The 110,274-nt window shown below is 64.4% G+C and carries 107 protein-coding genes, 1 tRNA gene and 2 riboswitches (1 of these 110 cut by a window edge); of the genes, 44 read left to right on the plus strand and 64 right to left on the minus strand.

Annotated features, from left to right (window positions below; translation table 11 throughout):
- Window positions 1-74 precede the first annotated feature (74 nt).
- The 5 genes from JCM7686_RS16955 to JCM7686_RS16975 all read left to right on the plus strand — a co-directional run bounded on the left by JCM7686_RS16955 (window position 75) and on the right by JCM7686_RS16975 (window position 6,291).
- On the plus strand, window positions 75-938 hold the full coding sequence (locus JCM7686_RS16955; protein WP_020952024.1) for a siderophore-interacting protein: 864 nt from the start codon (window positions 75-77) through the stop codon (window positions 936-938).
- Window position 939: 1 nt separating this feature from the next.
- Complete coding sequence (gene fepB, locus JCM7686_RS16960; protein WP_020952025.1) at window positions 940-1,893, plus strand: Fe2+-enterobactin ABC transporter substrate-binding protein; 954 nt, start codon at window positions 940-942, stop codon at window positions 1,891-1,893.
- 83 nt (window positions 1,894-1,976) lie between these two features.
- Window positions 1,977-2,948, plus strand: coding sequence for a FecCD family ABC transporter permease (locus tag JCM7686_RS16965; protein ID WP_041527433.1), 972 nt, complete (start codon window positions 1,977-1,979; stop codon window positions 2,946-2,948).
- Entirely contained in the window at window positions 2,945-4,012 is a 1,068-nt protein-coding gene (locus JCM7686_RS16970) for a FecCD family ABC transporter permease (RefSeq protein WP_020952027.1), read from the plus strand. Before JCM7686_RS16965 ends, JCM7686_RS16970 begins: the two co-directional genes overlap by 4 nt.
- A 578-nt stretch (window positions 4,013-4,590) precedes the next feature.
- Complete coding sequence (locus tag JCM7686_RS16975; protein WP_020952028.1) at window positions 4,591-6,291, plus strand: ABC transporter ATP-binding protein; 1,701 nt, start codon at window positions 4,591-4,593, stop codon at window positions 6,289-6,291.
- Between the two features lie 57 nt (window positions 6,292-6,348).
- Here JCM7686_RS16975 and JCM7686_RS16980 read toward each other — a convergent pair whose 3' ends face one another.
- The 13 genes from JCM7686_RS16980 to JCM7686_RS17040 all read right to left on the minus strand — a co-directional run bounded on the left by JCM7686_RS16980 (window position 6,349) and on the right by JCM7686_RS17040 (window position 18,888).
- On the minus strand, window positions 6,349-7,611 hold the full coding sequence (locus tag JCM7686_RS16980; RefSeq protein ID WP_020952029.1) for an ABC transporter permease: 1,263 nt from the start codon (window positions 7,609-7,611) through the stop codon (window positions 6,349-6,351).
- The gene (locus tag JCM7686_RS16985) at window positions 7,611-8,294 is read right to left on the minus strand and encodes an ABC transporter ATP-binding protein (RefSeq protein WP_020952030.1); all 684 of its coding nucleotides are present in this window, start codon (window positions 8,292-8,294) and stop codon (window positions 7,611-7,613) included. The genes JCM7686_RS16980 and JCM7686_RS16985 overlap by 1 nt, the downstream gene beginning before the upstream one ends.
- A 6-nt stretch (window positions 8,295-8,300) precedes the next feature.
- A complete protein-coding gene (locus tag JCM7686_RS16990; RefSeq protein WP_020952031.1) occupies window positions 8,301-8,765 on the minus strand; it encodes a hypothetical protein in 465 nt (154 codons plus the stop codon).
- A gap of 60 nt (window positions 8,766-8,825) precedes the next feature.
- Window positions 8,826-10,580 (minus strand): alkaline phosphatase, encoded by a 1,755-nt coding sequence (locus tag JCM7686_RS16995; RefSeq protein WP_020952032.1) that lies wholly within the window; start codon window positions 10,578-10,580, stop codon window positions 8,826-8,828.
- Between the two features lie 168 nt (window positions 10,581-10,748).
- Window positions 10,749-11,144 carry a DMT family transporter gene (locus JCM7686_RS17000; protein ID WP_020952033.1) on the minus strand — a complete coding sequence of 132 codons (396 nt, stop codon included), beginning with the start codon at window positions 11,142-11,144 and terminating at the stop codon, window positions 10,749-10,751.
- Complete coding sequence (locus JCM7686_RS17005) at window positions 11,141-12,304, minus strand: peptidogalycan biosysnthesis protein (RefSeq protein WP_201769411.1); 1,164 nt, start codon at window positions 12,302-12,304, stop codon at window positions 11,141-11,143. The genes JCM7686_RS17000 and JCM7686_RS17005 overlap by 4 nt, the downstream gene beginning before the upstream one ends.
- Entirely contained in the window at window positions 12,297-13,169 is an 873-nt protein-coding gene (locus JCM7686_RS17010; protein WP_020952035.1) for an alpha/beta hydrolase, read from the minus strand. The genes JCM7686_RS17005 and JCM7686_RS17010 overlap by 8 nt, the downstream gene beginning before the upstream one ends.
- A 12-nt stretch (window positions 13,170-13,181) precedes the next feature.
- Entirely contained in the window at window positions 13,182-13,538 is a 357-nt protein-coding gene (locus JCM7686_RS17015; protein WP_020952036.1) for a DMT family transporter, read from the minus strand.
- Window positions 13,535-14,488, minus strand: coding sequence for an arginase family protein (locus JCM7686_RS17020; protein ID WP_020952037.1), 954 nt, complete (start codon window positions 14,486-14,488; stop codon window positions 13,535-13,537). The genes JCM7686_RS17015 and JCM7686_RS17020 overlap by 4 nt, the downstream gene beginning before the upstream one ends.
- Window positions 14,489-14,492: 4 nt before the next feature.
- Window positions 14,493-15,926: an aspartate aminotransferase family protein gene (locus JCM7686_RS17025; protein ID WP_020952038.1), complete on the minus strand. Its 1,434-nt coding sequence runs from the start codon at window positions 15,924-15,926 to the stop codon at window positions 14,493-14,495.
- Between the two features lie 94 nt (window positions 15,927-16,020).
- The gene (locus JCM7686_RS17030; protein WP_020952039.1) at window positions 16,021-16,698 is read right to left on the minus strand and encodes an MtnX-like HAD-IB family phosphatase; all 678 of its coding nucleotides are present in this window, start codon (window positions 16,696-16,698) and stop codon (window positions 16,021-16,023) included.
- Window positions 16,699-16,791: 93 nt separating this feature from the next.
- Window positions 16,792-18,186 carry a sensor histidine kinase gene (locus tag JCM7686_RS17035; RefSeq protein WP_020952040.1) on the minus strand — a complete coding sequence of 465 codons (1,395 nt, stop codon included), beginning with the start codon at window positions 18,184-18,186 and terminating at the stop codon, window positions 16,792-16,794.
- A gap of 45 nt (window positions 18,187-18,231) precedes the next feature.
- Window positions 18,232-18,888: a response regulator gene (locus tag JCM7686_RS17040; protein WP_020952041.1), complete on the minus strand. Its 657-nt coding sequence runs from the start codon at window positions 18,886-18,888 to the stop codon at window positions 18,232-18,234.
- A gap of 266 nt (window positions 18,889-19,154) precedes the next feature.
- Between JCM7686_RS17040 and JCM7686_RS17045 the strand changes: the two genes are divergently transcribed.
- Both JCM7686_RS17045 and JCM7686_RS17050 read left to right on the plus strand, forming a co-directional pair.
- Window positions 19,155-21,218: a cyclic nucleotide-binding domain-containing protein gene (locus tag JCM7686_RS17045; RefSeq protein ID WP_158442375.1), complete on the plus strand. Its 2,064-nt coding sequence runs from the start codon at window positions 19,155-19,157 to the stop codon at window positions 21,216-21,218.
- A gap of 359 nt (window positions 21,219-21,577) precedes the next feature.
- Complete coding sequence (locus JCM7686_RS17050; protein ID WP_020952043.1) at window positions 21,578-21,937, plus strand: hypothetical protein; 360 nt, start codon at window positions 21,578-21,580, stop codon at window positions 21,935-21,937.
- Window positions 21,938-22,048: 111 nt separating this feature from the next.
- Here JCM7686_RS17050 and JCM7686_RS17055 read toward each other — a convergent pair.
- From JCM7686_RS17055 to gcvT, 6 genes are all read right to left on the minus strand, one after another.
- Window positions 22,049-22,124, minus strand: a tRNA-Ala gene (locus tag JCM7686_RS17055).
- 51 nt (window positions 22,125-22,175) lie between these two features.
- The gene (gene trxC, locus JCM7686_RS17060; RefSeq protein ID WP_020952044.1) at window positions 22,176-22,610 is read right to left on the minus strand and encodes a thioredoxin TrxC; all 435 of its coding nucleotides are present in this window, start codon (window positions 22,608-22,610) and stop codon (window positions 22,176-22,178) included.
- Between the two features lie 42 nt (window positions 22,611-22,652).
- The gene (locus JCM7686_RS17065; protein ID WP_020952045.1) at window positions 22,653-23,012 is read right to left on the minus strand and encodes a hypothetical protein; all 360 of its coding nucleotides are present in this window, start codon (window positions 23,010-23,012) and stop codon (window positions 22,653-22,655) included.
- 112 nt (window positions 23,013-23,124) lie between these two features.
- On the minus strand, window positions 23,125-25,959 hold the full coding sequence (gene gcvP, locus JCM7686_RS17070; protein WP_020952046.1) for an aminomethyl-transferring glycine dehydrogenase: 2,835 nt from the start codon (window positions 25,957-25,959) through the stop codon (window positions 23,125-23,127).
- Between the two features lie 127 nt (window positions 25,960-26,086).
- Window positions 26,087-26,446, minus strand: coding sequence for a glycine cleavage system protein GcvH (gene gcvH, locus JCM7686_RS17075; RefSeq protein ID WP_020952047.1), 360 nt, complete (start codon window positions 26,444-26,446; stop codon window positions 26,087-26,089).
- Window positions 26,447-26,456: 10 nt separating this feature from the next.
- Window positions 26,457-27,566: a glycine cleavage system aminomethyltransferase GcvT gene (gene gcvT, locus JCM7686_RS17080; RefSeq protein WP_020952048.1), complete on the minus strand. Its 1,110-nt coding sequence runs from the start codon at window positions 27,564-27,566 to the stop codon at window positions 26,457-26,459.
- 66 nt (window positions 27,567-27,632) lie between these two features.
- Window positions 27,633-27,695: riboswitch (glycine riboswitch) on the minus strand.
- 3 nt (window positions 27,696-27,698) lie between these two features.
- Window positions 27,699-27,787: riboswitch (glycine riboswitch) on the minus strand.
- A 135-nt stretch (window positions 27,788-27,922) separates the two neighbouring features.
- Between gcvT and JCM7686_RS17085 the strand changes: the two genes are divergently transcribed.
- On the plus strand, window positions 27,923-28,390 hold the full coding sequence (locus tag JCM7686_RS17085; RefSeq protein ID WP_148292639.1) for a hypothetical protein: 468 nt from the start codon (window positions 27,923-27,925) through the stop codon (window positions 28,388-28,390).
- An 18-nt stretch (window positions 28,391-28,408) separates the two neighbouring features.
- Window positions 28,409-29,116 (plus strand): hypothetical protein, encoded by a 708-nt coding sequence (locus JCM7686_RS17090; protein WP_020952050.1) that lies wholly within the window; start codon window positions 28,409-28,411, stop codon window positions 29,114-29,116.
- A gap of 103 nt (window positions 29,117-29,219) precedes the next feature.
- Here JCM7686_RS17090 and JCM7686_RS17095 read toward each other — a convergent pair whose 3' ends face one another.
- The 6 genes from JCM7686_RS17095 to JCM7686_RS17120 form a co-directional block, all read right to left on the minus strand.
- Window positions 29,220-29,999 carry an SDR family oxidoreductase gene (locus JCM7686_RS17095; RefSeq protein ID WP_020952051.1) on the minus strand — a complete coding sequence of 260 codons (780 nt, stop codon included), beginning with the start codon at window positions 29,997-29,999 and terminating at the stop codon, window positions 29,220-29,222.
- Between the two features lie 96 nt (window positions 30,000-30,095).
- Window positions 30,096-30,398: a hypothetical protein gene (locus JCM7686_RS17100; RefSeq protein WP_201769444.1), complete on the minus strand. Its 303-nt coding sequence runs from the start codon at window positions 30,396-30,398 to the stop codon at window positions 30,096-30,098.
- A 50-nt stretch (window positions 30,399-30,448) separates the two neighbouring features.
- A complete protein-coding gene (locus JCM7686_RS17105) occupies window positions 30,449-31,072 on the minus strand; it encodes a hypothetical protein (protein ID WP_020952053.1) in 624 nt (207 codons plus the stop codon).
- 104 nt (window positions 31,073-31,176) lie between these two features.
- On the minus strand, window positions 31,177-32,505 hold the full coding sequence (locus JCM7686_RS17110) for an ATP-binding response regulator (protein WP_020952054.1): 1,329 nt from the start codon (window positions 32,503-32,505) through the stop codon (window positions 31,177-31,179).
- Between the two features lie 9 nt (window positions 32,506-32,514).
- Window positions 32,515-33,684: an FIST N-terminal domain-containing protein gene (locus tag JCM7686_RS17115; protein ID WP_020952055.1), complete on the minus strand. Its 1,170-nt coding sequence runs from the start codon at window positions 33,682-33,684 to the stop codon at window positions 32,515-32,517.
- Window positions 33,681-34,355, minus strand: a complete 675-nt coding sequence (locus JCM7686_RS17120) for a response regulator (protein ID WP_407946429.1) — start codon at window positions 34,353-34,355, stop codon at window positions 33,681-33,683. The genes JCM7686_RS17115 and JCM7686_RS17120 overlap by 4 nt, the downstream gene beginning before the upstream one ends.
- Window positions 34,356-34,561: 206 nt before the next feature.
- Between JCM7686_RS17120 and JCM7686_RS17125 the strand changes: the two genes are divergently transcribed.
- A complete protein-coding gene (locus JCM7686_RS17125) occupies window positions 34,562-35,530 on the plus strand; it encodes an ABC transporter substrate-binding protein (RefSeq protein WP_020952057.1) in 969 nt (322 codons plus the stop codon).
- A 66-nt stretch (window positions 35,531-35,596) separates the two neighbouring features.
- Here JCM7686_RS17125 and JCM7686_RS17130 read toward each other — a convergent pair whose 3' ends face one another.
- The 6 genes from JCM7686_RS17130 to pqqA all read right to left on the minus strand — a co-directional run bounded on the left by JCM7686_RS17130 (window position 35,597) and on the right by pqqA (window position 39,710).
- Window positions 35,597-36,436, minus strand: coding sequence for a quinoprotein dehydrogenase-associated SoxYZ-like carrier (locus tag JCM7686_RS17130; protein WP_020952058.1), 840 nt, complete (start codon window positions 36,434-36,436; stop codon window positions 35,597-35,599).
- On the minus strand, window positions 36,433-37,569 hold the full coding sequence (gene pqqE / locus JCM7686_RS17135; protein WP_020952059.1) for a pyrroloquinoline quinone biosynthesis protein PqqE: 1,137 nt from the start codon (window positions 37,567-37,569) through the stop codon (window positions 36,433-36,435). The genes JCM7686_RS17130 and pqqE overlap by 4 nt, the downstream gene beginning before the upstream one ends.
- The gene (pqqD, locus tag JCM7686_RS17140; protein WP_020952060.1) at window positions 37,566-37,856 is read right to left on the minus strand and encodes a pyrroloquinoline quinone biosynthesis peptide chaperone PqqD; all 291 of its coding nucleotides are present in this window, start codon (window positions 37,854-37,856) and stop codon (window positions 37,566-37,568) included. Before pqqD ends, pqqE begins: the two co-directional genes overlap by 4 nt.
- Complete coding sequence (gene pqqC / locus JCM7686_RS17145; RefSeq protein ID WP_020952061.1) at window positions 37,856-38,656, minus strand: pyrroloquinoline-quinone synthase PqqC; 801 nt, start codon at window positions 38,654-38,656, stop codon at window positions 37,856-37,858. Before pqqC ends, pqqD begins: the two co-directional genes overlap by 1 nt.
- Entirely contained in the window at window positions 38,653-39,543 is an 891-nt protein-coding gene (gene pqqB / locus JCM7686_RS17150; protein ID WP_020952062.1) for a pyrroloquinoline quinone biosynthesis protein PqqB, read from the minus strand. The genes pqqC and pqqB overlap by 4 nt, the downstream gene beginning before the upstream one ends.
- 74 nt (window positions 39,544-39,617) lie before the next feature.
- Window positions 39,618-39,710 (minus strand): pyrroloquinoline quinone precursor peptide PqqA, encoded by a 93-nt coding sequence (gene pqqA, locus JCM7686_RS17155; protein ID WP_020952063.1) that lies wholly within the window; start codon window positions 39,708-39,710, stop codon window positions 39,618-39,620.
- 259 nt (window positions 39,711-39,969) lie between these two features.
- Between pqqA and JCM7686_RS17160 the strand changes: the two genes are divergently transcribed.
- From JCM7686_RS17160 to argC, 6 genes are all read left to right on the plus strand, one after another.
- Window positions 39,970-40,932, plus strand: coding sequence for a quinoprotein relay system zinc metallohydrolase 2 (locus tag JCM7686_RS17160; protein WP_236635851.1), 963 nt, complete (start codon window positions 39,970-39,972; stop codon window positions 40,930-40,932).
- A gap of 73 nt (window positions 40,933-41,005) precedes the next feature.
- The gene (locus JCM7686_RS17165; protein ID WP_041527435.1) at window positions 41,006-46,543 is read left to right on the plus strand and encodes an alpha-2-macroglobulin family protein; all 5,538 of its coding nucleotides are present in this window, start codon (window positions 41,006-41,008) and stop codon (window positions 46,541-46,543) included.
- Window positions 46,544-46,839: 296 nt separating this feature from the next.
- Window positions 46,840-47,721: a GAF domain-containing protein gene (locus tag JCM7686_RS17170; protein WP_041528067.1), complete on the plus strand. Its 882-nt coding sequence runs from the start codon at window positions 46,840-46,842 to the stop codon at window positions 47,719-47,721.
- A 105-nt stretch (window positions 47,722-47,826) separates the two neighbouring features.
- Complete coding sequence (gene adh, locus JCM7686_RS17175; RefSeq protein ID WP_020952067.1) at window positions 47,827-49,353, plus strand: aldehyde dehydrogenase; 1,527 nt, start codon at window positions 47,827-47,829, stop codon at window positions 49,351-49,353.
- Between the two features lie 71 nt (window positions 49,354-49,424).
- On the plus strand, window positions 49,425-49,754 hold the full coding sequence (locus tag JCM7686_RS17180) for a DUF779 domain-containing protein (RefSeq protein WP_020952068.1): 330 nt from the start codon (window positions 49,425-49,427) through the stop codon (window positions 49,752-49,754).
- A gap of 49 nt (window positions 49,755-49,803) precedes the next feature.
- The gene (gene argC, locus JCM7686_RS17185) at window positions 49,804-50,712 is read left to right on the plus strand and encodes an N-acetyl-gamma-glutamyl-phosphate reductase (protein ID WP_020952069.1); all 909 of its coding nucleotides are present in this window, start codon (window positions 49,804-49,806) and stop codon (window positions 50,710-50,712) included.
- Window positions 50,713-50,783: 71 nt separating this feature from the next.
- Here argC and JCM7686_RS17190 read toward each other — a convergent pair whose 3' ends face one another.
- The 5 genes from JCM7686_RS17190 to JCM7686_RS17210 form a co-directional block, all read right to left on the minus strand.
- Window positions 50,784-50,993 carry a Trm112 family protein gene (locus JCM7686_RS17190; protein ID WP_020952070.1) on the minus strand — a complete coding sequence of 70 codons (210 nt, stop codon included), beginning with the start codon at window positions 50,991-50,993 and terminating at the stop codon, window positions 50,784-50,786.
- Window positions 50,990-51,628 carry an LON peptidase substrate-binding domain-containing protein gene (locus JCM7686_RS17195; RefSeq protein WP_020952071.1) on the minus strand — a complete coding sequence of 213 codons (639 nt, stop codon included), beginning with the start codon at window positions 51,626-51,628 and terminating at the stop codon, window positions 50,990-50,992. Before JCM7686_RS17195 ends, JCM7686_RS17190 begins: the two co-directional genes overlap by 4 nt.
- Window positions 51,628-52,539: a thioredoxin family protein gene (locus tag JCM7686_RS17200; protein WP_020952072.1), complete on the minus strand. Its 912-nt coding sequence runs from the start codon at window positions 52,537-52,539 to the stop codon at window positions 51,628-51,630. Before JCM7686_RS17200 ends, JCM7686_RS17195 begins: the two co-directional genes overlap by 1 nt.
- Window positions 52,540-52,643: 104 nt before the next feature.
- Window positions 52,644-53,429 carry an exodeoxyribonuclease III gene (locus tag JCM7686_RS17205; protein WP_020952073.1) on the minus strand — a complete coding sequence of 262 codons (786 nt, stop codon included), beginning with the start codon at window positions 53,427-53,429 and terminating at the stop codon, window positions 52,644-52,646.
- Window positions 53,430-53,695: 266 nt separating this feature from the next.
- Window positions 53,696-54,382, minus strand: coding sequence for a response regulator transcription factor (locus JCM7686_RS17210; protein WP_020952074.1), 687 nt, complete (start codon window positions 54,380-54,382; stop codon window positions 53,696-53,698).
- Between the two features lie 133 nt (window positions 54,383-54,515).
- On the opposite strand from JCM7686_RS17210, the gene ribA reads away from it, so the two are divergent.
- Both ribA and JCM7686_RS17220 read left to right on the plus strand, forming a co-directional pair.
- Window positions 54,516-55,577 (plus strand): GTP cyclohydrolase II, encoded by a 1,062-nt coding sequence (ribA, locus tag JCM7686_RS17215; protein WP_020952075.1) that lies wholly within the window; start codon window positions 54,516-54,518, stop codon window positions 55,575-55,577.
- Window positions 55,574-56,119 (plus strand): L,D-transpeptidase family protein, encoded by a 546-nt coding sequence (locus JCM7686_RS17220; protein ID WP_020952076.1) that lies wholly within the window; start codon window positions 55,574-55,576, stop codon window positions 56,117-56,119. Before ribA ends, JCM7686_RS17220 begins: the two co-directional genes overlap by 4 nt.
- Here the strand turns inward: JCM7686_RS17220 and JCM7686_RS17225 are convergent.
- Both JCM7686_RS17225 and JCM7686_RS17230 read right to left on the minus strand, forming a co-directional pair.
- Entirely contained in the window at window positions 56,110-56,763 is a 654-nt protein-coding gene (locus tag JCM7686_RS17225) for a YggS family pyridoxal phosphate-dependent enzyme (protein ID WP_020952077.1), read from the minus strand. The two genes, JCM7686_RS17220 and JCM7686_RS17225, sit on opposite strands and share 10 nt — an antisense overlap.
- A gap of 102 nt (window positions 56,764-56,865) precedes the next feature.
- Window positions 56,866-57,906 carry a porin gene (locus JCM7686_RS17230; protein WP_041527436.1) on the minus strand — a complete coding sequence of 347 codons (1,041 nt, stop codon included), beginning with the start codon at window positions 57,904-57,906 and terminating at the stop codon, window positions 56,866-56,868.
- A gap of 315 nt (window positions 57,907-58,221) precedes the next feature.
- On the opposite strand from JCM7686_RS17230, the gene JCM7686_RS17235 reads away from it, so the two are divergent.
- From JCM7686_RS17235 to JCM7686_RS17255, 5 genes are all read left to right on the plus strand, one after another.
- Window positions 58,222-58,722: a DUF3576 domain-containing protein gene (locus tag JCM7686_RS17235; protein ID WP_041527437.1), complete on the plus strand. Its 501-nt coding sequence runs from the start codon at window positions 58,222-58,224 to the stop codon at window positions 58,720-58,722.
- A 104-nt stretch (window positions 58,723-58,826) separates the two neighbouring features.
- The gene (leuS, locus tag JCM7686_RS17240; protein WP_020952080.1) at window positions 58,827-61,364 is read left to right on the plus strand and encodes a leucine--tRNA ligase; all 2,538 of its coding nucleotides are present in this window, start codon (window positions 58,827-58,829) and stop codon (window positions 61,362-61,364) included.
- A gap of 97 nt (window positions 61,365-61,461) precedes the next feature.
- Window positions 61,462-61,842 carry an LPS assembly lipoprotein LptE gene (lptE, locus tag JCM7686_RS17245; protein WP_236635853.1) on the plus strand — a complete coding sequence of 127 codons (381 nt, stop codon included), beginning with the start codon at window positions 61,462-61,464 and terminating at the stop codon, window positions 61,840-61,842.
- A gap of 10 nt (window positions 61,843-61,852) precedes the next feature.
- Window positions 61,853-62,881, plus strand: a complete 1,029-nt coding sequence (gene holA, locus JCM7686_RS17250; RefSeq protein WP_020952082.1) for a DNA polymerase III subunit delta — start codon at window positions 61,853-61,855, stop codon at window positions 62,879-62,881.
- 41 nt (window positions 62,882-62,922) lie between these two features.
- Window positions 62,923-64,095, plus strand: coding sequence for a TIGR03862 family flavoprotein (locus JCM7686_RS17255; RefSeq protein WP_084621194.1), 1,173 nt, complete (start codon window positions 62,923-62,925; stop codon window positions 64,093-64,095).
- Here the strand turns inward: JCM7686_RS17255 and JCM7686_RS17260 are convergent.
- Complete coding sequence (locus JCM7686_RS17260) at window positions 64,071-64,658, minus strand: glutathione S-transferase family protein (RefSeq protein WP_041527438.1); 588 nt, start codon at window positions 64,656-64,658, stop codon at window positions 64,071-64,073. The two genes, JCM7686_RS17255 and JCM7686_RS17260, sit on opposite strands and share 25 nt — an antisense overlap.
- Window positions 64,659-64,836: 178 nt before the next feature.
- Between JCM7686_RS17260 and JCM7686_RS17265 the strand changes: the two genes are divergently transcribed.
- The 8 genes from JCM7686_RS17265 to JCM7686_RS23600 all read left to right on the plus strand — a co-directional run bounded on the left by JCM7686_RS17265 (window position 64,837) and on the right by JCM7686_RS23600 (window position 74,048).
- The gene (locus JCM7686_RS17265; RefSeq protein WP_020952085.1) at window positions 64,837-66,111 is read left to right on the plus strand and encodes an MFS transporter; all 1,275 of its coding nucleotides are present in this window, start codon (window positions 64,837-64,839) and stop codon (window positions 66,109-66,111) included.
- Between the two features lie 83 nt (window positions 66,112-66,194).
- On the plus strand, window positions 66,195-67,175 hold the full coding sequence (locus JCM7686_RS17270; RefSeq protein WP_020952086.1) for a glycosyltransferase: 981 nt from the start codon (window positions 66,195-66,197) through the stop codon (window positions 67,173-67,175).
- A 90-nt stretch (window positions 67,176-67,265) separates the two neighbouring features.
- The gene (locus JCM7686_RS17275) at window positions 67,266-68,459 is read left to right on the plus strand and encodes an MFS transporter (protein ID WP_020952087.1); all 1,194 of its coding nucleotides are present in this window, start codon (window positions 67,266-67,268) and stop codon (window positions 68,457-68,459) included.
- A complete protein-coding gene (locus JCM7686_RS17280) occupies window positions 68,452-69,492 on the plus strand; it encodes a glycosyltransferase family 4 protein (RefSeq protein ID WP_020952088.1) in 1,041 nt (346 codons plus the stop codon). Before JCM7686_RS17275 ends, JCM7686_RS17280 begins: the two co-directional genes overlap by 8 nt.
- On the plus strand, window positions 69,489-70,103 hold the full coding sequence (locus JCM7686_RS17285; protein WP_020952089.1) for a glycosyltransferase family 29 protein: 615 nt from the start codon (window positions 69,489-69,491) through the stop codon (window positions 70,101-70,103). The genes JCM7686_RS17280 and JCM7686_RS17285 overlap by 4 nt, the downstream gene beginning before the upstream one ends.
- Before the next feature lie 102 nt (window positions 70,104-70,205).
- Window positions 70,206-71,228, plus strand: coding sequence for an aspartate-semialdehyde dehydrogenase (locus tag JCM7686_RS17290; RefSeq protein WP_020952090.1), 1,023 nt, complete (start codon window positions 70,206-70,208; stop codon window positions 71,226-71,228).
- Window positions 71,229-71,330: 102 nt separating this feature from the next.
- Window positions 71,331-72,977, plus strand: a complete 1,647-nt coding sequence (locus tag JCM7686_RS17295; protein ID WP_020952091.1) for a DUF4139 domain-containing protein — start codon at window positions 71,331-71,333, stop codon at window positions 72,975-72,977.
- A gap of 111 nt (window positions 72,978-73,088) precedes the next feature.
- The gene (locus tag JCM7686_RS23600; protein WP_020952092.1) at window positions 73,089-74,048 is read left to right on the plus strand and encodes a calcium-binding protein; all 960 of its coding nucleotides are present in this window, start codon (window positions 73,089-73,091) and stop codon (window positions 74,046-74,048) included.
- Window positions 74,049-74,087: 39 nt separating this feature from the next.
- Here the strand turns inward: JCM7686_RS23600 and JCM7686_RS17305 are convergent, their stop codons facing one another.
- The gene (locus JCM7686_RS17305) at window positions 74,088-75,710 is read right to left on the minus strand and encodes a PAS-domain containing protein (RefSeq protein WP_020952093.1); all 1,623 of its coding nucleotides are present in this window, start codon (window positions 75,708-75,710) and stop codon (window positions 74,088-74,090) included.
- Between the two features lie 67 nt (window positions 75,711-75,777).
- Window positions 75,778-77,118 carry an ActS/PrrB/RegB family redox-sensitive histidine kinase gene (locus JCM7686_RS17310; protein WP_051201590.1) on the minus strand — a complete coding sequence of 447 codons (1,341 nt, stop codon included), beginning with the start codon at window positions 77,116-77,118 and terminating at the stop codon, window positions 75,778-75,780.
- A gap of 90 nt (window positions 77,119-77,208) precedes the next feature.
- Here JCM7686_RS17310 and JCM7686_RS17315 point away from each other — a divergent pair, with 90 nt between their 5' ends.
- The 3 genes from JCM7686_RS17315 (at window position 77,209) to JCM7686_RS17325 (ending at window position 78,855) form a co-directional block, all read left to right on the plus strand.
- Window positions 77,209-77,841 carry an SCO family protein gene (locus tag JCM7686_RS17315; RefSeq protein WP_020952095.1) on the plus strand — a complete coding sequence of 211 codons (633 nt, stop codon included), beginning with the start codon at window positions 77,209-77,211 and terminating at the stop codon, window positions 77,839-77,841.
- A gap of 79 nt (window positions 77,842-77,920) precedes the next feature.
- On the plus strand, window positions 77,921-78,466 hold the full coding sequence (locus tag JCM7686_RS17320; RefSeq protein ID WP_020952096.1) for an ActR/PrrA/RegA family redox response regulator transcription factor: 546 nt from the start codon (window positions 77,921-77,923) through the stop codon (window positions 78,464-78,466).
- An 80-nt stretch (window positions 78,467-78,546) separates the two neighbouring features.
- On the plus strand, window positions 78,547-78,855 hold the full coding sequence (locus tag JCM7686_RS17325) for an H-NS histone family protein (protein ID WP_020952097.1): 309 nt from the start codon (window positions 78,547-78,549) through the stop codon (window positions 78,853-78,855).
- 40 nt (window positions 78,856-78,895) lie between these two features.
- Here the strand turns inward: JCM7686_RS17325 and JCM7686_RS17330 are convergent, their stop codons facing one another.
- From JCM7686_RS17330 to JCM7686_RS17340, 3 genes are all read right to left on the minus strand, one after another.
- Window positions 78,896-79,513 carry an HD domain-containing protein gene (locus JCM7686_RS17330; protein WP_020952098.1) on the minus strand — a complete coding sequence of 206 codons (618 nt, stop codon included), beginning with the start codon at window positions 79,511-79,513 and terminating at the stop codon, window positions 78,896-78,898.
- A gap of 95 nt (window positions 79,514-79,608) precedes the next feature.
- Window positions 79,609-80,112 (minus strand): protein-export chaperone SecB, encoded by a 504-nt coding sequence (secB, locus tag JCM7686_RS17335; RefSeq protein ID WP_020952099.1) that lies wholly within the window; start codon window positions 80,110-80,112, stop codon window positions 79,609-79,611.
- 52 nt (window positions 80,113-80,164) lie between these two features.
- Window positions 80,165-80,695, minus strand: coding sequence for an FxsA family protein (locus tag JCM7686_RS17340; protein WP_020952100.1), 531 nt, complete (start codon window positions 80,693-80,695; stop codon window positions 80,165-80,167).
- 121 nt (window positions 80,696-80,816) lie between these two features.
- On the opposite strand from JCM7686_RS17340, the gene JCM7686_RS17345 reads away from it, so the two are divergent.
- Both JCM7686_RS17345 and JCM7686_RS17350 read left to right on the plus strand, forming a co-directional pair.
- On the plus strand, window positions 80,817-81,473 hold the full coding sequence (locus JCM7686_RS17345) for a Tim44/TimA family putative adaptor protein (protein ID WP_020952101.1): 657 nt from the start codon (window positions 80,817-80,819) through the stop codon (window positions 81,471-81,473).
- A gap of 3 nt (window positions 81,474-81,476) precedes the next feature.
- A complete protein-coding gene (locus tag JCM7686_RS17350) occupies window positions 81,477-82,121 on the plus strand; it encodes a Smr/MutS family protein (protein WP_020952102.1) in 645 nt (214 codons plus the stop codon).
- On the opposite strand, the gene JCM7686_RS17355 is transcribed toward JCM7686_RS17350, so the two are convergent.
- From JCM7686_RS17355 to hslV, 5 genes are all read right to left on the minus strand, one after another.
- Entirely contained in the window at window positions 82,091-83,185 is a 1,095-nt protein-coding gene (locus JCM7686_RS17355; RefSeq protein ID WP_020952103.1) for an alpha/beta hydrolase, read from the minus strand. The two genes, JCM7686_RS17350 and JCM7686_RS17355, sit on opposite strands and share 31 nt — an antisense overlap.
- 95 nt (window positions 83,186-83,280) lie before the next feature.
- The gene (locus JCM7686_RS17360; protein ID WP_020952104.1) at window positions 83,281-83,466 is read right to left on the minus strand and encodes a PLD nuclease N-terminal domain-containing protein; all 186 of its coding nucleotides are present in this window, start codon (window positions 83,464-83,466) and stop codon (window positions 83,281-83,283) included.
- A 63-nt stretch (window positions 83,467-83,529) separates the two neighbouring features.
- The gene (hslU, locus tag JCM7686_RS17365; RefSeq protein ID WP_020952105.1) at window positions 83,530-84,837 is read right to left on the minus strand and encodes an ATP-dependent protease ATPase subunit HslU; all 1,308 of its coding nucleotides are present in this window, start codon (window positions 84,835-84,837) and stop codon (window positions 83,530-83,532) included.
- Complete coding sequence (locus tag JCM7686_RS17370; RefSeq protein ID WP_051201591.1) at window positions 84,834-85,907, minus strand: hypothetical protein; 1,074 nt, start codon at window positions 85,905-85,907, stop codon at window positions 84,834-84,836. Before JCM7686_RS17370 ends, hslU begins: the two co-directional genes overlap by 4 nt.
- Window positions 85,908-85,985: 78 nt before the next feature.
- The gene (gene hslV, locus JCM7686_RS17375) at window positions 85,986-86,543 is read right to left on the minus strand and encodes an ATP-dependent protease subunit HslV (RefSeq protein WP_020952107.1); all 558 of its coding nucleotides are present in this window, start codon (window positions 86,541-86,543) and stop codon (window positions 85,986-85,988) included.
- A gap of 80 nt (window positions 86,544-86,623) precedes the next feature.
- On the opposite strand from hslV, the gene JCM7686_RS17380 reads away from it, so the two are divergent.
- Window positions 86,624-87,526 (plus strand): hypothetical protein, encoded by a 903-nt coding sequence (locus JCM7686_RS17380; RefSeq protein ID WP_020952108.1) that lies wholly within the window; start codon window positions 86,624-86,626, stop codon window positions 87,524-87,526.
- A 66-nt stretch (window positions 87,527-87,592) separates the two neighbouring features.
- On the opposite strand, the gene trxA is transcribed toward JCM7686_RS17380, so the two are convergent.
- From trxA to tsaE, 5 genes are read right to left on the minus strand one after another with little or no spacing between them, the layout of a single operon-like run.
- Window positions 87,593-87,913: a thioredoxin gene (trxA, locus tag JCM7686_RS17385; RefSeq protein WP_020952109.1), complete on the minus strand. Its 321-nt coding sequence runs from the start codon at window positions 87,911-87,913 to the stop codon at window positions 87,593-87,595.
- Window positions 87,914-87,966: 53 nt separating this feature from the next.
- Window positions 87,967-91,362, minus strand: coding sequence for a double-strand break repair helicase AddA (addA, locus tag JCM7686_RS17390; protein ID WP_020952110.1), 3,396 nt, complete (start codon window positions 91,360-91,362; stop codon window positions 87,967-87,969).
- Window positions 91,352-94,291, minus strand: a complete 2,940-nt coding sequence (gene addB / locus JCM7686_RS17395) for a double-strand break repair protein AddB (protein ID WP_020952111.1) — start codon at window positions 94,289-94,291, stop codon at window positions 91,352-91,354. The genes addA and addB overlap by 11 nt, the downstream gene beginning before the upstream one ends.
- Entirely contained in the window at window positions 94,284-94,979 is a 696-nt protein-coding gene (locus JCM7686_RS17400) for a nucleotidyltransferase family protein (protein ID WP_020952112.1), read from the minus strand. The genes addB and JCM7686_RS17400 overlap by 8 nt, the downstream gene beginning before the upstream one ends.
- Complete coding sequence (gene tsaE / locus JCM7686_RS17405; protein ID WP_236635855.1) at window positions 94,943-96,355, minus strand: tRNA (adenosine(37)-N6)-threonylcarbamoyltransferase complex ATPase subunit type 1 TsaE; 1,413 nt, start codon at window positions 96,353-96,355, stop codon at window positions 94,943-94,945. The genes JCM7686_RS17400 and tsaE overlap by 37 nt, the downstream gene beginning before the upstream one ends.
- A gap of 159 nt (window positions 96,356-96,514) precedes the next feature.
- On the opposite strand from tsaE, the gene JCM7686_RS17410 reads away from it, so the two are divergent.
- Window positions 96,515-97,852 carry an NCS2 family permease gene (locus tag JCM7686_RS17410; RefSeq protein WP_020952114.1) on the plus strand — a complete coding sequence of 446 codons (1,338 nt, stop codon included), beginning with the start codon at window positions 96,515-96,517 and terminating at the stop codon, window positions 97,850-97,852.
- Between the two features lie 174 nt (window positions 97,853-98,026).
- A complete protein-coding gene (locus JCM7686_RS17415) occupies window positions 98,027-99,274 on the plus strand; it encodes a urate hydroxylase PuuD (protein ID WP_020952115.1) in 1,248 nt (415 codons plus the stop codon).
- 90 nt (window positions 99,275-99,364) lie between these two features.
- On the opposite strand, the gene JCM7686_RS17420 is transcribed toward JCM7686_RS17415, so the two are convergent.
- Both JCM7686_RS17420 and dapB read right to left on the minus strand, forming a co-directional pair.
- Entirely contained in the window at window positions 99,365-100,138 is a 774-nt protein-coding gene (locus tag JCM7686_RS17420; RefSeq protein ID WP_020952116.1) for a class I SAM-dependent methyltransferase, read from the minus strand.
- 35 nt (window positions 100,139-100,173) lie between these two features.
- Window positions 100,174-100,980 (minus strand): 4-hydroxy-tetrahydrodipicolinate reductase, encoded by an 807-nt coding sequence (gene dapB, locus JCM7686_RS17425; protein ID WP_041527441.1) that lies wholly within the window; start codon window positions 100,978-100,980, stop codon window positions 100,174-100,176.
- A gap of 73 nt (window positions 100,981-101,053) precedes the next feature.
- Between dapB and rbfA the strand changes: the two genes are divergently transcribed.
- Genes rbfA through truB form a run of 3 tightly spaced genes read left to right on the plus strand, consistent with a single transcriptional unit; the run spans window position 101,054 to window position 103,175 of the window.
- Entirely contained in the window at window positions 101,054-101,533 is a 480-nt protein-coding gene (gene rbfA, locus JCM7686_RS17430) for a 30S ribosome-binding factor RbfA (protein ID WP_020952117.1), read from the plus strand.
- Window positions 101,523-102,281, plus strand: a complete 759-nt coding sequence (locus tag JCM7686_RS17435; protein ID WP_020952119.1) for a phosphodiester glycosidase family protein — start codon at window positions 101,523-101,525, stop codon at window positions 102,279-102,281. The genes rbfA and JCM7686_RS17435 overlap by 11 nt, the downstream gene beginning before the upstream one ends.
- Complete coding sequence (truB, locus tag JCM7686_RS17440) at window positions 102,282-103,175, plus strand: tRNA pseudouridine(55) synthase TruB (protein ID WP_020952120.1); 894 nt, start codon at window positions 102,282-102,284, stop codon at window positions 103,173-103,175.
- 3 nt (window positions 103,176-103,178) lie between these two features.
- Here the strand turns inward: truB and JCM7686_RS17445 are convergent, their stop codons facing one another.
- The 8 genes from JCM7686_RS17445 to JCM7686_RS17480 form a co-directional block, all read right to left on the minus strand.
- A complete protein-coding gene (locus JCM7686_RS17445) occupies window positions 103,179-103,862 on the minus strand; it encodes a pseudouridine synthase (RefSeq protein WP_020952121.1) in 684 nt (227 codons plus the stop codon).
- Window positions 103,859-104,485, minus strand: a complete 627-nt coding sequence (locus JCM7686_RS17450) for a LysE family translocator (RefSeq protein WP_020952122.1) — start codon at window positions 104,483-104,485, stop codon at window positions 103,859-103,861. The genes JCM7686_RS17445 and JCM7686_RS17450 overlap by 4 nt, the downstream gene beginning before the upstream one ends.
- A 63-nt stretch (window positions 104,486-104,548) precedes the next feature.
- Window positions 104,549-104,989: a GFA family protein gene (locus JCM7686_RS17455; protein WP_020952123.1), complete on the minus strand. Its 441-nt coding sequence runs from the start codon at window positions 104,987-104,989 to the stop codon at window positions 104,549-104,551.
- Window positions 104,967-105,422: a GAF domain-containing protein gene (locus JCM7686_RS17460; protein ID WP_020952124.1), complete on the minus strand. Its 456-nt coding sequence runs from the start codon at window positions 105,420-105,422 to the stop codon at window positions 104,967-104,969. Before JCM7686_RS17460 ends, JCM7686_RS17455 begins: the two co-directional genes overlap by 23 nt.
- 33 nt (window positions 105,423-105,455) lie before the next feature.
- On the minus strand, window positions 105,456-105,941 hold the full coding sequence (locus JCM7686_RS17465) for an anthrone oxygenase family protein (protein ID WP_020952125.1): 486 nt from the start codon (window positions 105,939-105,941) through the stop codon (window positions 105,456-105,458).
- A 96-nt stretch (window positions 105,942-106,037) separates the two neighbouring features.
- Complete coding sequence (locus tag JCM7686_RS17470; RefSeq protein WP_020952126.1) at window positions 106,038-106,868, minus strand: NAD-dependent epimerase/dehydratase family protein; 831 nt, start codon at window positions 106,866-106,868, stop codon at window positions 106,038-106,040.
- Between the two features lie 9 nt (window positions 106,869-106,877).
- A complete protein-coding gene (locus JCM7686_RS17475) occupies window positions 106,878-107,714 on the minus strand; it encodes a glycosyltransferase (protein ID WP_020952127.1) in 837 nt (278 codons plus the stop codon).
- A complete protein-coding gene (locus JCM7686_RS17480; RefSeq protein WP_020952128.1) occupies window positions 107,711-108,928 on the minus strand; it encodes an NAD-dependent epimerase/dehydratase family protein in 1,218 nt (405 codons plus the stop codon). The genes JCM7686_RS17475 and JCM7686_RS17480 overlap by 4 nt, the downstream gene beginning before the upstream one ends.
- A 202-nt stretch (window positions 108,929-109,130) precedes the next feature.
- Here JCM7686_RS17480 and JCM7686_RS17485 point away from each other — a divergent pair, with 202 nt between their 5' ends.
- Entirely contained in the window at window positions 109,131-109,577 is a 447-nt protein-coding gene (locus JCM7686_RS17485; RefSeq protein ID WP_020952129.1) for an RrF2 family transcriptional regulator, read from the plus strand.
- Window positions 109,578-109,640: 63 nt separating this feature from the next.
- Window positions 109,641-110,274: the 5' portion of a shikimate dehydrogenase gene (locus JCM7686_RS17490; protein WP_020952130.1), read on the plus strand. Its footprint extends 218 nt past the window's final position; only the first 634 of its 852 coding nucleotides appear in the window; it begins with the start codon at window positions 109,641-109,643; its stop codon lies off the right edge, out of view.

A 110,274-nucleotide genomic window follows, 5' to 3' on the forward strand; every position in this document is an offset into this window, starting at 1 on the left:
CGTCAGCCACGCACTATCCGTGCCAGCCGATCTCATCTCTCGCCCACAGGGCGACGCAAGACAGGAGCGGTGACATGGCGCAATCCGACACGGAAACCGGCACGACCGGCGGCAAAGTTCTGAGCGAGAGGGACCATATGGGCGGGCTCGAAAGCGTCACGCTGCGGGTCGAGCGCATCGCGCGCCCCGTGCCCTCGGTCGCCCGCGTCATCGGCATTATCGAGACCCAGACCCCCGCGATCTGGGCCGCCGTCAATGTCGCGATCCGCATCGAGCTGGAGCCCGGCTCCGGACCGCGCCCGGTCTCGCGCGTTTATACCCTGCGCAGCTTCGACCCCGAAACCCGGCGCACCGAGATCGACTTCGTGCTGCATGACGACGACACGCCCGCGATGCGCTGGCTGAACGCGGCCGGGCCGGGAACCGAGGTGATGATCACCGGCCCGCGCCCCCATGCGGGCACGTTCCAGCGCCCCGGCCATCCCTCGGCGGTCTTCGCCGATGAAACCGCCGTTCCGGCTTTGGTCACCATCCTTGCGGCCTGGCCCAAGGACGCGCCGGGGCTGGTCGTGGTCGAGAGCGCCGACCGCGCCGCTTTCGACGAGCTGGTGATCCCGGCAGGAGTCGAGGCCCGGCTGATCCTGCGCGCCCCGGACGAGCCCGCAGGCGCAAGCGGCCATCTGATCCGCGCGGCAAAAGCGCTCGATCCGGCGCAAGACTGGACGATCTGGGCAGCGGGCGAGCGCGTCGAAATGCGCGAGATCCGCAGCCATTTCCTCGCCGCCGGGATCGCGCGCGGCCATCTCTTTGTCGAGGGCTATTGGAAACGCGGCACCAGCAGCACCGACATCGACCGCGCGCGTCTGGCCCATTACGAGGCTCTGGTCGCGGCGGGCAAGGGGCTCGCCGAATTCGAGGATTCGGAGCTCGCGCTCTGACATGGCCCGCGCGTTTTCCCTGACCGGCCTTGCGCTTTTTGCCGCGCTTTGTCTTGGCCTGCCCGCGCAGGCCGAGGAGGGCTGGCCGCGCAGCCTCCCCGATGAGCTCGGCACGGTTGAGCTGGCCGCGCCCCCTCAGCGTATCGTCTCGACCGCGCCCAGCCTGACCGGCATCCTGCTCGCGATGGAGGTGCCGCTGACCGCCTCGACCGCGACCACGCGCAGCTATCTGACGGATGACAAAGGATTTTTCACGCAATGGGCCGAGGTCGCCGATGCGCGCGGCGTCACGGTGCTCTACCCCAATCTGCAATTCGACCTCGAGGCGCTCATTCTGGCCGAGCCGGATCTGGTCGTGGCCTCGACCACCGGCGCGGACAGCATCACCGCCTATCTGCCCGCCCTGCGCGAGCAGGATCTGACGGTGATCTCGCTCAATTATGCCAAGCACAGCTGGCAGGATCTGGCGCGCCTTCTGGGCCGCGCCACCGGCCATGAGGCCGGGGCCGAGGCGGCGATCCGGCGCTTTGGCGATCAGATCTCCGAACTGGCGGCGGGCATGGCCGTGCCGCCGGGCAAGGTCACCATTGTCGGCTATAATCTCGGCGGCAGCTATTCGATTGGGCGACCGGAAAGCCCCCATGCCCATGTGTTGGAAGGTCTGGGCTTTCGCGTCGTGGGCCTGCCCGCCGATCGCCGGGCCGAGGTCTCGCGCTCGACCGATTTCGATTTCGTCTCGCATGAGAACCTGCCCGGCGCGATCACCGGCGAGACGGTTTTCCTGATGAGCGCCGATGACAACGCCGTCACGGCCTTTCTCGCCGATCCGGTTTTGGCCAACCTGCCCGCAGTGCGCGCGGGCCGGGTCTATGCGCTGGGGCCGTCGTCCTTTCGCATCGATTATTATTCCGGGCTCGAACTCGCCCACCGGGTCGCGCCGCATTTCGCGAAATGACCTCATCCGCCGCCGCCCCCTCCCCCGGTTCCCGCTCAAGGTCCGGCGCAAATCTCGCGCGGCGGCGGCGGCGCGGCGTCGCCTTGGGGCTTTTCGCGCTGCTGGTGCTGGGCTTTCTCGGCCTTGCCACCGGCTCGCGTCCGATCCCGCCCGGAACGGCGCTCGCCGCGCTCTTTCACCACGACCCGAGCAATGACCTGCATCTGATCGTCTCGGTTCTGCGCATCCCGCGCACGCTTCTGGCGATGCTTGTCGGCGCCGCGCTTGGCCTTGCCGGAGCCCTCATGCAGGCCGCGACCCGCAATCCTTTGGCCGAGCCCGGCCTTCTGGGGATCAGCGCGGGTGCCTCGGTCGCGGTCATTCTGGCCATCGCCGCCTTTCAGCTACATAACATGGCCGGCTACGTCTGGTTCGGGATGCTGGGCGCGGGGCTGGCCGGAGCGGCGGTCTTTCTGCTCGGGCGCGCGCATCTCTCGGGCACCGATCCGGTGCGGCTGGTGCTGGCGGGGGCCGGGATCTCGGTGGTTCTGGGCGCGGTGACCGGGCTTGTCATTATGAACGCGCCGCTCTCGGTGCTCGACAATTTCCGCAACTGGGCCGCCGGATCGGTCGAGGGCCGCGACATGGGCGCGGTCGCGGTCATGGCCGTGGCGCTTGCCTGCGGCGGCGGGCTCGCGCTCGCGTTGGCGGGGCCGCTCAATGCTTTGGCCTTGGGCCAAGAGCTTGGCCAGACGCTGGGAGTGCGGCCCGCGCGGATCTGGGCGCTGACCTGTTTGGCGGTGATGGTGCTGGCCGGTCCGGCCACAGCGGCGGCGGGTCCGATCGGCTTTATCGGTCTGGTCGCACCCCATCTTGCCCGCATGGCCGGAGGCCCGGATTATCGCTGGATCCTGCCGCTATCCGCGCTGTTTGCCGCGAGCCTGCTTCTGGGCGCGGATGTGATCGGGCGCGTGCTCGCGCCGCCCTCGGAAATCGCCGCCGGGATCATCGCCACGCTGATCGGCGGGCCGTTCTTTGTCTGGACGGTGCGCAAATTCCGGCTGGCGCGGCTATGAGCGCCGCGCCCCTGCGCGTGCTGCGCCTTGGCCCGCTCTCGCTCTTGTGGCGACCGCGCGCGGTGTTGGTTGGGCTCGCGCTCTGCGGCGCGGTGCTGGTCCTTGCGCTGCTGCTTCTGGGGACCGGCACGCTGAAGCTCTCGCCGCCCGAGGTCATCGCGGCGCTGACCGGCCACTCCGAGGACGCGACCGCGCGGCGCATGGTCCAGCGCATCCGCCTGCCCCGATTGCTGACCGGCGCGCTGGTCGGCATGGCGCTTGGCATGGCGGGGGCGGTCTTTCAGTCGATCTCGCGCAATCCGCTTGGCTCGCCCGATCTGATCGGCTTCACGACCGGGGCCGCGACCGGCGCCATCGTCCAGATCATCCTGTTCAACGCGGGCCCGTTCGAGACCGCCTTGGCCGCCGCCTTGTCCGGGATCGTGGTGGCGGCGCTGGTGCTTGCGCTGTCGCGCCGGGGGCGGGGCCGGGGCCGGGGTGGCGGGCGCGGAGACAGCGGCGGCAGCTATCTGCTGGTCCTCGTCGGCATCGGCATCGGCGCGATCCTGTCGGGGGTGAACTCGGTTCTGCTGGTCATGGGCGACCTCGATCAGGCCGCCGTGGCGCAGCAATGGCTCTCTGGCTCGCTCAACACCCGCAGCTGGGCCCATGTCTGGCCGCTGGCGCTGGGATTGGGGCTGATCGCGCCGGTGGTGATCTGGCACGCGCGGCGGCTGTCGGCGCTGGAAATGGGCGATGACATGGCGCGTCAGCTGGGCATCCCGGCCGAGCGGCTGCGCATGACCATGGTGCTGGCCGCTGTCGGGCTGACCTCGCTGGCGACCGCCGCCGCCGGACCGATCGCCTTCATCGCGCTGGCCGCGCCGCAACTGGCCCGCCGCCTGACCCGCGCGCCCGAGGTGCCGGTGATCCTCGCCGCGCTGATGGGAGCCGCGCTCTTGATGGCGGCCGATCTTCTGAGCCAGCGCCTGCCGCTGCGGCTGAACCTGCCGATTGGGTTGATGACCGGCTTTCTCGGCGGGCTTTACCTGATCTTTACCCTGATGCGCGGCAGATCGCGCTAGATCCCACACCTGCGCCCAACGGGGCGACCCTCGCAAACCGAAATCGGCGCCAAACATTTGAAATCACGAGTTGGGGGGAGGGCTTCTTGCAAAAACATAGTTTTTCGATCAACAATCCTGCGAACCGGACGAAGCCCAACCCCGCCCCACGCCAGCACCGAGATCGCGTTGCAACATATATCGCCCAACAGTGAGGTCCGACCCCTGAGAGCGCCACGGGTTCGGGGCATCTGCCGACCTCTGGACGGCGCGTCGTGAGCTCTCCCGATGACTTGCCGCTTGAGGTATCCGCCGCGCCAATCAGATCACTTTGGCCCGTCGCCCCCTTGATGAAAAGGACCGCCGCATGACGCTCTTTCCCCGCGCGGGCTTCTGCTTCGATGTGTCGCGATGACGGGCGCGCCGCTGTCGTCGTTCTGCATGATTTCAGCATGGCGGCGCGCTCTTGCGACCGTGTCGTCGCGCTGATGACTTTCAAGCCGCCGTTGCGTATCCACGACTTGCCCCTGCATGTCGCTGCGCATGACGGCCCTATATTCGCGCTTCCGCGCTAAGACCCCAAGAAGGACCCTCCCCGCATGTTGCGCAAGTTCATGGCCTATTACAAACCGCACCGACGGCTCTTCTGGCTCGATTTCGGTTCGGCGGTGCTTTCGGGGCTTCTGGAGCTGTCCTTCCCGCTGGCGATCACGCTCTTCATCGACCATCTGCTGCCCTTGGGCGATTGGTCGCTGACCATTGCCGCCGCCATCGGCCTTTTGCTGATCTATGCCTTCAACACCATCCTGATGGGGATCGTGATCTATTGGGGCCATATGCTTGGCATCGAAATCGAGACCGAGATGCGCGCCCGCGCCTTCTCGCATCTGACGCGGCTGTCCTGGCGCTGGTATGACCGGGCGCGCACCGGCAAGCTGGTGGCGCGCGTGACCCGCGACCTTGAAGAGATCGGCGAGGTCGCCCACCACGGGCCAGAGGATCTCTTCATCGCGATCATGACCTTCGTGGGCGCGCTGGTCCTGATGATCATGCTGCACCCGACGCTGGCGCTGGTCACGGCGGCCATCGTGCCGCTGACGATCTGGCTGGTGGTGATTTACGGCGCGCGCATGACCAACACCTGGCGCCAGATCTATTCTCGGGTCGGCAATTTCAACGTCCGTCTGGAAGAGGCGATTGGCGGCATCCGCGTGGTGCAGGCCTTCGCCAATGAAAAGCACGAGGAAAAGCTGTTCGAGCGCGACAACCGCGCCTATCGCGCGACCAAGCTCGACGCCTATCGGATCATGGCCGTGTCCAGCGCGATCCATTACATGGGGCTGCGCTTCGTTCAGGTCGTGGTCATGGTGGTCGGTGCGGGCTTTGTCTTGCAAGGCACGCTGACCACCGGCGCTTTCGTGGGCTTCCTGCTGCTGGTCGGGGTCTTCTTCCGCCCGCTCGAAAAGATCGCGGCGGTGCTGGAAACCTATCCGCGCGGCATCGCGGGCTTCCGGCGCTATCTTGAGCTGCTGGAAACCGAGCCCGAGATTGCCGACAGCGCCGACGCCCGCCCCGCTCCGGCGCTGCGCGGACAGATCGCGTTCGAGCAGGTCTCCTTCGGCTATGACCTCGAGCGCCCGGTGCTGCGCGATATCTCGCTGGAGGTGCAGGCCGGGGAAACCGTGGCCTTCGTCGGCCCCTCGGGCGCGGGCAAGACCACGCTTCTGGCGCTGGTGCCGCGCTTTTACGAACCCGATGGCGGGCGCATCACCATCGACGGGCTGCCTCTGGACAAGATGACGCTCGATTCCCTGCGCAGCCAGATCGGCATTGTCAGTCAGGATGTCTTCCTCTTCGGCTCGACCCTGCGCGACAACATCGCCTATGGCCGCCTCGGCGCGAGCGATGACGAGATCCTCGCCGCCGCCGCCAAGGCTCAGTTGGCGACGCTGATCGAGACCCTGCCGGAAGGGCTCGACACTTTGGTCGGCGAGCGTGGCGTGATGCTCTCGGGCGGGCAGAAGCAGCGCGTGGCGATTGCCCGCGCCTTCCTTAAAAACCCGCCGATCCTGATTTTGGACGAGGCGACCTCGGCGCTCGACCGCGAAACCGAGCGCGAGATTCAGGCCGCGCTCGAGGCTTTGGCGGTCGGACGCACGACGCTGGTCATCGCGCACCGCCTGACCACGATCCGCAACGCCGACCGCATCGTCGTGATGGAGAATGGCCAGATGCGCGAAGCGGGCGCCCATCACGAACTGATCTCGCAAGGTGGCCTTTACGCAAGGCTTGCAAGCTGATGCAAAAGGCCGGGCGGGGGGTTGTGCCCCTGCCCGGCTTGCGAAAGAGGCCCGATCTTAGCCGCGCAGGCTGGCGACCGGGGATTGCCGATAGGCGATGAAGGCGGGCAGCGCGGCAAGAACCGCCGCGACCCCCAGCAGCACCCCAAGCCCCGCGAAATCCGAGCTCGCAAGCTCGACCGGTAGCGTGAAGCCTTGCTCGGCCGAGATCGCCGCTGACAAGAGCCGCGCCGCAAGATAGCCGCCCGCCAGTCCCAGAAGCGTGCCGCAGGCGATCAGCGCGAAGAGCTCGGTCCAGACCAGAAGAAAGATCGCGCCGCGCGGCGCACCAAGCGCACGCAGCGCGCCGATCTGGCGGCGGCGCTGGCTGATATGGGTCAGCGTGACCAGCAAAAGCGCCGCGCCGACCAGCGCCTGCGCGCCCGCCGCGACCGCCACCAGCACCTGACGCGCATCGCCCAAGGTTCCGTAAAGGCTGGTCAGCACCTCGGCGGGAAAGACCGCCATGCTGCGCGGATCGGCGCGATAGTCCTGCCGCAGCCGATAGGCATCGGCGATGCTCGCGGGCTTGACCAGAATGGCGGGCACGCCGGGCATCTCAGCGCCTTGCAGGTTTTCCTCGAGCGGCGCGTCCGGGTCGAACCCCGCGGCCTCATGCTCGTGGTCGTGGTCGGGTGCCGCCGCATCGGCGTGGTCATGGTCGTGGTCATGCCCAGCCTCAAGGCCATGGACATGCCAGACCGCTTGGATCGGCACCAGAATGGCGCGGTCCCATGCGGTTCCGGTCGGCTTGAGCTTGCCGGTAACGCGATAGGCGACGCCGTCATGGCCGTGACCGCCCTGACGCAATTCGCCATGGGTGGGCGTGATCGTGTCCCCCACCGCCAGCGCGACCATGGCGCCGACCACGGCCTCGCCCTCGGCGGCAAAGGTGCGGCCCTCGGCAAAGCCCGGCGCGGTCTCCGTAATCAGCCGCGTCGTCGTGCCGATCACCGGCGCGCCGTCATGGAAATCGCCAAAGCCCACCGGCGCAGCCCAAGCCACGCGCGGATCGCCTTGCAGCTCGGCCAGAATCGCGCCCGAGACCAAAGGCAGCGCCGCCGGTTGCAGAAAGACCGTCGAGAGCACGAGCTGCGTCTCGCTCGCGGGCGCGCCGATCACCAGATCGAACTTATCCGCCGCCCGCGCCGAGCCCAGCCGCAGCGCGCGCTCTTGCAGGGTCACGCCGACGCCCAAGGCCACCGCGAGTGCGATCAACAACACCACGACCGCCGAACCGGCCTTGAGCCGCCCGAGATCGGCAAGGATGAAACGCAGCATCAGGCGGGCTCCGCGATCTGGTCTTGGCTGAGTTGGCCGCCCGCGAGGAACAAGCGGCGCGGCAGGCGCGCGATCAGCCCGGGGTCATGGGAGACGACGATCAGCGTCGCGCCGGTGTCTTCGGCCAGCCCGATCAGCAGCGCGCCGATCGCCGCGCCATTGACCGGATCGAGGCTCGCGGTCGGCTCGTCGGCAACGATCACGCCGGGCTGGCGCAGCAGGGCGCGGGCCACCGCCACGCGCTGCATCTCGCCGCGCGACATGGTTTCAACCTTCTGCTGCGGACGCTTGAGCCCGGTCGCGGCCAGCAAATCGCCCGCGCGCGCCACGGCGGCACGGTCCGCGACGCGGGCAAGGCGGGCGGGCAAGAGCACGTTTTCGAGCGCGGAAAGCCCGGGAAAGAGGTGGAAATCCTGCATGATCAGCCCGACATTCGCGCCGCGCCAGCGGTCACGCGCAGCCTCGGGCAAGGCGGCGAGATCGGTGCCGTTCCACAGAACCTGCCCCGCCGTCGGCCGCTCAAGCCCGGTCAGCACATTGACCAGCGTCGATTTGCCCGAGCCCGAAGGCCCGGCAATCGCGACACGTTCACCTGCGGCAATCGCAAGGTCCGGAAGCGACAAAGCGGGCGTGTCGAGACCGGGGAAGCGGACCTCGATCCCCGCCAGACGAAGCGACAGCATCCGGGCTCAGACCTTGGCGAACCGCGCCTCGCGCAGGCGCAGCTGGCTGACAAAGCCGGTGTCCGGATCGGTCCAGGAACCGCGCTCCAGCAGGCCGCGCGCCTCGATGCGCTGGTTCGGATCGGTGAAAGTCTGTTTGCGGTCGAGATAGACGACCAGAATATTGTCGGGCCAATCGGCATCGGTCGAGCAGAACGGGCAAAGCGCCATCGGGATCTCGGTCAGCACGAAGAATGTGGCCTCGGCCTTCAGCGGCGGCGCCATGAAGCCCTCGATGCCGACGCGCTGGCCGGTGAGCGTCTTGACCTTGTCCGAGAACTCGAGCCCGAGCGCGCTGAACGAGCCGTAAAGCTCGTTGAAGGACAGCTCTGGCGTGGCGGCATGGGCCGGAGACATCGGCGCAAGGGCGGAACCCGCAAAGCCGGCGCTCAGGCCAGCCAGACAAGAGCGGCGCGTGATGAGGCGGGACATGGCGATCCTCCTGAGACGACGGACCTGCCCGGAAGAGGCCGGGCAGATCCGAGTGTTGGGTTACTTCTGCACTTTGCCCAGAGCAAAGGCATCGGCCAGCACGCGGTAGACGTCCGACTGCTCCATATAGCCCTTGAAGGCTTCGGCGCCGGGGCCGGTCGCTTGCAGCACGATATCATCGACGGCATGAACGGCGGTGTCGTTTTCGCGCGGCAGGTTGCCGGTGCGCAGAACCGCGCCGGGAACATCCTTGTAAGCCTCGTTGGCGACGTAATTGCCATTCGCGTCCTGGATCGCCGGAACGAAGGGACCGTCAAGCTTCGGACCCCAGGTTTCATAGTAATCCGGGAAGTTCGACGAGAAGATCGCCAGCGGGCGCTTCACATCGACGCTGTCGGGATAGCCGTCGCCATTCGTGTCGGCGTAATCGGGGAAGCCCGCATCGTCATAGACGCCGACCTTCTCGCGCATGTCGGTGCCCGGCTTTTCGGTGTCGATCGTACCGATCAGCGACACGCCATGGGTGTGATCGCCCGTCACCACGACCAGCGTGTCGGGATGTTTCGCGGCGAAGTCGCGGGCAACGGCCACGGCGTGATCGAGCTCGATCGTCTCGACCACGGCGCGGTCCCAGTCCATCGGATGCGACATCTTGTCGATCGAGGCGCCTTCGACCATCAGGAAGAAGCCATCGGGGTTCTTCGAAAGCTGCGTCAGCGCGGCATTGGTCATGTCGACGAGACCGGGCTGATCGGGGAATTTCTCGACCGTGCCCTTTTTCAGCTGGTTGCGGTCGAGCCAGGTGTCCATGTTGCCGGTGTGGAACAGGCCCAGCATCTTGCCGGTGTTGGTGCCAGCCGCCGCGTCAAGCTCGGTCTTGGTCGTCGCCAGCGTATAGCCCGCATCCTTGAAGAGCTGGATGTAATCCTTGTCATCCTTACGCTTCGAGCCGGGCACGTCCGATTTCAGGAAATAGGCCGAGCCGCCGCCCAGAAGGACCTCGGGCTGGACATCGTAGAACATGCCGACGATCTCGGCCTTGTCGCCGCGCTTGCGGGTGTGCGAGACGACCGCCGCCGGGGTAGCATCCTCGACCTCGGCGGTCGAGACGACGCCGATGGATTTCTTGGTGGTGCGGCGCAGAGCCTCGCCGATGGTCTCGACGCGCGGATCGTCAAGGCTTGCGGGCGTGCGGTCGGCATAGACGCCAAGCGCGTTCACGCGGCTTTTGTGGCCGGTCATATAGGCCGACATCGTATTGGCCGAATCGGTGGCGATCGAATGGGTCGAGGAGGTGCCGATGAAGGCCATATGGTCGAGATCGTCCATCGCCAGACGACCGTTCGCCTTGCCCTCGGTCATGCCCTTGGACATGATCCGCGCCGCGGTGCGATGCGCGACCGACATGCCGTCGCCCAGAATGAAGATCACATTCTTGGCCTTGGCGATCTCGGCAGTGCCATAGACCTCCCAGGTCACGGATTTGGTCTCGTCCCCGGCTTTGACATCGACCTTATAGCTGCCCGGTGCAGCCAGAGCGAGGTCGCGCAGGATCAGGGCCGAGCCCAGAACCTTGTCATCCTTGCCTTTTTCCTCGGCGATATAATCGGCGGGCTTGCCGAAAACCTCGGCATAGGGCTTGCCGTTCACCAGAACCGAAATATCGCCCTCGCCGTGAACCGCATCCAGTTCGACCTTGAAGTCGAAGGGCGAGCTGGCAAGGATGGTCGCCCGGTCGAGCGGATAGATCTCGGCGGCGCCGGCGGTGCCGACAAGCATGGTGCTGGCCGCAAGAGCGGCGAAAATGGTGCGCATGGATGCCTCATTGGATGTCGAGCAGAGCACAGAGCCCTCTGCCGCCGCTTTATCCCGCCAAGATGACAGTTCGGCGCAATCCATGTGACAGTGAGGTGAAACGCCCCATTCCTTTGGGCAGGTCACTGGCGCGGGCAAAGACCCGCTGAGGGATCAGCGCGGCAGGGCTTAGCTTTGACGCTCGGGCTCGGGCGCTTCGTCCTCGCTGGCGGTGCCGATCAGATAGACCCCGCCCAAAATCAGCGCGCTGCCGATGATCTGCAACGCGCTCGCCGGTTCGAGAAACCAGAACCAGCTGCTCAGGACGATCAGCACATAGCTGACCGCGGTCAGCGGAAAGGCGCGGCCAAGATCGACCTCGGCCAAAACATGCATCCAGAGAAAGAAGCACGCAATCTCGACCACCGCGGCGGCCAGCATCCAAGGCTGCGCGGCGGCCTGCGCGACCCAAGCCCAGCCGGTGGCCTCGATCTGGACGGAATGCTCGGCGGCAAGCTTGACGAAGACCTGCGCCAGCGTGTTGAAGACCGGAATGCCGACCCAAAGCGAGAGCGTGGTTTTCATTCGCTTTTCTCCGCCGATTCCTCGATCGCGAACAGCGGCGAGACCCAGCGCAGCACCCGCTGGAGGATCGGATTGCGGTGGCGGAAGAACATGAAATTCGCGGTCAGCTGGCTGCCCAGCCGCAGCTTGTTGTCGTAATAGGCCTGCCCGCTTTGATAGCGCGCAATGCCATGCTCGAGACAATAGGCGATATTGTTGAACCAGCTGAGGTAGTAAAGATTGTAGGCGCGCCCCTCTTCGGCATCCATGCAGAAGAATTTGTCGATCAGCACATCCTCATTCGCGACAAAGAAATTCGCGGCCAAGAGGCGCCCCTCGACGCGGTAAAGCGTGCAGAAGCTGCGCCCCGGCATATCGCGGAGAATGGCGGTGAAATAATCCGCCGTCAGCGCCTCGAACTGCCAATCGCTGCGGTCGCGCGTGGCATTGTAGAGCGCCATGTAGCGGTCCAGAACCGGGGCGAGATCGGTGACATGCTCCACTGAAACCTGCGCGCGCGATTTCAGCTTGCGCCGCATATCCTTGCGGGTGCGCGCGGAGAGCTGGGCGAGATAATCGTCCTCGCTGTCGAAATCGATGTCGAGCCAGGCCGTCGCCAGACCGGGCAACGCGGCATAGCCCGCCGCGTCGATCACCGGGCGTAGGGCGGGCAGCTCGGTTTCGGGCATGTCCTTGAGCCCGCGCAGCGCGCAGCCCTCGGCCTTGGCCATCGCCTCGAACGCCGCGATCAGTTGGGCCATCAGCGTGGGGCGGCGGGCCTCATCCAGCAGCGGGTGAAAGCCCGGCCGCCCGGTCTCGGTGCAGGGCGAGCCGAGGCAGGCGAGCTTGAGGACCAGAAACCGCCGCCAGCTTTTGCGAATACGGGCGACGATGCCGCGCAGGCGCGGATTGTCCACCGTGGTTTCCAGCGCATAATCGGTCAGGAAAGCGGGCATGGCGGCAATGATCCGCCCGCCCTCCTGCGCGGTCAGATAGCGCCAGCCAAAGCCCTCGATCCCGGCGCGCTCGGTCGCCAGAAGATAGGCATGGCCTTCGGGATTGCCGGGAAAACAGGCGTCCCAATCGGGCGCGGCGATCTCGGCAATCGAGCGGTGGATGCGGATCTCGACCGCCCGCGTCTGGGGCATGTGGCTGGAGCGGGCGGCGGTTGCGTCAAACATCATGGGTCTCGAATGCCGGGGTGGCGGCCACGCCCGAGCGGGAATGGGCCTCGATAAAGCGGGCGGTCAGATCGGCGACATGGCGGTGTTGGCGATCGACATGGATCATGTGATAGCTGTCCTCGATCCAATGCAGCGCGTGCGGGCCGCCGATGTGGCGGTCGATATATTCGGCCTGCCGCGGGTTGCTCAGATCGTCTTCGCGAGCGTGCAGGATCAGCGTCGGCGTGGTGATCTGCGGCAGCTCGCGCCGGACGAGCTTGCCCAGCCGATACATCTCGACCACGCCCGAGCCGGGGAAATCATCGAGCACGCCATCCGCCGACATGCCCGCCATCAAACGGCGCAGCCTTTCGTCCTTGATCCCCATCGCCGGGGTTTCGGAAAAGCTCAGACGCTGGAGAAACGGCACATGCGCGAGCCAACCGATATGGCGCGAGAGCAGCGGATAATAGAAAGGCACCGCCCAGCCGTCATAGCTGAAACAGGGCGAATAAAGCGCGACTGAGCGCAGCGTGCCGGGATTGCGATGCGCCGCCAGAAGCGCCAGCTTGCCGCCAACACAGATCCCGGCGGCATGGGTCTCATCAACCTCGGCGCGCAGCTTTTCAGCTGCGGCTTCGACGCTGTCCTGCCAATCCTGCCAGCGATATTTGCGAAACTCGGCCTCATCCGCGCCATGCCCGGCCAGCAAAGGCGCAAGCACGCTATAGCCGCGCTTGTTCAACAGCCGCGCGACCAGACGCATCTCGGCCGGGGCGCCGGTCATGCCATGAACCAGCAGTACCCCCCGGCCATTGGTGCCGGGCATGAAGAAGGAATGAGGATCGTCAAGCGTCACGCGCGGGTCACCTGTCTTGGCCATGTAAAAGCCCCCCTAAAGCCCGGTCAGGCCGACGCAGATCACGCCCGCCGTAATCAAAGCGACGCCCGCCGCATGGCGCGGGGTGACGCGCTCGGCAAAGAACCAAGCACCGGCAAAGACCATCGCGACATAGCTCAAAGCCATCAGCGGGAAGGCGATCGAGAGAGGCACGCGCTCGAGAACCAGCATCCAGCCGAAGAGCTCGACCGCCCAGAAAACGATGCCAAGCCAGGTCATCGGCATCAGGATCGCGCGCAACATATCGGGCGCGCGCGAGGCGGAATATTTGAAACAGACCTCGCGCCCGACTTCGGTCAGGATGCAGAAGGCGATCAGCGCCAGCATCGGCAAGGTCAGATCGCCGCTCATGCCATGATCTCCGAGAAAAGGGTCAGCAGCGTGAGATTCACGCTTTCGTTCAAGGCGCGCGCGGCTTCCGGGGCCTCGCGTCTGCGGGGCTGGTCAATCAGGATCTCGGCCCGCTTGGAGAGACGGCGAAACAGCCCGCCCGCATAATCGGGCCGCGCATAATCGCCGGTCACATCCGCGCCGATGATGCGATGGCGCGCGCCAAGCGCCCGCAAAAAGCCCGTCAGCTCGTCAAGGCTCATCTGGCCCTGATCCCAATTCGTCACGGCGTCCGCCGGGCGCAGGACATCCTTGTCGAGCGTGATGTAAATCGCCTCGGTCTCGATCCTGTCGAGCAGGCGGGGCAGAAACGCCTCTGCCCCCTCATCCGCGATATTGCGCCAATAGAGATGCTTGCCCTGCTGCTCATAGCCCGCGCCCGCGCCGTAGCTTTTGCGCACCCGGCTGGGGGCATGGGCATAGGGGAAAAGTTCGAGCCGGCCCTCGCGCAGCGGCGCAAGGTTCGCGCCCTTCCATTCGGGCCGGGTGAGATCGTCGCTGCACACACCAAGCGTCACGACCTTCGCCAGCTTCGGATGCGTAAGCGCGCGGTTCACCCACGACCCGCAATGCATCCCATTGGTGAAATGCACCCAATCGGGGTGGTTGTCGAAATGCAAAAGCGTGACCGGGCCGGGCTCGTGATCGAGCGCGAGCTCCAGCAAAAGCGCCGCGACATGGTGGAAGTCACCCGAGCCATAAAAGGTCAGCGGTGGGCGCTCGCCTTCCCAGCGAAAGCCCGCCGCGAGCCGCGCCTTCAGCGCCTGCAGCTCGCCCGGGCGGCCCCAAAGGCGCAAGAGCCTGCCCAGCTCTTGCGCCTCGACGGTCTCGGCGCCCGCAGCTTGCGCGCGGGCGAGAAAGTGCGGCTGCCCTGTCAGAGCGTCGTCAAGGTGAAGCAGTTGCAGCCGCATGGTGTCATCGTTTCGCCGCGCGGGTGAACAGCTGATCCAGCAGGTTCAGCGCGAGGTCGATTTCTGCGTGCGAAATCAGCAGGTTCGGCGCCAGCGTAATGACGTTCTTGTGGTAGCCGCCGACATCGAGAACAAGGCCGTATTTCTTGCCGTTGACGACCAGATCGCCCTTCATGCCCTCGTCGCACATCCAGTCGAGCGTCGCTTTGTCGGGCGTGTAGCTGTCCTCCTTGCAGACCTCGGCCCGCAGCGCGAGACCAAGCCCATCGACCTCGCCGATGATTTTGTGGCGCTTTTGCAGCTCGCGCAGGCCGTCGAGGAAATAGGCGCCCTTTTCCATGATCGCCGCGCCGAAATCTTCCTCTTCCAGCATTTTGACGGCTTCGAGCGCGACCGCCGTGCCCATCGGGTTGCTGGCGAAGGTCGAATGGGTCGAGCCCGGCGGGAAGATCTCGGGGTTGATCATGTCTTCGCGCGCCCAGATCCCCGACAGCGGGTTGAGCCCGTTGGTGATCGCCTTGCCGAAGACCAGCACGTCCGGGTTGACGCCGAAATGCTCGATCGACCACATCTTGCCGGTGCGGTAGACGCCCATCTGGATCTCGTCGACGACCAGCAGGATGCCGTGTTGGTCGAGCACTTTCTTCAGCTCGGTGAAGAAGTTCATCGGCGGGATGACATAGCCGCCGGTGCCTTGGATCGGCTCGACATAGAAAGCCGCATATTCGGATTTTCCGGCTTTCGGATCCCAGACGCCGTTATATTCGCTTTCGAACAGGCGGGCGAATTTCTGGACGCAGTAATGGCCGTATTCTTCCTTGTCCATGCCTTTGGGGCCACGGAAATGATACGGGAATTCAATGAATTGCGCGCGATCCGAGAAATGGCCGAAGCGGCGGCGGTAGCGATAGGACGAGGTGATCGCCGAGGCGCCAAGCGTGCGGCCGTGATAGCCGCCCTCGAAGGCGAACATCAGGCTTTTGCCGCCGGTGAAGTTGCGCACGAGCTTGAGCGAATCCTCGACCGCCTGCGCGCCGCCGACGTTGAAATGGACGCGGCCCTTGGTGCCGAATTTGCGCTCGGCATCTTGCGCCAGACGGGTCGCCAGCTCGACCTTCTCGCGGTGGAGATATTGCGAGGCGACTTGCGGCAGCGTGTCGAGCTGACGGTGTGCGGCAGCGTTCAGGCGGGGGTTGCGATAGCCGAAATTGACCGCCGAATACCACATCTGCAGATCGAGGAACGGCGTTTCAGCCGCGTCGAACATGAACGAGCCCTCACAGCCCGCGAAGAAGGGCGGGATCGTCGCGTAATGGACGGTATCGCCATAGGAGCAATAAAGCGCCTCCAACCGGCGCAGATCGTCCTCGGTCGCGGTCTCGAAGTTGATCGGGGCCGGTGACGAATCCAGTGTTGGAGCCTTGGTCATCTCGTTCATCTGATGTCTTTCGTGTTCGGGGTCCGCACAGCGCGGAGCAATCCCCAGAGTTCAGCCGCACGGACGGGCGCGGCAGGAGAGGTGGCGCCGCCGGTCAGGCGGCTTCGGTGTCGGGTTGAAGCGGCTGCGCCAGTCCGGGCAAAGCGGTGCGCAAATGGGCCGTGATTTCGGCAAAGCGGTCATAGCGGATGAAGGCCGTGCCAGCGTCTGCGCAGAAATCGGCAAGCTTTCCCTTGGCATAGACCAATTCCGGCTTGTCCGAGACGCAGAAATCCGACCGCCCGTCGCCCACGAAAATGCGCAGACCGCGCGGCGCGATGACCGCGCATTTGCAGACGCCAGAGGCCGCCGTGCAATCCTTGCGCGCATGGGGCGAGACCAGCTCGAACCGGGTGGTCCCGCCCTGCTCGTGGATGCTCAGGCGGTTGGCGATGACCGGGAATTTGTCGAGCCCATGCCGCGCGAGGATGCGGCGGATGAAGTAATCGACCCCATCGCTGACGATGGTCAGCGGCAGACCCTTGGCGTGACAGAAAGCCGCGAAATCGGCAAAGCCCGGATCAATCGCGATCCCGTCAAGCACCGCGTCAAGTTCCGCCCGCGAGGCCCGGATCAGCGCGACCTGGCGGCGCATACATTCGCCGGAATCGATCGCGCCCTCTAGCCACAGCGTCTCGACCTCTTCCCAAGCCGGATCGGCAAGGCGGCTCAGGACGTGGTCGGTCCCGTCCACGACGGAAATCGTCCCGTCGAAATCGCAATATACCTGCATTGACCTGCCTTTTATCTCGTTGCCCGCTCTCTATCGGGTCAGGCTGAGATGAAGGTGAGGCGGAACTGAGGCGAAACTGAATTGACGGGGATGTTACCGGATGTGCGCGCGCGGCAGCAGCACATCGGCCCGCAACCCCTGCCCCGAGGTCGGCGTATGCAGCGAAATCCGCGCGGAAATCCGCAAGGCGATATCGGCGACGATCGAAAGCCCCAGCCCCGCGCCCTCTTGCTTGGGCGCCCCGACGCGGTGGAAGCGCTGAAAGACGACATGGCGATCCTTGGGCGCGATACCGGGGCCGGAATCGGTGATCGCGAGGCACCAACGGCTTTCGCCCGCCTCGGTGATCTCGACCGCGATCCGGCCGTCGTCCGGGGTATATTTCACCGCATTCTCGACCAGATTTTCGATCAGCAGCCGCAGCAGCGGCTCGTCGGCGCGCACCATGGCGGTGTCGGGACCGTCCAGCGTCACCTCTTGGCGCTTCTGGCTGATGCGCGGCCCCAGATCGGCCAGCACCGAAGCGGTCAGATCATGGAGCGCGACCTCGCGCATTTCGACCGGCTGGTGGAGAATGCGACCGGCGCGCAACAGCTGCTCGATCAGGCGCAGCGCCTTGTCATTGCTGCGCACCAGATTGGCGATGATCTCGTCGCGCTCTTCCTCGGTTTCGGCCTGTTGCAGCATCTGAAGCAGCAGCTTCAGCCCGGCATGGGGCGTGCGCAACTGATGCGCGGCATTGTCGGCAAAGCGACGTTCCGCCGTCAGCGAGCGCGCCAGCTTGCCCAGAAGCTGGTTCACCGAGCGGCCAAGCGGCACCAGATCGCGCGGCAGAGCATCGGTGCGCACCAGCGACAGATCATCGGGCGAGCGGCTGCGGATCTGCTCGACCAGCCCGCGGATCGGCTTGAGCCCGCCATGCAGCCCCAGCCAGATCGAGGCCCCGATCAGCGGCACCAGCACCCCAAGCGGCAGCACCAGATTGAGCAGGATATTCGCGACCAGAGTTTCGCGCAAAGCGACCTTTTCGCCGACCTCGACCGTGATGCCACGCGGCGGCACCGGCAATGTATAGACCCGCCAGAGCTCGCCATCGTATAGCACATCGCTCAAGCCCGGGGCCGAGATCGGCTGATCGGTCTCGAAAGCCGTGCTGGAATAAATCGCCAGCCGCTCGCCCTTCCAGATGCGGAACATATGGGCATCGGCGTAATCATCGACGTCGTCATTCAGCGCAAGCTGGTTGCTCATGGCGAAATCGAGATCGCGGAAGGCGACCGGCCGGTTGAACTCGGGATGATCCAGACGCTTCTGCAACAGGTTCCACAGCACATTGGCGTCGTTGATCAGCTGCGCGTCATAGACGTGGTCGATCTCGCGCTTGGCGCTGGAAAAGGCAAAGCCCGCGATCACGACAAGCGTCAGCAGGATGGTCGGAACCACCCGCGCCGAGAGCTGCGTGGTCAATCGGCGGCGGCTCAGGGCCAAGAGGGCACCTCGGCGCGGCGCGCGCGGGTCATGGCGCGACCCTCCTCATTGCGCGATCATATAGCCGACGCCGCGCATCGAGGTGATGAACTCGGCCCCGAGCTTCTTGCGCAGGTTATAGACAATGACCTCGGTCGTGTTGCTTTCCGCCCCGCCTTCGGCGCTGTAGAGCGCATATTCGATATCGCGCTTGGTGACATATTTGCCCTCGCGTTCGGCCAGAAGCTTCAGCACCTGAAACTCCTTGGCGGTCATCGGGATCTGCCCCGAGGGGCCGCGCACCACCATCGCCGCCGGGTCGATCTCGATGCCACGGCATTTGATGACGCTATCGACCCGGCCATTGCGACGCCGCGACAAGGCGCGCAGTCGCGCCAGCAGCTCGTCAAGATCGAAGGGCTTCACGAGGTAATCATCCGCCCCGAGATCGAGCCCCTCGACCCGTTGCTGGGGCGCGTCGCGCGCGGTCAGGATCAGGATCGGCACGGCATTGCCGCGCGCACGCTGCGCCCGCAGGATCTCGAGCCCGCTGACGCCGGGCAGGTTTACGTCAAGCACGACGATGTCATAGGTCAGCGTCGCCAGCGCAGCGAGCGCGGCCTCGCCGTCCTGCATCCAGTCGACGCCGTAAGCGTGTTTCTCAAGGGCTCTGGCCAGCGAAAGACCGAGAATATGGTCATCTTCGACCAAGAGCAGGCGCATCTTCCAACCTCTGACATTCCAGCGGACTTTGCCGGGTCTGCCCCGGTTTTTCAACCTCTGCCCGGCGGGGGCCGGATCACGGCTTGTTGTCGCGCGCCTGCCGCCGTCACGGGCAAACCGCTGACTTGATTTCCACACGCAGAGCGGGAAACATGGCGCATTATCCTTTTTGCGGTATCCCTTTGTCCAAAGCCGATTTCCTGACATCGGAGCCTGCTGCGGCGGGCACGGCTCGGAAGACGCCGCAGCGGTCGCAAGCGGCCTTGATGGGCTTTCTTCTCGGCATTGATACGCTTGGCGAGGCCGTCGCGCTGGCCTCGCTGTGCTTTGCCGGTGCGCTGATCGGCGGGCTGACGCTTGGTGCGACGCTGATCCTGCTGTCATGCAGCCTCGCCGCGCTAATCGCGGCACGTTACAGCGGCTTTCCCAATGCGATCTCGACCGCGCAGGATGCCGGGATCGCGCCCTTGGCCTTGGCAATGGCCGCAGCCGCCGCTGCGACGACGGGCGAGACCGCGGCCCAGATCGCCGCCGCGCTGGCGGTGCTTGGGCTCTCGACGCTTGGCACCGGCGCGGCACTTTGGGCGCTCGGCCGCTTCCGGCTCGGGCGCTTCGCCCGGATGCTGCCCTATCCGGTGGCGAGCGGCTTTCTCGCGGCCTGTGGCTTTTTGCTGGTCACCTCGGCTTTCGAGATGGTCTGGGACGGTCGCCTCGATCTGCCCCTGCTCGCCGTGCTTCTTCCGGCGCTGATACTGGCCCTCGTGCTGCTGGTCGTGGTCGAGCGTCTCGCCAACGCTTTCGCCTTCATCCTGACGCTCATGGTCGCGATTGCCGCCTATTGGACCCTGCATCGCGCGCTGGGGCTTGACCTTGATCGCGCGGGCGAGCTGGGCCTGATCCCGCATCTTTCCGCGTCGTCAGAGACCGACCCTCCCGGTCTGGCCGATTTTCTGGCGCTCGATCCCGGGGTCCTGTGGGTCGCGCTGCCGGGCGTGATCACCGTTGTGCTGATCAATGTGATTTCGGCCATCCTGAATGTCGCCGGGGTCGAGCTCGACACCCAGCGCGACACCGATCTCGACCGCGAGCTGCGCATGAACGGGCTCACCAATCTCGCGGTCGGAAGCTTCGGCGGCATGGTCAGCTATGTCGACAGCGCCACCACCGCCATGGTCGAGAAAATGGGCCTGCACAGCCGGTTCGTCGGTCTTGGCTATGCGGTGGCGACACTGCTGGGCAGCCTCTTCGTGGCGCAGCTCGTGCCGCTGATCCCGAGCTTCGTCAGCCTCGGGATGCTCTTCTTCATCGGCCTTGGGCTGATGCGGGATTGGGTCTGGGCGCTGCGCCGCCAGATCGCCTTTCGCGAATGGCTGGTCATTCTGGGCATCGTCATCATGGCGGCGCTCTTTGGTCTGCTGACCGCCATCGTCGTCGGGCTTGGCCTGTCGCTGGCGGGCTTTGCGCTGGAATATGCGCGCAGCCCGGTCATTCGCGCGCGGTGGAGCGCGCGGACGCGGCGCTCCTCCTATGACCGCGCGCCGGCGCTCGACGCGCTTTTGGCCCAATCGGGCGATGCGGTGCAGGGGCTCAGCCTTCAGGGCTATCTCTTCTTCGGCTCGATCGACGCGCTCAGCCTTGAGGCGCGCAATCTCGACTGGCCCGAGGGCATGCCGCGCCAGCTGATCCTCGATTTCACCAGCGTGACCGGGATCGACGGCGCCGCCTGCGCCGCGCTCGACAAGCTCTTCCGCGAGCTGAGCGCGGCGGGCACGCAATGCACGGTCACCGCGCTTCACCCCGAGGTCCGGCATCGGCTGCTCGTCTGGAATCCGGATTTCGCCTGCGCCGCGCAATTGCAGCTCGCGACCTCGGTCGATGCCGCACTCGAAGCGGCCGAGACGCGGCTCCTACAGGCGCGCGCGGCGCAGGCGTCCGATGAGACCCTGCCGCTCGCTGAGATGACCCAGCATTTCGCGCCGCGCGCACTGGCCAAGGGCGAGGTGCTGATCCAGCCGGGCAGCGCGGGCAGCGATATCTATCTGCTGAAGGACGGGCGTCTCGGTGTCTATCTTGAAACCCAGCAGGGCCTGTCGCGGATGCGCAGTCTCGGCCCCGGCGCGCTGGTCGGAGAGCTGGCCGTTTATACCGGCGCACCACGTTCGGCCTTGGTCCGCGCCGATGAGGACAGCACCGTGCTGGTCCTGACCGCCGCGCGCATTGCCGAGTTGGAAACCGAGGCCCCGGCCACCGCGATCCTCTTGCACCGCGGTCTTGCCAAGGCGATCGCCGACAAGCTCTTGCGCAGCAATGCCCTGATCCGCAGCCTTTGACCCGCGCGAACGGTCTTCCTCTGGCCGCAGATCGGTCGTCCGGTCCAGTTTGGGTGGGGGAGTAAACGAAGGATGGATAAAAGCTCTTAGACCAGAATTCGGGGTATGAGGATGCGCAGGCGCAATCCGAACGCGATGGCTGATCAAGCTTTATGCGCCCGAAAACGAAGTCCGCATTCTAGTGGCTCGCGCCCTGTCCGAAGAGGGATTTTGGCGGCGGGTTTGGCGTCAGCGAATATAGGGAGACGAGCAAACCATATAGATCTGCGACGGAGCCCGGCATTGAAGTAATTGTCGCTGTCGCCGATTTGCAATCAAGCAGAGCCTCGCTCGCCTCCTGATCGCCTCGCTCTTTCGCGATGCGATCGGAAACCATCCCATCCGGTGAGCTTGCTTCCAGCTATGCGATAAAGGTTGGGATCAAGACCAGGCAATGGTTCCTGAGGCTTTTCGAGGCGGGGCATGTCTCGGCCCGCTGGGTTCCGCATCCGATCACCGGTGCAGACATTCTTTATCTCACCGATGAGGACATTGCGGCCTTCCATCGCCGCTTCATGACGCCGGTGACGATGCAGGCCGAGATCGGGGTGAGTTGGCGAGCCTGCGTGGCCAGGTTGAACGCTGCGAAGATCTCGCCGTTCTCGCCTGACGTGCAGGACTTCAGTGCGCTCTATGAACGCCAGCAGGTTGAAGCGGTCTTGCGCTCGGATCATCCGTGACGAATCGAAGCCAATTCTGCCTCGCAGAGAGCCCGCGCGCATCTCAAATCAGAAAACCAACTTTTGTCGAAAGTCGGTGTTTCGATGTCGGACGACACAAATCTGAAGATCTGGTGGAGCCGAGGGGAATCGAACCCCTGGCCTCATCATTGCGAACGATGCGCTCTACCAACTGAGCTACGGCCCCACTGCTGGGTTGTGTCGCGCAATGGTTTTGAGATGTCAAGGGGCGGTAAAACTAGCTCGATGCTTTTCGCGCAAGCTCGACCAAAGCGGCGGCCGGACGGGCACCGGCCTCTCGGACGCGCTCTCGGCCATTTTGAAAGACCGCGAGCGTCGGGATGCTGCGGATGCCCCATTTCGCACCCGCTGCCGGGTTGGCCTCGGTGTCGAGCTTGACCAGACGCGCCGCCGTGCCAAGCGTGCGCGCGGCTTTCTCGAACTCAGGGGCCATCTGACGGCAGGGACCGCACCACGGCGCCCAGAAGTCGACGACCAGAGGCACCTCGTCGGTTTTCGCCGCTTTGGCAAGGATCTGGCCGTCAATCGCACGCGGCTTGGCCGAAAAGAGCGCCGCCCCGCAGGTGCCGCATTTCGGATTTTCACCGAAACGTTCGGACGGGACGCGGTTCACCTGCCCACAATCGAGACAGGTGATTTTCTTACCGGACATGCGCGCTCTCCTTGCAGAAGGCGATGCTCGCCTCTGCCTCTTCTAACTTGCAACGCGCCGACATTGGAAGCTGTCGCCGGACTGGTTCGAGGTCCATGTCATCTGGCCCGGTGCCGTGACCTGCACCGCAATCCGGTCCCCGCCTTCAAGCGCGATATCCGTGGTCGTGCCCTTGACGGTATAGGAATGGACCCGCAGCGCCTTGGCGCCCTTCGACGGAGTGTATTTGTCGGGCGCGAAATGCATCACCGTCACGCCACAATCCCAGCTCCCCAAGAACGGCATATTCTCGGGCGGCGGGGCGACGGCGGTCTGCGGCACCACAACGGGGATGGCCTCAGAGCTACAAGCCGCGAGTGCGGCCAGAGCCATCATCGGAAGAAATCGACGTCCAGCACTCATGATAGACCTCATCAGTTTCTCTGCGACCAACCGCCAAGACGCGTGCAAAGTTCCCCAGAGGCCCGGGTTCGACAGGCCGCGCCGCCCGCAAAAGAGACGGCGCGGCCCCTGTTTACTCGGCCGCTTCGGCGTAGCTCTCCAGCGGCGGACAGGTGCAGATCAGGTTGCGATCGCCATAGGCATTGTCGACGCGCCCGACCGGAGGCCAGTATTTGTCGACCCGGAACGCGCCCGGCGGGAAGCAGCCCTGTTCGCGCGAATAGGCCCGGTCCCAATCGGCGACCAGATCCTCGACCGTATGGGGCGCATGGCGCAGAGGGCTGTCCTCGGCGCTGATGCGACCCTCGGCGACATCGGTGATCTCGGCGCGGATCGCCAGCAGCGCGGTGATGAAGCGGTCGATCTCGGCCTTGGTTTCCGACTCGGTCGGCTCGACCATCAGCGTGCCCGCAACCGGCCAGCTCATCGTCGGCGCGTGGAAGCCGTTGTCGACAAGGCGCTTGGCGATATCGTCCACGGTCACGCCATGCTCAGCGAAGGGCCGGGTATCGAGAATGCATTCATGCGCCACCCGCCCGCGATTGCCCATGAAGAGGATCGGGTAAGCGGCCTGCAACCGGCTTGCGATATAGTTCGCATTGAGGATCGCGACCCGCGTCGCCTGCGTCAGCCCGGCCCCGCCCATCATCTGGATATAGGCCCAAGAGATCAGCAGGATCGAGGCCGAGCCCCAATTGGCCGCGCTCACCGCACCCTCGTCGCCTGTCTGCGGATCCGAGGGCAGATGCGGCGCCAGATGCGCCTTGACCCCGATCGGCCCCATGCCCGGACCGCCGCCGCCATGGGGAATGGCGAAGGTCTTGTGCATGTTGAGATGGCTCACATCGCCCCCGACATCGCCCGGCCGCACCAGACCGACCAGAGCGTTCATATTGGCGCCGTCGATATAGACCTGCCCGCCGTGGCGATGGGTGATCTCGCAGACCTCGCGCACGGTGTCCTCAAAGACGCCATGGGTCGAGGGATAGGTGATCATCACCGCCGCGAGCTTGTCGCCCGCTTTCGCGGCCTTCTCGGCGAAATCCTCAAGGTCGATATCGCCGTTCGGCGCTGATTTGACGACGACGACCTTCATCCCCGCCATCTGCGCCGAGGCCGGGTTGGTGCCATGCGCCGAGACCGGGATCAGGCAGATGTCGCGCGCTTCGCCATTGGCCTTGTGATAGGCGGCAATCGTCAAAAGCCCGGCATATTCCCCCTGCGCGCCCGAGTTCGGTTGCAGCGAGAACGCATCATATCCGGTGATCTGGCACAGCTTCTCCGACAGATCGGCAAAGACCTCGTGATAGCCCGCCGCCTGATCTTCGGGGGCGAACGGATGCAACCCGCCGAACTCGGGCCAGGTGATCGGCATCATCTCGGCCGCCGCATTCAGCTTCATCGTGCAGGACCCCAGCGGGATCATCGCACGGTCAAGCGCCAGATCGCGGTCCGAGAGGCGGCGCATGTAGCGCATCATCTCGGATTCGGCACGGTTCATGTGGAAGATCGGATGCGTCAGATAGGCGCTCTCGCGCAAAAGCGCCTCGGGGATCGCCGGAGCCTCTGCCTGCGCGGCTGGCGCGGAAATCCCGAACGCATCCAGAACCCGCGCGATCACGCCGGCATCGGTGGTCTCATCGACCGAAATGCCGACCCGGTCACGCCCGACCCGACGCAGGTTGATGCCGCGATGACGCGCGGCGGCCATGATGCCCTGCTGGCCGACACCGACGCGCACGGTGATCGTGTCGAAAAACGCCTCGGGCGCAACCTCGGCCCCGGCCGCGCGCAAAGCATTGGCCAAGGTCACCGCATTCAGATGCACGCGCTGCGCAATCGCGCGCAGCCCCTCGGGCCCATGGAAGACCGCATAAAACGACGCCATCACCGCCAAAAGCGCCTGCGCCGTGCAGACATTCGAGGTCGCTTTCTCGCGGCGGATATGCTGCTCGCGGGTTTGCAGCGACAGGCGGTAAGCCTTGTTGCCCTTGGCATCGATCGAAACGCCGACGATCCGCCCCGGCATCGCCCGCTTCAGATCATCGCGGCACGCCATGAAGGCGGCATGCGGCCCGCCATAGCCCATCGGCACGCCAAAGCGCTGCGACGAGCCGACCGCAATATCGGCCCCCATCGCGGCGGGCTCCTTGATCAGGCAAAGCGCCAGCAGATCGGTCGCAACAATGGCCACGGCTCCTGCAGCATGCAGCGCGGCAATCTCGGCGGTGAAATCGCGCAGATGGCCATGGGTGCCGGGATATTGGAAGATCGCGCCAAACACCCGCGCCGGATCAAGCTCTTCGACCGCACCGACCACAACCTCGATGCCCAAAGGCGCCGCGCGGGTCTCGATCACCGAGATCGTCTGGGGATGGAGCCCGCGATCCACGAAAAACGCCTTGGCCTTCGACTTGGCGCTGCGCTCGGCCATGGTCATCGCCTCCGCCGCCGCGGTCGCCTCATCGAGCAAGGAGGCATTCGCGACAGGCAGGCCGGTCAGATCCGACACCATGGTCTGATAATTCAGCAAAGCCTCCAGTCGACCCTGCGCGATCTCGGGCTGATAGGGCGTATAGGCCGTATACCAGGCCGGGTTTTCCAGAATATTGCGCTGGATCGCGGGCGGCGTCACCGTGCCGAAATAGCCCTGCCCGATCAGGCTGGTCATCACGCGGTTGCGCCCGGCAATTGCGCGCATCCGCGCCAAAAGCGCAGATTCCGACAGCGCCGGCCAATCCAGCGCCTCCTGGCGGATCGAGGCCGGAACCGTCTGGCTGATCAGCGCCTCAAGATCGGTCGCGCCGACCGCCGTCAGCATCTCGGCCATTTCAGCCGGAGAAGGTCCGATATGACGCCGATTGGCGAAATCATCGGGGTTATATGTGCTCGGCGTCCATTTTGTCATGGTCAGGCCCTGAATCCTCGGTGCATCAGATAGGTCGGAAGCGAAGGCGCAGCACCGCGCCTTCGCCGCTGTCACAGAGATGATAAAGCCTGCGCTTTCTTCATCACCCAAATACCCAAATCCGGCCTCAGCCGATCAACGCGGAGTAAGCCGCTTCATCCATGAAGCCTTCAACCGCAGCGGCATCGCTCGGCTTGATCTTGAAGAACCAGGCGGCCAGAGCATCGGCATTCACATCGCCCGGCGCATCGGCCAGAGCCGTGTTCACCGCCGTGATCACACCCGCCACCGGCGCGGTGATATCCGAGGCTGCCTTGACCGATTCGATCACGACGATCTCTTCGCCCGCCTCGACCTCGCGCCCGACCTCGGGCAGCTCGATGAAGACGACATCGCCCAATTGCTCGCTGGCATGGGCGGTAATGCCGACGACAAGCTCATCGCCATCCGCGCGCAGCCATTCGTGGTCTTCGGTATATTTCAGCATGGGTCGCTCCTCAGCGCTTATATGCAGGGGTATGGAAAGGAAGGGGCGTGATCGCGACGGGCAGACGCCGCCCGCGCAGCTCGGCCCAAAGCGGGGTGTCGGGGCTCAGCCCTGCTGGCAGATCGGCCATGGCGATCGGCGCACCGACCGAGGGTCCGAACCCACCCGAGCGCACACGGCCAATCGCCGTGCCGCCGGTTTCTTCGGCAAAGATCTCGACGCCCTCGCGGATCGGCGCGCGGCCCTCGGGGCGCAGACCGTAGCGGGCGCGGGTCGCGCCTGCCGCAAGCTCGGCCAGCACCCGCTCGGCACCGGGAAAGCCGCCCGCGCGCGCACCGCCCAAGCGGCGGATCTTCGGGATCGACCAGCCCAGCGAGGCCTGCGCGGGCGAGGTCATCTCGTCCATCTCATGGCCATAAAGCGGCATCCCCGCCTCCAGCCGCAGGCTGTCGCGCGCGCCAAGCCCGATCGGGGCCACGGCTTCATTAGCCAGAAGCGCCTCGGCCAGAGCAACCGCCCGCGCCTGCGGGACCGAGATCTCGAACCCGTCCTCGCCGGTATAGCCCGAGCGCGAGATCCACAGATCGACGCCCTGCCAGTCGAAATCGCGCGAATCCATGAAGGTCATCTCGGCCACGCCCGGGATCAGCCGGGCCAGCACCGCCGCAGCCTCGGGGCCCTGCAGGGCCAGCAAGGCGCGGTCCTGCGGCTCGACGGAAATGCCCTTGCCCTCAAGCTGGCGCAGATGGGCCAGATCGGCCTCGGCATTGGCGGCATTGACCACGAGATAAAGATGATCGCCCTTATTCGCGATCATCAGATCATCCAGCACGCCGCCATTTTCAGCGGTGAAAAGCCCATAGCGCTGGCGGCCCGGCTTCAGCCCGGCCAGATCGGCGGGGATCAGGCTTTCCAGCGCCACAGCGACCTCGGGGCCGCGCAGGATCACCTGGCCCATATGGCTGACATCGAACAGCCCAGCCTTGGCGCGGGTGTGCAGATGCTCGTTCAGCACGCCCATCGGATATTGGACCGGCATGTCCCATCCCGCGAAGGGAACCATCTTCGCCCCTCGGGCGAGATGCAAATCATAAAGTGTCGTGCGCCGGTTCTCGGCCATGGCATCCCCCTTGTGCATGGACGTGAGTGTCCGATGCGTGCAGCTTGTCGCTGCGGTTGATGCCCCCTCTGTCCTTTGCGCCTGAGATCGTTATCCCTTCGGCGGACGCTTGCGCGCCTCTCTCCAGAGTCTTTATGGAAGGCGGTCTTTTTGCCTGAGAGTTTACCGGGGCGGTTGCTCCTTCGGCCCTGACTTGCGCCAGCGTCTCCCGTCTTCCACCAAAAGTCGTAGCCGCGCGCCATCAAACTGGCAAGAGGGATTCGCGCCGCCTCATCGACACGGCGATCGCCCTTGCGTTCGACCCTCGCCCACGCGCCAGCAACGGGGCTTGCGCGGCCCGGCAGCAAAGAGGATAAATGTCTGATAGATCAGCGGAGATCACCAGAATGCGGTATCAGTTCGCCCCCTTCCTCCTGACCTTCGGACTGGCCTGTTGTGCTGCGGCAGAAGAGGCTCCGGTCACGGGCGGCGGCAGCGGCGCTTCAAGCGGTGAGGTCATCCGGATTTTTCAGGGCGGCGGCTTCAGCGGCTCGACAGAAAAGCGGCTTACGCCCGATGATCGGCTTGTGATCACAAAGATCCGCCCGCATAAATCCCAAAGCGTCGCCACGCTGCATCTGCGCCCGGGTGCCTATGATGCCGCGCTGCGCTATCTGCGAGCGCATCCGATTGCCAAGGAAAAGCTGGCCTCGACCTCGATCTGTCTGGATTACGGCTCGGACGAGATCAGCGGCGGCGGGATGTTTTACAAAGCGGTCTGCCCCAAGGATGAGATGACCGCGCTCAGCGATGCGCTGGAGCAGATCATCTCGGATCACCAATAGCCCGGAACGGGGAGCAGGATGCGCGGTTTCGACTTCAGCTCATGGCAAAGCATCCTTTCCACCGTGATCGGGTTGGCGCTGTTCACGCTGATCGGCATCGGCATCCGGCTGTTGATGATGGTCGTGATCCAGCAGCGGCGCGAGCGGCTCAATCGCCAGATTAACGAAAGGCTCAAGACGCTGATCGCCGCCTACAAGACGCTTGGCGGGTCCTTTACCGGCAGTCTCGAGGTCGATCCGACCCATTTGCGCGATCTGCGACAGCGCGCGCTCGAGGTTGAGGCTGAACACGACGAGACCGAAAGCGAAGGGGCCGGAACTGGCTCTGATCGGGCCAGACGTATCCGCGATGCGGTCGAGGCGGCTTTGTCTGATATCATCCTGCTCGGCACCGAAGAGCAGGTCCGTCTGGCCGAGCGCGCCGCCCGCGAGCTTGTCGCCGGTCGCCCGGTCCAGACCCATGAGCTGGTGGTGTCCTTGCGCAACTTCATTCGCGCCGCGCTGGATCTAGAGCCGGTGCCAGCCGATCTCGACATCCCGCGTCAGGGCCCGACCCGACCCGGCTCTGGCGCTTCGGGCAAGGGAAAAGGCGAGGGCGACAAAGGCGGTCGGGGTGGCGCGGGAGGTGGCGGCGCCGGTGGTATGGGCGGCGGCATGGGTGGCGGAGGAATGGGGATGGGGCTTGGCCTTGGGTCAGGCCGCCATCCCGATGATGCCACGGGCTAAAACCCGCGAACTGAGGCCAGCGAACTGTGGCCAGCACGCGGACCTCAACACGCGGACCCCAGCAGATGGGCCTCAGCGAACGGGCGTCAACACGCCCGCCTCCTCAGATCGAGATATTCGACGACCCGCCGTCGAGCAGGATGTTCTGGCCAACCATGAATTTCGCATATTGGCTGCACATGAAAGCGCAGGTCGCACCGAAATCTTCGGCCGTGCCATAGCTGCGGGTTGGGATCGTCAGCTCGCGGCGCTTGCGGATCTCGTCCACCGAAATCCCCTCGGCTTTCGAGGCGCCGCCATCAAGGTTGGTCGCGCGATCCGTGGCATGGATGCCGGGCAGCAGGTTGTTCACGATGACGCCGTCCTTGGCGACCGCGCGCGACATGCCGGCGACAAAGCCGGTCAGGCCCAGACGCGCGGTGTTCGACAGGCCCAGAACGTCGATGGGCGAGCGCACCGATTGCGAGGTGATGTTCACGACCCGACCCCAACCGCGCTCCATCATGCCCGGCACCAAAGCCTGCATCAGCGCGATTGCCGAGAGCATATTGCCATCCAGCGCGCGGATGAAGTCGTCACGGCTCCAGTCCTGCCAATTGCCGGGGGGCGGGCCGCCCGCATTGGTGACCAGAATATCGGCCTGACCCAAAGCGGCCAGCACGCGGGCGCGCCCCTCTTCGGTGGTGATATCGGCCGCGACCGGCGTGCATTCGACACCGTATTTCGCCGCGATCTCAGAGGCGGTGTGCACCAAAGCCTCTTCGCCACGGGCGTTGATCACCAGATCGACCCCTGCCGCCGCCAAAGCCTCGGCACAACCGCGCCCGAGCCCTTTCGACGCCGCACAGACCAAACCGCGCTTGCTCTTGATGCCCAGATCCATCTTCATTTCTCCTCATGCTGCGCGGCGATAGCAACCCAAGCCCGGCGGAATTGTCCAGCCCCGCCCAAGCACAAGCGCGTCAGAACCGCGCCGCACTCAGAAGCACATGACCTCCGCCTCGGCCTGCGCGCGGCGGAACTCGGCGACGATATCGGTCATCATCCCGCCCTGTTTGAACATGCCCGAGCGCTCGCCGGTGGTCTGGCGCATCCGCATCACGGTCTCTGCCGAGACATATTTGTCATAGGGCAGGGTCTCGGCAATCTGGTCGATGACGCAAGAGCAGCGGTCGAGCATCTCGCGGGTCTGGCCATTGGTCGCCATGCAGACGAAGACGAAATCGGCGCGCGCATTCGTCGGATAGTCATTGACCGCCTGCGCGGCCCCGACCTGCGGCATCAGCCCCAGAACCAGCGCGAACGCCGGTCCGGCGACAAGACTGCGCGCGCTCATGGCTGCACCATGGCAATGCGGAAGGTCGGCTTGTCGCCGCCGGTCGAGGCGACCATGCTTTTGATCGGCGCTTTCGGATCGGCCAGCGTGAAGACCAGTTCGAGCTGCGCGAATTCGCCCATCCGATCCTTGTTCTTGTCCTCGCGGAAGGGCTGGAACACCGCGAGCGTCTGCCCGCCCTCCTTGCGCAACTCGCCGCCCCGGAACAGGGCATCCTTCATCCGGTTGCGGATATAATAGGGGCTGCCTCCGGTGATCGCGGCCATATCGCGCGCGACGTTCTCAAGGAAAAACACCACCGTCGGATCGCCGCCATCGACCGGGAACGGCCCGAGCTTGCGGTCGATCGGCCCACCCTTTTCCAGAATTTGCAGCATCGGCTTTCCGTCGGCGGGATCAACGGCGCGCACAAGCTCGATCGTGCCGTTCTCGATCGGGCGGAAGCTTTCAGAGGCGGGGCCTTCGACGGTCAGCCGCCAGACCAGCGGACCCTGATCAAGCGTCCAAGGCGCGCGATCGGCAAAGACCTGATCGCCCGCCTCATTGGCGCTTGCGGCGAAAGCCAGCCCCTGCCCAAGCATCAGCGCCACAACAACGGTCGCGGGACGTAACAGATTCATCTTATTTCCTCCCCCATGCCCATCAGCCTGCAGCCCGGGCGGTCCTGACAAAAGCGCGCAGGGCGCGCCTTCATGCTTTTGTCTTAGGCCGCCGCGCCCGGGTGTCAGGACAGGATGCGCTGAAACAGCATCTGCATCTCTTCGCGACGGATCGGCTTTTCCACCAGAGGCACCGCGATCTCAGCGCAGGCGCGCGCGATTTCAGGAGCGCGCTGCGCGGTGATCATCACCGCAGGCACCGACACGCCCACCGCCGCGCGCAAGGCGCGGATCGCGGCCAGCCCGTTGTCGTCATTGTCGAGATTGTAATCGGCGAGAATCAGATCCGGGGGCTCTTCCCCCATCGTCGCCAGGGCCTCGGCAGTGCCGCCTGCGATCCGGGGCACCATGCCCAGCTGATCGCGCAGAACCAGCTCATAGGCGCGGCGCATGTTCGGATCGTTTTCGACCACAAGCACCACCCGCCCGCGCAGCGCGACCGGGGTCTTGTTCACCACCTCGACATGACCGTCCTCGTCGGGCTCGACCAGAGGCAGGCTGACGCGGAAGACCGTGCCGTGACCCGGCTCGCTTTCGACCGCGATCGGATGGCCCAGCTTGGCACAGGCGCGGCGCACGATCGAGAGGCCAAGCCCCATGCCAGGCGCGACGCCCTCGCGCCCAACCCGCTGGAACTCATCGAAAATCCGGTTGCGATCCCCGACGGGAATGCCGATGCCGGTGTCATGCACCTCCAGCCAGACCCGGTCGCCGCGTCGGCGTGCGCCGACCAGAACCTTGCCGGTTTCGGTGTATTTGATCGCATTCGACACGAGATTCTGGGCAATCCGGCGCAAAAAGATCGGATCGCTGTCCACCACGGCCGAGGTCGGCACGAAGCCAAGCGCCAGCTCCTTGGCCTCGGCGACCGGCGCATATTCAATCGCCAGCCTGCGGAACAACTCGCCCAGATTGACCGGCTTGCGGTGGAACTCGATCCTCTGGCTGTCGAGCCGCGAGATATCGAGCACGGCATGCATCAGCTCTTCGACCGATTCAAAGGCCCCGGCGAGCCTTTCCGTGATTTCTTGCTGGAACGGGTCGAGCGAGGTGTCGCGCAGCGCGGTCAGAAACAGCCGCGCCGCCGACAAAGGCTGAAGAAGATCATGGCTCGCCGCGCGCAAAAAGCGGGTCTTCGAGCGATTCGCCTCTTCGGCGGCAGCGCGGGCAATTGCCAGCTCTCGGTTGCGCTCGGACAGATCGGCCATGGCGCGTTCAAGATCGCGGGTGCGGGCGTCGATCTCTTGCTCCAGAGCGACGGCCGCCTGAAACATCGACCACGCCGAGCCGCGCATCTCTTCCATCCGGTCGATGCGCTCGATCAGCACATCCGAGATGCGCGCGAGCTTTTCGACCTGACGGTCGGGGCTGTCACTGTCGCGAACAAAACTCATAGTTCCGACTCATGCCTCATGGCGCGGCAAGAATGCCATGCCGACAAAGGTCTGGTTCACATGCATACCATTGTGCTGCTCGCCGTAAGTGTTGAACCCCGCGACGTGGAATCGCGCGAAGATTTCTGACATTTCGTCCTTCATCCCGGCACGTTCAAGGGCAAGGCGACGCAGGATGCAATCAAATCCCAACACCATCAGCGGCGGTCGCGCCAAGGCCCCCATCGCATCGGCAAAGCCCTGCGTCATATCCTCGACCCGGCCCAGCCGCAGGATCGTGCCAACCTCGATCGAGGACATCAGCTCAAGCCCGCCCTCGGCAGTAACGCCGCGAATCGCCCGGATATGGTTGCGCCGTCCGGTGCGCAGGATCAGCGGATGCCGCGCGAATTCGGGCGGCGTCAGCGATTGCAGGGAAATCCCGCTGAGACGCGCATATTCCTCGGCAGCGGGTTCGGCATTGAGTTCAAGAATCGTGCGGTTCTGGGGATCGGCCGCCGTCACCACCGCCCGTTTCGCGGTTGCGCTGAAATGGGCGAAACTGACCTCGGCCGCTTCGAAATCGGTCTCGATCAGCAGAAAGAGCGCCGAGCCCGGATGTTCGATCCCGTTTACCACCTGAATCGTCCGGCCAAAGCGCAGCCCATCGGCGGCAGAGCCTCCGATGACCGGCAGCCCCGGCATCGTCGCCTCAAGCGTGGCGACCAGCACATCCTCGTGACGCGCCATGCCATCGGCCAGAAGCAGGCCGAAGACAGAGCGGGTTTCATCCGCGTTGAACTTGGACCGGAAATCCCGCAGCTGATGCATCCATTCCGAAACCGGGATATGTTCCTGATTTCGCAGCACAGTCACGCCCACGCGAAAGCTTCCGCGCGGAAAGCCAAGCGCGGTGACCGTGCCCGAGGAATAGCCCATCGGCCCGATCTCGCCGGCTGACGAGCAACCGACGATCTGGCAACCTTCGGGCAGTTTCGCGGCCAGCTTCACCGAGAGGGCCGCGAGTTTTTCGGCATGGGACGCGAACAGAAGCACCAGACCGGGATCGGCCAGCGTCAGCTCGCGCAACAGGCTGCCTACAACATCCGGGTCGCGCAATTCGACCGAGACGGCAACCGGGGCGGGCATCACCTGCGACTGCGCATAGGCAGACGCAGGCGCTATGGCAGTCCGCTTCATGCCGGTTCGAAGAGCCGCACCGTATTGGCCAGCAGCACCGCCTGAGTGCGGCGTCTTGCGTTGATCTTGGACATGATGGCGGTGATATGGGTCTTCACCGTCGCCTCGGCGATCGAGAGCTCATAGCTGATCTCTTTGTTCGCCTTGCCCTGACAGATCAGGCGCAGGATCTTCATCTGCTGCGGTGTGAGGCTGGCAAAACGGCGTGCGAGCTCGACCCGGGCTTCGTCCTCCACGTTCCCGGCTTCTGGCTCATAGCCCTCGGGCGTGACGCGCTCGCCCTCCCACATGCGACGCAGGCTGTCGACCAGCGCCTCACGACCAAGTGATTTCGAAATATAGCCCTGCGCGCCCGCCGCCATCGCGGCGCCGATCATGGCATTTTCAAGATCGGCCGAGATCATGGTGATCGGCACATCCGGGATCTGACGACGCAAAGTCACCAGCCCTTCCGAGCCACGTGCGTCGGGCAGGTTGAGGTCAAGAATGACCGCATCAGGCGCTCCCATCGTCCTGATCTGCTCGACTGCAGCCGCCAAAGATCTGGCGGAACGCACGTTTTTCAGCCCGAAGCTGATCTTGAGGGTCAAAGCCAGCGCGTCACACATCAACGGATGATCGTCCACGATCAGAATTTCGCGAACACGATCAGCCGAGGGGCGTTGGCTCAAGGATTTCTCCTGTTGTTGGGGTATCGACATCGTTTTTCCTCCCAAAAACGATTGCGAACTGGAAAGCTCCGCGTTCGCTTCGGTAATAATCTTACGGGACATCCCCCATCGCGCAAGGGGTCATGTCTGGAAAATGCTGTTCGGCGTGATATGGGCGGGTTTCGTCCGGCGCCTGCCGAAGCCGCCGCCGAAGCGAGGAGACATTGATGAAGCTAACCCGCAGAACCCTGTTCGCCGCCGCAGCCGCGCTGGCTCTGACCCTGCCCGCCGCAGCCGAACCCCTGCCCAATATCCGAATCGGTACGATCGAGAACGGCCCGCTCAGCTGGGAAGTCGAGACCATCCGCACCCTCGGGCTGGACAAGAAACATGGTTTCGCCATGACCCCGATCGTCATGGCCGCCCCCGCCGCCGCCCAATCGGCGCTGAAAGCGGGCAAGGTCAATCTGATCTTCACCGACTGGCTTTGGGTCGCAGGCGAGCGGGGCCGGGGCACCGATCTCGTGGTGGCGCCGAATGCGCGGCTGCCGTCGAGCCTGATCGTCAAGGCCGACAGCGCCGATCAAAGCCCGACCGAATTCAAGGGCCGCAAGATCGGGATCAATGGCAGCCCGGAAGATGGCGGCTGGCTTTTGCTGCGCGCCTCGGGGCTGGGTGCGGGGATTGATCTGGCAATCGAGGCGAAGGAAACCCATGCCTCGCCCGAGGTGCTGCGTCAGGAACTCGACCGCGGCGAGCTGGCCGCTCTGGTCGAGCCTTGGCCCGCAGCGGCGGTGACCAGCGCCACCGGCCTGCGCGAAATGGACACGGCCGGGGCCGCCGCCACTGCGCTTGGCGCGCCAGAGGGCTTTGCCCTGCAAGGCTATGCGCTTCAGAAGTCATGGCTTGACCACCATTCCAAACTCGCCTCGGATTTCTTCGCCGCCGCCGCCGAGGCCCGCCAGATCCTCAGCACGGATGATGCGGAATGGGACAAGCTGCGCAACCGCATGGGCGCGCCGGATGACGCCCGCTTTGCCCAGATCAAAGGCGAATACCGCGCGGGCATTGTCGCCGAATTCGATCCCGCCAAGGCCGAGGCGCTTTATGGCGCGCTGACCGGGCTCGAGGGCGGCAAGCTCTTTGGCGGCAGCGCGGCGCCGTCCTTGCCAGAGGGCCTGTTCCACAAACCCTGAAATCCCGGCACGGGGGCGCAAAGCCCCCGATCCGCCCCGAAAACCGCCGCCTTCGCGATTTCCGTCCTAAAGATTATTGTCCCAGACGCGGTTGTCCGTATCCTGCGCATGGACCGAGATCTGGCCCTTGCCCGGCTCATAGGCGAAACGGAACACCGGATCTTCCGAGATCGAGATCCCCGCATCCATCGAGAACAGCTCCTTGCCGTCCTGCTTGACCTCAAGCGTCTGGATGAATTCGGCCGGGATCGTCAGCAGCGTGACCTGATCGCGTTGCAGCCCCGAGAAATTCGGATGCCGGATCATCAGCGTGCCGATCTGGCGACCTGCCTCGTCGCCCTCGCCCGGGCTGGTGCGGAACTTCATCTGACCCATGGTGGCGCGGACATCGGCCATGCTTTTGCCCGCAGGCGCTGCGCAGCCGCCCGAGGCTTTGACATAGCGCCCCGCCATGACTTTGCGGCCATCGGCCAAAGTCGCAATCGCGCGGATATCCGAGTAATTATCGACCCGGACGCGGACCTCGAAATCCAGCGGCATCAGGGCGTCGCCGAAGGTAAAGCTCGCAGCGACCGGGGCCGGGTTGTGATCGACGACCAGCGACAGCGCAGTGATCGCGGGCGCGCCTTTGGGTTGGGTGATACGGATCGGCACCAAGGCCGGGTTGTCGGCGCGCTTGGGCGCATCGAGATCGAAGACCGAGGGATCGACCGGCGGCTCGGTGTCGGTTCCGATCACCGCGAGCCGCATATCGTCCCAATCGGGCGAGGGCTGCATCGGGTTCTCAATCGCAGCCGCCGATCCCGCCGCATCAGCCGCCACCGCATTTTGCGCCAAAACCGCGACCGGCGCCCCGGCGGCGAGAAGGGCCAGCAGGCCCGCATTCAGAGCCTGCCGCATCTTCATCCCCGCGCCTCCCGTGGCATTTTGCGATAAACGAGCGCCGTGTCCTCACTGCGCGAATCCGCCTCGGCCATCGCGTGAAGCTGGGCCTGCAGCGGCGAATAGGAGCAAACCGGATCGGTCGCGGTCGGATCTTTGGCCACAGCCATCGCCTGACAGCGGCAACCGCCGAAATCGACCTCGCGCCGGTCGCAGCTCTGGCAGGGCTCGGGCATCCAGGCCGTGCCCCGGAACGCATTGAAAGCGCTGCCTTTGTGCCAGATATCCGCCAAGGGCAGATCGCGCACATTGTCGAAATGAAGCCCCGGAATCGTCTGCGCCGCATGGCAGGGCAAAACCGCGCCATCGGGCGCAATGTTCAGCCCGGTCGAGCCCCAGCCGCCCATGCAGCTCTTGGGGAATTTCGCGTGATGATCCGGCGGCACATAATCGATGACCATGCGCCCGCGCAGCCGCTCGCGCGCGGCATTGACGATGCGGCGCGCCTGCACCGATTGCTCATAGGTCGGCATCAATGTCCGGCGGTTTAGATCGGCCCAGCCGTGGAATTGCACGGTCGCGACCTCGATCCGGCGCGCGCCCAATTGCTCGGCCATGGCGATCATTTCGGGCAGGCGGTCGAGGTTCTGGCGATGAACCACCGCATTCACGGTCAGCGGAAAGCCGATCTCGGCGATCCATTGCGCGACCTGCATCTTGCGATCAAACCCGCCCTTATAGCCGCCGATCCAATCGGCCATTTCCGCGTTGACGCCTTGCAGCGACAGCTGGACGTGATCGACGCCCGCGGCGTCCAATTCACGCAGCCGCGCCTCGGTCAGGCCGATCCCCGAGGTGATCAGGTTAACGTAAAGCCCCGCCGCCCGCGCCGCCGCGACCAGTTCCACCAGATCCCGGCGCGAGGCGGGCTCGCCCCCCGAGAGATGGACCTGCAACACGCCCAAGGCCGCCGCTTGCCGGAAGACATCGGCCCATTCCTCGGTCGAAAGCTCTGAAGCGGTGCGCGCCAGCTCGATCGGATTCGAGCAATAGGGACAGGACAGCGGACAGCGATGGGTCAGCTCGGCCAGCATCGCCATCGGCAGGCCCGAGGTCACGGGATTGCCCTTGATGTCGCGCGCGATCTCCTGATTCATGCGGCCCCCTCCACAAAGACCATGCGACGCTCGACCAGCCCGCGCAGGAACTCACGCACATCGGTCGCGATCTGGTCGCGGGGGGCGGCGTAGGTTGTCGCAAGATGGTCGATAATCTCACCCAGTCTGCGCTTGCCGTCGAGTTCAGACAAGATGGCATCGCCGATGGCATCCAATTGGATGGCTCGTTCGGGGGCGAGAAGCACGCGGATGCCGCGCAGCTTGTCGTCATGCAGCCGGACGCCGCGCGGCAGATAGGGCAGGCAATCGTCGCCAAGCGCCTCCATCACGCGACGGCCCCCGCCGCGAGCATCCCCTCGCCGGGACGCCATGCGCCGGGCGACAGATGGCCCTCGACATAGCCGTGCCAGAGCGCGTCGAGCTGCGCCCAAAGCACATCGGTCTTGAAGGTCAAAGCCGCCGCCGCCGCATCCTGCTTTTCCAGCGTATCGGCATGGTCGAGCACATAATTCAGCCCGAATTCCACATCCTTCGGCGCTTCCTTCAGCCGCGTCTGGAAATAGGAGAGGCTGGTCTCATTGGCGAAATCGTAATGTTTCAGCAGCCCCTCGATGCGCTGTTCGTGAATTTTCGGGGCAAACATCTCGGTCAGGCTCGAGGCGATCGCATCCAGAAGCGGCATGTCGCGCACGAAACGGACATAGGCATCGACGGCGAAACGGGTGGCGGGCATGACGCCCACACCGCTTGCGACGTAATCGGGCGCAAGGCCCACGGCCTCGGCCAGTTTCAGCCAGCGCCGGATGCCGCCGCCCTCGTCGACGCCGCCGTCGTGATCCTCGATCCGCGAGCGCCACGCCCGACGCAGATCGGGATCGACGACGCGCGACATGAAGGCCGCATCCTTCATCGGGATGCGCGACTGATATTGCCAGCGGTTGACGACCCAGGCGCGAACCTCGTCCGGGGTGCACTCGCCGCCATGCAGCCGCGCGTGGAAGGGGTGCTTGTCGTGATAGCGATCCGCGCCGATCTGGCGCAGGCGGTCGTGGAAGTCCGCACGCGATTGCGCCTGACGCGGCTTTTCTGCCTGACCCAAGCGAGAGGCCGGGGTGTGGGTGGTCATAGCTGGATCTCCATCCCGTCGCGGCCAATCTGCCAGCCAGCAGCTTCGGCGCGATGGGTCTCAGAGCTGGCCGGATCGGTCAGCGGGTTGGAATTGTTCAGATGCACGTAAAGGCGGCGGCCAATCGCGGCCTGCGCGAAAGCGGTCAGACTGCCGCCCTCACCCGAAACCGGGACATGGCCCATGCGGCGGCCGGTCTTTTTGCCCAGACCTTCGCGGATCATCTCGTCATCGGCCCAAAGCGTGCCGTCGAACATCAAAAGATCCGCGCCGGCCAACCGATCCAGCAGCCAATCGGGCACGGTCGCGCAGCCGGGGATGTAAGCGGCGCGCTTGCCTGCGGCGGTCAGCTCGACCCCCACGGTATTCTCGCCCAGCAAATCGGTCTGGACGGTCTCGCCCTCCAGATAAAGCGGGACCTTGCCGGGCACGGCGAAGAGCCGCGCCTCAAGCCCCGGCAGCAGCGGGAAGCTTTCATCCAGCGCAATCGGCTTGCGGGTGACGAAATCGGGGTTCAGCGCAGTGAAGACCGGATTGCCCGCGAGCACATCGTGAATGGCCGGGGTCGCGAAAAGATCGAAGCTCTGGCTTTCACGCAGGGTCAACAGCCCCGCGACATGGTCGATATCGCCATTCGTGACCAGAACCGAGCGGATCGGAGAGCCGCGCAACCCACGCGGATAAAGCGCGGGCGTCGCCTGCAACTGGCCGCGCAAATCAGGAGAAGCATTGATCAAGGCCCAAGCCTCGCCGTCCAGACTGACGGCAATGCTGCTTTGGGTCATCGAGGGGATCGCGCCGGATCGGGCGGCATTGCAATTGCCGCAGCCGCAATTCCACTGTGGAAGACCGCCACCGGCCCCCGCTCCGAGAATGACTATGCGCATGTCAGCGTCACCGTAAAAAAATCCCTGCCCGCGCTGCTTCGGGCAGGGACGTTTTGATTGTCAGTCTGAGAGCCTCAGAACAGAACGGGCTCGTCATCAGCCGGGGCGTACATGTTGATTTCCATGCCGCAGGCGACTTCTTTAAGGATCGGTTTCGACCAGGCCATAATGTTCCCTCCAGGGTTGTTCCGCAGAATGCGGGTCTGTGAATTGCAGATTACAACGCAGCTTCTGTCAAGCAGACATATCGACAGTTGACAGATTCTCTGCGCGGGCCTGTTCCCGAGTTTGCCAATCCGCCGGGAACGGGGTAACCATTTCCTTATGTATCACCTGATTGTCGTTGCCTGTCTAGCCTCGTCGCCGGACATCTGTGAGCCGCGCCTGCTTCCCGCTGCTGTGAGCGATACAGAGCAAAATTGCCTGATGCGCGGGCCTGATATTGCGAATGATTGGTTCGCGCGCCATGTCGAGGTGGCGCCGCAGGGAAAGCTCAACTGCGTCGCGACCAAAGAGCTGCCGATGCTCGAGGTGAAAGAAATCGCCTCGGACAGCTTCGTGCATCTTGGCCTTGCTGAACAGCTCTCGCTTCAAAATCAGGGCCGCATCGCGAATCTGTCCTTCGTCATCGGCGAGAAATCCGTTGCGGTAATCGATGCGGGCGGCACTCGCGCCGAAGGAGAGGCGCTTCTTGCCACGATCCGGCAAAAGACCGCGCTGCCGATCAGCCATGTCATTCTGACCCATATGCATCCCGATCACATTTTCGGCACAGAGGTCTTTATAGAGGCAGGCGCGACCGTGGTTGCCAATGCCCGCCTACCCGATGCGCTGGCCCTGCGCGCCGCGAGCTGGAAAGAGTCGATCCCCGCCCAGATCGGCGCGCGCGCCATGCTGGGCACCCATCTGCCGACAATCGACCAGAAGATCTCGGCCCCGACGGTCATCGACCTTGGCGACCGCCGGCTGACCCTGACCCCGATAGCCACCGCCCATACCGACAACGACCTAACCGTCTTTGACGAAAACGAGCACATTCTGTTCAGCGGAGACCTGATTTTTCAGGGCCTGACCCCGACAATCGACGGCTCGCTGACCGGCTGGCTCGACTGGCTGAAACAGGGCGCGCCCCAGCCCGAGATCGCGCTGATCGTGCCCGGTCACGGCCCGGTGCAGGACAGCTGGACCGCGGCGATTGCTCCGGAAGAGCATTACTTCACGGCTTTGCGCGACACGGTGAGCGCGCTGGTCGGCAAGGGGATCGCCTTGTCGCGCGCAGTGCCGCAGACGGTCAGCACCTTGCAACCACAAGCCGGGGCTTGGGTCGATTTCGATGCAACCACCGCGCGCAATGCCGCCGCTGCCTATTCCGAGCTTGAGTGGCAGTGAGTCGATTGCAGAAATCTCGCCAAACTGGCAAGAATTCAGACAAGTTAGAACAAACCGCAAAATGAGGGGCAAGATGGCACGGACTGGCAGATGGCTGGCCGGGATAGCGCTGGCAGGGCTCACAGGGCTTTTGCCCCTGTCCGGGCTCGCACAAGAAACGGACGGGGCGAAGCAGCTGCCCCTGATCCCCGAGCGTCGGATCGAGCTTCTGGCCGATCAGGACATGCCGGGTGGCGATATCGGACCGATTTTCGACACATCGCTCTCGGCCTGCATTCAGGCTTGTATGAACAACAGCCGATGCGAGGCCCTGACCTATAACGCGAAAGCCCGGGCTTGCTTCCCCAAAGATAGCAGCTCGACCGGTCCTTCGCCCTTCGCCAATGCGCTCTCGGGTCGGGTGCAAAACCGCAGCTCGCAGATCGCGCTTCTTGCCGAGAACCGCGCTGGGGTCGCCAAGGACTTTCTGGGCAAAAACGACAAGAGCGACGCCTATGCGACCGCTCAGGCCATCAGCTCGACCTATCCGCCCTCGGCGGAAAGCGATCCGGCGACGGCCGCCGCCCGCGCCGAAGCGGCTGGCGATATTCCGACCGCGATCCGCATGACCGGCGCCATGGTCGCGGCGCTCGATCGTGGCGAGGATTGGACCAATCTCGCCCGGCTGATGCTTTACGCCAACGACAACAATATCGAATCGGTCGATGCCTATACGATCGCGCGCGTCGCGACGAACGGCTATCTGCGCGCCGGAAATGACCAGACCGCCGCTCAGGCTCTGGGCTGGCTGGCCAATTCCTACGACCGGATCGGTCGGGGTCAGGATGGGCTGCGCGCGCTGCGTCTGGCCGCGAGCCTTGACGCCAACAATGCGACAATCGCTACGGCTCTCGAGAAATCCGAAGACCGCAACGGGATGCGCGTGACCGACAACCGCACCGATGCGAATGGCTCGACGCCGAAATTCTGCGCCGTCCTGTCCCATCCGCTCGATCCGGCGATCAACTATGCCGACTATCTGCGCCTGCCGGTCAAGGATATGGCGGTCACGGCCAGCGGCACCGATCTGTGCATCACCGGGCTGACCTATGGTCAGGATCTTCAGATCACGCTGCGCGCCGGCCTGCCCGCCCGCGATGGCGAGAAGCTGGCCAAAGACGTCACGCTCACGACCTATATCCGTGACCGCGACCCCTCGGTGCGTTTCGGCGGCCGGTCCTATGTCCTGCCCGCCGGTGGCGATCAGGGCCTGAGCGTGACCACGGTCAATGCCGACAAGCTCGACCTGACCTTGCTGCGCATCTCCGACCGCAACCTGCTGCGCACCATGGCGGATGGCATGTTCGCCAAGCCCCTCGACAGCTGGCAGAGCGAATATTTCTCGGGCGATATCGCGACCCAAGTCTGGACCGGCACGGCGGAAACCGCCAAGCCCTCGGGTCAGGACACGCTGAACCGCGAAGTCACCACCCGCCTTGGCATTGCCAAGGAGGTCGGCAATCTTGAGCCGGGGATCTATATCCTCGAAGCCTCGCTCAGCGGCAAAAGCGCCGATGACACCGGGATTGCAACGCAGTGGTTCGTGATCTCGGATTCCGGGATTTCCACCTATTCCGGCGCGGACGGGCTGACCGTCGCGGTCCGCAGCCTTGCCGATACCTCGGCCAAGGCCGGGATCGAGGTTGCGCTGGTGTCGCGCGCGAACGAAGTGCTGGCCCGGACGCAGACCAATGACGAAGGCATCGCCCATTTCGCGCCGGGCCTCTCGCTTGGCACTGGCGCCGCCGCGCCTGCGCTGATCACCGTGACGGAATGGAAGGGCGACGGCGCAGATCGCGCGCCGACCGACATGTCCTTCCTGTCGCTCACCGATCCCGAGTTCGACCTCTCGGATCGCGGCGTCGAGGGCCAGATGCCCGCCCCGCCGATCGACGTGTTCATCACCACCGACCGCGGTGCCTATCGCGCCGGAGATACGGTGAATGCCACGCTGATGGCCCGCGACATCGAGACCCGTGCGCTCGACAAGCTGCCCCTGACCGCGGTCTTCTCGCGTCCTGACGGCGTCGAGCAGATCCGGATGCCCGCAACCGCCGCTGGCGCTGGTGGTTTCACGGTCTCGTGGAACATCCCCGGCAATGCGCCGCGCGGCACCTGGCGGCTGGATATCCGCGCCGAGGCCAATGGCCCGTCGCTCGCCACCGCCCGTCTGCTGGTCGAAGACTTCCGCCCCGAGCGGATCGACTTCACCCCGAAACTGCCCGAAGGCCCGGCCAAGGCAGGCGCAAACCTTGAGGTTTCGCTGAACGCGCGCTGGCTCTTTGGTGCGCCCGCTGCCGGTCTGCCGGTCGATGGCACGCTCTGGATGTCGCCGCGCAGCTCGCTTGAGGGCTTCGACGGCTACAGCTTTGGCCGCTATGACGACCAGACCCAGGCCAATGCCGAAAGCATCGCCTCGGGCGAGACCGATGACGAGGGCAATTTCTCGACCGAAGTGACCCTGCCCAGTGCCGAAAGCCTTGGCCAGCGTCCGGTCGATGCCAGCATCGTTCTGGATGTCCGCGAAGGCGCGGGCCGTCCGGTCGAGCGCAAAGTCTCGAAACTGGTGATGCCCGATCAGCCGATCATCGGCATCCGCCAGATGTTCGAAGACGGCACCGTGTCTGAAAACGCGGAAGCGCGCTTCTCGCTGGTCGCGGTCGGCCCGGATCTGAAACCGGCTTCGGCCAAGGTCCATTGGGTGCTGAACCGCGTCGATACCAATTACGAATGGTATTCGATGGCAGGCGAATGGCGTTGGGAAACCACGACCACGCGTCAGATGATCACCTCGGGCACCTCCGATCTGGGCGAAACCCCGGTCGAAGTCTCGGGCCAGATCGGCTGGGGCGAATACGAGCTTGTCGCCGAAACCGAAACCGGCGCCGCCTCGTCGAGCCGCTTCTATGCGGGCTGGGGCTATGACGCCTCGGCAGGCAGCGAAACGCCCGACCGCCTGAAGGTCGCGCTGGACAAACCGGCCTATCGCAGCGGCGACACGGCGACCGTCTCGGTCAATGCCATCGCCGATGGCACCGGCATCGTCTCGGTTCTGTCGAGCCGGGTCGTGAGCCAGCAGATCGTCAAGCTCAAGGCTGGCGACAACAGCATCAGCCTGCCCGTCACCGACGACTGGGGCGCGGGCGTCTATGTCACGGTCTCGGCGATCCGTCCGATCGACCAGATCCAACCCGGCGACCGGATGCCGGTGCGCTCGCTTGGCCTTGTTCATGCCGCCGTCGATCCGGGCGCGCGCAAGCTCGCCGCCACCCTGACCGTGCCCGAAGAGATCCGGCCGCGTCAGGAAGTGCCGGTCAAGCTGACCGTCACCGGCGCGGCTGCGGGCGATACCGTCCATGCGACCATCGCCGCCGTCGATCAGGGCATCTTGAACCTGACCCGCTTCACCCCGCCCGATCCGTCTGGCCACTACTTCGGCCAGCGTCGTCTGGGCGTCGGGCTGCGCGACATGTATGGCCGCCTGATCCTGCCCTCGGGCGCTTTGGACGGCAAACTGCGCGAGGGCGGCGACGCCCAGCAATCGGGCTCGGAAACGCCGCCTCCGACGGAAAAACTGATGAGCTGGTTCTCGGGCCCGCTGACCGTCGGTGCCGATGGCACGGTCGAGGTCAACCTGCCGGTTGGCGATTTCAACGGCCAGATCCGCGTCATGGCGGTGGTTTGGTCCGAGAAAGGCGTCGGTCAGACCGATGCCTCGATCCTGTCGCGTGACCCGGTCGTGATGACCGTCACCGCGCCGGCCTTCCTTGCGCCGGGCGACAAGGCGGAAATCGGCCTGCGCCTGACCCATACCACCGGCCCGGCGGGCGCGGTTCGCCTGGCTCTGGCCAAAACCGATGGTGTGGCCAGCCTGGACTTCAACCTGCCTGAAGACAGCGTCTCGCTGAAAGAACATGGCGAGGCCAAGGTCAGCGTGCCGGTCACGGCTGAAGAGAGCACTGGCATCGTCAATCTGCGCCTGACGCTGACGACGCCCGATGGCACCAACCTGACCAAGGACATTGCGATCTCGGTCGCGATGAACGAACCCGACATCCAGCGTCAGGACCGTCTGGCGATTGCGCCCGGGTCCAGCCTTGCCGTGCCGAAGGCGCTGACCGATGGTCTGATGCCCGGAGCCTCGGTCTCGATGGCGGTCGGCAATTATGGCCGTCTTGATGTTGCGGGCGCGCTGGCGCGGCTGGAGCGTTACCCCTATGGCTGCACCGAACAGATCACCTCGGTCGCCATGCCGCTGCTCTATCTGCCGCGTCTCTCGGCGATCGAGGGCGTCAACCAGAACAACCCCAATCCGACCTCGATCGAGGATGCCATCACCCGGCTTCTGACCCGTCAGGCGTCGAATGGCGGCTTTGGTCTCTGGTATGCGGATTCGGGCGATCTCTGGCTTGAATCCTATGTCACCGACTTCCTGTCGCGCGCTCGTGCGACCGGTCATCAGGTGCCCGAGGTTGCGTTCAAGATGGCGATCGACAACCTGCGCAACCGTGTGAACTACTCGACCGATCCCAAATCGGGGACCCCGGACGAGAATGCGGCGCTGGCCTATGCCGTCGCGGTGCTCGCCCGCGAGCGCGCGGCGACCATCGGTGATCTGCGCTACTATGCCGACACTGCGCCCGACGCCTTCTCGACGCCCATGGCTGCGGCCAATCTGGGCTCGGCGCTGGCGGCCTATGGCGATCAGAAGCGGGCGGATCAGATGTTCCGTCAGGCCTTCGCGTTGATCGGCCAACAGCAGAAGGAAGACCGCAGCTTCCGCAGCGACTACGGCACCTATCTGCGCGATATGGAGGCCGTGCTGGCCCTGACCGCCGAGGCGAAATCTCAGGCGGTCGATCAGGACCAACTCACCACGCTGGTCGCGACCCAGATCGCCGCCAAGGCTGAAAAGCGCTACGGCCTGTCCACGCAAGAGCTGATCTGGTCGGTTCTGGCGGCAGACAGCCTGTCGCAACCCGATGCCAGCCTGACGCTGAACGGCGTCAAACTGAGCTCGGCGGTCGCCGAACTGCCCGATCCGGCTTCGGCGGCGCTGGCGAACTCGGGCAGCAAACCGATCGAGGTCACCTTGACCGCGACCGGCCAGCCCAAGGTTGCTCCGGCAGCTGGCGGCAAGGGCTATACCATCGAGCGCAATTACTTCTCGATGGAGGGCGAAGCACTTGACCCGGCGCATGTCCCGCTTGGCACGCGTCTGGTCACAGTTCTGACCGTTTCGCCGGATTCCTCGGATGGCGGTCGTCTGCTGGTGACCGATCCCCTGCCCGCGGGCTTCGAGATCGACAACCCGAACCTGATCAGCGCGGGCGAGATCTCGCAGCTTGGTTGGCTGACGACGCAAAGCGCCTCGACCGATATGGCCGAGTTCCGTCAGGACCGCTTTGCCGCGGCTCTGACCTGGACCTCGTCCGACAGCTTCCAGCTGGCCTATATCGTGCGGGCCGTCACTCCCGGCCAGTTCCGCCACCCGGCGGCCAGTGTCGAGGATATGTATCGTCCCGAATATCGCGCCTGGACGGATGGCGGCGAGGTCGCGATCAAGCCCTGATCCCGTGATGCGATGAAAAACCAGCGCCGGCCCCGGAAACGAGGCCGGCGTTTTTCATTGGCGTTTCGCCGTTTTTTCGCGGGTTTTTCAGGGCGCGGGCCGAGTTCGACCAAAGCACAAGAAGCTTTGTCTTGCCTCGGCCCGCACCCAGCGTGTTAGGCTGTCCTCCGAGGAAGCTCTCAAGGAGGTCAGCCTTGCCCCAGCCCCGTCGCGAGGAACGTCACGAGGAACGGGTCGCAAGCGCGTCGCAATCCCCCGCGGCAGTGTCCCGCGTGGCGGCGCGATGGCGGCGCTCGATGGTCAAATACGGATTGGACCCGGCGCTTGCGACCGGACGCGAGCGCCTTGATCTGCGCAGCATTGCGCAACGCCGCGAGCGGATGGGCGAGCTGATGGCAGTGGCCGCGCCGCGTCTCGATCAGCTTTACCAGCTCGTCTGCCCGACCGGATGCAGCGTGCTCTTGACCGATGCCGAGGGCATCGTGCTGGATCAGCGCGTCAGCGATGCCGACAGCGCGACCTTCGAGAAATGGGGGCTGTGGTCCGGCCATGACTGGTCCGAGGCGAGCGAGGGCACCAATGGCATCGGCACCTGTCTGGTCGAGGGCCGTCAGGTCGCGATCCACCGCGACGAACATTTCTTTTCGCGCAACACCGGCATGACCTGCATGGATGCGCCGATCTGGGGGCCGGACGGGCGGGTGATCGCGGCGCTCGATGTCTCGAATGCGCGGCTGGACCACAATGAACGCTGGAACGCGCTTCTGACCGCGCAGGTCGCCCAGACCGCACGGATGATCGAGGCCGCCTATTTCCGCGCGAGCTTTCCGCAGGCGCGCATCATCATCTCGGAGGGCGAGACGCCCGAACAGGCTTTGCTGATCGCAGTCGACCGCAACGACCTGCTGATCGGCGCCAATCGCGCGGCGCGGCGCACCTACGGGCTGGAACCCGAGGGTGCGATTCGCCCGCGCCCGGCCTCGGATCTGCTGGGACGCGAAGATGAGGCGACCGGCTTTGAACAGGCCGAGCGCAGCACCGTTCTGGGCGCTCTGGCGCGCGCCAATGGCAATGTCTCGGCGGCGGCCCGCGCCTTGGGTGTCGGCCGCGCCACGCTTTACCGGCGCATGTCCCGACTTGGGATCGGCGAGAATCCCGGGAAACTGTCTCAGCTCTGAGACACATTCTGCGCCGCGGCAAAGACGGCCAGATTGACCAAGACCGCGAGGGACCCCACGTTTGACGTCAACCCGGCGAGGAGGCCGGTTTCAAGGGAGAAAGCAATGCCGAACGACCAGACGCATGATTTCAAGGGCGTGAACGTTTCGCCTTTCGCCAAGCGCTATGACAACTTCATCGGCGGCAAATGGGTCGCCCCGAAATCGGGCCGCTATTTCACCAATACCACGCCGATCACCGGTGCCGAAGTGGGCGAGATTGCCCGTTCCAGCGCCGAGGACATCGAAGCCGCGCTTGATGCCGCCCATGCCGCCAAGGACAAATGGGGCGCCGCCTCGCTGACCGAGCGCAGCAATGCCCTGCTCAAGATCGCCGACCGGATGGAGCAGAACCTCGAACTGCTCGCCACCGCTGAAACCTGGGACAACGGCAAGCCCATCCGCGAGACCCGCGCGGCTGACGTGCCGTTGGCCATCGACCACTTCCGCTATTTCGCCGGCGTGCTGCGCGCCCAAGAAGGCGGGATCAGCCAGATCGACGACGACACCGTCGCCTATCACTTCCAAGAACCCCTCGGTGTGGTCGGTCAGATCATCCCGTGGAACTTCCCGCTGCTGATGGCCTGCTGGAAGCTCGCGCCCGCACTGGCCGCAGGCAACTGCGTCGTCATCAAACCGGCAGAGCAGACCCCGGCCTCGATCATGGTCTGGGCGAGCCTCATCGGTGATCTGCTGCCGCCGGGCGTTTTGAACATCGTCAACGGCTTCGGTCTGGAAGCGGGCAAGCCTCTGGCCTCGAACCCGCGCATCTCGAAGATCGCCTTCACCGGCGAGACGACCACCGGCCGTCTGATCATGCAATATGCCTCGGAAAACCTCATTCCGGTGACGCTGGAGCTGGGCGGGAAATCCCCGAACATCTTCTTCGAGGATGTTGCGCGCGAAGACGACGATTTCTTCGACAAAGCGCTGGAAGGTTTCGCGATGTTCGCGCTGAACCAAGGCGAGGTCTGCACCTGCCCGTCGCGCGTGCTGATCCAGGAATCGATCTATGACCGCTTCATGGAGCGTGCGATCAAGCGCGTGCAGGCGATCAAACAGGGCGACCCGCGCGATGCGGCGACCATGATCGGCGCGCAGGCCTCGAGCGAGCAGAAGGAAAAGATCCTCTCCTATTTCGACATCGGTCGCAAAGAGGGTGCGGATGTCCTGACTGGCGGCAAAGCGGCGGATCTCGCCGGTGATCTGGCGGGCGGCTATTACATCGAGCCGACCATCTTCCGCGGTCACAACAAGATGCGGATCTTCCAGGAAGAGATCTTTGGCCCGGTGGTCTCGGTCACCACGTTCAAGGATCAGGCCGAAGCGCTCGAAATCGCCAATGACACGCTTTACGGCCTTGGCGCTGGCGTGTGGTCGCGTGAAGCCAACACCTGCTACCGCATGGGTCGCGGCATCAAGGCCGGGCGCGTCTGGACCAACTGCTACCACGCCTATCCGGCCCATGCGGCCTTTGGCGGCTACAAACAGTCGGGCATCGGTCGCGAAAACCACCGCATGATGCTGGACCATTACCAGCAGACCAAGAACCTGCTGGTCAGCTATTCGCCGAAGAAGCTCGGCTTCTTCTGATCGAACAAAGGCGGCCCCGCGATGCGGGGCCGTTGCCTCCGGCGGGGGTATTTTTCTGAAAGAGAAAGATCATGGGCACGGTTGTCGCGACGCAAGAGGCACTGAAGCTGATCGAAGAGATTGTCGCCGATCATGGGCCGGTGATGTTTCATCAATCGGGCGGCTGTTGCGATGGGTCGAGCCCGATGTGTTACGCCCAAGGCGATTTCCGGTTGGGCGAGCGCGACGTGAAACTGGGCGAGATCGGCGGGATGCCGTTCTATATGTCCGAGACGCAAGCGGCGGCTTGGGAACACACTGATCTGGTTATCGACGTGGTTCCGGGGCGTGGCGGCATGTTTTCTCTGGACAATGGGCGCGAGAAGCGTTTCCTCGTGCGCTCGGAGATATGCGCGCGCTGATTGATCGGTGCGGGCTTGGGCGGTAGGAAGGCCCAAAGGAGACGCATCCATGGCTTATAAGGTTTTCATCGACGGTGAGGCTGGCACGACGGGTCTTCAGATCCGTGACAGGCTGGTGCAGCGGTCCGATATCGAGCTGATCCAGATCGATCCGGCGTTGCGCAAGGATGCGGGCGCACGACGCGCGGCCCTGGCGGCGGCCGATGTCGCGATCCTTTGCCTGCCTGATCAGGCGGCGAAAGAGGCGGTGGCTTTGGCCGAGGGGCTGGATGTGCGTTTCATCGACGCCTCGACCGCGCATCGGGTTCATCCCGATTGGGTCTTTGGCTTTGCCGAGCTCGCAGCGGATATGCGCGCGCGGATTGCCGGGGCGAAATATGTCTCGAACCCGGGCTGCTATTCGACAGGCGCGATCGCTTTGCTGGCGCCTTTGGTGACGGCCGGGCTGATTGGCAAGGACGAGGCTTTGTCGATCAATGCGGTCTCGGGTTATACCGGTGGCGGCAAAGAGCTGATCGGCGAATTTGAGGCGGGCGAGGCGCCTGATTTCTTCGTCTATGCGCTGACCCAGAAGCACAAGCATCTGCCCGAGATCTCGCGCTATACCGGGCTGTCCAGGCGGCCGGTCTTTGCGCCTTCGGTCGGGAATTTCGCCCAAGGCATGGCCGTGCAGGTGCCATTGCATCTCGATAATTCGCGCAATCTGAGCAATCTGCGCGATGCGCTGCAGGCCCATTACGCCGGACAGGCCTTCGTCAGTGTCGTCGATGCCGCGCCGCGGGTTGTGCCGACGGCGCTCAATGGCACCAACCAGCTTGAGATCTCGGTCCATGGCGACGAGGAAAACGGCTGCGCGGTTCTGGTTGCGGTGCTGGACAATCTTGGCAAGGGCGCATCGGGCGCGGCGGTGCAAAACCTCAACCTTATGCTGGGCGCTGAGGAAACGGCGGGGCTTTGACCCCCCTGTAGGTCGAATGCAAAAGGCGCGGGTGACCCCCGCGCCTTTTTCGTTTCGGTCCGCTATGGCTTTCAGTCGTCGGCTTTGATCTGGCGGGCCTCGCCGACCAGCATGATCGGGATGCCGTCATGGATCGGGAAGGCAAGACCTGCTGCGGTCGAGATCAGCTCTTGCCGGGTCGCATCATAGCGCAGCCCGGTATGGGTGACCGGGCAGACCAGAGCTTCGAGCATATGGCGGTCGAACTCGCGGGTCTGGCGCGGCGCGGTGGTGTCGGTCATTGGATGGTTTCCTCTTTGTCGCCGCTGAGAAGCGCGTAATCGAGCAGCCCGTCCAGCATCTGGCGCCGCTCGGTCAGATTGCGCGCCTCAAGGAGCGCCTGCTTTTCCTCGGGATGGAAGGGCAAGAGCATCGAGAGCGAATTGACCAGCATCTCGTCCTCGACGGTTTCGGCCGCGTCCCAATCGGTGGACAGCTCATGCGAATCCATGAAGCGGCGCAGCTTGCCCAGAAGGCCGGGACGGCTGAAGCCCGGATCGGTTTCGGGCTGAAGCCCACGGTCGAGCGGGTAATCGCTCCAATCCGCGTCGCCGATGAGGTAGGGCGTGAAGCCCGGCCGCACGCCGGTCAGGCGAAAGCGCGAGACCGCGCCGAGCGTGATCATGTAGCGCCCGTCATCGACCTCGGTGAAGGAAACGATCCGGGCCGCCGTGCCGACCTGCGCGAGATCTTCCAGCGCGCCTTCCTGCGGCTGGATCATCCCGATCAGGCGGTGCGAGGTCTTGAGCGCATCCTCGATCATCTGAAGATAGCGCGGCTCGTAGATCTGCAGGGGCAACCGGGCGCGCGGCATGACCACGGCACCCGGCAAGGGGAAGAGCGGAAGCGAATCCGGAAGATCGAAGCGGCGCAGCATCAGGAGAAGATCAGCGAGGACAGGCGTCGCCGGCCCTTTTGCGCCACAGGATCCGTCGGTTTCAGCGAATCGAAAATCGTGAAAAGCTGGGCTTTGGCGGCGCCGTCGTTCCATTCGCGATCGCGGCGGAAGGCGTCGAGAAGCTGGTCGATCGCCTCTTCGACCTGACCCGCCGCATGCAGCGCGGTCGCATAGTCGAACCGGGCCTGCTGATCGGCGGGATCGGCATCGACCTTGGCGCGAAGCTCGTCCAAGGGGCCCGCCTTTTCGGCCTGCTGCGCAAGTTGCAGCTGGGCGCGCGCGGCCTCGACCGGGGCGGCGGTGGCCGCAGCGGCGGGCACGGTGGCCAGCGTGTCGGCAGCCTCGGTCAGCTTGCCCTGCGCGAGCTGCGCGCGGATGAGCCCGCCCCAGGCCTGCGGGTTTTCCGGCTCTTCGCCAAGGATCGCGCTGAAGGTCTCGCCCGCATCTTCGGCGGCACCTTCCTCGAGCATGGTCTCCGCCGCTTCGAGCGCCGCGCCCAGACCGCCGTCATCGCCGCCCATCGCGACCAGCTTTTCCACGAATTGCTTGATCTGGCTGGGCGGGATCGCGCCTTGGAAGGCATCGACCGGCTGGCCTTGGAAGAAGGCATAGACCATCGGGATCGACTGCACGCGCAGCTGGCCCGCGATCATCTGGTTTTCGTCGACATTGACCTTGGCCATATGGACGCGGCCCTTGGCTTTGGCGACCTCAGCCTCAAGCTGGGGTCCAAGCGTCTTGCAGGGGCCGCACCACGGCGCCCAGAAATCGACGATCACCGGGCGCTCCATCGAGGCCTCGACGACATCCTGCATGAAGGTCGCTTCGGTGACATCCTTGATGAAATCGGCGGTGTTCGTCTGGTTCGCGGTCGTGTCGGACAGCAGCATGTTCAATTTCCCTGAAAGAATGGGTGTTGTCGCGAATATAGGTTCCCGAGGGGGCAAGCGCCAAGGGGACGAAAGCGAAGATGCGTCCGAAATGCCGGACAGGCTTAGAGATCGAAGCTCGCAAGTACCGGAACGTGGTCGCTCGGCTGCTCCCATCCGCGCACCGGACGCAGGATGCGGCTGCCGTGCGCGGCATTGGCGATGTCGGGCGTGGCCCAGATATGGTCGAGGCGGCGGCCCTTGTCAGCGGCATCCCAATCGGGCGAGCGGTAGCTCCACCACGAATAGAGCCGCCCCTCGGGGATATCCTTGCGCGTCACATCGTCCCAGTTGCCCGCATCCTGCGCCTGCGCAAGATGCTCGACCTCGATCGGCGTGTGGCTGACGATCTTCAACAGCGCCTTGTGGTTCCAGACATCGTCTTCACGCGGCGCGATGTTCAGATCGCCGACCATGATCGACTTTTGCGGGTTGTCGGCGTGGAAGACGTCGCGCATCTCGGTCAGGAAATCGAGCTTCTGGCCGAATTTCACATTCTGCTCGCGATCGGGAATATCGCCACCGGCGGGCACATAGAAATTGTGGATGGTGACGCCGTTTTCCAGCCGTGCGGCAACATGGCGGGCATGGCCAAGGCCGGCATAATCGCGGTCGCCCGCATCCTCGATCGGCAGTTTCGAGAGGATCGCGACGCCGTTATAGCCCTTCTGGCCGCGCGCCACGAGATGGGTGTAGCCAAGCGCGCGGAAGGCCTCCATCGGGATCTTGTCGACCGGGCTTTTGCACTCTTGCAGGCACAAAACATCCGGCGCCTCGTCTTGCAAAAGCCGTGCAACCAGCGCCTCGCGCAGACGGACCGAGTTGATGTTCCAGGTGGCGAGGGTGAACATGGGCACGCTCCTTTTGAGGTCGCGTGACCCTACCCCCTGCCCGGTCCGGTGTCGAGAAGGCCCAAACGCGCGGCGCGCGCGGATCGCCCCCCTTCACAGAACGGCCCGCCCCAAAAGAGAAGCCCCGGCACGAAGACCGGGGCAGTTTGAGAGACAGGGAGGGAGATGGCCATATCCCAGGCCACGGGGTCATTCGCTACGCATCACTATATGTTTCACAAAGCTAACACCGAGTGAGCGTCCCGGTTCCCCACTTCTTCACACGATTACGCGACCAACCGATAGCCACCGCTCTCGGTGACAAGAAGCCGGGCATTCGAGGGATCGGGCTCGATCTTCTGGCGAAGGCGATAGATGTGGGTTTCCAGCGTATGGGTGGTCACGCCGGCATTATAGCCCCAGACCTCATGCAACAGGACCTCGCGCGGGACCACGCCATCCGAGGCGCGATAGAGGAATTTGAGGATATTGGTCTCTTTCTCGGTCAGGCGGATCTTGCGGTCCTTCTGATCGACCAACATCTTCATGGCTGGTTTGAACGTATAAGGGCCAAGCTGGAAAATCGCATCCTCGGACTGCTCATGCGTGCGCAGCTGTGCGCGCAGACGGGCCAGCAAAACCGGGAATTTGAACGGCTTGGTGATATAGTCATTGGCACCCGAATCGAGACCCAGAATGGTATCCGCATCGGTGTCATGGCCGGTCAGCATGATGATCGGGCATTTCACGCCCTGCTTGCGCAGCCGCTTGCACAGCTCGCGCCCGTCGGTATCGGGCAGGCCGACATCGAGGATGATCAGATCGAAAATCGCGCCCTTGGTGCGCTCGACCGCGTCATGCCCGTTGCCGACTTCGAAAACGTCGAAATCTTCCGTCGCGACAAGCTGTTCGGCCAGCGCTTCGCGCAGGTCATCCTCGTCATCGACCAGAAGGATCTTTTTAAGTCCGGCCATACTTGCCTCCTTTGGCTTGTTGAGGGAAACCTGCAAACAGACCGGCAAAAGGTCCAGCGGCTGTCATGGTTTCTCACATGGAGTTGTCGGATAACGCCGATATGTTTCAAATTGTTTCACTTCCGCGAGCGTCATGAGCCTGATTCCCACACTTGCCGAAACCGTTTCGCGCGCCCGCTCTGATCTGCGCATGGGTTTGCCCATCGTTGTCGGAGGCTATCTGGCCGCCGCGGTCGAGACCTTGTCACCCGAGCGGCTGGCCAGCCTGCGCGCGCTTGGCCCCGCCACGCTCGCGATCACCGACTGGCGCGCCGCGACGCTGAAGGCGCGGGTCTATGACCGCGATCTGGCGCGGATCCGCGTCCCAGAGAGCGCCGATCACGCCTGGCTGCGCGCTGTGGCCGATCCGGCGGGCGATCTGATGACCCCAATGAAGGGCCCGCTGCAATCCGAGCGCGGCGGCGATGCCGCCCCCCATCGCGCGGCCATCGCTTTGGTGAAATCGGCGCAGTTGCTGCCCGCCGCGCTGATGATCCCGATCAGCGACCCGCCGCCCGGGCTGACCGCGCTCGCCCCCGATGCCGCGCTCGCGCAGCTCGCGACCGAAGCGACGATGGCCGATGTCGCCGCCGCGCGCCTGCCGCTGTCGCGCGCCGAGAATTCGAAACTGCACATCTTCCGTCCCGATGATGGCGCGGCCGAACATTACGCGGTCGAGATCGGCGACCCGCCCCGCGACCAGCCCGTGCTCGCCCGGCTGCATTCGGCTTGCTACACCGGCGACGTGCTCGGCAGCCTCAAATGCGACTGCGGCCCGCAGCTTCACGCGGCGCTGGAGGCGATGGGCCAGAATGGCTCGGGCGTGCTGCTTTACCTGAACCAAGAGGGGCGCGGCATCGGGCTGGCCAATAAGATGCGCGCTTATTCTCTGCAAAATCAGGGATTTGACACGGTCGAGGCCAACCACCGCCTCGGCTTTGAAGATGACGAGCGCGATTTCCGCATCGGCGCGGGCATCCTGCGCAAGATGGGCTTTGGCGCGGTCCGACTGATGACCAACAACCCGCGCAAGGTCGCCATGCTGGAAGGTCACGGCATCCAAGTCCCCGAGCGTGTGCCGCTGATCACGCCGACCAACCGTTTCAACGAAGGATATCTTGCTGTGAAGGCCGAAAAATCGGGGCATTTGCTGTGACGCCGGACGATCTGCTGCTGACCCCGCGCGGGCTGTTCTTCCAAGGCCGGACCCTGCCCTGCTCGGCAGGTCGCGGCGGTGTGCGCGCCGACAAGCGCGAGGGCGATGGCGCGACGCCGGTCGGGCATCACCGCATCGTCGGCATGCTCTACCGGCCCGACCGCATCACCCAACCCGCACCTTGGGCCCGCGCAATCCTGCCCGGCGATCTCTGGAGCGATGCCTCGGACGATCCGGCCTATAACAGCCATGTCCGCGCGCCCTACGCCCCGAGCCACGAGGCCTTGCGTCGCGCCGATCCGCTTTATGATCTGATCCTCTTGACCGATTGGAACTGGCCCAAGGCGCGCCCCGGTCGCGGTTCAGCGATCTTTCTGCATCAATGGCGTCGCCCCGGCGCGCCGACAGCGGGTTGCATCGCCATGTCGCGCGCCGATCTGCGCTGGCTGGCCGAGCGCGTGGCCCCCGGCGCGACGCTGATCGTCCCCGAGGGGATGCAGCGCTTCAGCACCGTCCAGCGCGCCCTCGCCTCTCAGGTATAAGAGCGCGCCCCGAAAATCGCCGAGCCGACCCGGACATGGGTCGCGCCCGCGGCGATCGCCGCCTCGAAATCCGAGGACATGCCCATCGAGAGCCCGGCCAGCCCGTTGCGCGCGGCGATCCCGGCCAGAGCGGTAAAATGCGGCGCGGGGTCCTGATCCTCGGGCGGGATGCACATCAGCCCCGTCAACGGCAGATCAAGCGCCCGGCACGAGGCGATGAAGGCGTCGGCATCCTCGGGCAGAATCCCCGCCTTTTGCGGCTCTGACCCGGTATTGACCTGCACGAACAGCTGCGGACAGGCGCCACGCGCCTGCACCTGACGCGCCAGCTTTTCTGCCAGCCCGGCACGGTCAATCGTATGAATTGCATCGAAAATTTCAAGCGCCTGCTTGAGCTTGTTGGTCTGCAAGGGCCCGATCATATGGACCTCGACCCCGGGGAAGGTCGCGCGCCAGCCCGGCCATTTGCCAGCAGCCTCTTGCACATAATTTTCGCCAAAAACCTTTTGGCCGGCCTCCAGAATCGCCTCGACCCGCGCGGCGGGCTGGACCTTGCTGACCGCGATCAGCGTGACGCTGCCCGGCACCCGGCCTGCGGCGGTCTCTGCCGCGGCGATGCGATCCTTGATCTCTGTCAGCCCCATGATCTTCCAGCCCTTCTTCGTTTCCGGGCCAAGATAACTCCGGGCCCGAAAATGAAAAGAGCGGGCACGAGGCCCGCTCTTTCATTCCGAATTCTGATTAGATCAGAATTTGAACTTGATGCCGAGGTCGGCAACGGTGTCTTGCAGGTAGTCGGTGTCGATGATGCCACCAGCCAGGGTTGCGCCGCCGCCCAGATCGTAGTCAGCGCCGATGCCGTAGGAGTTGTACTTCTCGTTCGAGAGGCCAACAACATCGGTGGTGAACTTGTCTTGACGCCAGAAGGCTTTCACGAGCAGAGCGTCAGCCTGGTAGGCACCCGACAGACCGATCGTGCTTTTGAAGTTGTAGTCGCCGGTCACGTTGGCGCCAGCAGCGTTGGTGATCGGGTTCTTGCCGGTGATCGCTGCGAAAGCGTCGACAGCCGAACGGTCTTTGTAGTGTGCGTACACACCTTTAACCGAGAACTGGTCGAATTTGCCTTCGGCACCGAGGACGATTTCTTTCGCATCGCCGTGCTTGCCGAAGCCGAGGCCGACATTGTAGTTGTCAACTTCGTATTTCGCTGCGAGCGAGTAGGCGACTTTGTTCGACAGAGCGTCTTCGTCTTCGGTGTTGTCACCGAAGGTCACCGAACCCCACGAGCGGTCCGAACCATCGGTTGCCGACGCGTAGAAGGTGAAGCCGTTGATGCCGTATTCGTACAGAACAGCCGGGCCTTGGCCGAGGTTGTTGCCGTCAGCGGTCAGGTAGCTGATTTCTTCCGAGTCGAAAGCAACTGCGCCATCGGTGTAGCCGACTTCATAGAGGTCGCCGATTGCAGCTTCCGAAGCCGAAACAACGTCACCCATCGACAGCTTGCCATAGGTGCCCGAGATCCAGATCTGACCAGCCGAACCGCGAGCGGCCGAACGGTAGGGATCTGCTTTGTAGTTTTCTTGGTCAACGCGGAATTTGGCGCCGAACGACAGGCCAGCATCCGACTCACCGGTCAGGGTGAACAGGACGCGAGCGCGGCTGGCGAACTGGACGTCGTTACCGTCGTAGATCATACCCATGCGGCCGTCACCCGAGACAGCGACTTCAGCCGAAGCGAAGCCAGCCGACAGGACCAGGGCGCTGGTAGCGAAAAGAACCTTTTTCATGGTTTTCCCTCTTATCTCTCTCATGTGCCCCATCCAGTTGTCCCGGATTGGGGTATGAACCGTATGTCGCTTGTCTCCCCCCGGTTTGCAACGGAAACGGGGAATGGGAAAATGTTTAAGGGTATTTGTGATGCACAAGGGCCACACCCCGTTGCAACGCCCCCATTCCGCCCTCTGCGCTCGCTTTATGCCCGCTCTGTCGGCGGGAATTGTCGCTCTCGTGGGCGCGTTGGGATAAGGGGCTCCGGTGATCCCTTGTCGCAATGGCACAAATTGCGCTATGGCTCGCACGAGAACGTTCCGGGGGACATTCACATGACCATTCGCGCCGCACGGCTGACCGCAACCCTGATGATGATCGCAGGGCTGACCGCCTGTGGCGGCGGCTTGGGCTCGAGCCCGGCCAGCTCTGGCTTCGGTTCTGGCGGCGGAGGCGCGCGCCAGCAGGCCGCCGCGCAGCCAAGGCAAGAATCAACCATCTGGGATCTGTTCGCGAACCGGCAGAATCCGAACAATGCGGTCGCCGTGAACCGCTATCTGTGGAACGCCAGCCTTGAAGTGCTGAACTTCCTGCCGATCCAGTCGGTCGATCCTTTCACCGGCATGATCGTGACGGGCTACGGCACGCCTCCGGGTGGTGGCCGGTCTTACCGCGCCTCGATCAAGGTCTCGGACCCGGCGCTGGATGCCCGCTCGCTCAAGGTGTCGCTGCAAGGCCCGAACGGCAGCGCAGTCGCGCCCGAAACCGTGCGCCAGGTCGAAGACGCCATTCTGACCCGCGCGCGTCAGCTGCGCGTGCGCGACGGCGGCCTTTAAGCCTTTCTTCTCTCAAGTGAGCCAAGCGCCCCGTCCGGGGGCGCTGGACCTCGCCTTGCGTCATGTATAAACCCTGCGGGCAAATCTGATGCCCGGAGGCTCACATGTCCTACGATCCCGCGAAAAGCGAAACGCGCTGGCAGGCTGCATGGGAAGCCTCCGAAGCCTTCCTCGCCACCCGCGACGACCGCCCGAAATATTACGTCCTCGAGATGTTCCCCTACCCTTCGGGCCGCATCCATATGGGGCATGTCCGCAACTATACGATGGGCGACGTGGTCGCGCGCTATAAGCGGGCGCAGGGCTTTTCCGTGCTGCATCCGATGGGCTGGGACGCCTTCGGGATGCCCGCTGAAAACGCCGCAATGGAGCAGGGCGGCCATCCGCGCACCTGGACCTATAACAACATCGCCACGATGCGCGAGCAGCTCAAACCGCTCGGTCTCTCGATCGACTGGAGCCGCGAATTCGCGACCTGCGACGATGATTATGTCGGCCAGCAGCAGTCGATGTTCCTCGACTTCCTCGATGCCGGGCTGATTTACCGCAAGAATGCCGTTGTGAACTGGGACCCGGTCGATATGACCGTGCTCGCCAATGAGCAGGTCGAGAACGGGCGCGGCTGGCGCTCGGGCGCGCTGGTCGAGCGGCGCGAGCTCACGCAATGGTTCTTCCGGATTTCGGATTACTCGGACGAACTCCTGACCGCTTTGGACGATCTCAACGGCTGGCCGGAGAAGGTCCGGCTGATGCAGCAAAACTGGATCGGCCGCTCGCGCGGGCTGCAATTCTCGTTCGAGACCGCCAATGCGCCCGAAGGATTCGACAAGATCGAGGTCTATACGACCCGCCCCGACACGCTGCGCGGCGCAAGCTTTGTCGCGATTTCGGCTGACCATCCTTTGGCGAAAGCCATCGAGGCCGGGAACCCCGAAGCCGCCGCTTTCGCCGCCGAGGCCCGCCAGATCGGCACGACCGAGGAAGAGCTGGAAAAGGCGCCGAAAGTCGGCTTCGACACCGGCATCCGTGTGCGCCATCCCCTTGATCCGACGTGGGAACTTCCGGTCTGGATCGCGAATTTCGTGCTGATGGATTACGGCACCGGCGCGATCTTCGGCTCGCCCGCCCATGACGAGCGCGACCATGAATTCGCGACGAAATACGGCCTCGAGATTCGCGCGACCTTCGGCGAAAAAGGCATGGATCAGGCCCAGGCGGATGCGCTGGTTGCCAGCGCGCCCTACGTTCCGACCAAGACCGAGGTCGTGACCTATGTCCGTGGCTTTGCCGGCGAGACCGATCAGACCGGCGAGGCCGCCGTTGCCGCCGCCATCGACTTTGCCGAAACCGCGGGCTTTGGTCAGGGCGTCACGAAATACCGTCTGCGCGACTGGGGGATTTCCCGCCAGCGCTATTGGGGCTGCCCGATTCCGGTCGTCCATTGCGACGCCTGCGGCACGGTCCCCGAGAAGAAAGAGAATCTGCCGATTCTTCTGCCGCAGGATGTGACCTTCGACGTGCCGGGCAACCCGCTTGACCGTCACCCGACCTGGCGCAACACCACCTGCCCGAATTGCGGCAAACCGGCGCGGCGCGAGACCGATACGATGGACACCTTTGTCGATTCGTCCTGGTATTACGCCCGTTTCACCGCGCCCCATGCCGCGACGCCGACCGTGCGCGAGGATGCCGATTACTGGATGAACGTCGACCAGTATATCGGCGGGATCGAACATGCGATTCTCCACCTGCTCTATTCGCGCTTCTTTGCCCGCGCGATGGTCAAAACCAACCACCTGCCCGAGAAATCGCGCGAGCCTTTCAACGCGCTCTTCACGCAAGGCATGGTCACGCATGAGATCTACCTGACCCGCGACGAGCGCGGCCGCGCGGTCTATCACCTCCCCGAGGATGTGACCGACGGCAAGCTGGCCGATGGCACGGTGGTCGAGATTATCCCCTCGGCCAAAATGTCGAAATCGAAGAAGAACGTCGTCGATCCGGTCAATATCGTCGAGAATTTCGGCGCCGATACCGCGCGTTGGTTCATGCTGTCCGACAGCCCGCCCGAGCGTGACGTGGAATGGACCGCCTCGGGGGCCGAGGCCTCGAACCGCTTCCTCTCGCGCGTCTGGCGTCTGGCCGATGCGATTCCCGAGGGCGACGAGGATCTCGATCTGACCCGCGCCACCCATCGCGCGATCGACGAGATCACCCGCTCGATCGACAGCTTCGCCTTCAACAAGGCCGTGGCCAAGGTCTATGAGCTGGCCAATGCGATCGGCAAATCGACCGGCGGCGGCGATTCGCGGCGTGCGGCTTTGCGGATTCTCGCGCAGTTGATGGCGCCGATGGTCCCGCATCTGGCCGAAGATCTCTGGGCGAAAGCCGGGGGCGCGGGCATGGTCGTGGACGCGGCCTGGCCGAAAGCCGATCCGGCGCTGCTGGTTGACGACAATCTCGTGCTGCCGATCCAGATCAACGGCAAGCGTCGCGCGGAAATCTCGGTTCCCAAGGATATGTCCAAGGAAGAGATCGAGGCCCTTGTCCTGCAGGACGAAACCGTGCAGCGTTTCCTGGAAGGGTCGGCTCCGAAGAAGCTGATCGTGGTTCCGGGGCGTATCGTCAATGTCGTGGTCTAGACGGACTTTCCTTCGCGCTGGCCTTTTGGCCGGCGTCAGCGGCCTTGCCGCCTGTGGCTTCACCCCGGTCTATGCACCGGGTGGAGCCGGCACGAAAATGTTTGGCAAGGTCCGTTCGGCCGATCCGAAAACGATGGATGATTTCGCCTTTGTCCGGCGCGTCACCGAGCGGCTCGGCCCGGCGCAGGATGCGACCTATGATCTTGATTACAAACTGCTGATCGCGGTCGTGCCGCAGGCGATCACGCCAAACGAGATCACGACGCGCTATGCGCTGAACGGCTCGGCAGAGTTCACCTTGCGCGACTCGGCAACCGGCAAGATCGTGACCCGGGGGCAAGTGAACAACTTCACCTCCTATTCGACCACCGGCACGACCATCGCCACCATGGCCGCCGAACAGGACGCCCATGACCGGCTCGCCTTCATGCTGGCCGATCAGGTGGTGACGCGGATCTACGGGGTCGCCTCGCTGTGACAACGGTCCTGTGAATCTCAAAGGCGCCGAGATCGCCCGCTATCTGGCGCGCCCCGATCCGACCCGGCCCGCGCTGCTGATCTATGGACAAGACGCCATGCGTGTCGCGCTGAAACGCGCCGAGGCGGTAGCCGCGCTGACCGGGCCCGGCGCCGAAGAGGAAATGCGGCTGACCCGGTTCGGCGGCGCCGAGCTGCGCAAGGATCCAGCGGCACTGCTTGATGCCGTCAAGGCGGTCGGCTTCTTTCCTGGGCCGCGCGTCGTCTTGCTCGATGACACACCCGATGCGAGCGCCCCCGCGATTGCCGCGGCGATTGCCGAATGGAAGACCGGCGATGCCGTCATCGTCGTGGTCGGTGGGGCGCTGGCCAAAAGCTCGGCGCTGCGCAAGCTCTTCGAGGCCCATCCCGCCGCCGTCGCCGCGCCGATCTATGACGATCCGCCGGGCGAAGAGGAGATCACCCGCTGGCTGCGCGACGCCGGTCTGCCCGAAGTGCCGCGCGATGCGATGAAGGATATGGTGGCGCTGTCGCGCGCGCTCGATCCCGGTGACTTCCGCCAAACCGTCGAGAAGCTCGGGCTTTACAAATATGGTGATGCCACGCCACTGACCCCGGCGGAAATCGCGGCGCTCGCCCCCGCCACCATCGACGCCGAGCTTGACGAGCTGATCGCCGCGGTCGCCGAAGGCCGCAGCGCGGATTTCGGCGGGCTGATGCGCCGGATCGAGGCGCAGGGCATGGCGCCGGTCACGATCTGCATCGCGGCGCTGCGCCATTTCCGCGCCTTGCATCAGGCGGCCTCGGACCCGGATGGGCCGGTGCAGGGGCTGGCGCGGCTGAAGCCTCCGGTCTTCGGGCCACGCCGCGACCGCATGGCGCGGCAGTTGCAGGGCTGGGGGATGCGCGCCCTGGAAGATGCGATTCACCATTTGATCGACACCGATCTGACCCTGCGCTCTTCGAGCCGCGCGCCGCTGATGGCGCTGACCGAACGCGCGCTCATTCGCCTGACGATGATGCCCCGGGGCCGCCGGTGAGCCTTGACGCGGTGGTGATCGGCGCAGGGCCTGCCGGGCTGATGGCGGCTGATGTTCTGTCGGCGACGGGGCGGCGGGTCGTGGTTGCCGAAGCCATGCCGACGCCCGCGCGCAAGTTCCTGATGGCGGGAAAATCCGGGCTCAATCTGACCAAGGACGAGAACGAGGCCGATTTTCTAAGCCGTTTCTCGGGCAGTCTCTTTGCTGAAGCGGGATCGCCGGCGGCGCGCTCGCATGGATATTTGGGCATGAAAGACTTCGGTCCGCAGGAGGTCATCGCCTTTGCCCGGGCTTTGGACATTGCGGTGTTTACCGGCTCGACCGGGCGGGTCTTTCCGCTTGGCATGAAGGGCTCGCCGCTGTTGCGGGCCTGGTTGGCGCGGTTGCAGGCGCAAGGCGCGGAGTTGCGGACGCGCTGGCGCTGGCGGGGGTTTGAGGGCGCGGATCTGGTTTTCGAGACGCCGGAGGGGCCGCAAGTGCTGCGCCCAAAGGTCACGGTATTGGCGCTTGGCGGCGCGAGCTGGCCGCGGCTGGGATCGGATGCGGCCTGGCTTCCGTCCTTGACTGCCGCAGGGGTTGGCGTCGCGCCATTTCGCCCCGCGAATATGGGATTTGCGGTCGCGTGGTCGGCACCGATGGCGGCGCATTTCGGTCAGGCGGTCAAGGGTGTTGCCATCCATGCGGGCGCGGCGATCTCGCGTGGGGAATGGGTGATTTCGCGCGAGGGAATCGAGGGCGGCGGCATTTATGAGATCGCGGCGCAGATCCGCGACGGCGCGTCTGCCTTTGTCGATCTGGCCCCGGATCTGGCCGAGGCCGAGCTTGCCGCGCGATTCGCCAAGGCGCCCGCGAAGCTTTCGCTGGGGAATCGGTTGCGCCGCGTGCTGGGCGATCCGGTCAAGGCGGCGCTTTTGCTGGAATGGGGTCGCCCGCTGCCTGCCGAACCGATTGCGCTGGCACGGTCGGCCAAGGCCCTGCCGCTTCGCCACGATGGTGCGGCGGGAATCGCGCGGGCGATCTCGGTTGCTGGGGGCATCACCGCCGAAGCGCTGACGCCAGAGTTAGAACTCCTGGCCCGGCCCGGCGTTTTCGCGGCGGGGGAGATGCTCGATTGGGAGGCGCCGACCGGGGGCTATTTGCTCACCGGCTGTCTTGCCAGCGGCCGACGCGCCGGATTGGGCGCCTTGGCCTATCTGGAGCGGGCGGCGTCGTAAGCCGGACGCGCCCGCATTCGGTCGAGATAATCCGTCAGCCGATGCTCAATGATCGGGAATTTCGCGGCCAGAGCCCAAGTCAGGCAATGGGTCAGGATGAAATCCGGCAAGGTCATGCGGTCGCCCATCAGGAAATCGCCCTCGGCCATGCGATTGGCGAGGGTTTTCTGGCTGCGCTCGAATTCCCAGCGCAGGGTGTTCTTGATCGCGGCCAGCCGCAGATCTTCGGGCAAAATGAAACTGTGGCGCGCCGCCAGCCACAGCGCGGCGTCGAACTCATCGAGCAGAAATTGCGTCCGGCTGTCCTGACGCGCGCGCGGCAAGGACCCCGGCAGATGGCATAGCGCGCCGTGGCGATCGCCAAGAAAGGTCAGGATCGCGGTCGAATCGCTGATCGGGGTGCCATCGACGATGAGGATCGGTCCCCTGCCCGCCGGATTGAGCGTCGCCACGCCTTCGGATTGCGGGCTTTCCGCGACATGCTCATAGGGCACGCCCAGCTCTTCGAGCATCCAGATCACCCGAAAAGCGCGACTTTGAACCGTTCCGATGACCTGATACACGGCGGCTCTCCTTCAGCTTACCGCCATATTACTCCCTCGGATGATCCGCGACAACGCGGCGCAGCCATGCGTGGGGCGCATAGCAAACCGCGAGCCATGCGCTCGGCAAAGCGGGACATATTGACGCAACCGCGGCGGCGCTTCACCTTGGCGAAATTCGCATTCCCGGAGATTTTCGTTGTCCGCACCCCCCAAAAGCGCATCCCTATTCACGCCGATCCTGATTGGCGGGTCGATTATTCTCCTGATCAACTTTTCGCTGCGCGCGAGCTTTGGGGTCTTTCAGATCCCGGTCGCGCAGGAATTCGGCTGGCCGCGCACCGATTTCTCGCTGGCGATCGCCATTCAGAACCTCGCCTGGGGCATCGGTCAGCCGATCTTTGGCGCTCTGGCCGAGAAATGGGGCGACAAATTCGCGATCGTTCTGGGCACATTCCTCTATGCGCTCGGTCTGGTCTTCAGCGCCTATGCGACCACGCCCGAGGCGATGCAGCTTTGGGAAATCGCGGTCGGCTTTGGCATCGCGGGCACGGGCTTTGGCGTGATTCTGGCCATCGTCGGACGCGCGGCCAGCGATGAGAACCGCAGTCTCGCGCTGGGGATCGCCACGGCGGCGGGCTCGGCGGGGCAGGTCTTTGGCGCACCTCTGGCCGAGATCTTGCTGGCTTACATGAGCTGGCAAAGCGTCTTCCTGATCTTCGCGGCGCTGGTGATGACCATCCTGCTCTTCCTGCCGCTGCTGGGCAAAGGCAAACCCGCCAGCCGCCAGGAGTTGCACGAAAGCCTTGGCACCGTGCTGGGCCGCGCCTTCCGTGACCCGTCTTACCTGATGATTTTCGCGGGCTTTTTCTCTTGCGGCTATCAGTTGGCCTTCATCACCGCGCATTTCCCGGCCATGGTCGCCGAGAGCTGCGGGCCGATTGCGCCGGGCGGATTGCTCGCCTCGATCGGCATCACCACGACCTCGGCGCTTGGCGCGATTGCGATCTCGGTCATCGGTCTGGCCAATATCGGCGGCGCGATCTTCGCGGGCTGGCTCGGCAAGCGCTATATGAAGAAATACCTGCTCGCCGGCGTCTATACCTTGCGCACCATCGCCTCGGCGGCCTTCATCCTGATGCCGATCACCCCGACCAGCGTCCTGATCTTCTCGCTGGTCATGGGCGCCTTGTGGCTGGCGACGGTGCCGCTGACCTCGGGGCTCGTCGCCTATATCTACGGGCTGCGCTATATGGGCACGCTTTATGGGTTCGTCTTCCTGTCGCACCAGCTCGGCTCGTTCCTCGGCGTCTGGCTGGGCGGCAAGCTTTACGACATCTACGGCAATTACACGCTGGTCTGGTGGGTCGGCGTCGGCATCGGGGCCTTCTCGGCGCTGATCCATCTGCCGATCCGGGAAAAGCCGCTTGCGTCACTCGGTGATGCGCCTATGACGGCAAAAGCTGCGGCCTAAGCCGAGCCGTACAAACCGCGACGGGCGGCCCGCCGCAAACGGGCCGCTTCAGCCACAAGCGCAGGCAAGCAGGAGCCGTCAGGATGGAGCGCGAGACGATCTTTCCCGATGCAGCCTCTCTCCCTGCAGGCCCCGGCACCTCGGTCGAGAAACGGGTCGCTGTGCTGATGGCGGTCCGCAACGGGATGCCGCATTTGCCCGCGCAAATCGCCAGCATCCAGACGCAGGATCACGCGAATTGGTGCCTTCTGGCCAGCGATGACGCATCAGAGGACGGCTCGCAGGACTGCCTCACCACCGCCGCCGCCGCTGATCCGACCCGAATCGCGCTTATGACAGGGCCGGGTCGCGGCTATGGCGAGAATTTCCGAGCGTTGATCCTCAATGCGCCCGAGGCCGATGTCGCTACGCTCGCCGATCAGGACGACATCTGGCTGCCCGAGCGGCTGTCGCGCGGCATCGCTCGCCTAGAGGCCGATGGCGAGGCCCCCGCGATCCTGCTCGCGCGTCGCGATCTCGTTGACGAAGACCTCGGCAACCGCCGCCCCGAGATCCCGCTGTTCACCACGCCCGACTTTCGCAATGCGCTGTTTGAAAGCGTGACGCCGGGCAATGCCATGCTGATCAACCGCGCCGCTTTTGCCCTGATCCGCGAGGCGATGCACCGCGCGGGGCCGGTCGGTAGCCACGATTGGTTCATCTATCAGATCGCCTCTGGCGCAGGCATCCGCATCCTCACGGACGACCGCGCGACGATCCTTTATCGCCAGCATGGCGGCAATGCGGTCGGTGCGATCGGCGGGCTCGGGCAGCTTTTGCGCCGCATCCGCCGCTTTTCCGACCGTACCTATCTCGAGGCCCTGACCGAAAGCTGGGCAGGGCTTGCGCGGGTCGCGGATCTGCTGACGCCCGAAAACCGCGCGCTGCTGCATCAGGCGCAAAGCCTGCCCACGCTTGGCAAAAGCGCGCGCGCCCGGGCTTTCGATCAGGCAGGCTTTCACCGCGTCCGCCGCGCCGATCATCTGCTTTTGCGCCATGTTTTGCTGCGCAGGCTCTCTGCCTAGCCCGTGACGCAAGGCTGGATTGCGACCGGCTCGGGTTGAACTTTCCGCCTCGGTAAGCCAGCCTCGCCCCGCGATGCTCCCGGAGGAAATATGCGCTGGATCATGTCCGCAGGCATTCTGAGCCTGACGCTCGGCTATACGTTAAGCCAGTTCTACCGCGCCTTTTTGGCGGTTCTGTCGCCGACGCTTCATGCGGAACTCGGCGCGGGCCCGGCCGATCTCGCGCTGTCGTCGGGGCTTTGGTATTTCGCCTTCGCGGCGGCGCAGCTTCCGGTCGGCTGGGCGCTTGACCGTTTCGGCCCGGGCCGGACGGTGGCGGCGCTGCTCGCCTTTGGCGGCGCGGGCGGAGCTGCGGTCTTTGCCATGGCCCAACAGCCCTGGCATCTGCATGTGGCGATGACGCTTCTGGGCATCGGCTGCGCGCCGGTGATGATGGGCAGTTTCTACATCTTCGCCCGCACTCTGCCCGCCTCGGCCATGAGCGCGGCGGGCGGTGCCGTCGTTGGCATCGGCTCGCTTGGCAATATGCTGGGCGCGGCGCCGCTCGTCTGGGTGATCGGAGAGATCGGCTGGCGCCCGACGCTTTGGGCGCTGGCGGTGATCACGCTCGCGGTCTCGGCGACGATTGCGAGCTTTGTCAGCGATCCGCCGAAACCGGCAGAGGACCAGCCCAAGGCCTCGCTGCGCGGGCTGTTACAGGTGCGCGAACTGCGCTTCATCCTGCCGCTTCTCGGCGTCACCTATGCCGCCTCGGCCTGTATCCGCGGGCTCTGGGCCGGGCCCTATCTGACCGAGGTCTTCGGCGCGAGCGACCAGCTGATCGGCTGGGTCACGCTTGGCATGGGGATCGCGATGGTCACGGCCAATCTCTCGGTCGGGCGCGTGGTCCAGCTGGTCGGGTCGGACAAGAAGCTCTCAATCGCGAACACGCTGCTGCTTTGTCTCGTGCTGGCGCTGCTGTGGCTTTTCCCCGGCACCAGCCTTGCCCTGTCGTCGGTGCTGCTGGTGATGGTCTGTATCTCGGACAGCTCTTATTCGCTGATCATGTCGCATGGTCGCGCCTTCATGCCACAACATCTTGTTGGCCGCGGTATTACCTTCCTCAACATGGTGTCGATCGCCGGGGTCGGGATCATGCAATTCCTGTCGCGCCCGGTCTATCTGGCGAGCTCGGCCTCGCATCCGCCCGCCGCGGCCTATAGCTATATTTTCCTGTTCTTCCTGATCCCGCTCGTGATCGGGCTGGGCTTCTATCTTTTCAGCGCCGAGGACCGCCATGACTGATCCATCTTCCATCGACGTCGTCGCGCCCAATCTCAAGAAGCGGCTGTCGGGCGTGACCTCGACCGTGGTGCGGCTGGTGCCGGTGCAAAAGCGCATGATCGGCATTGTCACCACCGGCCCCGGCCTGCCGCCCGAACTGCCGCATATCCCGCTGAGCCGCGCCGCCACCCTGCCCCGCGACCGCTGGCGCGTCTGGCATGCGCGCCGCAATACCGAGATGGCTTTGGGTCTGATCTATCGCCGCATTCTGGGGCGCAAATACAAACTCTTGTTTACGTCAGCGGCGCAAAGACAACATACAGGGTTCACGCGCTGGCTGATCCGTCAGCAGGACGCCCTGATCGCGACCTCGCCTCAGGCCGCGAGCTATCTGGAGCGCCCCGCCAAGGTCATCCTGCACGGCGTCGATACAGAGATCTTTCACCCGACCACCGACAAGACCGCCCTGCGCCGCGAGCTTGGCCTTGATCCCGAGGCGGTGCTGATCGGCTGCTTTGGCCGGGTGCGCGCGCAAAAGGGCGTCGATCTGCTGGTCGAGGCGGCACTGCGGCTGTTTCCCACCCGGCCCAAAGCGCAACTGATCTTCACCGGACGCATCACCGCCGACAACCGCGCCTTTACCGACCAGCTTCTGAACCGCATCGCCGATGCCGGGCTGATCGACCGCATCCGCTTTCTGGGCGAGCTGCCCTGGGCCGAGGTGGTGCGCCATTATCAGGCGCTCGACCTCTTCGCCGCCCCCGCCCGGTGGGAGGGCTTTGGCCTGACGCCCTTGGAGGCGATGGCCTGTGGCGTGCCGGTCGTCGCTGCCCGCGTCGGTGCCTATGAGACACTGATCCGCGACGGCGTCACCGGCTCGCTCGTGGCCAAGGATGATGCCGATGCACTGACTGCGGCGGTCGAACGCTGGCTCGACGATGACGCGGGCCGCGCTGAGGCGGGCCGCACCGCCCGCGAGCATGTCTTCAGCAACCACTCGATCGAAGAGGAAGCGCGCAGCATCGTCGAGGTCTATCGCGGCCTTTTGGCATGAACCGGCTGCGCTTTCTCTGGGCGCGAACCCTGCGCGATGAGGCTGCGCTGCAAAGCCTCTCGGTCCCGCAAGCGGCGCTTCTCGAGGCGATGGCGGGCAAAAACATCGCGCTGATCGGCAATGCCCGCGCCTTGGCCGAAGGTCAGGCCGGGGCCGAGATCGACCGCGCCGATCTGGTCATCCGCATCAACCGCGCGCCGATGCCCTCGGCGCAAAGCCACGGGGCGCGCACCGATTGGCTGGCCTTGGCCACCCGTCTGGGCGAGGCGGACCGCGCCCGGATCAGCCCAAGCCGCATCCTCTGGATGTCGCCCAAGCGCAAACGGCTGGATTATCAGACCACGACCAGCCCCGGTTTCTATCTCCACCCCCTGCCCGATTATCAGGCGCTCAAAGACCGGATCGGCGCGCCGCCGACCACCGGCGCGATGATGATCGACCTGATCCAGCGCTCAGACATGGCGCGGCTTGATCTATACGGTTTCGATTTCTTCGCCTCGCTGTCGCTGTCGGGCAGTCGTACTGCCGCGCAGGTTCCGCATGACTTTTCCGGCGAGGCCGCTTGGGTCGATCAGCTCATTCGGGCAGATCGCCGGATTTTCCGGCATTAACGCCAAATATCGCCGAAGTATCGGGCAATTTGCCGAAAACTCGCTTCCCCTTCAGCGCGATCGGTCCTATATCGCAGCGTCCTTTAGTGAAGGAGACCCTGAATGGGCTACAAGGTCGTTGTCGCCGGCGCCACGGGGAACGTGGGTCGTGAAATGCTGAACATTCTGGCTGAACGCCAGTTTCCTGCTGATGAGGTGATCGCTCTGGCTTCGCGCCGGAGCATTGGCACTGAGGTCAGCTATGGCGACAAGACTCTGAAGACTAAGGACATCGAAGGGTTCGACTTCACCGGCTATGACATCGCGCTGTTCGCGATCGGCTCGGAAGCGACCAAGCAATATGCGCCGATCGCGGCGAGCCAAGGCTGCGTCGTCATCGATAACTCGTCGCTCTATCGCTATGACCCGCAAATCCCGCTGATCGTGCCGGAAGTGAACCCGGATGCGATCGAGGATTATCGCAACAAGATGATCATCGCGAACCCGAACTGCTCGACCGCGCAGATGGTCGTCGCGCTGAAGCCGCTGCATGACCGCGCGCGCATCAAACGCGTCGTCGTCTCGACCTATCAGTCGGTTTCCGGCGCGGGCAAAGAGGGCATCGACGAGCTGTGGGACCAGACCAAGGGCATGTATGTCCCGGGGCAAGAGGTCGCGCCGAAGAAATTCCAAAAGCAGATCGCCTTCAACGTGATCCCGCAGATCGACGTCTTCCTCGACAGTGGCGACACCAAGGAAGAGTGGAAAATGGTGGCCGAGACCAAGAAAATTCTCGACCCCTCGATCAAGGTCACCGCGACCTGCGTGCGCGTGCCGGTCTTTGTTGGCCATTCGGAAGCGATCAACATCGAGACCGAAGACTTCCTCGACGAAGACGAAGCCCGCGACATCCTGCGCGAATCCCCCGGCCTTCTGGTCGTCGATAAGCGCGAGCCGGGCGGCTATGTCACCCCGGTCGAATGCGTCGGCGATTTCGCCACCTTCGTCAGCCGCATCCGTCAGGACGTGACCGTTGAAAACGGTCTGAACCTGTGGTGCGTCTCGGACAACCTGCGCAAAGGTGCCGCGCTGAACGCGGTCCAGATCGCCGAGCTTCTCGGCAATCGGGTCCTCAAGAAGGGCTGACCAAAGCGTGATCGGTTTGACAGGGGGCGCCTTCGGGCGCCCTCTTGCTTTTGCACAAATGCTCGCCGACCTTGCGGTTGTTTGACAATCCAAGGGTTTCCCATGCATCGCTTTCTGCTGACGACCGCGCTCTCGCTGGCCGCCGCCCCGGTTTTCGCCGATCAGATCGAAACCAAGGCGCCGATCAGCCATGTCACGATCTATCCCAGCGGGGCGAGCGTCACCCGCAATGTCGCGATCTCGGCCGCCGCGGGCAGCCATGAGCTGGTGATCACCGGCCTGCCGACCGAGCTTGATCCGGCCAGCCTGCGCATTGACGCCCAAGGCGCCACGGTCGGCGCGGTCTCGCTGCAAGAGGACCGTGCCCTGCCCGCCTCACGCGAGAAATCGCAAGAAGTGCTGGACGCCGAGGCCGAGGTCCGCCGCCTTGAAACCGCGCTGGACGAGCGGGACGCGAAAGTGGCCGAGATCCGGGCCAAGGCGCAGGCCGCCCAAGATGTGATCACATTCCTGCTGAAAATGGCCGAATCCAAGGATCTCGCCGCGACCGATCTCAACGCGCTGACCGATACGGTTGGCAATCAGATCCTCAAGGCACGCCAGCTTGTGATCACAGCCGAAACCGAGGCGCGTCAGGCCGATCAGGGCCGCAGCGATGATGTCGATGCTTTGCAAGACGCGCGCGCGCGCCTTGAGGCCCTGCGCAGCCCCGAAAGCGATCACAAGACGCTTGTGATCACGGTCGAGACCGGCGCGGCGCCTGCCCAGCTCGAAATCACCGGCTTCACCTCTTATGCGAATTGGTCCCCGGTCTATGACCTGCGTCTGGATCGCGCCGCGAAAAAGCTGACCCTCGATCGCGGCTTTCTGGTCTCGCAGAACACCGGCGAGGATTGGAGCAACGCCAAGCTGACCTTCTCGACCGCGCGGCCCTCGGATCAATCAGCGCCAAGCGAGCTTTACCCGTGGATGCCGCGGATCGAAAAAGAGCCGCCTCCGGCCCCCGCTCCGGTCGCCCCGGCCAGCCCGATGGCCGACGCGGATGAGGCGGCGATGTCGAATCGGGTCGCTGCGGTCGCCGAGGTCGAACATATGGCAGGCGGCGCCGAGATCCGTCAGCTTGGCGCGACGGTGGTCTATGATTACCCGACCCCGGTCACCATCCGCGACGGCGTCGATGCGCTGCGCCTGACGCTCGACAGCCGCGAGCTGACCCCGGACATCCGCGCCGAGGCGGTGCCGAGCCGTGACAGCTCAGCCTATCTGGTCGCGGAAACCAAGAACACGCTCGACGAGGTCATTCTGCCCGGCGAGGCGACGCTTTACGCCGATGGCCCCATGGTCGGTCGCAGCCAGCTTGAACTGACCCCGGCGGGCAAGGAGTTGACCCTTGGCTTTGGCCCGATCGACGGGCTGGTCGCCGAATTCCGCGTGCCGGAAGAGGCCGAGGGCGGGCAGGGCATCTTCACCAAATCGAACGCAGCCAAGCGCACGACGGTTCTCGAGGTCAAGAACCTGACCGGCGAAGACTGGCCGCTGCGGGTGATCGGGCAGGTGCCGGTCTCGACGCAAAACGATCTCAAGATCACCTGGAGCGCCTCGCAAAAGCCGACGACCGAGGGCCGGGACGGCAAACGCGGGCTTTTGGAATGGGATTCGACCCTTGCCGCGAAGGCCGTGCAGGACATTACCCTGACCACCGAGATGAGCTGGCCCGATGGGATGACCCTTTACGGCGGCTCGAACTAAGCCCGATCGGCGCAAACCAGCCGCCCGCGTCTGTGGGCGGAACGGGGCAGGCCTCTGCGAGTTGACCCCCGCAGAGGCCTGCAATTCCAGCTCAGTCAACAGGAGCCAGCCATGTCGCGCCAACCGATCACCGCTTTCGCGAGCAACTTTCGCCTGAACACGGGTTTCACCGCCAGCGAGGCGATTTCCTACCGGGGTGAACATGACAGCTATCAAACGACGTTTATCGACGGGCTGACCTATTCAGTCCGGGTGGGCGGGCGCAGTTCCGGGGCTGGCACCCTGGCCGACCCTAATCTGACGCTGACCGACAGCGCGGGCAACAAGCTGCTCTTCAACGACGATATCAGCCCAACCAATCTCGACGCGCAGCTGACCTTCACCGTCAATCGCGCGGGCACCTATTATCTGATCGTCGGCGAGCAGGGCGATAATGACACCGGCAGCTATACGATCTCGATCTCGGCGGGCTATGCCTCGGCGGGCAATGACCGCGTGGTCGGCACGGATTTCGCCGATGCGATCAATGGTATGGCGGGCAATGACACGATCTATGGTGGGCTCGGCAATGACCGGCTTTTCGGCGGCGCAGGCGCGGATGTCTTGTTCGGAGAACGCGGCGCCGACCGGCTGGAAGGCAATGCCGGCGCGGATATTCTGCGTGGCGGGCAGGGCGCGGATGTGCTGATCGGTGGGCTTGGCGCGGACCGGCTGATGGGCGGGCAGGGTGCCGATCGCTTTGTCTTCAATTCGGCTGCGGAATCGGCACCGGGTTCGGTCGATCGCATTGTTGCCGGTGACGGCGCGATTGCCTTTGAGGGCGTCGGCGTGGCGGGTGGCGATGTCATTGACCTGCGTGGCATCGACGCCAATGCCTTGCGCGGCGGGCAACAGTCGTTCCAGTGGAGCACCGCCCATACCGCAGGCTCGATCCATCTCGAAAACGATGCGCAGGGCAATACGCTGGTCGTCGCCTATACCGACAATGACGGAAAACCCGATTTCGTCTTGGTCATCGAGGATGGCGCGATCAACGCAAATCAGTATTCAGCGGGCGATTTCCTGCTCTAGCTTCCACGCCTTGGACGGCGCGCGGCTGGCACCACCGGTTCAGGCAATCTGCGCCGGTGCGACGCCTAAGCTGGCAGCGGGGGCCACGGGCTCGGGCATCAGCGCGGTGACATGGCGCGGATCGGTCGCCTCTCGCGTCAGGCGAACCGGTGTGTTTGCGACAAAGCGCACCATCACACGCCCCCCCATCAGCGCGCGCAGCGACCAGCCCAGCAGCTCACCCGAGGGACCGGCCATCGCGCCCTGATGATCCGCGCGCGCGCTTTGGCCGAAGGACAAGGCGTCAATGGCGTCGCGCAAAGCCTGCAGGCCCGGACCGTCGCCCGCCGCCTTTTGCCAATGCAGCAGATGCTCGATCAGCGAGCCCTTCATCTCGACATCCCACAGGCCACCATAGGCGCTGTTGGCCGTGGCGAGCTGGCCATTGCCCTCAAACACCGCGACCGCATCCTCCAGCGCGTCCAGCACCTCGCGCCCAAGCGAGAGATCCGAGCGGAATTTGCGGGTCAGCGAGATTTCCGAGGTGATGTCCTCGAACAGAAAGGCCACCGCACCATCGGGATGGGGACGCCCGGTGACGCGATAGGTCTGCCCGCCCGGCAGCGACCAGGTCTCGACATGGTGCCCCGAAGCAGACGCGGATTCGAGCGTGCTCATCTGGTTGCGCCAGCTGCGATAATCCTTGGGCTCGGGCACCATCCGCGCCTCGCGCAGCCGGTCGAGAAAAGCGTAAAGCGTCGGCCGCGCCGTCAGAAACCCCGCCGACAGCGTGGTGAGATCAATCAGCGCCGGATTGAACAGTTGAAGCGCGCGGTCCTTGTCGAAAATCGCCATGCCAATCGGCAGATCGGCGAAGGTCTTGGTCAGCGTATGGACGAATTCGCGCAGGCTGCGCTCCGCACGCACGGCGGCATCGGCGGGCAGTGCAATGCCCACGGATTGATCGCCGACCATGCGGTGATGGCATTCAAACCAGAGCGTCTGGCCGCCATCCTCGATCTGGGCGCGGCGTGCACCGGTGACATTGCCGTGGCGCACCGGAAGGTCGATCAGCCGGGGCAGGGGCCAGACCGTCTGATCGCCGCATTGCCGTTCGGCCAGTTGGATATAGGCGGAATTGGCCCAGGTCACCATGCCCTCGCCATCCTCGCGCCACGCAAGCATCGGCGAGCGGTCGAGCGTGTTGCGCAGCATATCGAGCTCACCCTCGATCGCGGCGAGCGTCAGGCTGTCGACAACCGTGCCCGAGCTTTCCGAGGTCGGATCGCGCAGGATGACGCGGATATAATGATCGCCCAGATCTTCGATCAGCACATGCAGCCGCCGCGTTTCGCCGACGGCATCGCCCCCGATCTCGACCTTGCCAAGCTCTTCAAGCTGGCTCAGCATCTCGCCGGTTTCAGGCAGGCGCATCGAGACCCAGGCCATGAGACGTTGCCATTCGCTTTCGCCGGGCAGGATGTCCAGAAGCGCGCGCGCCGGAGCGGTCGAATCGGCAAGCTGATTGCGGCAAAAGAGAAAAGCCAGCGGTTCGACCCCGCGATCAAGACCGTGCCCCCTTGGTCGCGCGCCTTGCCAATTTTCATAGGCCCGGACCAAAATGATCGCCAGAATAACGGCGCAGGTCGAGATCAGCAGCGCAAGAAGCAGGTTCGAAGCCATCGCTAAATCCGTCAGACATTTCCCGTTGTTTACGAGATTGCCATTAAAACTTAGTTAATCGAAGGCCTTACAGATTTATTTCCGGATTTTCTCCCAAGGCCGCCCGGCCCTCGGCTTCGATCCGATCGCGCGGCCAGATCACCGTGACCACCGCGCCGCGTCCCGAATTGGCAAAGATCAGCCGTGCGCCCGAGCGTTCGAGCAGCGCTTTCGCGATGAAAAGCCCCAGCCCCATTCCGTCATAGCCGCGCCCATCCTCAGAGCGCGGGCGCGTCGTCAGAAACGGGCTGCCCAGTCGCGGCAAAAGCGCGGGCGGATAGCCCGGGCCGTCATCCGCGATGACCACGCGCAGCTCGGTCGCGGTCCAGGTCGCGTTCACGCGCACCGCCTCCGATGCGAAATCGACCGCGTTCTGGATCAGGTTGCGCAACCCGTGAACGATTGCGGCATCGCGATGAACGAAACGCTCGGGCTCGGAGGAGGTGATCTCGACCTCGATCCCGCGCTCGATATGTGGATGGGCGGCCTCGGTCAGCATATCCTCGAGCGGCGCAGTGCGGATCAGCAGATCATCCTTGCCGGCCCGGCCCATGGATTTCAGGATCTTGGCGCAGCGGTCGGCCGATTGGCGCAGGATCGCAAGATCCTCGGCAATATCGGGCCGGTCGGGCAGGATCTCGTCAAGCTCGTCGACCAGCTCGGCGCTGACCAGTTTGATCGTCGCGAGCGGCGTGCCCATCTCATGGGCGGCGGCGGCCACGACCCCGCCAAGATGCTGAAGCCGCTGCTCGCGTTCCAGCGCCATACGCGCTGCAAAAAGCGCATTCGAGGTCGCCGACAGATCGCTCGACACGCGATGGACATAGGCCGCCAGAAAGATCACCCCGATGATGATCGCGACCCAATGGCCGAACTGATAGGGCTCGTCGAGCGCCAACCGACCGCCGCTGTCAAAGGCCAAAGGCTCGGCCACGACCCCCGCCATTGTCACCATCACCGCCGTCGCCAGACCGAGCGCGATCATATGTCGCGCCGGCAAAGATGTTGCCGCAATCGTGACCGGAACCAGCACCAGAAGCGCGAAAGGATTGGTCATGCCGCCGGTCAGCGCGAGCAGCGTCGAGATCTGCCAGAGGTCAAAACCAAGCTGCAGCGCCGCCTCGTGATTAGAGACGCGATGACTTGGCCGCAGCGACAGCCAGACATTCAGTAATATAGTCAAGGCGATAGTGCTGAGCACCGGCGCAAGCGGAATGCGCACGCCGATCAACAGCGCGGCAGCAACCGCGCCAAGCTGTCCGCAGACCGCGACCCAACGCAGCAGCAAAAGCGTGCCAAGACGGATCGGTTCAGGCTCGGGCTGGCCGGGCAAAAGGGTGATCCGGCGCGAGACGAAGGAAAAAGGCAAGGATGCGCTCCGAGTGGAAAGCCGCGGTGGGCCATTGATACTGACCCGGGGATGAGCAATCAATGCGCGCGCATTTGACAGGAGATGACCATGGCTGCCGACAAACGGATTCTTGCTTTGGGTGCGGTTGCGACCGTTCTGGTTCTGGCCACGGGCGGAATTTGGCTTTCGCAGACCAAGGACAGCGATCCTTTCGGCCAATGCCGCAAATCCGTGGTTGCCGGTGGAATGGAGGCGTTTGGCGCGCCGTTCACCTTGACCAATCAGCAAAGCCAGCGCGTCACCGACAAGCAGGTCTTTGCGAAACCCTCGCTGGTTTATTTCGGCTATACGTTCTGCCCCGATGTCTGCCCGCTTGATGTCTCGCGCAATGGCGAGGCGCGCCGCCTGCTCAGTGAGCGCGGCCTTGACGTGAATGACGTCTTCATCACCATCGACCCGAACCGCGACACACCCGAGGCGCTTCAAAGCTTTGCCGAAGTGCAAGACCCCGAGCTGATCGCGCTCACCGGCTCGTCCGAGGAAATCGACGCGGTGGCCAAGGCGTGGCGCGTCTATTACAAGCTGAACAATCAAGACGACCCCGAGGATTATCTCGTCGACCACATGACCAATACCTTCCTGGTCATGCCCGGTCAGGGCACCGTCGAGTATTTCGGCCGTGACGTGAGCCCCGAAGATATGGCCACGCGCACCGCCTGCTTCGTCAATGCGGCCAAATAGCCGCTTCCCTGAACTTTGACTGTTTGGGCCAAGCCGCTTAAGATCGGCCCAGACAGCCAAATCGCGAAAGTTCAATCCCGTGAACACATCCGATATCGGACCCGATCCCAGCCTGCTTCTGGTCGATGATGATGAGGTCTTTCTGACCCGCCTCACCCGAGCCATGGAAAAGCGCGGCTTCAACGTCACCCCCGCCAATTCCGTCGCGGCCGCCCGCGAAGCCATCAGCGCCCATCCGCCCGCTTATGCCGTGGTGGATTTGCGGCTTGAAGATGGCAATGGGTTGGATGTCGTCGACGTTTTGCGCGACGCCCGCGCAGATGCCCGCATTGTCGTCCTGACCGGTTATGGCGCAATTGCGACAGCCGTTGCCGCCGTCAAAATGGGCGCGACCGATTATCTTTCGAAACCTGCGGATGCCGATGATGTCACCCGCGCGCTTCTGGCCCGCGGCGATACATTGCCGCCGCCGCCCGAAGCGCCAATGTCGGCCGATCGGGTTCGCTGGGAACATATTCAGCGCGTTTTCGAACAATGCGACCGCAATGTCAGTGAAACCGCGCGGCGTTTGCATATGCATCGGCGGACATTGCAGCGGATTTTGGCCAAACGCAGCCCGAGATGACATTAGAACAACACTAGCTGTTGCAATTCCCGGTCTAATAGTAATATCAAAAATTACAGCCCTCATTTTCGGGAAATGAAATGTCAGTCGACCTTGACGCAATGAACCTCAGCGAGCTTCGCGACCTGAGAAATAAAGTAGAACGCGCGATCAATTCTTACGAAGATCGTCGTCGTAAAGAGGCTCTTGCAGCCGTCGAAGTTGCTGCCCGCGAGCATGGTTTCAATCTGGCCGAGCTCACCGGGATCAAAATCAGCAAGTCGCGGGTTGCTGCCAAATATGTCAATCCGGCAGACCAGAACCAAACCTGGAGCGGCCGTGGCCGCAAACCGCGTTGGGTTCAGGAACATCTGGACAGCGGCAAATCGGTCGAAGACCTCGCGATCTGAAGATCAACCCCGCCCCTTAAGGCGGGGTTGTTTCATTCAGTCATCTTAAAATCTGGGCTTCATCCATTTCCTGAAGAATATGATGAAACCGATTTATAAAGGCTGCCCGTGTTTCAGCGGGCGGCCTTAATCTGATTTGCAAAAGGCCGGAGAGGTCTATTTCGGGGACCGGAAACAGCCGATCCGCCTCTTGCGCGGAAAATCCCGCGATTTGAACCGCCTCCAATCGGGCGGACAGGCGATCTGCCAGTTTGATCGCGCGCTTGACTGCTGCCGGGATTTGCGCGGGCAGGCCAAAGCGCAAATGCACCGCCGCCGCAATCCGCGCATCCATCTCGCCATATTCGACGCCAAGCGCCGCCTTGACCGGAGAAATCATGTCTCCGATGACATATTCAGGCGCATCGTGCAAAAGCGCGGCCAAGCGCCAGCGCGGTTCGGCTTCGGGCTCGATCCGGGCGTAGATCTCTTCGACCAGAATGGAATGCTCGGCCACCGAATAGGCCCAATCGCCCGAGGTCTGGCCATTCCAGCGCGCGACAAAGGCCAACCCATGCGCGATATCCTCGATCTCGATATCCATCGGGGTAGGATCCAGCAGATCGAGCCTGCGCCCCGACAGCATCCGCTGCCACGCCCGTTTCGCCGTCTTCGCCATGCGCGCCAATCCCCGCCCGTCACAAAAAGGGCCGCGGCTGAAACAGCGCGGCCCTCGAAAAGCTGTCATCCCGAGCGATGCCCGGTCTCTCACACTCAGGAGAGCGGCACATCCGCCGGTTTTTCGGATTGGGCGCGGCGCATGATTTCCTGACGGTAGAGCGACACGAAATCGACCGGGTCCATATTGAACGCCGGGAAGCCGCCGTCGCGGGTCATGTCCGAAATGATACGACGCACGAAGGGGAACATCATGCGCGGGCATTCGATCAGCAGGAAGGGGTGGAGCTGGTCTTCCGGCACGCCCTCGACATGGAAAATCCCGCCGTAATCCAATTCGCACAGGAACAGCGGCGTTTTGTCGGCAGCATTGACCGAGCTCACGCGGAACTTGCAGATCACTTCATACTGGTGGTCGACCTGACGCTTGCGCGCATCGAGGCTGACCTGAACGTTGATTTCGGGCTGGACTTCGCCACCCGGGAGGCCCTTTTGGGCAACGGCATTTTCAAAGGACAGGTCGCGGACATATTGCGTCAGGACTTGCATCCGGACCTGAGCCTGTTCGGCTCCGGCGCCGTTGGTGGTTTCGTCGGTCATCGCTTATCCTCCTTGGATCTGCCAAGGGTTCTAGCATCGCACCGCAAGGCCCTCAATGGCGCGTCCAGCCGGAATTGCCGGGTTTTTGCGATGAATCGCCGGGTCCGATCTGCCCGCTCGACTGGGGGATGTAGGGATCGTCCTGCACGACATATTCGCCGTCGATCACCCCGTTGCTCCCGCCCGGACGCTGCGCGCCGGGAAATCCGCCCGAATATCCGAAGCCGACAGAGCTGGTTTTGACCCGCGCGGCAATCTGTCTCAGGATCAGGCTGCGCACCGGCGGCAGCAGCAACAACAGCCCGAGTGCATCGGTGAAAAAGCCGGGCAGGATCAGCAACATTCCGGCCAGCATCTTGAACGAGCGCTGCGCCATCGGCTGCGAGGGATTGCGCAATTCTTGCAGCGATTGCTGGAGATCCAGCGCCGCTTGCTGCCCCTGAAAGCGGATCAATGCCATGCCGGCAATCGCCGACAGCACGACCCAGGCCAAAGTCGCCCAAACGCCGATTTCGCCGCCGATGACGACGAAAAGCGCGATCTCGATGATCGGCAACAGCAGAAACAGCCACAACACTCGCATAGAATTCTCTCCCTTCAGGGCAAACTGCCCGACCGGAACCCGTCAAAAACTGGACTTGAACCGACCTGCACCCTACATAGGATGCAACTTAGCTGAAACCAACAGCCGCCAAGGTTCCCTGATGTCCAATGCCTTCGTTCAATTGATTGTCCTGGCCGCGATCGCGATCTTCCTGATCGTGCGCCTGCGCAATGTGCTGGGCACACGGGATGGCTACGAGCCACCGGCCGCGCCGCCCGAGCAGGTCCAGCAGCGCAAGTTCGACGTGATCGATGGGACCGCGACTCCGGGCGACAGCGATATCGCCGATCACGCCGAAGAGGGCAGCCCCGAAGCCGAGGCCCTGACCCAGATGAAAAAGGCCGAGCCCTCCTTCGAGGTCGGCCCGTTCCTGTCCGGCGCGAAGGGCGCCTATGAGATGATCCTCATGGCCTTCGAGCATGGCGACATCTCGCAGGTCCGACCCTTCCTTGCGCCGCCGGTTGCCGAAGCCTTCCAATCGGTGATCGACGACCGCAAGGCCAAAGGCCTGACCACCGAAGCGCAATATCTCGGCACGCGCGAAACCGCGCTTGCAGGCGCCGCCTTCGACCGCACCACCGGTCTCGCAGAGATCACCGTGCGCTTTGTCGGCGAGCTGATGCTGACCGTGCGCGATGCCAATGGCGAGATCGTCGAGGGTGATCCCAAGACCTCGCTCAAGCAGCGCGACAGCTGGACCTTCTCGCGCCGCATGGGTCAATCCGATCCCAACTGGCAGCTTGTCGCCACGGCCTGAGCCATGAGCCGCAAGCGGGGCCTGACCCCCGAGGACAAGGCCCTGTGGAATCATGTGGCGCGCTCAGTCGCGCCACTTCATCCTTTGCGCAAGGACCCAAAGCCCGAGCCGACTGCCAAGGTCGAGCCAAAGCCCATCGTCCCGCGCGCGCCCTCACTGCCTTCCGCCGCCCCCGCGCTGCCGTCGTCCCTTCGGATCGGCGGCTTTTCCCTTTCGGGCCGCAGCGCCGGGCAGGGGCGCGTCACCCATGATCTTGCGCCGGGTCCAGCCGAGCGGTTGGCCGAGGCCCCGGTGCGCATGGATCACAAGACTCACCGCCAGATGACCCGCGGCAAGCTGCGCCCCGAGGCGCGCATTGACCTGCATGGCATGACGCTGGCGATCGCACAGCCCTCGCTGACGAATTTCATTCTGGGGGCGCATGGCCGGGGTTGCAGGCTGGTGCTGGTGATTACCGGCAAGGGCAAGGCCGGGGGGCCGGATGCGCCTCTGCCGGTGCGGCCCGGCGCGCTGCGCCACAATGTGCCGCATTGGCTGCATATGGCGCCCTTGGCTTCGGTCGTCCTGCAAGTCACCCCCGCCCACCGCAGCCACGGCGGCGAGGGCGCTTATTACGTCTATTTGCGGAAGACGTTTTCCATCAGCTGATCGGGCACCAGAACGACCTGCGCCGCGCGCTCGACCGTCAGCGCCGCACTGGTGAACAGCCCGACATGACCGCCGTCATTGGCAAAGGCCGCGCCGAGGTTGTCGACCTGGCTGAGAATGCTCAGCAGCGCCGGCGAAGTCGCGACGTTGAAATGCCCGTCGCCGGTGTTGAAGGCGCCAGTATCGACCAGCATAACCTTGAGATCAGAGACGCGGGTCGGATCGGGCAGGGTGCCCAGCCGCTCGGGCTCGCCCGACAGCCGCGCCGACAGGCGCAGCGCGCGGTCTTTCGACGAGGTGAAGATCAGGAAGGGCTGAGGCAATTCGCCAATCGCCTTGGCCTGCATCCGGAAGAGATCGACATCAATATCGGGCGACATCAGGATCACGCCGCCAATCTTGTCGAGCTCCTTGCGTTTGCCGCCGATGGCCATCTGGCGCAGGGTTTCCATCACCAAAGATGCGCCCATCGAATGGCCGACCAGAATGACCTGACGCGCGCCAGCGGCTTCGGCCTCTTCGATGGTCTCTTGCAAGCCATCGCGCGAGAACAGGACCGAATCGCGATCGGCGACATAGGCCAAAGGCTGCCCGCGCGAGGGCCATGCGAAATGCAGCTGCGCGCCCGGCATCTTCATATCATGCGAGAATTGCGCAAAGCGGTAAACGCCCTCGGCGAAGGTGTTGTTATAGCCGTGGACGAAAATCACCGCATCGCGATGTGCGGCAGGCTGCTTCATCAGCTCGCTGCGCACCGCCTGCCGGAAGGCCAGCGGCGTCGCATAATCCAGACGCTGGGTGACCAGAAAATCCGTGTAGGGATTGGGCGCCTTGCCCTCTTTGGGATAGGTGATCGACCCCAGCTTGCGCTCGGGCGGCACCGACACATCGACGCGGCCGTAATGGACGGTCTCGCTGCGCACATTGTCCGGCCCGCGCGTGGTCGCCACCAGGATTTCCTGCACCTGCCCGACCTTGGCAGCCTGCGGGTCCAGAGTGATCGCGCCACGCGGCGAACAGGCGGAAACGGCAATTGTCAGAGAGAGCAGGCAGTAACGCAGCATGGCATCCTCGAACTGAATTTTGCGCAGAAGATGCCAGAGCCCGCTCGACTTGGAAACGGGTCTTGTTGCGGTGAATGCCTGTGACGCAAACGGGTTCAGACGCCGCCGCGATAATTCGCCTTGGGTCCGGCAAACCACCAGGCAATCAGCCCGATCACGGGCAGGAAAGCGATAATCAGCACCCAGATCACTTTGGTCCGGCCGCTTTCACCGCTGTTGATGACCGAGGCAATCGCCCAGACATCCAGTGCAAAGAGAATAAGTCCGAAAAGAAAGCGCATGTGTCTCCCCTGCCATCGACAAATCAACGGCAGGAGAGCGACTCGGTTCCTTAAAGCCCGACCTTACAGGACGTAACGCGACAAGTCGGTCGAGCGCGACAGATCGCCCAGATGCTTTTCGACGAAGGCTGCATTGACCTCGACATGCTCGCCGCTGCGGTCAGGCGCGGCAAAGGACAGCTCTTCGAAGACCCGCTCGATCACGGTGTAGAGGCGACGCGCGCCGATGTTTTCGATCGACGAGTTCACCTCGGCCGCGATCCGCGCCAAGGCCGCGATTCCGTCGGGGGTAAAGGCCACGGTCACGCCCTCGGTCGCCATCAGCGCGGTATATTGCCGGGTCAACGCATTGTCGGTCTCCGAGAGGATGCGAACGAAATCCTCTTCGGTCAAAGCGCGCAGCTCGACCCGGATCGGCAGACGGCCCTGAAGCTCGGGCAGCAGATCCGAGGGCTTCGAGATATGGAAGGCGCCCGAGGCGATGAACAGGATATGGTCGGTCTTCACCGGACCGTATTTCGTCGAGACCGTGGTGCCTTCGATCAGCGGCAGAAGATCGCGTTGCACACCCTCGCGGCTGACATCGCCGCCCCGGACATCGGCACGCGCGGCAACCTTGTCGATCTCGTCGATAAAGACGATGCCGTTTTGCTGGACCGATTCCAGCGCCGCGGCCTTGACCACCTCGTCATCCAGAAGCTTGTCGGCCTCTTCCGAGATCAGCAGCTCATAGCTTTCGGACACCGTGACCTTGCGGCGCACACGACGCCCACCAAAGGCCTTCATCAGCCCCGACAGATCCATCATGCCGCCCATCGCGCCCGGAGGCTGACCCGGGATCTCAGCCATGCCGAAGGGGTTCGAATTGTCCTGAACCTCAAGCTCGATCACCGTGTTGTCGAGCTCGCCCCGCTTGAGCTTGTCGCGGAACAGATCGCGGGTCTGCTCACGCGCATTCTCGCCCGCGAGAATGGCCACGACGCGGTCCTCAGCGGCCTGATAGGCCTTGGCCTTGACCTCCTCGCGCATCCGCTCGCGGGTCTCCACGATCGCGGCATCGGTCAGATCGCGGATGATCTGCTCGACATCGCGACCGACATAGCCGACTTCGGTGAATTTCGTGGCCTCGACCTTGAGGAAGGGCGCACGCGCCAGCTTGGCCAAACGGCGCGAGATCTCGGTCTTGCCGACGCCGGTCGGCCCGATCATCAGGATGTTCTTGGGATAAACCTCATCGCGCAGATCATCGCCCAATTGCTTCCTGCGCCAGCGGTTGCGCAAAGCGACGGCAACCGCACGCTTGGCATCCTTCTGGCCGATGATGAAACGGTCAAGCTCGCTGACGATTTCGCGTGGGGTCAGGTCGGTCATAATGCACCTTTTGCATAGGGAGGCAGGCGGTCCTTGCCCGGAAAGTCAGGCAGGGCGCGCATCAGCACCGCACGCAGCGGCACCCACCACGCCCCCAAAGCGGTGACCGCACCGCCGATAAGAACAAGCACCATGGGCCAGTCGAGCCCGGCGCCATTGCGATAAGCCAGCGTCCAGATCAGCCAGACGAGATAGCCAAGCCCGGCTGTCAGAAAGCTGCGCCGGTCGATGATCAGGGCAAAGACCGTCATCACCGCCAGAACCAAAGCCATGGCCAAAAGCCGCCCCGGCCCCTCCAGCGCCATCGCGGTTTGCCCCAGGGTGTTCATGATCGCGGGCGCGGCAATCAGATGCAGCCAGAAGGCCGAAGCCGAAGCCCGCCCCAGCCGGTAAGGATCGCGCGTATCAAACCAGATCCCGCCAAGCGCCGCGACCAGACCGACAACCAGCGTCGCCAGCCCCAGCCGAGAGCCGCCGGTCAGGCTCAACAGCTCCGCCGGGCTCTGCGCGGTGGTCAGCGAGATCAGATCATAAGGCGCAATCAGCGCCACCCCCAGAAACAGCCCGGCCAGACCGATGAGAAACATGGTGAAGGGCAGGCGGAACCACCAATACCAGCCGACCAGAGCCAAAAGCATCCCGCCCCCGGCCAACAGCTCCAGCCGCTGCAAATCGCTGCCAAAGCCGGTCTTCTCCAGCAACAGCGCCAGTATCGCGCCCATGACCGACAGGGCAAAAGCCGAAACCAGCACGATCGAGGGCAGAACCATCCGCCGCCGCACGGTGAAATAACGAGCAAAGCCGATGCTCAAAACCACGCCGATCAGGCAAAAGGCCAAGGAATCCCCAGCCGCCGATGCCAGCCCCATCAAGCCCGCCATCAGGATCAAAAGACCCGCAGTGATGAAAATCTCGGCAAAGCCGCGAAAGAGCTCGAACGCCTCATCATCCGGCGCAGGCCGCCCGGCCAGCCGTTGCGCGGCCAAAGCCTGGATCGAGGCCGCTTGCGCTTCACTCACGATCCCCGCCGCCACCGCCGCCTTGAGATCGTCCCCGCTCAGATCAGCCATCCCGCTCGCCCTGTCTTTCATGAACAAATATCCCGGGGGAGTCCGCAGGACGGGGGCAGAGCCCCCATCAGCGCCCCATCAGCGCCCGAGAATCTCGACGGTCAGATTGCCGTTGGTATAGACGCAGATATCGGCCGCGATCTTCATCGCCTTGCGCGCGATGGTCTCGGCATCGCCCTCGCCCTCCATCAAGCCACGCGCCGCCGCCAAAGCGAAATTCCCGCCCGAGCCGATTGCGGCAACATCATGTTCCGGCTCCAGCACGTCGCCCGCGCCGGTCACGACGAAAATATCGACGCCATCGGTGACGATCAGCATGGCCTCGAGATTGCGCAGATATTTGTCGGTGCGCCAATCCTTGGCCAGCTCGACACAGGCCCGCGCCATCTGACCCGGAGCCGCCTCGAGCTTCTTTTCCAGCCGCTCGAGCAGCGTGAACGCATCCGCCGTCGATCCGGCAAAGCCCACGACCACATCGCGCCCGCCCGGCGACAGCCGACGCACCTTGCGCGCCGTGCCCTTCATGACCGTCGGACCGACGCTGACCTGACCGTCACCGGCCACGACCACCTGACCATTGCGCCGCACCGCCAGAATAGTGGTGCCGTGCCAGCCGGGAAACTTGTCATCCGCCATCGCTTAACTCCTTCGTTGCAGGTGAAATATGAGCGCGGGCAGGGTTTCGCAACCCATCCAGAGCCTCTAAGCTTCGCCCCATGAGTGAAGCAAACCTCCTGCGCGTCTACCTCGAGCCTCCGATGCTGAAAACGGCGCGGGCGGGGTCCTTCAATTTTCTCAACCAGCTGCGCGCCGCGGTTGAAGCGAAGGGCTGGCAGATCGACTGGTGCGAGACCGGAGCGGCGGCGCGTGACGCCGCGCCAAGCCTGCCGGGCTATGCGCTTTTTCACACCGAAGCCCCGACGCATGAGCGCGCGCTCAGCTTTCGCAAAGCCTATTTCTACCCGTTCTGGCAGATCGAGCCCCATCAGCAGCGCTGGCGCTTCCATGTCGCGGAAACCCCCTTCGTTCCTGACACGATCCCCCCGGTCGAGGCGCGCGCCTTTGTCGAGCGGCTCCGCGCCCGGGTCATGCCCGAGACAAAGCCCGCGCGTGAAAATTATATCCTGATCCCGCTTCAGGGCCGGATCCGCAGCTGTCGCTCGTTCCAGACCATGAGCCCGCTTGAGATGGTCGAGACCGTGGCGGCAAGCGGGCGCGCGGCAGTGGCGACCTTCCATCCCAATGAAAGCTATTCCGCCGCCGACCGCAGCGCCTTGCAAGAGCTCGCGGCGCGCTATCCGAACCTGCAAATTGGCGGCGACACCCAGAAGCTACTGCCGGGCTGCAGCTTTGTCGCGACCCAGAACAGCGCCGTTGCCTTCGAGGGCTTCTTGCTGAAAAAGCCCGCCGTTCTCTTCGGCCAGTCGGATTTCCACCATATCGCGCTCAATGTCGCCGAGCTTGGCGCGCAAGAGGCTCTGGCCCGCGCGCCGTCGCTCAAGCCCGATTTTGAGCGCTATCTCTTCTGGTTTCTGCGCCGCATGGCGATCAATGCGACCGCGCCCGATGCGCAGGACCAGATCCGCGCGGCCATGAAAAGAGGCGGCTGGCCAATCTGACCGCCGCCCCTTCGATCTCTTCTCAAACCGCCCAATCCTCAGGCGGCCTGCTCATCCGCGCGATGCTCAGATCGCGTCGTCGATCCAGGCTTTCAGCGCGGCTTTCGGCGCGGCGCCGATCTTGTTCGAGACAACTTCGCCGTCCTTGAAGAGGAACAGCGCCGGGATGCCGCGAACGCCAAGCGCCGCCGGGCTTTCCGGGTTTTCGTCAACATTGACCTTCACGATCTTGACCTTGTCGCCATATTCAGCGGCAAGCTCTTCCAGCGACGGGCCGATCATACGGCAGGGGCCGCACCATTCCGCCCAGAAATCGACGACGACGGGAACGGGCGACTGCTTCACTTCGGCGTCGAAGCTTGCGTCGGTAACGGCTTGCGTAGCCATGGGGATCTCCTGTTCGCGTCCGGCCCTGCCGGACATTCTCTCTGTTCCAAGAGCTAGGTGGCGAACAGGCTCGGGTCAAGTCCGACCAGCGCTTCATCAAGCAGCGCCTCGGCGATCACATCCATTCGGCGCGCCCTTGTCCACAAAACCGCCGCCTCGACCGCACGCCCCGGATAGATCTGCGCCAGCGCCGTGCGATAGGCCGCAAGCTGGCGCAAAATGCCAAGCGGAGTTGCTTCGGGCCGGTCGGGGATCTCGCGGTTCGATTTGAAATCGACCGCCAACACGCGGTCGGGCAGCACGATCAGCCGGTCGATCGCGCCGCTGATCACGCCCAAACCCGGCAACTCGCCGACCAGAGCCACCTCGCGCAGAACCTCGGCCCCGGCGGGCAGATCGAAGACCGCGCCGAGATCGGGGGCCGAGATCACCTCGGCGGCCTCGGCCAGCAGATCGGCCAGCGTGGCATCATCAGGCAGCCCGCCCTCGGCATCGGCCAGAACATCGCGCGCGACCTGCGGCCAGTCTTCGGGATCGAGATCGGGCAGATGTTCCAGCAGCAGGTGAAGCCGCGTACCGGCCAACATCGCCGCCTCGGCATCGCCTTCGTAATCGGTGGGCTTGCCGATCACCTTGGCGCCGCCCAGCCCCGTCGCTGCAACCGGACGCGCCGGGCGGGGATAGAGCTTCGCGGGACGGCGCAGCCAGTCCGGCTCGGCGATCTCATGTATGGGGCGATCTTCGGTCTGCGGCGCGTCTTCGGGCCAATCGCCGTGGGAAAAGCGCAGGATCTCGCCGCCGGTCGGGCCGGGCAGGGTGCAGCGGTGCAGGCCCTCGACCCGCGACAGCCCCGCGGCCACCTGCGCGTGCCAGCTGTCCTCGCCCGCGCCGGTTTCACCCGCCGCCGCCACGATCAGCCAGCTTTCCGCGCGCGTCAGCCCGACATAGAGCAGCCGCTTGCGTTCGAGCATTTGGCGCTCGGTTTGGGCGGCGGCCAGCTCGGCGATCTGGGCGGGGCGTTCATCCTTGCGCCCGCGCCAGACCGGCGCCGCGCCCGGCATCCGCATCACCGCCGCCTCTTGCGGCGGGCGGCGCTTGGCGGCGTCGGGCAGAATGACGATCGGCGCTTCAAGCCCTTTCGAGCCATGCACCGTCATCACCCGGATCAGCCCCTCGCCCTCTTCGCTGGCCGAGCCCGCCTGACGTTTGACCTCGACATCATCGCCCTCGAGCCAGACCAGAAATCCGGTGAGCGAGGGCACTTCCGACATTTCATAGATCAGCGCCTGCGACAGCAGCTCGTCGATCCCGTCCTCGGCCTCGACACCCAGCCGAGAAATCAGCTTTTCGCGCCCGTTGTGGCGGATCAGAAGCCGCGAAATCAGATCATAGGGCCGCATGAAGCCGGTCTGGCCCATCAGATCGAACAGCACCTCGAACGCGCCGCGATGACGTTCGGATTCGCGCAACCTTTGCCAGAGATAAGCCTTGCCCTCGCGTCCGGAGGAGAGACGGTAAAGCTCATCCTCGCTCAGCCCAAACAGCGGCGAGCGCAGGGCTTCGGCCAAGGCCAGATCGTCTTCGGGCGTCGCCACGACCGAGAGCACGGATTGGATGTCCATCACCGCAAGTTCTGCCGCGAGCTTGAGCCGATCCGCCCCGGCCACCGGCAGACGCGCGGCTTTTAGTGCCCCTATGATCTCGCCAAACAAATCTGAGCGTCTTTGAACAAGAATTAGTATATCACCTGCGCGAGCACGCCGTATCTTGTTGTTCTTTGCGTCATAAATCGGCTGTCCCAGAATGTCAGCGATGCCTTCGGCAATCGCGCGGGCCAGCTCCGAGATCTCGGAATTCTCAACCGCCTGATCAACCGGATCGGTCCAGTCCCCAACCTCGGGCACTTCGGGCTTCGGGATCGCGGGCCACAGATCGACGCGCCCGGGCAGAGCGGTGCGGAATGCGATATGCCGGGGTGGATCGCCCAAGCCGCGCGCGGCCTCGCCCGCGAAAACCGCATCCACCACCGAGAGGATCGCGGTCGACGAGCGGAAGGAATGACGCAGTTCCAGCACCTGCATCGGGCGCTCGACGGCGGCAAAAGCCTCGGCAAAGCCCTGACGGCGTTCTTCGAACACCGCGATATCGGCGCCCTGGAACGAATAGATCGATTGTTTCGGATCGCCCACGACGAAAAGCGTGCGCACGTCATCGGGCCGCGCGCCCTCGCCCGAGGTGAATTCGTCGGTCAGCCGCTGGATCACCTGCCATTGCTCGGGGCTGGTGTCCTGCGCCTCGTCGACAAGGATATGGTCGATGCCGCCATCCAGCCGGAAGAGCACCCATTGCGCCATCGAGCTTTCCGACAACAGCGCCGCCGTCTTACCGATGAGATCGTCAAAATCGAGCCAACCCGACGCGCGTTTGGCCGCCTCGTATTTCTGCGAAAACGCATGACCGAACCGCTGCAAAGCCAGCGTCTTTTCGGCATGGGCCAAGGCGAGCCGCTTGGCGCGCGCGCCCTCGACCCGCGCCATCAGATTGTTCAGATCGTCCATGAAGGGCGCGCAGGCACCGCTTTGCAGCCCCTTGGTCGGGAAAGAGCCGATCTTGGCGGTGAAGGGCTCTTTCGCGCCCGAGCCGGTCAAAAGCACGCCTTCCAGCAGCGCGACCTCGGCCATGCCGGGCTGGGCCCAATCGCCCGCTGCCAGCTTTGCCGCTGCCTTGCTGTCATTGGCCCCGCTGCCCGAAAGCGCCGGGATGATATTTGTGATCACATCTGCGCGCCCGCCCGGAAAGACATCGCTGCGCAGATCGGCCCAGGAATAGCCGGGCGGCAAATCCGCCATGATCCAGACCTCGGCCTCGTCGGGGTGCGCGTCAAAGCCCTTGAGACCGGCCAGAAATCCGTCAATGCGGTCGCCGGAATGCAGCGCGAGCAGATCCTGCAATTCGGGCGCGTTGTCCTGCGCCATCTCTTCGATGATTTCCGAGCGGATCAGCGCGGCGGTGCGGTCGTCGAGTTCGGAAAAGCCATGCGGCACGCCCGCTTCCAACGGAAAACGCCGCAAAACACCCGCGCAGAAGCTGTGGATCGTCTGCACGCGCAGCCCGCCCGGCGTCTCGATCGCGCGGGCAAACAGACGGCGCGCGGCGGGCAGGTCGGGTTCGGTCGTCTCGCCCAAAGCGGCCAAAGCCTCGATCAGCTTGGGCTCGGGCAGCATCGCCCATTCGCCGAGACGCTTGAGCAGACGGTTCTGCATCTCGGTCGCGGCGGCCTTGGTATAGGTCAGGCAGAGAATGCGCTCCGGCGCGGTCCCGGCCAGCAAAAGCCGCGCCACCCGGTCGGTCAGCACCCGCGTCTTGCCCGAGCCCGCATTCGCCGTCAGCCAGGTCGAGCGCCCCGGATCGGCGGCCCGGACCTGCGCCAGCGTCGCCTCATCCATCATTGTGATCACCAATTTTCATCGGGCTCGCCGCCTCGGTCGGAGCCCATTCGCCCATGCGCGACAGATGGTCATAATCGCTGCCGTGGACCGATTGTTCCATCGCAAGCCGGGCGGTAAAGCCACGCTCGCCGCGCAGATATTTCCCGATCAGCTCGGCGAAACCAGACCAAGTTCGGTCGGCGAAACCAAAGGGAAAGTCGCGGCTTTCGGTGCGGCCCTCGCCGCCAAGCTGGATATAGCTGATGCCCGCGACCTCGGTCTGGCCCAGCTTTTCAAAGGCACCGCGCTCGGCCATCGCGGCTTCGAGTGGCAGCTGCTTATCGAAATGGGCGATCTGCTTGTCGGTCGGCGGTTTGCCGGATTTGTAGTCATAGATCTGCGCCCGCCCATCGGGCAGAACGTCGATGCGGTCGGGCTGCGCAGTCAGCGCGAAATCGAAATCGGGCAGCATCGCTTTGCCCCGGCTTTCGACCACCAAGGGCAGACTACCCGAGGCGAGCCGCTCGGATTCGTCGCGCACCAGCTGATCGGCGATCCGCGCAATCCGCGCCCGCCAGAACAGCCGCGCCGAGGGCCAGGGCACCTTGGCTTCAAGCACCTCATCGGCTTTCCTGAGCAGCACCGCTTTCAATGCTTCGGGGCTGGTGTCCGCGCCACGCGCCAGCAAAAAGCCCTGCACGATGCCGTGCAGCACCGTGCCGCGCTCGGCCGGATCGGGCTCGGCGCGCAGCGGGGGCAGGCGGTTCAGGCCCAATACGCGGCGCGCATAGACCGCATAGGGGTCGCGGATCAGGGTCTTGACCTCGGTCACCGACATCTGGCTGAGCGCCGGGAAGGGTGGGATCGGCGAGGGGCGCTCGGCGGGCGCGATCTTCAGGCGCGGGCGGCCCTGCAGCTCGGCGAGATCGAGCCAGAGCTGGCCGCGTTGGCGCATCGCCGCAAGCGCCTCTTTGCCGTTTTGCGCAGGCAGGCCGCCCAAGAGGTTCACCAGACGGTTCAGCCAGCGCGAGGGGATCGTCTCGGCCTCGGCATCGCGGCGGGCGCGCGTCAAGATCACGCGGGGCGCGGCGACGGCCTGCTGGAAGTCATGCGCCGAAAGCCCGATCCGGCGTTCCGGCAAAGTCAGCCCCGCCGCAAGCCGCATCGGCCGCGACAGCCACGGATCGGGGTCGAGCGCCTGCGGCCAGCTGCCCTCATTCAGCCCGGCCAAGATCAGGAGCGGCGATTTCTCGGTCCTTGCCTCGCGCGGGCCGCGGAAATGGATCAGATGGTTGGTGATCGCGTCGAGGCGGACGCTTTGCAGGTTCATCTCGCGCATCAGGAAATCGGCGAACTCACCGGGGCGCATGTCATGGCCGAGATGGGCATGGGTGTTGAGATGGCCCAGGAGCGCCTTGGCCGCCTCGCCGGGACGCTCTTTCCAGAGCTCGGAGGCCTCGGGCGCGCCGCCCGGACCCGCCGCCAGCTCATTGGCCAAAGCCTCCAGATCGGCAAGCCGCTGGGTCAGCGGGCGCGGGCGGCGATCCTCGGCCAGAGGGGCGAGCCGCTCCATCGTCTGGGCGAGCCATTCGGCCCAGTCGCGCCGGGTTTCGTCACGTTTCGAGCCCCAGCGGCGCATGAATTCGGCATCCGGGAAGGCGGGGCCGTGGCGGCGCAACTCGAGCTCGAGATCGCGGGTCAGGCGCTGATGCTCGCGCCGGGTCTCGCGGCCCGCGCCGGAATGCGAGAGCGGATGTTTCAGGATCACCAGCAGGGCATCGACGGTCAGCGGCTGGCCGAAAAGCGCAGCAACATGGCGCAAGAAGAGCCCCGGCGAGGTCAGCGCCAGCGGGCGGCCCGAGCTGTCATCGGGAATGATGCTCCAACGATCCAGCGCCGAGGTCACACGCCGCAAGAGCCCGCGATCGGGGGACAAAAGCGTCAACTCGCGGCCCTCTTCAGCGGCTTCGCGCATGATCAGCGCAATCGCCTCGGCCTCTTCGCCGGGCTGCTCGGCTTCGATAAGGGTCAGGCCCTCGGTCGCGGGGATGAGATCGCCGAGACCCGGGCCTTCGGCGATCCATTGATCGGTGACCGGGGCAGGGCGCAAGGCCAGCGACATCAGCCGGTTGCGCGCCGGGTCCGGCGCCTGATGGCTGAGCGTCCAAGGCTGCGGCTCGCCGAATTCGGCGATGAACGGGGCGTGACGGGCCTGCGGGTGATCCTCGGCCCGGGCGTCGAGCGTCTTCCAGACCGAGGAGGATTGCCACGGGTCATAGCCCGGCAGCACCACCGCGCCCTTGTCCAATCGCGCGACCGCCATCATGAAATCCCGCGTCGCGCCATGCGAGCCGGTCGAGCCCGCGACCACGACCGGATCGGCGGGCAGGTTCCGGCCCTCAGCCCAGTCGCGCGCCATCGCCTCTCCGGCCTGACGCAGCCGGGCTTCGCTGTCCTGCGCGGGCTCGGCCATGTAGAAATTGGCGGCGATCTTCAGAAATTCGAGCGAGCGCGCCCAATGCTGGGCATGGTCCGAAGCGTCGATCTTGGTCAGATCCTCGACCGTCAGCCCCTCAAGCTGCATTTCCGCCATGAGATCGGCCAGCGAGGCTGCGAGTTCCGGCACCGACTGGCCGCGCGCGAGATCGGGCTGGAGCTTGACGAACCGGTCGATGGTCTGGCCGAGCTCAAGCCGCCGCGCCAGCCGCGCGGTCGCCGCGCCGCCGCCAAGCTGGGTGACCAGCCGCATCTGCGGCAGAAAGCGCGGGCCTCGGGTCAGGAAAGCCTCGCGCAATTCGGTCAGCGTGCGGCCCGAGTTGAGATAGACCGTCACCCGCGCCATCGCCTCGGGCGGGCGACCCGCCATGCGCTCGATCAGCCCATCGGCGAGGGCTCCGGCGAAATCGACGCCACAGGGCAGGGCAAAGACGCCCGGCTGCCACTCAGCCATAAAGCATTTCCTCGGCTTTCGAGATGCAATCCGGGCGGCCGACATCGCACCAATTGCCGCGATGGATCAGGCCGAAGGCGCGGCTGTCGGCGATCATCAGATCCCAAAGCCGGTTGAGCGAAAAGGCCTCGGCGCCAATTTCGGCGAGGCGCTCGGTCTTGATGATCTGCGCGCCGCCATAGACGAGCTCGCCCTTGCGCAAGATCCGGCCCTCGGCATCGAGCGAGAAATCCCCGGAGCCGATCCGGCCCCGCGCGGCATGAAGCGGGATCAGCATCAACAGTGCGTCCATCCGCGCCGGATCCCATGCGGCGCGCAGGCCCGCGATGGGGTTGGGGCCGGTCCAGACCACATCGGGATTGATTGTGATCACAGGCCCGTCGCCCAGCAAAGGCAGCGCCTTTTTCAGGCCACCGCCGGTTTCCAGCAGCGCCTCGCTTTCGTCCGAAATCAGCACCTCGCGCCCCTGGAGGTGGTCGGCGATCTGATCGCCAAGGTAATGGGTGTTGACGACGATGGTCTCAGCCCCGCCTTCCCGCGCGAGATCGAGCGCCCGGTCCAGCAAGGTGCGCCGCCCGACCTTGATCAGCGGCTTCGGCATCCGGTCGGTCAGGGGCGCCATGCGCGTGCCCTTCCCGGCGGCAAAGAGCATCAGCTTGCGGGGCGCGTCGTTGTCAGTGTGGGACATTGGCGGGCGATCCTTTCGATGATCTCTGAGGTGGGCTCGGGGATGCCGCCGAGTGCGGCGGCCAGCGGGCCCAGCGCCGGATGGGCGAGGTTGCGACGGATCATCTGCCAGACCCGCGGCATGAAGGCCAGATAGCGCGGCTTGCCGTCGCGCAGGCACAGCCGGGTGAAAATCCCCATGATGCGCAGGCTACGCTGCGCGCCCAGCAGGGCATAGGCGGCACGGAACCGCTCGGGGTCGCTGCCGCTCGTCGCGATATAATGCGCGATTTCAGCCTCTTCGATCTCGGCCGGGATGTCGCGGCGCGCATCTTGCAGCCCCGAGACCAGATCATAAGCGGGATGGGTGATGACCGCGTCCTGAAAGTCGAGCAGGCCCAGCGGCGCCGCGCCACGCCAGATCACATTCTCGGCGTGGAAGTCGCGCAGGCCGAGAACCGGGGCGACATCGGCGCATAGTTTCACGTGAAGCGCGAGCAGCGCCTCGGCCACATCCGTGCCCTTGCCGGGCGCTCCGGCGGCGGCGGGATACCATTCCGCGAACAGGCCGACCTGACGCGCGAGCTCTTCGCCGTCGAGGCGCAGCAAGTGGTCAGGCGGGGCATAGCTGTGCAGATCGACGAGCAAAGCGGTCAGGCGGGCATAGATCTCCGGCCCCAGCGCAGGATTGTCTTCGAGCACGCGCGCGACCAGATCGTCGCCCAGATCCTCCAGCAGCAGCAGCCCCTCCGGCTCGTTGGTGGCGAGGATCTCGGGCGCGCCGAAGTCGCGGTGGCGCAGCCATTGCGTCATGCCGACATAGGCGCCGCAGGATCCGGGAGCCGCGTCCATCAGGACCGCGCGGCGGTCGCGATCGGTCAGGCGGAAATAGCGCCGGGCCGAGGCATCACCCGCCAGAGGTACGATCCGCGCCTCGTCCCAGCCCGCGCGGTGCAGCAGCTTCGCCATCTCGACCAGACGCGGGACCATGCCCCAGCGCACCGGGTCTCCGGTCAGGGTGATCCGGCGCAGGTCGGGGTCCTCGGCCTCGGGCTCGATCATCAGGCTAAGCGCGCCCGGCAGATCGCCGCCTTTTTCCGGCCATTCGATCAGCGTGATCGCCTCGGGCATGGCGTCCTCCAGCCCCAGCTCGACCAGCTCGCCAATATCGCCGAGCCGATAGAGATCGGCGTGCCAGATCTCGGTGCCCATCGGATCGGGATAGGTCTGGACCAGCGTGAAGGTCGGGCTGGGCACGTCTTCGGCGAAATCGCCCTGACGCGCCCGGATGAAGGCCCGCGCGAAATGGGTCTTGCCCGAGCCAACCTGCCCGCGCAACGCCAGCGTATCGCCCGGCGACAGGATCGCGGCGAAAACATGGGCCAGTGTCGAGGTCATGGCCTCGTCCACATCATGGAGTGTCGAAAGGAGCGTCATATGTCGTTTTAATGAAACTGTTTCTACCGAAACGAGAAAACCTGTCCCGTCATAAGTTGTATGAATAGTCCCTGCATGGCAAATTGTCAGCATAACCAATATGCGTAAGCAGGAGCAGGGATGGAAAACTTCTTCAAGCTCAGAGAAAACGGGACAAACGTCAGAACCGAAGTCGTGGCCGGGATCACTACCTTCCTGACCATGGCCTATATTATCTTCGTCAACCCATTGATCCTGTCCGAAGCGGGCATGGATCACGGCGCGGTCTTTGTCGCGACCTGTATCGCGGCGGCCCTTGGCTCGCTGGTCATGGGGCTTTGGGCCAATTGGCCGATCGGCATGGCGCCGGGCATGGGGCTGAACGCCTTCTTCGCCTATGGCGTCGTGCTGGGCATGGGCTACACATGGCAGCAGGCGCTGGGGATGGTCTTCATCTCGGGCGTGATCTTCCTGATTCTGTCGGTCACCGGCGTGCGCCGCTGGCTGATCGAGGGGATTCCGCACTCGATGCGCAGCGCCGTGGCCGCCGGTATCGGCATGTTCCTTGGCCTGATCGCGCTGAAAAACGCGGGCATCGTCGTGGCGAACCCGGCGACGCTGGTCGGTCTGGGCGACATGACCCAGGCTCCGGCGATCCTGGCCATTGTCGGGCTCTTCATCATCGCGGCGCTTCATGCGCTGAAGGTGCGCGGCGCGATCCTGATCGGGATCTTGGTGATCACGATCGTGTCGATGCTGATTGGCATCAACAAGTTCGGCGGCATCTTCTCGGCGCCGCCCTCGATCGCCCCGACCTTCCTGCAGCTCGATATTTTCGGCGCGCTGTCGAAAGGCCATGAAACCGGCGGGATTGGCGCGGCGCTGACCAGCCTCTTCCATGTCGTGCTGGTTCTGGTGCTGGTCGAGATCTTCGACGCAACCGGCACGCTGGTCGGCGTGGCCAAACGCGCAGGCCTGCTGAAAGACGGTCCGGTTCAGGACAATCCGGGCCTGAGCCGCGCGCTCATGGCCGATTCGACCGCCATCGTCGCGGGTTCGCTGATCGGGACCTCCTCGACCACGGCCTATGTCGAAAGCGCCGCGGGCGTGGCTGCGGGCGGTCGCACCGGCCTGACCGCCGTCACCGTCGCCGTGCTCTTCCTGCTGGCGATGTTCTTCTCGCCGCTGGCGGGCTCGGTTCCGGCCTATGCAACGGCGCCGGCGCTGCTCTTCGTCGCTGGTCTGATGATGCGCGAGTTTTCGGATGTGGAATGGGACAGCATCACCGAGGCGGCTCCGGCTGTGCTCACTGCGCTGATGATGCCCTTCACCTATTCGATCGCCAACGGTCTGGCCTTCGGCTTCATCAGCTATGCGATCATCAAGCTGCTGACCGGCCGCGCGCGGGAGGTCCATGCCGCGACCTGGCTGATCGCCGCTTTGTTCGTGATCCGCTTCGCCGCCTTCCCCGAAGGCTGAGGCGCTTCGCCCAAAACCGGACGGGGCCGCGCTTGGCCCCGTCTTGCCAGACGATATTGGCACCGGACGATCGGTGCAGATTTTCAATCTACGCTTAAGATAGTACCGGCCACTTTATATATACTCGCCGGGCCAGCCCTGCTCTATTCGTGATGTCAAATCCGGAGGAAGCATATGAGCGATTTTGCCATTATATGGGACTGGTTGGCCTTTGCCATCCGCTGGACCCATGTCGTCACAGCCATCGCCTGGATCGGCTCGTCCTTCTACTTCGTCGCCCTTGACCTTGGCCTGCGCAAAGCTCCGGGGCTTCCCGTGGGCGCGCATGGCGAGGAATGGCAGGTCCATGGCGGTGGGTTTTACCACATCCAGAAATATCTGGTCGCCCCCGAGCGCATGCCCGATCACCTGATCTGGTTCAAATGGGAAAGCTATATGACCTGGATCTCGGGAGCTGCGCTTCTGATGGTCACCTATTGGGCCGGGTCCGAACTCTTTCTGATCGACCCCGCCAAGATGGAGCTGCTGCCCTGGCAAGCGATCCTGATCTCGGCTGGTTCGCTCTCGGTTGGCTGGATCGTCTATAATAACCTGTGCAAATCGCCGCTTGGCGAAAAGCCGACGCTTCTGATGCTGCTGCTCTTCGTGCTCTTGGTGGTCATGGGCTGGGCCTATAATCAGGTCTTCACTGGCCGCGCGGTCATGCTGCATCTGGGTGCCTTCACCGCGACGATCATGACGGCCAACGTCTTCTTCATCATCATGCCGAACCAGCGCATCGTGGTGGCGGATCTGAAAGCCGGACGCACGCCGGACCCGAAATATGGCAAGATTGCCAAGCTGCGCTCGACCCATAACAACTATCTGACGCTGCCGGTCGTCTTCCTGATGCTGTCGAACCATTACCCGCTGGCCTTCGCGACCGAGTATAACTGGATCATCGCCGCGCTGGTCTTCCTGATGGGCGTCACCATCCGGCATTTCTTCAACTCGATGCATGCGGGCAAGGGCAATCTGTGGTGGTGCTGGGGCGCGACGGCGATGCTCTTTGTCGCGATCATGTGGCTTTCGACCGCGCCGATGCTGCGCGAAACCGTCGAGCAGTCAGAGGCCCGTCCTCTGACCGCCACCCAGCAGGCGATGATCGCCACCCCCGGCTGGGATGCCGCCTCGAGCGCGGTCATGGGCCGCTGCTCGATGTGCCACGCGCGCGAGCCGTCTTATGACGGCATCCACACCGCGCCGAAGGGCGTGTTGCTGGAGACGCCCGACGACATCACCCGGGCCGCGCGCGAGATCTATATTCAGGCCGGTGTGACCCATGCCATGCCGCCCGCGAATGTCTCGTTCATGGAGCCGCAAGAGCGTCAGGCAATCGTCGATTGGTATCGCGCCGCGCCGAAAAGCCTCGCCTTCAACTGAGCGCGGTCTCTCGATTTCGGCCAGATCCGAAAAAGCCCCCTCCGGTTGCGCCAGAGGGGGCTTTTCCATGTCTCGGCGCGGGACGGTGGTTTAGACCGCGACCTTCTCGAAGGTGAACATCGAGGTCACATAGGGAAAGGCGACCTCGGCCTGCCCAGCAAGCTCGGGCGTGGCGGCGATCAGCGCGCGGACCTCGTCCAGCACCTCATCGCGCTCTGACGCGGGCAGCGCCGCGATGAAGCTGGTCGAGCGGGTGCGTTCAAGGATGACCTGCTCCGCCGTGCCCCGGTGAAAATTGCGCGCCTCGCGCGTGTCGATCAGAGGCAGTTCGGGCGTCGGCACGACCTCGCGCCATTTGCCGGATTTGTAGCGCGGCGTATTGCCCTCGCGCGCGTCGGTGATCTGCGACAGGGTCGCGACCCAACCGACGCTTTCGTCGCGCCCGTTCCAGATCAGCCCCAGCCGCCCGCCGGGGCGCAGCACGCGCAGGATCTCGGCGACCGCTGCGGGATGGGCGAACCAGTGAAAGGCCTGCGCGCAGACCACGGCGTCAAGGCTCGCATCGGGCAAAGGGATCGCCTCGGCGGTTCCGGCCAGCGCGGTCACGGTCGGAAAGCGGGCCTCGATTTCAGCCCGCATCGCAGCCACCGGCTCGACCGCCGTGATCGTGGCGCCGGTCGCGACAAGGCGGGGCAGGAATTTCCCGGTGCCCGCGCCCAGATCGAGCACCTGCCGCCCCGGCCCAAGCTTCAAACTATCGCGCAGCCAGTCGCCGACCTCGACGGGATAATCGGGCCGGCCCGCGACATAGTTTCCGGCCGCGCCCGCATAGCCCTTGGCGGCGCTTAGGTGGATTTCGCTCATCTCATCCTCCGGTTTGGAGATGGTCCGACCGCGTCTCAGAGGCCGAGCACATCCATCATGTCATATTCGCCCGGCCCCTTGTCCTGCCCCCAAAGCGCGGCTTTCAGCGCGCCTCGGGCAAAGATGCGGCGGTCGGTCGCGAGATGGCGCAGCACCACGCGCTCGCCATCGGCTGCGAAAATCAGATCATGCTCGCCGACGACATCGCCGCCACGGATTGCCGAAAAGCCGATCGTGCCGCGGGTCCGCGCGCCGGTGATGCCTTCGCGGGCGGGGGTGCGCAGCGTCTCGAGCGTCTCGCCCCGTCCTTCCGCCGCAGCCGCGCCCAGCATCAAAGCGGTGCCCGAGGGCGCATCGACCTTGTGGCGGTGATGGGCCTCGACCACTTCGATGTCCCAATCCTCGTCCAGCGCCGCCGCGACCTTGCGTGCCAGCGCCGTCAGAAGGTTGACGCCAAGGCTCATGTTACCGGCGCGGATGATCGGCGCGTGACGCGCGGCGGGTTTGAGCCGCGCGATCTGGTCCGCGTCAAAGCCGGTCGTGCCGATGACATGGACGGCGCGGGCTTGCGCGGCGAGCTCGGCAAAGGCCAGCGTCGCCTCGGGCGTGGTGAAGTCGATCACCGCCTGCGCCTTGGCAATGGTCGCGACCGGATCGTCGCTGACCAGCACCCCGGTGGCGGGGCGGCCGACCAGCTCACCCACGTCGCGCCCGACCCATTCGCTGCCCGGACGCTCGAGCGCGCCGACCAGCGCCATCTTGTCAGAGTCCAGAACCTGCGCGATCAGCATCCGGCCCATCCGGCCCGATGCACCCGTGATGACAATTCCCGGCTTGTCCATTTTGGCATCCTCTGACGTTTCCCCCCTCTCTAGCCCGTTGCGAGCAAGCCCGCGACCCCCTAGATGTGGACACATGGCACAGAACCGCTTTCATTCAGGATCCGGCCCCTCGCAGCGTCAGCTTCGCGTGGGTGAATTGATCCGCCGCACCCTTTCGGATGTCCTTCTGCGCGCAGAAGTGCATGACCCCGATCTCAACCGCCACTCGATCACGGTGGGGGAGGTCTCGGCCTCGCCTGACCTCAAGGTCGCGACGGTCTATGTGATGCCGCTTGGCGGGCATGACGCGCAGGATGCGCTCAAGGCGCTGCGGCGCAACACGCGCGAGCTGCGGCATCATATCGCCAAGGCGATGACGCTGAAATACGCGCCCGACCTGCGCTTCATTCTGGACGAGACCTTCGACCGGATGGACGACACCCGCCGCCTCTTCGCCGACGAGCGCGTGCGCCGCGATGTCGAGGCCCCGGATGAAGATGATCTGGATGACGATGATCTCGACCGGGATGGTGACGAGACCGACGACCGCGATCCGCGTGGCAATGAGGCTTGATCTCAAGCGCCGCCTCGGGCTGGCCTTCGGCGCGCTGATCGCCATGACCCTGCCCGCCGTGGCCGGGCTTTGCGAAAAGCGCGATTTTGACGGCCAAAGCTATGCGATCTGCACGGTCGAGGCCGCGCAAGAGCCTGATCTGCGGCTGTGGCTGAATGATGCGCAGGGCCGCACGCTTGGCAGTTTCGGCGCGGTGCGCGGCACGCTCGCGCCCGGCGAGGCTTTGGCCTTTGCGATGAATGCGGGCATGTATCACCCCGATTACAAGCCGGTCGGTCTGTTCAAGGCCGATGGCGCGACCGAAGCCGATCTCGTCACCGCAGGCGGCGGCGGCAATTTCGGGATGCTGCCGAATGGCGTCTTCTGCACCGGCGGCAAGCGCCCGTTTCAGGTGATCGAAAGCCGCGCCTTCGCCAAAGCAGAGCCCGCCTGTCGTCTGGCGACCCAATCCGGCCCGATGCTGGTCATCGACGGCAAGCTGCACCCGCGCTTTCTGCCCGATTCCGACAGCCGCTATATCCGCAACGGCGTCGGCGTCTCGCCCGATGGCAAGACGGCCTGGTTCGCGATTTCGGACCGCGCGGTGACCTTCCACGAATTCGGACGGCTCTTCCGCGACGAGCTCGGCGCGCGTGATGCGCTTTACTTTGACGGATCGATCAGCCGGCTTTATGCGCCAGAGCTGAACCGGTCGGATTTCGGCCGCAAGATGGGGCCGATCATCGGCCTGACAGGAAAAAGCGAATAAATGGCACGCAAAAAGGGACGCGACATTTCGGGCTGGCTGGTCATCGACAAGCCCGCAGGGGTCGGCTCGACCGATGTGGTTGGCAAGGTGCGGTGGGCGCTCGACGCCAAGAAGGCGGGGCATGCGGGCACGCTCGATCCCGATGCGACCGGCGTTCTGGCGATCGCTCTGGGCGAGGCCACCAAGACCGTGCCATATTTGACCGAAGCTCTGAAATGCTACGATTTCACCGTCGTCTGGGGGGCAGAGACCTCGTCGGATGATGCCTCGGGCGCGGTGATCAAGACATCCGAAGCCCGTCCGAGCGAAGAGGCGATCCGCGCCGCTTTGCCCGCGTTTATCGGCGATATCATGCAAGTGCCGCCGCGCGTCTCTGCCGTGAAGGTCGATGGCGAGCGCGCCTATGATCTTGCCCGTGAGGGCGAAGAGGTCGAGCTCGCCGCCCGTCCGCTTTGGGTCGAATCGCTGGAGCTGACCGCTCTGCGCGAGGGGCAGGCCGATCTGCGCATGGTCTGCGGCAAGGGCGGCTATGTCCGCGCCATTGCCCGCGATCTCGGGCGCGCGCTTGGCTGCCTTGGCCACGTGCTCGTGCTGCGCCGGATCTGGTCCGGCCCGTTCGAGGCCGCCGCTGGCATCGCCTTCGACAAGATCGACCGCGCCAATCAGGCCGAGCTCGAGGCCGCGCTGCTGCCGCTTCAATCCGCGCTGACCGAGCTGCCCGAGCTGCACGCCACCGAAATGGGCGAGATCCGCATTCTGAACGGGAATCCCGGGCAGGTGACCGGCCACGCCGAATTCGGGACCGAGGTCTGGGTCAGCCGTCAGGGCCGCCCGCTCTGTATCGGCAATTACATGGGCGGCGAGGTTCAGCCCTCGCGGGTTTTCAACCTCTAGGCCCTAGAAGGGCACCGGTGCGGTAAAGCTTTGCGCAACGCCGCCATCCGGGTGGCGGACGCGCAGGCTTTCGGCATGAAGCATCAGGCGCGGGTAATCGTCCCGCGCCGGGCCCTCGGCATAAAGCGGGTCGCCCAGGATCGGATGGCCGAGCGACAGCATATGGACCCGCAGCTGGTGGCTGCGCCCGGTGATCGGCGACAACCGCACGCGGGTCTCGGTGTCGGTGGCGCGGATGACGCGCCAATCGGTCTGGGCCGGGCGACCGTTTTCGAGATCGACCATCTGCTTCGGTCGGTTCGGCCAATCGACGATCAACGGCAGATCGACCCGCCCGGTCGCGGGCGACAGCCGCCCCTCAAGCCGCGCGATATAGGTCTTCTTGGTCTGGCGCTTTTCGAATTGCAGCCCGAGATGGCGCTGCGCATGGGGCGTCAGCGCAAAGATCATCACGCCCGAGGTGTCCTGATCCAGCCGATGCACCAGCAACACCTCGGGATAGATGCCGCGCAGCCGGTTGATCAGGCAATCCTGCCGGTCGGCGTCCTTTCCGGGCACGGACAGAAGGCCGGATTGCTTGTCCACCACGAGGATCTCGTGATCGGCATAGATGATGCGCGGCGGCTCCATCGGCGGATCATAGGTGTAGCCGGGCGTCGCCGAGGGGATGTGATCGGGCGCGCTCATTTCGCGACCAGCCGCAGCGCAAGGCCCGCGAACATGAAGGCCGCGATCTTGTTGATGATGCCCATGCGCTTGCCAAAGACCTGCCCGGCATAGCCCGCGACCACGCCATAGCCCATGGTGACGATGGTGCCGCTGAGGACGAACATCAGGCCAAGGCCAAAGATCTGCTGCCAGATCGGGCCATATTCGGGGCGGGTGAATTGCGGCAAAAAGGCCAGCAAAAACAGCACCGGTTTGGGGTTCAGGAGGTTCGAGAGCATCCCGCGCCGGATGATGTTCCAGCTCCGCGAGGCCCCGCGCGCCGAGGGATCGACCTCGCCCGCCGTCCAGCTTTTCCACGCCAGCCACAGCAGATAGGCCGCGCCGATATATTTGACCGCGGTCAGCGCCTCGGGATGGGCGGCAACCAGCGCGCCAAGCCCAATCGTCGCCAGCACCAGATGCACCATCACGCCAAGCCCGACACCGAAGCCCGCCAAAGCACCCGCGCGCGGGCCGCTTTGGATCCCGCAGGCGCTCGCGAAAAACACATCCTGACCGGGCACGAAATTCAGCACCAAGGCCCCCGCCATGAAGGCCAGAAGCTGCTGGAGGGGGATATTCGAGATCGTGTCCCAGATCATCGGCGGCGGTCCTTTGGGGGTTTCAATCCGCCTTACCGCGATCCCGGGCCTTAGACCAGAGCGCTACTCTTGCTGGTCCTGGCGGACGCCGTCGGTGATCTCGTAGTAATCGCCCTTGTCGGCGACATAGATATGGCGGGAGAGTTTCAGCCCCGTGGGCTGGTCAAGCGCGCCGCCCGCGACCTCGACCGCCGCCGCAGAGACCGCAACGCGCTGCTCATCGTCCTGATCGGCTTTCCAGAACATCGAACTGCCGCAGGTCGTGCAAAAGCCGCGGCTCGCCTGATCCGAGGCGCGATACCAGCGCAATTGGCCATCATCCTCGATCTCGATGTCCAAGACCGAGACCGACGCCCAGTAATGCCCCGACCAGCGGCGGCATTGGCTGCAATGACAGCCGGTCACGGTATCCGTCGGGTGAAGCCACCCCGAAAAGCGCACCGCGCCGCACAGGCAATGGCCGGTCAGATTAGGCGTCGTCTCAGAGCTGTCCGAATGTGGCATCGAGGATCTCCGTCAAGCGGTCGGCGTCGTCCTCAGTAAACGCATCCGGCTGGTCGCTGTCGAGATCCAGCACCGCGATCAGGCGGCGATTGGCGCCGAAAACCGGAATGACCAGCTCAGACCGGGTGCTCGAGGCGCAGGCGATATGGCCCGGGTAAGCATCGACATCGGGGACAAGCTGGGTCTCGCCGGTGCGGGCGGCCGCGCCACAGACACCACGCGAAAACGGGATGACCAGACAGCCGTGACCGCCCTGATAGGGGCCGATCTTCAGCAGCTCTGGCCCGACGACGCGGTAAAAGCCGGTCCAATCGAACCGCGCGTCAGAGTGATGCAACTCGCAGGCAACGGTTGCCATCAGCGCGACCTCGTCGGTCTCGCCATGGATCAGGCTTGCGATGCGGGCGGCCAGTTCGGGATAATTCACACTCATGCCGCCTTGATTACCGCGCCGCCCGTGCGCCGTCTAGCGGCGCGAGCCGCCGCCGGCCCAGATCACCGGCAAGAGCATCAGGAAGGCCGCGAGAACCGCCGCCGCCGTGCGGATGTCGTTCAGAAGGATCCAATGCGGCTGGAAACTGGTCCACGCGCTCAGCCCCGCCGGAGAGGTCGGGGACAGATCCGCAATCCCGCGATTGGCCGGAACATTGCCCCAGACCGTCGTCAGAAAAGCGCCGATCAGATAGATCAGGCTGGCGAGAAAGGTCCAGAACCAGCCCTTCGGGCGTAGGACGAAGCTGACGATCAGCCCGAGCACCGAAAAGGCCATCGCCCCCCAGAAGCCCACCGCGAAATAGGCATTGGTCACCGCCCCGTTGATCGATTGCATCGCCAACATGCCGCTGTCTTTCGGCATCAGGGCAAGGCCCGGCATCACCGCCGCGCTGAAGGCAAAGAAGAAACCGCCCATCAGCGCGAACCATAGCGCGCAGAGGAGAAAGAAGAACCGCATGATCGAACTGCCCGGTTTATTTTTCGGCGAGTTTGGCGCGATTCCCGGGGAGGGACAATGAAAAGCCTGATAGGTCGGCGGGAATATGCCGGAGGATCAGGCCGGACGGCTTTCGGCGATGATCTGCGGCAGATCCTCATGCAGCCGCAAAAGACCCTGCGGCTCCCAGCCAAGTGCATGCAGCCGGTCGCAGTGGGCGATGCGAAGCGGCGTCGGATCGGCGCGCATCGGCGGGCGGGCCGGGCTGCCGGTCAGCGCCGCAACGCCCGCCAGCAAATCGTGATGATCGAGCACAAGATCGCTGACGTTATAGCTGCCGCCCATCGCGGGATCGCCCAAGACCAGCAGCGCCGCTTCCGCCAGATCCGCGCCATGCACCTCGGTCGCGACGCGCGATGGGGTGGGGCGCAGGTTCAGGAAATCTCCGATCAGCCCGGCCCATTTCTGCGGCTGGCCGGGGCCGAAAACCCCGGTCGGGCGCAGCGAAGCGGTGCGGAAATCAGGGCGCGCCATCGCGGCCAAAGCGGCCTCGGCGCGGGATTTGACCTCGCCGTAAAGGCTGGTCGGGTGCGGGGCCAGATCATCGGGCAGGGGGCTGCCCTCGGGGTGGCCGTCATGGACCGCGCGGGTCGAGAGGAACAGCACCCGCGCAAGCCCGGCCTCGCGCGCGGCCTCGAAGAGCGTGATCGAGCCGTCGAGATTGGCGCGGAGGAAAGCGCTCGGATCATCGCCCTCGCCGCCGCGATAACGCCCGGGCTCGTGCTGGAACGCGGCATGGATCAGCGCATCATGGCCGCGCAGATCGGGCCTGTCGCCCAAATGCCAATCGGGACGGGCCAGCGCCGTGACCTGATGGCCCGCCGCTTCCGCAGCCTTGACGATCCAACGCCCGACGAGCCCGCTCGCCCCTGTGATCACAATCTTCATGCGGCGCTTTTACGCCAATCCCGGAGGCGGCGGAAGATCGGCGAGATCCGGCACCGGCCCGTCGCTGGCGTGCGCGGCCCACAGGTCGATCAGCACGCGCAGCTGATCGGCTTTCGCATGGTCCTGCCACGGCTTTTCATATTGGAAATGCAGCACGCGGATGTCGGTCCATTTCCACAGGCTCGGCAGGTTCAGCCAGACATATTGCAGCATATTGTCGAAAACCGGCAGGCCGTGCCAATTCGGGAAATAGCTCTCGAGAAAGCTCTGATCCGTGCGGCGCCAGAACTGCCCCGGCTGATCCAGCCGCGTCAGCATCGCCTGAAACGTCGCATCCGAGGGGCGCGCGGTGAAGACGCCCGAATTCAGCCGGTGGAAATCGGCAAGGCTCTCATAGACATTCGGCGCGGCGGAAAACTCGGGGTAGTCGAAAAGCCGGTCGATGTTTTGCAAGACCAGCGCATCGGCGTCGATGAAAACCACCCGCGCATAATCAAGCTGCCACAGCCGCAGCTTGGCGAAATTGTCCAAAGGCGTGTGAAAGGGCGGTTTCTCGCCCTTGGTGAACGGGGCCGCGCCATGCAAAGCGCGCTTGGCGTGAGACTCGTTGAACTCGTCCGAGGTCGGCAGAAGTTCGACCTGCACCAGCCGCGCGCCGAGCCCCGCCAAAGCACTCTGCGCCGCCGCATCCAGATCGGTGAACATCACCACCAGATCGGCGCTGGTCCCGCTCCGCTTAAGCGAACGCAGCAGCGCCATCGCGCCAAGCGCGTAATCGGCATTGGTCGCCAAAGTGACAAAGGCGCGGTCGGACCGCGCCTTGCCGTCAAAGGAAAGCCCGCTCACGAGACCGAACGCAGCCGCTTGCCCTCGGGGTCATGGTCAACCCGTTGCGCAAGATCCTTGGTCCAGGCCGAGACCGCCGGCACGCGCGAGCGGTCGATGCGATGAGCATATTTGCGCGCGACTTCGACGACCTCGGTCAGCAACCCCTCGGCCAGCGTAATCGGCTTCAGGCCCAAAGCGAGGAACTGGTCATTCTTGACGATCAGCTCATTCTCATCGGCCTCTTTGCGCGGGTTCGGCAGATAGGCGACCTTGGCGCCGGTCTGTTTCGCTACCAGCTCGGCCAGATCGCGGATGCGGTGGGTCTCGGTCATCTGGTTGAAGATCTTGACCCGCTCGCCCGCTGCGGGCGCGTCTTTCAGCGCAAGCTCGATGCAGCGCACCGAATCCTGCACATGGATGAAGGCGCGGGTCTGGCCGCCGGTGCCGTGGACGGTCAGCGGATAGCCGATCGCCGCCTGGATCAGGAAACGGTTCAGCACGGTGCCATAATCGCCGTCATAATCGAAGCGGTTGATCAGCTGTTCATGGCGGCGGGTCTGGTCGGTATGGGTGCCCCAGACAATGCCCTGATGCAGATCGGTGATCCGCAGCCCGTCGTTCTGGGCGTAGAACTGGAACAGGATCTGATCGAGCGATTTCGTCATGTGATAGACCGAGCCCGGCCGGGTCGGATAAAGCACCTGCTGGCCCTTCTTGCCGGTCGGTGTGTCGATCTCGATGTCGAGATAACCTTCCGGGATCGGCGCGCCCACGCTGGAATAGCCATAAACGCCCATGGTCCCCAGATGGACAAGATGCGCGTCAATGCCGGTTTCCACCAAGGCGGCCAACAGGTTATGCGTCGCATTGACGTTGTTGTTGACGGTATAGACCTTGTGGCGGTCGGTTTTCATCGAATAGGGCGCGGCGCGCTGTTCGGCGAAATGCACCACCGCTTCGGGCTTGGTTTCCAAGAGCCAGCTTTTGAGCCGCTCATATTCGGTGGCAAGGTTGAGAAGATGGAAATGGATGCGCTTTCCAGTGAGCTGATGCCAGATCCGGCAGCGCTCCTGAATGGAATCCATCGGGGTCAGGGACTGCACGCCGAGCTCGGTGTCGATCCAGCGACGCGAGAGGTTGTCAACGATGTGGATCTCGTGACCAAGATCAGACAGGTGCAGCACCGTCGGCCACCCCACAAAACCGTCGCCGCCCAAAATCGCTATGCGCATTCTTGCCTCCAGATACAGCACGGTATCAATGCGATCATAATGTGACAAAAGAATATAGAAGATACGAGAGTTCCAGCCTTTGGTCGGCGTTTTCCGCCCACAGACCTGTCACTCTGGCAAAAGCACAACTATATGAGATTTTATCGACAGCCTTAGACGTGAATTCATTGCAACGCTGTGGAGCGCTGGCTAAGCATCAATCATGATCTCGCAAAAGACCAAATACGCCATCAAGGCCCTGACAGAACTGGCCGATGAAGCGGCCGCAGGCGGCCATGCCCTGACGATCGAAGAGATCGCGCAGCGCTCTGGCGCGCCCAAACGCTTCCTCGAACATATCATGCTTGAGCTGCGCAACGCCGGTTATGTCGGCTCGCGCCGTGGCCGGGCTGGCGGTTATGTGCTGATCAAAAAGCCCGAAGACATCTCGATCGGCGAGCTTTTGCGTCAGGTCGACGGGCCGATTGCGCCTTTGCCCTGCCTGTCGCGGCGGTCCTACCAGCGTTGCGAGGATTGCACTGACGAAGCCTCCTGCCGGTTGCGTAAAATGTTCGGGCAGGTTTTCTGGTCCTATCTGTTGTTGATTGAATCCCTCACTCTGGCCGATCTGGTTGCCGAGGGCGGTTTGCCCGAGGTCGCCAACGGTTGACCCGTCGCCCTCTTGGGCGGTGTCCGATTCCCTTCTGCTGAACGAATAGCTGCCCCGGCTGCCATGTCTGAGAACGAACATAACGAACCGACCAACGTGCCTCTTGCCGGCGTGATCGGCTGGCCGATTGCGCATTCGCGCTCGCCGCGCCTGCATGGGCATTGGCTGCAGCGCTATGGCCTCAAGGGCCATTACGTCCCGCTGCCGGTCCGCCCCGAGCATCTCGCCGAAGTCCTGCGCACCCTGCCGCGCGCGGGCTTTGTCGGCGTCAACGTCACCATTCCCCATAAGGAAGCCGTGCTGGCCTTGGCCGATGTGGTCACGGACCGCGCCGCGCTGATCGGGGCGGCGAATACGCTGATCTTCCGCCCGGATGGCAAGATCCACGCCGACAATACCGACGGTTACGGCTTCATCGCCAACCTGCGCCAAAGCGCGCCGGACTGGATCCCGGAATTCGGCCCCGCCGCCATTCTGGGCGCGGGCGGTGCGGCGCGCGCCGTTGTGGCCTCGCTCCTCGATGCGGGCGTGCCCGAGGTGCGGCTGGCCAATCGCACCCGTCTGCGTGCCGAACAGATCCGCAGCGAATTCGGCGCGCGCGTCGTCGTTTATGACTGGGGGCAGGCGGGCAATATGCTGGAAGGCGTCGCCACCGCGGTCAATGCGACCTCGCTTGGCATGGAGGGCGCGGGCTCGC

The organism is Paracoccus aminophilus JCM 7686 (genome assembly GCF_000444995.1).
GTDB classification, from domain to species: Bacteria; Pseudomonadota; Alphaproteobacteria; order Rhodobacterales; family Rhodobacteraceae; genus Paracoccus; species Paracoccus aminophilus.

What these genes read in the sequence shown, in the direction of transcription:
- JCM7686_RS17465 (WP_020952125.1), bottom strand. Translation starts at nt 105,941, where the DNA reads ATGCGGTTCTTCTTTCTCCTCTGCGCGCTATGGTTCGCGCTGATGGGC.
- JCM7686_RS17285 (WP_020952089.1), top strand. Translation starts at nt 69,489, where the DNA reads ATGAACCGGCTGCGCTTTCTCTGGGCGCGAACCCTGCGCGATGAGGCT.
- lptE (WP_236635853.1), top strand. Translation starts at nt 61,462, where the DNA reads ATGTTTGGCAAGGTCCGTTCGGCCGATCCGAAAACGATGGATGATTTC.
- JCM7686_RS17305 (WP_020952093.1), bottom strand. Translation starts at nt 75,710, where the DNA reads ATGGCTTCGAACCTGCTTCTTGCGCTGCTGATCTCGACCTGCGCCGTT.
- JCM7686_RS17105 (WP_020952053.1), bottom strand. Translation starts at nt 31,072, where the DNA reads ATGAATCTGTTACGTCCCGCGACCGTTGTTGTGGCGCTGATGCTTGGG.
- JCM7686_RS17450 (WP_020952122.1), bottom strand. Translation starts at nt 104,485, where the DNA reads ATGATCTGGGACACGATCTCGAATATCCCCCTCCAGCAGCTTCTGGCC.
- secB (WP_020952099.1), bottom strand. Translation starts at nt 80,112, where the DNA reads ATGACCGACGAAACCACCAACGGCGCCGGAGCCGAACAGGCTCAGGTC.
- JCM7686_RS17315 (WP_020952095.1), top strand. Translation starts at nt 77,209, where the DNA reads ATGGCTGCCGACAAACGGATTCTTGCTTTGGGTGCGGTTGCGACCGTT.
- JCM7686_RS17460 (WP_020952124.1), bottom strand. Translation starts at nt 105,422, where the DNA reads ATGAGTGTGAATTATCCCGAACTGGCCGCCCGCATCGCAAGCCTGATC.
- JCM7686_RS17330 (WP_020952098.1), bottom strand. Translation starts at nt 79,513, where the DNA reads ATGGCGAAGACGGCGAAACGGGCGTGGCAGCGGATGCTGTCGGGGCGC.
- JCM7686_RS17225 (WP_020952077.1), bottom strand. Translation starts at nt 56,763, where the DNA reads ATGGGGCTGACAGAGATCAAGGATCGCATCGCCGCGGCAGAGACCGCC.
- ribA (WP_020952075.1), top strand. Translation starts at nt 54,516, where the DNA reads ATGAGCCTGATTCCCACACTTGCCGAAACCGTTTCGCGCGCCCGCTCT.
- fepB (WP_020952025.1), top strand. Translation starts at nt 940, where the DNA reads ATGGCCCGCGCGTTTTCCCTGACCGGCCTTGCGCTTTTTGCCGCGCTT.
- JCM7686_RS17045 (WP_158442375.1), top strand. Translation starts at nt 19,155, where the DNA reads ATGGGCTTTCTTCTCGGCATTGATACGCTTGGCGAGGCCGTCGCGCTG.
- hslU (WP_020952105.1), bottom strand. Translation starts at nt 84,837, where the DNA reads ATGACCGACCTGACCCCACGCGAAATCGTCAGCGAGCTTGACCGTTTC.
- JCM7686_RS17355 (WP_020952103.1), bottom strand. Translation starts at nt 83,185, where the DNA reads ATGCTGCGTTACTGCCTGCTCTCTCTGACAATTGCCGTTTCCGCCTGT.
- JCM7686_RS17230 (WP_041527436.1), bottom strand. Translation starts at nt 57,906, where the DNA reads ATGAAAAAGGTTCTTTTCGCTACCAGCGCCCTGGTCCTGTCGGCTGGC.
- JCM7686_RS17435 (WP_020952119.1), top strand. Translation starts at nt 101,523, where the DNA reads ATGAGGCTTGATCTCAAGCGCCGCCTCGGGCTGGCCTTCGGCGCGCTG.
- trxC (WP_020952044.1), bottom strand. Translation starts at nt 22,610, where the DNA reads ATGTCCGGTAAGAAAATCACCTGTCTCGATTGTGGGCAGGTGAACCGC.
- JCM7686_RS17090 (WP_020952050.1), top strand. Translation starts at nt 28,409, where the DNA reads ATGCGCGGTTTCGACTTCAGCTCATGGCAAAGCATCCTTTCCACCGTG.
- pqqB (WP_020952062.1), bottom strand. Translation starts at nt 39,543, where the DNA reads ATGCGCATAGTCATTCTCGGAGCGGGGGCCGGTGGCGGTCTTCCACAG.
- JCM7686_RS17010 (WP_020952035.1), bottom strand. Translation starts at nt 13,169, where the DNA reads ATGGCCAAGACAGGTGACCCGCGCGTGACGCTTGACGATCCTCATTCC.
- JCM7686_RS17345 (WP_020952101.1), top strand. Translation starts at nt 80,817, where the DNA reads ATGTCCAATGCCTTCGTTCAATTGATTGTCCTGGCCGCGATCGCGATC.
- JCM7686_RS17005 (WP_201769411.1), bottom strand. Translation starts at nt 12,304, where the DNA reads ATGTTTGACGCAACCGCCGCCCGCTCCAGCCACATGCCCCAGACGCGG.
- JCM7686_RS17125 (WP_020952057.1), top strand. Translation starts at nt 34,562, where the DNA reads ATGAAGCTAACCCGCAGAACCCTGTTCGCCGCCGCAGCCGCGCTGGCT.
- JCM7686_RS17255 (WP_084621194.1), top strand. Translation starts at nt 62,923, where the DNA reads ATGGCGGCTGATGTTCTGTCGGCGACGGGGCGGCGGGTCGTGGTTGCC.
- JCM7686_RS17380 (WP_020952108.1), top strand. Translation starts at nt 86,624, where the DNA reads ATGAGTGAAGCAAACCTCCTGCGCGTCTACCTCGAGCCTCCGATGCTG.
- JCM7686_RS17340 (WP_020952100.1), bottom strand. Translation starts at nt 80,695, where the DNA reads ATGCGAGTGTTGTGGCTGTTTCTGCTGTTGCCGATCATCGAGATCGCG.
- JCM7686_RS17445 (WP_020952121.1), bottom strand. Translation starts at nt 103,862, where the DNA reads ATGAGCGCGCCCGATCACATCCCCTCGGCGACGCCCGGCTACACCTAT.
- JCM7686_RS17420 (WP_020952116.1), bottom strand. Translation starts at nt 100,138, where the DNA reads ATGAGCGAAATCCACCTAAGCGCCGCCAAGGGCTATGCGGGCGCGGCC.
- JCM7686_RS17485 (WP_020952129.1), top strand. Translation starts at nt 109,131, where the DNA reads ATGATCTCGCAAAAGACCAAATACGCCATCAAGGCCCTGACAGAACTG.
- JCM7686_RS17000 (WP_020952033.1), bottom strand. Translation starts at nt 11,144, where the DNA reads ATGAAAACCACGCTCTCGCTTTGGGTCGGCATTCCGGTCTTCAACACG.
- pqqA (WP_020952063.1), bottom strand. Translation starts at nt 39,710, where the DNA reads ATGGCCTGGTCGAAACCGATCCTTAAAGAAGTCGCCTGCGGCATGGAA.
- JCM7686_RS17200 (WP_020952072.1), bottom strand. Translation starts at nt 52,539, where the DNA reads ATGCTGCTGTCCGACACGACCGCGAACCAGACGAACACCGCCGATTTC.
- JCM7686_RS17195 (WP_020952071.1), bottom strand. Translation starts at nt 51,628, where the DNA reads ATGCTGCGCCGCTTCGATCTTCCGGATTCGCTTCCGCTCTTCCCCTTG.
- JCM7686_RS17065 (WP_020952045.1), bottom strand. Translation starts at nt 23,012, where the DNA reads ATGAGTGCTGGACGTCGATTTCTTCCGATGATGGCTCTGGCCGCACTC.
- JCM7686_RS17030 (WP_020952039.1), bottom strand. Translation starts at nt 16,698, where the DNA reads ATGCAGGTATATTGCGATTTCGACGGGACGATTTCCGTCGTGGACGGG.
- JCM7686_RS17455 (WP_020952123.1), bottom strand. Translation starts at nt 104,989, where the DNA reads ATGCCACATTCGGACAGCTCTGAGACGACGCCTAATCTGACCGGCCAT.
- JCM7686_RS17085 (WP_148292639.1), top strand. Translation starts at nt 27,923, where the DNA reads ATGTCTGATAGATCAGCGGAGATCACCAGAATGCGGTATCAGTTCGCC.
- JCM7686_RS16975 (WP_020952028.1), top strand. Translation starts at nt 4,591, where the DNA reads ATGTTGCGCAAGTTCATGGCCTATTACAAACCGCACCGACGGCTCTTC.
- JCM7686_RS17350 (WP_020952102.1), top strand. Translation starts at nt 81,477, where the DNA reads ATGAGCCGCAAGCGGGGCCTGACCCCCGAGGACAAGGCCCTGTGGAAT.
- JCM7686_RS17020 (WP_020952037.1), bottom strand. Translation starts at nt 14,488, where the DNA reads ATGCGGCTGCAACTGCTTCACCTTGACGACGCTCTGACAGGGCAGCCG.
- JCM7686_RS17115 (WP_020952055.1), bottom strand. Translation starts at nt 33,684, where the DNA reads ATGAAGCGGACTGCCATAGCGCCTGCGTCTGCCTATGCGCAGTCGCAG.
- JCM7686_RS17400 (WP_020952112.1), bottom strand. Translation starts at nt 94,979, where the DNA reads ATGTCCCACACTGACAACGACGCGCCCCGCAAGCTGATGCTCTTTGCC.
- gcvT (WP_020952048.1), bottom strand. Translation starts at nt 27,566, where the DNA reads ATGGCCGAGAACCGGCGCACGACACTTTATGATTTGCATCTCGCCCGA.
- JCM7686_RS17015 (WP_020952036.1), bottom strand. Translation starts at nt 13,538, where the DNA reads ATGAGCGGCGATCTGACCTTGCCGATGCTGGCGCTGATCGCCTTCTGC.
- gcvP (WP_020952046.1), bottom strand. Translation starts at nt 25,959, where the DNA reads ATGACAAAATGGACGCCGAGCACATATAACCCCGATGATTTCGCCAAT.
- JCM7686_RS17095 (WP_020952051.1), bottom strand. Translation starts at nt 29,999, where the DNA reads ATGGATCTGGGCATCAAGAGCAAGCGCGGTTTGGTCTGTGCGGCGTCG.
- JCM7686_RS17295 (WP_020952091.1), top strand. Translation starts at nt 71,331, where the DNA reads ATGCATCGCTTTCTGCTGACGACCGCGCTCTCGCTGGCCGCCGCCCCG.
- leuS (WP_020952080.1), top strand. Translation starts at nt 58,827, where the DNA reads ATGTCCTACGATCCCGCGAAAAGCGAAACGCGCTGGCAGGCTGCATGG.
- JCM7686_RS17235 (WP_041527437.1), top strand. Translation starts at nt 58,222, where the DNA reads ATGACCATTCGCGCCGCACGGCTGACCGCAACCCTGATGATGATCGCA.
- JCM7686_RS16955 (WP_020952024.1), top strand. Translation starts at nt 75, where the DNA reads ATGGCGCAATCCGACACGGAAACCGGCACGACCGGCGGCAAAGTTCTG.
- JCM7686_RS17130 (WP_020952058.1), bottom strand. Translation starts at nt 36,436, where the DNA reads ATGAAGATGCGGCAGGCTCTGAATGCGGGCCTGCTGGCCCTTCTCGCC.
- JCM7686_RS17050 (WP_020952043.1), top strand. Translation starts at nt 21,578, where the DNA reads ATGCGATCGGAAACCATCCCATCCGGTGAGCTTGCTTCCAGCTATGCG.
- JCM7686_RS17210 (WP_020952074.1), bottom strand. Translation starts at nt 54,382, where the DNA reads ATGGCCGGACTTAAAAAGATCCTTCTGGTCGATGACGAGGATGACCTG.
- JCM7686_RS23600 (WP_020952092.1), top strand. Translation starts at nt 73,089, where the DNA reads ATGTCGCGCCAACCGATCACCGCTTTCGCGAGCAACTTTCGCCTGAAC.
- JCM7686_RS16980 (WP_020952029.1), bottom strand. Translation starts at nt 7,611, where the DNA reads ATGCTGCGTTTCATCCTTGCCGATCTCGGGCGGCTCAAGGCCGGTTCG.
- JCM7686_RS17415 (WP_020952115.1), top strand. Translation starts at nt 98,027, where the DNA reads ATGAGCGATTTTGCCATTATATGGGACTGGTTGGCCTTTGCCATCCGC.
- trxA (WP_020952109.1), bottom strand. Translation starts at nt 87,913, where the DNA reads ATGGCTACGCAAGCCGTTACCGACGCAAGCTTCGACGCCGAAGTGAAG.
- JCM7686_RS17470 (WP_020952126.1), bottom strand. Translation starts at nt 106,868, where the DNA reads ATGAAGATTGTGATCACAGGGGCGAGCGGGCTCGTCGGGCGTTGGATC.
- JCM7686_RS17170 (WP_041528067.1), top strand. Translation starts at nt 46,840, where the DNA reads ATGGTCAAATACGGATTGGACCCGGCGCTTGCGACCGGACGCGAGCGC.
- JCM7686_RS16995 (WP_020952032.1), bottom strand. Translation starts at nt 10,580, where the DNA reads ATGCGCACCATTTTCGCCGCTCTTGCGGCCAGCACCATGCTTGTCGGC.
- JCM7686_RS17040 (WP_020952041.1), bottom strand. Translation starts at nt 18,888, where the DNA reads ATGCGCCTGCTCTTGGTCGAAGATGACCATATTCTCGGTCTTTCGCTG.
- JCM7686_RS17270 (WP_020952086.1), top strand. Translation starts at nt 66,195, where the DNA reads ATGGAGCGCGAGACGATCTTTCCCGATGCAGCCTCTCTCCCTGCAGGC.
- tsaE (WP_236635855.1), bottom strand. Translation starts at nt 96,355, where the DNA reads ATGACCTCGACACTGGCCCATGTTTTCGCCGCGATCCTGTCGCCGGGC.
- JCM7686_RS17180 (WP_020952068.1), top strand. Translation starts at nt 49,425, where the DNA reads ATGGGCACGGTTGTCGCGACGCAAGAGGCACTGAAGCTGATCGAAGAG.
- argC (WP_020952069.1), top strand. Translation starts at nt 49,804, where the DNA reads ATGGCTTATAAGGTTTTCATCGACGGTGAGGCTGGCACGACGGGTCTT.
- JCM7686_RS17100 (WP_201769444.1), bottom strand. Translation starts at nt 30,398, where the DNA reads ATGCCGCAGGTCGGGGCCGCGCAGGCGGTCAATGACTATCCGACGAAT.
- JCM7686_RS17205 (WP_020952073.1), bottom strand. Translation starts at nt 53,429, where the DNA reads ATGTTCACCCTCGCCACCTGGAACATCAACTCGGTCCGTCTGCGCGAG.
- JCM7686_RS17110 (WP_020952054.1), bottom strand. Translation starts at nt 32,505, where the DNA reads ATGAGTTTTGTTCGCGACAGTGACAGCCCCGACCGTCAGGTCGAAAAG.
- gcvH (WP_020952047.1), bottom strand. Translation starts at nt 26,446, where the DNA reads ATGCTGAAATATACCGAAGACCACGAATGGCTGCGCGCGGATGGCGAT.
- addB (WP_020952111.1), bottom strand. Translation starts at nt 94,291, where the DNA reads ATGGCTGAGTGGCAGCCGGGCGTCTTTGCCCTGCCCTGTGGCGTCGAT.
- JCM7686_RS17325 (WP_020952097.1), top strand. Translation starts at nt 78,547, where the DNA reads ATGTCAGTCGACCTTGACGCAATGAACCTCAGCGAGCTTCGCGACCTG.
- JCM7686_RS17290 (WP_020952090.1), top strand. Translation starts at nt 70,206, where the DNA reads ATGGGCTACAAGGTCGTTGTCGCCGGCGCCACGGGGAACGTGGGTCGT.
- JCM7686_RS16990 (WP_020952031.1), bottom strand. Translation starts at nt 8,765, where the DNA reads ATGTCCCGCCTCATCACGCGCCGCTCTTGTCTGGCTGGCCTGAGCGCC.
- addA (WP_020952110.1), bottom strand. Translation starts at nt 91,362, where the DNA reads ATGATGGATGAGGCGACGCTGGCGCAGGTCCGGGCCGCCGATCCGGGG.
- hslV (WP_020952107.1), bottom strand. Translation starts at nt 86,543, where the DNA reads ATGGCGGATGACAAGTTTCCCGGCTGGCACGGCACCACTATTCTGGCG.
- rbfA (WP_020952117.1), top strand. Translation starts at nt 101,054, where the DNA reads ATGGCACAGAACCGCTTTCATTCAGGATCCGGCCCCTCGCAGCGTCAG.
- pqqD (WP_020952060.1), bottom strand. Translation starts at nt 37,856, where the DNA reads ATGGAGGCGCTTGGCGACGATTGCCTGCCCTATCTGCCGCGCGGCGTC.
- JCM7686_RS17480 (WP_020952128.1), bottom strand. Translation starts at nt 108,928, where the DNA reads ATGCGCATAGCGATTTTGGGCGGCGACGGTTTTGTGGGGTGGCCGACG.
- JCM7686_RS16970 (WP_020952027.1), top strand. Translation starts at nt 2,945, where the DNA reads ATGAGCGCCGCGCCCCTGCGCGTGCTGCGCCTTGGCCCGCTCTCGCTC.
- dapB (WP_041527441.1), bottom strand. Translation starts at nt 100,980, where the DNA reads ATGGACAAGCCGGGAATTGTCATCACGGGTGCATCGGGCCGGATGGGC.
- JCM7686_RS17410 (WP_020952114.1), top strand. Translation starts at nt 96,515, where the DNA reads ATGGAAAACTTCTTCAAGCTCAGAGAAAACGGGACAAACGTCAGAACC.
- JCM7686_RS17025 (WP_020952038.1), bottom strand. Translation starts at nt 15,926, where the DNA reads ATGAACGAGATGACCAAGGCTCCAACACTGGATTCGTCACCGGCCCCG.
- JCM7686_RS17160 (WP_236635851.1), top strand. Translation starts at nt 39,970, where the DNA reads ATGCGCGGGCCTGATATTGCGAATGATTGGTTCGCGCGCCATGTCGAG.
- JCM7686_RS17370 (WP_051201591.1), bottom strand. Translation starts at nt 85,907, where the DNA reads ATGGCTGATCTGAGCGGGGACGATCTCAAGGCGGCGGTGGCGGCGGGG.
- JCM7686_RS17360 (WP_020952104.1), bottom strand. Translation starts at nt 83,466, where the DNA reads ATGCGCTTTCTTTTCGGACTTATTCTCTTTGCACTGGATGTCTGGGCG.
- pqqC (WP_020952061.1), bottom strand. Translation starts at nt 38,656, where the DNA reads ATGACCACCCACACCCCGGCCTCTCGCTTGGGTCAGGCAGAAAAGCCG.
- pqqE (WP_020952059.1), bottom strand. Translation starts at nt 37,569, where the DNA reads ATGAATCAGGAGATCGCGCGCGACATCAAGGGCAATCCCGTGACCTCG.
- adh (WP_020952067.1), top strand. Translation starts at nt 47,827, where the DNA reads ATGCCGAACGACCAGACGCATGATTTCAAGGGCGTGAACGTTTCGCCT.
- JCM7686_RS16985 (WP_020952030.1), bottom strand. Translation starts at nt 8,294, where the DNA reads ATGCTGTCGCTTCGTCTGGCGGGGATCGAGGTCCGCTTCCCCGGTCTC.
- JCM7686_RS17165 (WP_041527435.1), top strand. Translation starts at nt 41,006, where the DNA reads ATGGCACGGACTGGCAGATGGCTGGCCGGGATAGCGCTGGCAGGGCTC.
- JCM7686_RS17275 (WP_020952087.1), top strand. Translation starts at nt 67,266, where the DNA reads ATGCGCTGGATCATGTCCGCAGGCATTCTGAGCCTGACGCTCGGCTAT.
- truB (WP_020952120.1), top strand. Translation starts at nt 102,282, where the DNA reads ATGGCACGCAAAAAGGGACGCGACATTTCGGGCTGGCTGGTCATCGAC.
- JCM7686_RS17280 (WP_020952088.1), top strand. Translation starts at nt 68,452, where the DNA reads ATGACTGATCCATCTTCCATCGACGTCGTCGCGCCCAATCTCAAGAAG.
- JCM7686_RS17190 (WP_020952070.1), bottom strand. Translation starts at nt 50,993, where the DNA reads ATGACCGACACCACCGCGCCGCGCCAGACCCGCGAGTTCGACCGCCAT.